General features: G+C 63.9%; 102 protein-coding genes, 2 tRNA genes, 1 other RNA gene and 1 pseudogene (2 of these 106 running past the window's edge). 56 read left to right on the plus strand and 50 right to left on the minus strand.

Going from position 1 to position 114,682, the window contains the following annotated elements; translation table 11 throughout:
* Positions 1-469, minus strand: the 5' portion of a protein-coding gene (locus HV765_RS26005) for a DUF4863 family protein (protein ID WP_054422486.1). The gene continues 8 nt to the left of window position 1, outside the view; only the first 469 of its 477 coding nucleotides appear in the window; the start codon lies at positions 467-469; its stop codon lies beyond the left edge, outside the window.
* A 179-nt stretch (positions 470-648) separates the two neighbouring features.
* Between HV765_RS26005 and HV765_RS26010 the strand changes: the two genes are divergently transcribed.
* From HV765_RS26010 to HV765_RS26030, 5 genes are all read left to right on the plus strand, one after another.
* The gene (locus tag HV765_RS26010) at positions 649-1,557 is read left to right on the plus strand and encodes a helix-turn-helix transcriptional regulator (RefSeq protein ID WP_013395643.1); all 909 of its coding nucleotides are present in this window, start codon (positions 649-651) and stop codon (positions 1,555-1,557) included.
* A gap of 117 nt (positions 1,558-1,674) precedes the next feature.
* On the plus strand, positions 1,675-3,399 hold the full coding sequence (gene boxC, locus HV765_RS26015) for a 2,3-epoxybenzoyl-CoA dihydrolase (protein ID WP_175171453.1): 1,725 nt from the start codon (positions 1,675-1,677) through the stop codon (positions 3,397-3,399).
* A gap of 20 nt (positions 3,400-3,419) precedes the next feature.
* A complete protein-coding gene (gene boxB, locus HV765_RS26020; protein WP_175171454.1) occupies positions 3,420-4,847 on the plus strand; it encodes a benzoyl-CoA 2,3-epoxidase subunit BoxB in 1,428 nt (475 codons plus the stop codon).
* A 57-nt stretch (positions 4,848-4,904) separates the two neighbouring features.
* A complete protein-coding gene (boxA, locus tag HV765_RS26025; protein WP_175171455.1) occupies positions 4,905-6,209 on the plus strand; it encodes a benzoyl-CoA 2,3-epoxidase subunit BoxA in 1,305 nt (434 codons plus the stop codon).
* A 75-nt stretch (positions 6,210-6,284) separates the two neighbouring features.
* A complete protein-coding gene (locus HV765_RS26030) occupies positions 6,285-6,728 on the plus strand; it encodes a MaoC family dehydratase (protein ID WP_054423280.1) in 444 nt (147 codons plus the stop codon).
* 232 nt (positions 6,729-6,960) lie between these two features.
* Here HV765_RS26030 and HV765_RS26035 read toward each other — a convergent pair whose 3' ends face one another.
* Both HV765_RS26035 and HV765_RS26040 read right to left on the minus strand, forming a co-directional pair.
* Positions 6,961-8,154 (minus strand): acyl-CoA dehydrogenase, encoded by a 1,194-nt coding sequence (locus HV765_RS26035; RefSeq protein WP_054422482.1) that lies wholly within the window; start codon positions 8,152-8,154, stop codon positions 6,961-6,963.
* Positions 8,155-8,287: 133 nt separating this feature from the next.
* Positions 8,288-9,970 (minus strand): thiamine pyrophosphate-binding protein, encoded by a 1,683-nt coding sequence (locus HV765_RS26040; RefSeq protein ID WP_175171456.1) that lies wholly within the window; start codon positions 9,968-9,970, stop codon positions 8,288-8,290.
* Positions 9,971-10,152: 182 nt separating this feature from the next.
* Between HV765_RS26040 and HV765_RS26045 the strand changes: the two genes are divergently transcribed.
* The 4 genes from HV765_RS26045 to HV765_RS26060 all read left to right on the plus strand — a co-directional run bounded on the left by HV765_RS26045 (position 10,153) and on the right by HV765_RS26060 (position 13,349).
* Complete coding sequence (locus HV765_RS26045) at positions 10,153-11,067, plus strand: LysR substrate-binding domain-containing protein (RefSeq protein ID WP_175171457.1); 915 nt, start codon at positions 10,153-10,155, stop codon at positions 11,065-11,067.
* An 8-nt stretch (positions 11,068-11,075) separates the two neighbouring features.
* Positions 11,076-12,059 carry a site-specific tyrosine recombinase XerD gene (gene xerD, locus HV765_RS26050; protein ID WP_054422479.1) on the plus strand — a complete coding sequence of 328 codons (984 nt, stop codon included), beginning with the start codon at positions 11,076-11,078 and terminating at the stop codon, positions 12,057-12,059.
* Between the two features lie 60 nt (positions 12,060-12,119).
* On the plus strand, positions 12,120-12,608 hold the full coding sequence (gene ybaK, locus HV765_RS26055; protein WP_054422478.1) for a Cys-tRNA(Pro) deacylase: 489 nt from the start codon (positions 12,120-12,122) through the stop codon (positions 12,606-12,608).
* A 162-nt stretch (positions 12,609-12,770) separates the two neighbouring features.
* Entirely contained in the window at positions 12,771-13,349 is a 579-nt protein-coding gene (locus tag HV765_RS26060) for a DJ-1/PfpI family protein (RefSeq protein ID WP_175171458.1), read from the plus strand.
* Between the two features lie 142 nt (positions 13,350-13,491).
* Here HV765_RS26060 and adhP read toward each other — a convergent pair whose 3' ends face one another.
* Positions 13,492-14,517, minus strand: coding sequence for an alcohol dehydrogenase AdhP (adhP, locus tag HV765_RS26065; RefSeq protein WP_054422476.1), 1,026 nt, complete (start codon positions 14,515-14,517; stop codon positions 13,492-13,494).
* Between the two features lie 322 nt (positions 14,518-14,839).
* Here adhP and HV765_RS26070 point away from each other — a divergent pair, with 322 nt between their 5' ends.
* The gene (locus HV765_RS26070) at positions 14,840-15,229 is read left to right on the plus strand and encodes a ribbon-helix-helix domain-containing protein (RefSeq protein WP_054422475.1); all 390 of its coding nucleotides are present in this window, start codon (positions 14,840-14,842) and stop codon (positions 15,227-15,229) included.
* Positions 15,230-15,344: 115 nt separating this feature from the next.
* Here HV765_RS26070 and pbpG read toward each other — a convergent pair whose 3' ends face one another.
* Entirely contained in the window at positions 15,345-16,547 is a 1,203-nt protein-coding gene (pbpG, locus tag HV765_RS26075; RefSeq protein ID WP_054422474.1) for a D-alanyl-D-alanine endopeptidase, read from the minus strand.
* Between the two features lie 310 nt (positions 16,548-16,857).
* Positions 16,858-16,932, minus strand: a tRNA-Arg gene (locus HV765_RS26080).
* A 282-nt stretch (positions 16,933-17,214) separates the two neighbouring features.
* Here HV765_RS26080 and HV765_RS26085 point away from each other — a divergent pair.
* Positions 17,215-18,804 (plus strand): hybrid sensor histidine kinase/response regulator, encoded by a 1,590-nt coding sequence (locus tag HV765_RS26085; RefSeq protein WP_175171459.1) that lies wholly within the window; start codon positions 17,215-17,217, stop codon positions 18,802-18,804.
* Here the strand turns inward: HV765_RS26085 and HV765_RS26090 are convergent.
* The 4 genes from HV765_RS26090 to HV765_RS26105 are packed head-to-tail and all read right to left on the minus strand — an operon-like array spanning position 18,786 to position 23,426.
* Positions 18,786-19,460, minus strand: a complete 675-nt coding sequence (locus tag HV765_RS26090; RefSeq protein ID WP_175171460.1) for a response regulator transcription factor — start codon at positions 19,458-19,460, stop codon at positions 18,786-18,788. The genes HV765_RS26085 and HV765_RS26090 overlap by 19 nt on opposite strands.
* 7 nt (positions 19,461-19,467) lie before the next feature.
* Positions 19,468-21,423, minus strand: coding sequence for an acetate--CoA ligase (gene acs / locus HV765_RS26095; RefSeq protein WP_175171461.1), 1,956 nt, complete (start codon positions 21,421-21,423; stop codon positions 19,468-19,470).
* Positions 21,424-21,441: 18 nt separating this feature from the next.
* On the minus strand, positions 21,442-23,118 hold the full coding sequence (gene actP / locus HV765_RS26100) for a cation/acetate symporter ActP (protein WP_175171462.1): 1,677 nt from the start codon (positions 23,116-23,118) through the stop codon (positions 21,442-21,444).
* Positions 23,115-23,426 (minus strand): DUF485 domain-containing protein, encoded by a 312-nt coding sequence (locus HV765_RS26105; RefSeq protein WP_175171463.1) that lies wholly within the window; start codon positions 23,424-23,426, stop codon positions 23,115-23,117. Before HV765_RS26105 ends, actP begins: the two co-directional genes overlap by 4 nt.
* 280 nt (positions 23,427-23,706) lie before the next feature.
* Between HV765_RS26105 and HV765_RS26110 the strand changes: the two genes are divergently transcribed.
* The 12 genes from HV765_RS26110 (at position 23,707) to HV765_RS26165 (ending at position 39,484) form a co-directional block, all read left to right on the plus strand.
* Positions 23,707-24,918, plus strand: a complete 1,212-nt coding sequence (locus HV765_RS26110) for an MFS transporter (RefSeq protein WP_054422469.1) — start codon at positions 23,707-23,709, stop codon at positions 24,916-24,918.
* A 106-nt stretch (positions 24,919-25,024) separates the two neighbouring features.
* Positions 25,025-25,180 (plus strand): hypothetical protein, encoded by a 156-nt coding sequence (locus HV765_RS26115; RefSeq protein WP_175171464.1) that lies wholly within the window; start codon positions 25,025-25,027, stop codon positions 25,178-25,180.
* Between the two features lie 141 nt (positions 25,181-25,321).
* A complete protein-coding gene (locus tag HV765_RS26120) occupies positions 25,322-27,985 on the plus strand; it encodes a PD-(D/E)XK nuclease family protein (RefSeq protein ID WP_175171465.1) in 2,664 nt (887 codons plus the stop codon).
* Positions 27,986-27,988: 3 nt separating this feature from the next.
* Positions 27,989-31,441, plus strand: coding sequence for a UvrD-helicase domain-containing protein (locus tag HV765_RS26125; protein ID WP_175171466.1), 3,453 nt, complete (start codon positions 27,989-27,991; stop codon positions 31,439-31,441).
* Between the two features lie 370 nt (positions 31,442-31,811).
* An RNA gene (ffs, locus tag HV765_RS26130) (signal recognition particle sRNA small type) lies at positions 31,812-31,909 on the plus strand.
* A 151-nt stretch (positions 31,910-32,060) separates the two neighbouring features.
* Complete coding sequence (dnaX, locus tag HV765_RS26135; protein ID WP_175171467.1) at positions 32,061-34,499, plus strand: DNA polymerase III subunit gamma/tau; 2,439 nt, start codon at positions 32,061-32,063, stop codon at positions 34,497-34,499.
* Between the two features lie 43 nt (positions 34,500-34,542).
* Positions 34,543-34,869 (plus strand): YbaB/EbfC family nucleoid-associated protein, encoded by a 327-nt coding sequence (locus HV765_RS26140; RefSeq protein ID WP_006221090.1) that lies wholly within the window; start codon positions 34,543-34,545, stop codon positions 34,867-34,869.
* A gap of 21 nt (positions 34,870-34,890) precedes the next feature.
* Positions 34,891-35,499 (plus strand): recombination mediator RecR, encoded by a 609-nt coding sequence (gene recR / locus HV765_RS26145; RefSeq protein WP_054427963.1) that lies wholly within the window; start codon positions 34,891-34,893, stop codon positions 35,497-35,499.
* A 73-nt stretch (positions 35,500-35,572) separates the two neighbouring features.
* Positions 35,573-36,832 (plus strand): CaiB/BaiF CoA transferase family protein, encoded by a 1,260-nt coding sequence (locus HV765_RS26150; RefSeq protein WP_175171468.1) that lies wholly within the window; start codon positions 35,573-35,575, stop codon positions 36,830-36,832.
* A gap of 11 nt (positions 36,833-36,843) precedes the next feature.
* Positions 36,844-37,884: an ABC transporter substrate-binding protein gene (locus HV765_RS26155; RefSeq protein ID WP_054427961.1), complete on the plus strand. Its 1,041-nt coding sequence runs from the start codon at positions 36,844-36,846 to the stop codon at positions 37,882-37,884.
* Positions 37,877-38,686, plus strand: a complete 810-nt coding sequence (locus HV765_RS26160) for an ABC transporter ATP-binding protein (RefSeq protein ID WP_175171469.1) — start codon at positions 37,877-37,879, stop codon at positions 38,684-38,686. The genes HV765_RS26155 and HV765_RS26160 overlap by 8 nt, the downstream gene beginning before the upstream one ends.
* A 3-nt stretch (positions 38,687-38,689) precedes the next feature.
* Positions 38,690-39,484 (plus strand): ABC transporter permease, encoded by a 795-nt coding sequence (locus HV765_RS26165; protein WP_006222859.1) that lies wholly within the window; start codon positions 38,690-38,692, stop codon positions 39,482-39,484.
* A gap of 48 nt (positions 39,485-39,532) precedes the next feature.
* Here HV765_RS26165 and HV765_RS26170 read toward each other — a convergent pair whose 3' ends face one another.
* Genes HV765_RS26170 through HV765_RS26185 form a run of 4 tightly spaced genes read right to left on the minus strand, consistent with a single transcriptional unit; the run spans position 39,533 to position 43,359 of the window.
* Positions 39,533-40,108, minus strand: a complete 576-nt coding sequence (locus tag HV765_RS26170; protein ID WP_175171470.1) for a biliverdin-producing heme oxygenase — start codon at positions 40,106-40,108, stop codon at positions 39,533-39,535.
* 9 nt (positions 40,109-40,117) lie between these two features.
* On the minus strand, positions 40,118-40,789 hold the full coding sequence (locus tag HV765_RS26175; protein ID WP_175171471.1) for a hypothetical protein: 672 nt from the start codon (positions 40,787-40,789) through the stop codon (positions 40,118-40,120).
* Positions 40,786-41,151 carry a response regulator gene (locus tag HV765_RS26180; protein WP_054427957.1) on the minus strand — a complete coding sequence of 122 codons (366 nt, stop codon included), beginning with the start codon at positions 41,149-41,151 and terminating at the stop codon, positions 40,786-40,788. Before HV765_RS26180 ends, HV765_RS26175 begins: the two co-directional genes overlap by 4 nt.
* 18 nt (positions 41,152-41,169) lie before the next feature.
* Positions 41,170-43,359, minus strand: coding sequence for an ATP-binding protein (locus HV765_RS26185; RefSeq protein WP_175171472.1), 2,190 nt, complete (start codon positions 43,357-43,359; stop codon positions 41,170-41,172).
* Between the two features lie 99 nt (positions 43,360-43,458).
* Here HV765_RS26185 and HV765_RS26190 point away from each other — a divergent pair, with 99 nt between their 5' ends.
* Positions 43,459-43,986 carry a carboxymuconolactone decarboxylase family protein gene (locus HV765_RS26190; protein WP_175171473.1) on the plus strand — a complete coding sequence of 176 codons (528 nt, stop codon included), beginning with the start codon at positions 43,459-43,461 and terminating at the stop codon, positions 43,984-43,986.
* Positions 43,987-44,061: 75 nt separating this feature from the next.
* Here HV765_RS26190 and tal read toward each other — a convergent pair whose 3' ends face one another.
* Positions 44,062-45,015 (minus strand): transaldolase, encoded by a 954-nt coding sequence (gene tal / locus HV765_RS26195; RefSeq protein ID WP_175171474.1) that lies wholly within the window; start codon positions 45,013-45,015, stop codon positions 44,062-44,064.
* Positions 45,016-45,231: 216 nt separating this feature from the next.
* Here tal and carA point away from each other — a divergent pair, with 216 nt between their 5' ends.
* The 3 genes from carA (at position 45,232) to HV765_RS26210 (ending at position 50,513) form a co-directional block, all read left to right on the plus strand.
* Entirely contained in the window at positions 45,232-46,386 is a 1,155-nt protein-coding gene (carA, locus tag HV765_RS26200; protein WP_054427953.1) for a glutamine-hydrolyzing carbamoyl-phosphate synthase small subunit, read from the plus strand.
* A gap of 10 nt (positions 46,387-46,396) precedes the next feature.
* Positions 46,397-49,642: a carbamoyl-phosphate synthase large subunit gene (gene carB, locus HV765_RS26205; protein WP_054427952.1), complete on the plus strand. Its 3,246-nt coding sequence runs from the start codon at positions 46,397-46,399 to the stop codon at positions 49,640-49,642.
* A gap of 106 nt (positions 49,643-49,748) precedes the next feature.
* On the plus strand, positions 49,749-50,513 hold the full coding sequence (locus HV765_RS26210) for an SDR family oxidoreductase (protein WP_054427951.1): 765 nt from the start codon (positions 49,749-49,751) through the stop codon (positions 50,511-50,513).
* A gap of 110 nt (positions 50,514-50,623) precedes the next feature.
* On the opposite strand, the gene HV765_RS26215 is transcribed toward HV765_RS26210, so the two are convergent.
* From HV765_RS26215 to HV765_RS26240, 6 genes are all read right to left on the minus strand, one after another.
* Positions 50,624-51,268, minus strand: a complete 645-nt coding sequence (locus tag HV765_RS26215) for a histidine phosphatase family protein (protein WP_175171475.1) — start codon at positions 51,266-51,268, stop codon at positions 50,624-50,626.
* Between the two features lie 22 nt (positions 51,269-51,290).
* The gene (locus HV765_RS26220; protein WP_054427949.1) at positions 51,291-52,199 is read right to left on the minus strand and encodes a LysR family transcriptional regulator; all 909 of its coding nucleotides are present in this window, start codon (positions 52,197-52,199) and stop codon (positions 51,291-51,293) included.
* A gap of 10 nt (positions 52,200-52,209) precedes the next feature.
* On the minus strand, positions 52,210-53,295 hold the full coding sequence (locus HV765_RS26225) for an ABC transporter ATP-binding protein (RefSeq protein ID WP_054427948.1): 1,086 nt from the start codon (positions 53,293-53,295) through the stop codon (positions 52,210-52,212).
* Complete coding sequence (locus HV765_RS26230; protein WP_175171476.1) at positions 53,292-55,004, minus strand: ABC transporter permease; 1,713 nt, start codon at positions 55,002-55,004, stop codon at positions 53,292-53,294. The genes HV765_RS26225 and HV765_RS26230 overlap by 4 nt, the downstream gene beginning before the upstream one ends.
* Before the next feature lie 88 nt (positions 55,005-55,092).
* Positions 55,093-56,418, minus strand: coding sequence for an ABC transporter substrate-binding protein (locus HV765_RS26235; protein WP_054427946.1), 1,326 nt, complete (start codon positions 56,416-56,418; stop codon positions 55,093-55,095).
* 202 nt (positions 56,419-56,620) lie between these two features.
* Positions 56,621-57,031, minus strand: a complete 411-nt coding sequence (locus HV765_RS26240) for a FlxA-like family protein (RefSeq protein ID WP_175171477.1) — start codon at positions 57,029-57,031, stop codon at positions 56,621-56,623.
* 136 nt (positions 57,032-57,167) lie between these two features.
* Between HV765_RS26240 and HV765_RS26245 the strand changes: the two genes are divergently transcribed.
* Entirely contained in the window at positions 57,168-58,490 is a 1,323-nt protein-coding gene (locus HV765_RS26245; protein ID WP_054427944.1) for a solute carrier family 23 protein, read from the plus strand.
* A gap of 49 nt (positions 58,491-58,539) precedes the next feature.
* Here the strand turns inward: HV765_RS26245 and HV765_RS26250 are convergent, their stop codons facing one another.
* Entirely contained in the window at positions 58,540-60,168 is a 1,629-nt protein-coding gene (locus HV765_RS26250) for a methyl-accepting chemotaxis protein (protein ID WP_175171478.1), read from the minus strand.
* 636 nt (positions 60,169-60,804) lie between these two features.
* Between HV765_RS26250 and greA the strand changes: the two genes are divergently transcribed.
* Positions 60,805-61,281 carry a transcription elongation factor GreA gene (greA, locus tag HV765_RS26255; protein WP_054427942.1) on the plus strand — a complete coding sequence of 159 codons (477 nt, stop codon included), beginning with the start codon at positions 60,805-60,807 and terminating at the stop codon, positions 61,279-61,281.
* Positions 61,282-61,410: 129 nt separating this feature from the next.
* Here the strand turns inward: greA and HV765_RS26260 are convergent, their stop codons facing one another.
* On the minus strand, positions 61,411-62,013 hold the full coding sequence (locus tag HV765_RS26260; protein ID WP_054427941.1) for a YhbY family RNA-binding protein: 603 nt from the start codon (positions 62,011-62,013) through the stop codon (positions 61,411-61,413).
* An 18-nt stretch (positions 62,014-62,031) separates the two neighbouring features.
* Here HV765_RS26260 and HV765_RS26265 point away from each other — a divergent pair, with 18 nt between their 5' ends.
* The 5 genes from HV765_RS26265 (at position 62,032) to HV765_RS26285 (ending at position 67,997) form a co-directional block, all read left to right on the plus strand.
* Positions 62,032-62,664: an RlmE family RNA methyltransferase gene (locus HV765_RS26265; RefSeq protein ID WP_006222881.1), complete on the plus strand. Its 633-nt coding sequence runs from the start codon at positions 62,032-62,034 to the stop codon at positions 62,662-62,664.
* Between the two features lie 217 nt (positions 62,665-62,881).
* Positions 62,882-64,771, plus strand: coding sequence for an ATP-dependent zinc metalloprotease FtsH (ftsH, locus tag HV765_RS26270; RefSeq protein WP_054427940.1), 1,890 nt, complete (start codon positions 62,882-62,884; stop codon positions 64,769-64,771).
* An 18-nt stretch (positions 64,772-64,789) separates the two neighbouring features.
* Positions 64,790-65,635, plus strand: coding sequence for a dihydropteroate synthase (folP, locus tag HV765_RS26275; RefSeq protein ID WP_054427939.1), 846 nt, complete (start codon positions 64,790-64,792; stop codon positions 65,633-65,635).
* A complete protein-coding gene (gene glmM, locus HV765_RS26280) occupies positions 65,632-66,975 on the plus strand; it encodes a phosphoglucosamine mutase (protein WP_054427938.1) in 1,344 nt (447 codons plus the stop codon). Before folP ends, glmM begins: the two co-directional genes overlap by 4 nt.
* A 215-nt stretch (positions 66,976-67,190) precedes the next feature.
* Positions 67,191-67,997, plus strand: coding sequence for a GNAT family N-acetyltransferase (locus HV765_RS26285; RefSeq protein WP_054427937.1), 807 nt, complete (start codon positions 67,191-67,193; stop codon positions 67,995-67,997).
* A gap of 202 nt (positions 67,998-68,199) precedes the next feature.
* Here the strand turns inward: HV765_RS26285 and ppx are convergent, their stop codons facing one another.
* Positions 68,200-69,687: an exopolyphosphatase gene (gene ppx, locus HV765_RS26290; RefSeq protein ID WP_054427936.1), complete on the minus strand. Its 1,488-nt coding sequence runs from the start codon at positions 69,685-69,687 to the stop codon at positions 68,200-68,202.
* Between the two features lie 222 nt (positions 69,688-69,909).
* On the opposite strand from ppx, the gene ppk1 reads away from it, so the two are divergent.
* From ppk1 to HV765_RS26320, 6 genes are all read left to right on the plus strand, one after another.
* A complete protein-coding gene (gene ppk1 / locus HV765_RS26295) occupies positions 69,910-71,985 on the plus strand; it encodes a polyphosphate kinase 1 (RefSeq protein WP_054427935.1) in 2,076 nt (691 codons plus the stop codon).
* Between the two features lie 244 nt (positions 71,986-72,229).
* On the plus strand, positions 72,230-73,270 hold the full coding sequence (gene pstS / locus HV765_RS26300; protein ID WP_175171479.1) for a phosphate ABC transporter substrate-binding protein PstS: 1,041 nt from the start codon (positions 72,230-72,232) through the stop codon (positions 73,268-73,270).
* 157 nt (positions 73,271-73,427) lie between these two features.
* Positions 73,428-74,444: a phosphate ABC transporter permease subunit PstC gene (pstC, locus tag HV765_RS26305; protein ID WP_035212374.1), complete on the plus strand. Its 1,017-nt coding sequence runs from the start codon at positions 73,428-73,430 to the stop codon at positions 74,442-74,444.
* A gap of 26 nt (positions 74,445-74,470) precedes the next feature.
* Positions 74,471-75,325: a phosphate ABC transporter permease PstA gene (gene pstA / locus HV765_RS26310; RefSeq protein WP_082387318.1), complete on the plus strand. Its 855-nt coding sequence runs from the start codon at positions 74,471-74,473 to the stop codon at positions 75,323-75,325.
* A gap of 48 nt (positions 75,326-75,373) precedes the next feature.
* Positions 75,374-76,150, plus strand: a complete 777-nt coding sequence (gene pstB, locus HV765_RS26315; protein ID WP_006221056.1) for a phosphate ABC transporter ATP-binding protein PstB — start codon at positions 75,374-75,376, stop codon at positions 76,148-76,150.
* A gap of 130 nt (positions 76,151-76,280) precedes the next feature.
* Positions 76,281-76,357: transfer RNA gene (locus tag HV765_RS26320), tRNA-Pro, on the plus strand.
* A gap of 98 nt (positions 76,358-76,455) precedes the next feature.
* Here the strand turns inward: HV765_RS26320 and HV765_RS26325 are convergent.
* Positions 76,456-77,055 (minus strand): thiamine pyrophosphate-dependent enzyme, encoded by a 600-nt coding sequence (locus tag HV765_RS26325; protein ID WP_175171480.1) that lies wholly within the window; start codon positions 77,053-77,055, stop codon positions 76,456-76,458.
* Positions 77,055-77,591, minus strand: coding sequence for a thiamine pyrophosphate-binding protein (locus HV765_RS26330; RefSeq protein WP_054427931.1), 537 nt, complete (start codon positions 77,589-77,591; stop codon positions 77,055-77,057). The genes HV765_RS26325 and HV765_RS26330 overlap by 1 nt, the downstream gene beginning before the upstream one ends.
* A gap of 77 nt (positions 77,592-77,668) precedes the next feature.
* On the opposite strand from HV765_RS26330, the gene HV765_RS26335 reads away from it, so the two are divergent.
* A complete protein-coding gene (locus tag HV765_RS26335; protein ID WP_245636510.1) occupies positions 77,669-78,640 on the plus strand; it encodes a LysR family transcriptional regulator in 972 nt (323 codons plus the stop codon).
* A 303-nt stretch (positions 78,641-78,943) separates the two neighbouring features.
* Positions 78,944-79,906 carry a tripartite tricarboxylate transporter substrate binding protein gene (locus HV765_RS26340; RefSeq protein WP_175171481.1) on the plus strand — a complete coding sequence of 321 codons (963 nt, stop codon included), beginning with the start codon at positions 78,944-78,946 and terminating at the stop codon, positions 79,904-79,906.
* Between the two features lie 169 nt (positions 79,907-80,075).
* On the opposite strand, the gene HV765_RS26345 is transcribed toward HV765_RS26340, so the two are convergent.
* The 4 genes from HV765_RS26345 to HV765_RS26360 form a co-directional block, all read right to left on the minus strand.
* On the minus strand, positions 80,076-80,984 hold the full coding sequence (locus HV765_RS26345; protein WP_082387317.1) for a DNA/RNA non-specific endonuclease: 909 nt from the start codon (positions 80,982-80,984) through the stop codon (positions 80,076-80,078).
* A 105-nt stretch (positions 80,985-81,089) separates the two neighbouring features.
* Positions 81,090-81,692 (minus strand): LysE/ArgO family amino acid transporter, encoded by a 603-nt coding sequence (locus HV765_RS26350; protein ID WP_054427929.1) that lies wholly within the window; start codon positions 81,690-81,692, stop codon positions 81,090-81,092.
* A gap of 118 nt (positions 81,693-81,810) precedes the next feature.
* Positions 81,811-82,062, minus strand: coding sequence for a hypothetical protein (locus tag HV765_RS26355; protein WP_054427928.1), 252 nt, complete (start codon positions 82,060-82,062; stop codon positions 81,811-81,813).
* A 228-nt stretch (positions 82,063-82,290) separates the two neighbouring features.
* Positions 82,291-83,199 (minus strand): LysR family transcriptional regulator, encoded by a 909-nt coding sequence (locus tag HV765_RS26360; protein WP_175171482.1) that lies wholly within the window; start codon positions 83,197-83,199, stop codon positions 82,291-82,293.
* 112 nt (positions 83,200-83,311) lie between these two features.
* Between HV765_RS26360 and HV765_RS26365 the strand changes: the two genes are divergently transcribed.
* The 3 genes from HV765_RS26365 (at position 83,312) to HV765_RS26375 (ending at position 86,620) form a co-directional block, all read left to right on the plus strand.
* Positions 83,312-84,268: a hydroxymethylglutaryl-CoA lyase gene (locus tag HV765_RS26365; protein ID WP_175171483.1), complete on the plus strand. Its 957-nt coding sequence runs from the start codon at positions 83,312-83,314 to the stop codon at positions 84,266-84,268.
* A gap of 26 nt (positions 84,269-84,294) precedes the next feature.
* Positions 84,295-85,521: a CaiB/BaiF CoA transferase family protein gene (locus HV765_RS26370; protein WP_175171484.1), complete on the plus strand. Its 1,227-nt coding sequence runs from the start codon at positions 84,295-84,297 to the stop codon at positions 85,519-85,521.
* Between the two features lie 112 nt (positions 85,522-85,633).
* Positions 85,634-86,620 carry a tripartite tricarboxylate transporter substrate binding protein gene (locus HV765_RS26375; protein ID WP_175171485.1) on the plus strand — a complete coding sequence of 329 codons (987 nt, stop codon included), beginning with the start codon at positions 85,634-85,636 and terminating at the stop codon, positions 86,618-86,620.
* A gap of 15 nt (positions 86,621-86,635) precedes the next feature.
* On the opposite strand, the gene HV765_RS26380 is transcribed toward HV765_RS26375, so the two are convergent.
* Positions 86,636-86,860: an HP1242/YdcH family protein gene (locus HV765_RS26380; RefSeq protein WP_054427923.1), complete on the minus strand. Its 225-nt coding sequence runs from the start codon at positions 86,858-86,860 to the stop codon at positions 86,636-86,638.
* Between the two features lie 254 nt (positions 86,861-87,114).
* On the opposite strand from HV765_RS26380, the gene HV765_RS26385 reads away from it, so the two are divergent.
* Entirely contained in the window at positions 87,115-88,263 is a 1,149-nt protein-coding gene (locus HV765_RS26385; RefSeq protein WP_054427922.1) for a sterol desaturase family protein, read from the plus strand.
* 19 nt (positions 88,264-88,282) lie between these two features.
* On the opposite strand, the gene HV765_RS26390 is transcribed toward HV765_RS26385, so the two are convergent.
* The 6 genes from HV765_RS26390 to HV765_RS26415 form a co-directional block, all read right to left on the minus strand.
* A complete protein-coding gene (locus HV765_RS26390) occupies positions 88,283-89,008 on the minus strand; it encodes an anti-sigma factor (protein WP_175171486.1) in 726 nt (241 codons plus the stop codon).
* On the minus strand, positions 89,005-89,574 hold the full coding sequence (locus HV765_RS26395) for a sigma-70 family RNA polymerase sigma factor (RefSeq protein WP_054427920.1): 570 nt from the start codon (positions 89,572-89,574) through the stop codon (positions 89,005-89,007). Before HV765_RS26395 ends, HV765_RS26390 begins: the two co-directional genes overlap by 4 nt.
* Positions 89,575-89,728: 154 nt before the next feature.
* Entirely contained in the window at positions 89,729-90,292 is a 564-nt protein-coding gene (locus HV765_RS26400) for a DUF3455 domain-containing protein (protein ID WP_054427919.1), read from the minus strand.
* 140 nt (positions 90,293-90,432) lie between these two features.
* Positions 90,433-91,056 carry an isochorismate family cysteine hydrolase YcaC gene (ycaC, locus tag HV765_RS26405; protein ID WP_054427918.1) on the minus strand — a complete coding sequence of 208 codons (624 nt, stop codon included), beginning with the start codon at positions 91,054-91,056 and terminating at the stop codon, positions 90,433-90,435.
* 117 nt (positions 91,057-91,173) lie between these two features.
* Entirely contained in the window at positions 91,174-92,145 is a 972-nt protein-coding gene (locus tag HV765_RS26410; protein ID WP_175171487.1) for a LysR substrate-binding domain-containing protein, read from the minus strand.
* Positions 92,146-92,242: 97 nt separating this feature from the next.
* Positions 92,243-93,208: an AraC family transcriptional regulator gene (locus HV765_RS26415; RefSeq protein WP_175171488.1), complete on the minus strand. Its 966-nt coding sequence runs from the start codon at positions 93,206-93,208 to the stop codon at positions 92,243-92,245.
* A gap of 318 nt (positions 93,209-93,526) precedes the next feature.
* Between HV765_RS26415 and HV765_RS26420 the strand changes: the two genes are divergently transcribed.
* From HV765_RS26420 to HV765_RS26430, 3 genes and pseudogenes are all read left to right on the plus strand, one after another.
* Complete coding sequence (locus HV765_RS26420; protein WP_175171489.1) at positions 93,527-94,573, plus strand: aldo/keto reductase; 1,047 nt, start codon at positions 93,527-93,529, stop codon at positions 94,571-94,573.
* A gap of 101 nt (positions 94,574-94,674) precedes the next feature.
* Positions 94,675-95,904, plus strand: coding sequence for an SMI1/KNR4 family protein (locus tag HV765_RS26425; protein ID WP_175171490.1), 1,230 nt, complete (start codon positions 94,675-94,677; stop codon positions 95,902-95,904).
* 78 nt (positions 95,905-95,982) lie between these two features.
* Positions 95,983-96,720 (plus strand): annotated as a pseudogene (locus HV765_RS26430) (YoaK family protein); the annotation flags it as partial.
* A gap of 85 nt (positions 96,721-96,805) precedes the next feature.
* On the opposite strand, the gene HV765_RS26435 reads toward HV765_RS26430, so the two are convergent.
* From HV765_RS26435 to HV765_RS26455, 5 genes are all read right to left on the minus strand, one after another.
* Complete coding sequence (locus HV765_RS26435) at positions 96,806-97,570, minus strand: hypothetical protein (RefSeq protein ID WP_338077811.1); 765 nt, start codon at positions 97,568-97,570, stop codon at positions 96,806-96,808.
* A complete protein-coding gene (locus tag HV765_RS26440; protein ID WP_175171491.1) occupies positions 97,567-98,307 on the minus strand; it encodes a tetratricopeptide repeat protein in 741 nt (246 codons plus the stop codon). Before HV765_RS26440 ends, HV765_RS26435 begins: the two co-directional genes overlap by 4 nt.
* 133 nt (positions 98,308-98,440) lie before the next feature.
* Complete coding sequence (locus HV765_RS26445; RefSeq protein ID WP_175171492.1) at positions 98,441-98,989, minus strand: fasciclin domain-containing protein; 549 nt, start codon at positions 98,987-98,989, stop codon at positions 98,441-98,443.
* Between the two features lie 87 nt (positions 98,990-99,076).
* Positions 99,077-99,760, minus strand: coding sequence for an anti-sigma factor (locus HV765_RS26450; RefSeq protein ID WP_175171493.1), 684 nt, complete (start codon positions 99,758-99,760; stop codon positions 99,077-99,079).
* Positions 99,757-100,302, minus strand: coding sequence for a sigma-70 family RNA polymerase sigma factor (locus HV765_RS26455; RefSeq protein WP_175171494.1), 546 nt, complete (start codon positions 100,300-100,302; stop codon positions 99,757-99,759). Before HV765_RS26455 ends, HV765_RS26450 begins: the two co-directional genes overlap by 4 nt.
* Before the next feature lie 225 nt (positions 100,303-100,527).
* Here HV765_RS26455 and HV765_RS26460 point away from each other — a divergent pair, with 225 nt between their 5' ends.
* The gene (locus HV765_RS26460) at positions 100,528-101,190 is read left to right on the plus strand and encodes a thiopurine S-methyltransferase (RefSeq protein ID WP_175171495.1); all 663 of its coding nucleotides are present in this window, start codon (positions 100,528-100,530) and stop codon (positions 101,188-101,190) included.
* A gap of 80 nt (positions 101,191-101,270) precedes the next feature.
* Here HV765_RS26460 and HV765_RS26465 read toward each other — a convergent pair whose 3' ends face one another.
* The 6 genes from HV765_RS26465 to HV765_RS26490 all read right to left on the minus strand — a co-directional run bounded on the left by HV765_RS26465 (position 101,271) and on the right by HV765_RS26490 (position 107,735).
* Positions 101,271-102,038 carry an SDR family oxidoreductase gene (locus tag HV765_RS26465; protein WP_175171496.1) on the minus strand — a complete coding sequence of 256 codons (768 nt, stop codon included), beginning with the start codon at positions 102,036-102,038 and terminating at the stop codon, positions 101,271-101,273.
* Positions 102,035-103,030, minus strand: coding sequence for an NAD(P)H-quinone oxidoreductase (locus HV765_RS26470; protein WP_175171497.1), 996 nt, complete (start codon positions 103,028-103,030; stop codon positions 102,035-102,037). The genes HV765_RS26465 and HV765_RS26470 overlap by 4 nt, the downstream gene beginning before the upstream one ends.
* A gap of 16 nt (positions 103,031-103,046) precedes the next feature.
* Positions 103,047-103,751, minus strand: a complete 705-nt coding sequence (locus HV765_RS26475; protein ID WP_054427905.1) for an ABC transporter ATP-binding protein — start codon at positions 103,749-103,751, stop codon at positions 103,047-103,049.
* The gene (locus HV765_RS26480) at positions 103,744-105,525 is read right to left on the minus strand and encodes a branched-chain amino acid ABC transporter ATP-binding protein/permease (protein WP_054427904.1); all 1,782 of its coding nucleotides are present in this window, start codon (positions 105,523-105,525) and stop codon (positions 103,744-103,746) included. Before HV765_RS26480 ends, HV765_RS26475 begins: the two co-directional genes overlap by 8 nt.
* 22 nt (positions 105,526-105,547) lie before the next feature.
* Positions 105,548-106,414 (minus strand): branched-chain amino acid ABC transporter permease, encoded by an 867-nt coding sequence (locus HV765_RS26485; protein WP_175171498.1) that lies wholly within the window; start codon positions 106,412-106,414, stop codon positions 105,548-105,550.
* Positions 106,415-106,535: 121 nt separating this feature from the next.
* Positions 106,536-107,735 carry an ABC transporter substrate-binding protein gene (locus HV765_RS26490; RefSeq protein ID WP_175171499.1) on the minus strand — a complete coding sequence of 400 codons (1,200 nt, stop codon included), beginning with the start codon at positions 107,733-107,735 and terminating at the stop codon, positions 106,536-106,538.
* A gap of 331 nt (positions 107,736-108,066) precedes the next feature.
* Between HV765_RS26490 and HV765_RS26495 the strand changes: the two genes are divergently transcribed.
* The 3 genes from HV765_RS26495 to kce are packed head-to-tail and all read left to right on the plus strand — an operon-like array spanning position 108,067 to position 110,733.
* Positions 108,067-108,849, plus strand: coding sequence for an SDR family oxidoreductase (locus tag HV765_RS26495; protein ID WP_054427902.1), 783 nt, complete (start codon positions 108,067-108,069; stop codon positions 108,847-108,849).
* Entirely contained in the window at positions 108,849-109,805 is a 957-nt protein-coding gene (locus HV765_RS26500; RefSeq protein WP_175171500.1) for a 3-hydroxyacyl-CoA dehydrogenase, read from the plus strand. The genes HV765_RS26495 and HV765_RS26500 overlap by 1 nt, the downstream gene beginning before the upstream one ends.
* Entirely contained in the window at positions 109,798-110,733 is a 936-nt protein-coding gene (kce, locus tag HV765_RS26505) for a 3,5-dioxohexanoate:acetyl-CoA acetone transferase (protein ID WP_054427900.1), read from the plus strand. Before HV765_RS26500 ends, kce begins: the two co-directional genes overlap by 8 nt.
* A 48-nt stretch (positions 110,734-110,781) precedes the next feature.
* On the opposite strand, the gene HV765_RS26510 is transcribed toward kce, so the two are convergent.
* Together HV765_RS26510 and HV765_RS26515 are read right to left on the minus strand one after the other, a co-directional pair.
* On the minus strand, positions 110,782-111,852 hold the full coding sequence (locus tag HV765_RS26510; RefSeq protein WP_175171501.1) for a glycerol dehydrogenase: 1,071 nt from the start codon (positions 111,850-111,852) through the stop codon (positions 110,782-110,784).
* A 9-nt stretch (positions 111,853-111,861) separates the two neighbouring features.
* Positions 111,862-112,566 (minus strand): GntR family transcriptional regulator, encoded by a 705-nt coding sequence (locus HV765_RS26515; RefSeq protein WP_054427898.1) that lies wholly within the window; start codon positions 112,564-112,566, stop codon positions 111,862-111,864.
* 125 nt (positions 112,567-112,691) lie between these two features.
* Here HV765_RS26515 and HV765_RS26520 point away from each other — a divergent pair, with 125 nt between their 5' ends.
* The 3 genes in view from HV765_RS26520 to HV765_RS26530 are tightly spaced (at most 26 nt apart) and all read left to right on the plus strand, a layout consistent with a single transcriptional unit that may run on beyond the window.
* The gene (locus tag HV765_RS26520; protein WP_175171502.1) at positions 112,692-113,549 is read left to right on the plus strand and encodes a transketolase; all 858 of its coding nucleotides are present in this window, start codon (positions 112,692-112,694) and stop codon (positions 113,547-113,549) included.
* The gene (locus HV765_RS26525) at positions 113,550-114,536 is read left to right on the plus strand and encodes a transketolase family protein (protein WP_054427896.1); all 987 of its coding nucleotides are present in this window, start codon (positions 113,550-113,552) and stop codon (positions 114,534-114,536) included. It begins immediately after the preceding gene.
* Positions 114,537-114,562: 26 nt separating this feature from the next.
* A protein-coding gene (locus HV765_RS26530; RefSeq protein ID WP_054427895.1) for a shikimate dehydrogenase family protein crosses the window boundary here: on the plus strand, positions 114,563-114,682 show its 5' portion. Its footprint extends 684 nt past the window's final position; the window shows 120 of its 804 coding nt (coding positions 1-120); it begins with the start codon at positions 114,563-114,565; its stop codon lies beyond the right edge, outside the window.

The following is a 114,682-nucleotide window of genomic DNA, read 5'->3' on the forward strand; positions in this document are numbered from 1 at the left end:
TGGGCCGCGTGAATTCGATAGCGCCGCCGGGCAACAGGTACAGCACCAGCGCGCGGCCTTGCGTGACCGTGGGGCTGTGGGCGCTGCCGGGGCCGTAGACGAGCCAGCCGGCGCCGTGGCCGTCAAAGCGGGCGTCGCCGGTCAGCGGCATGATCAGATCGATCTCGCCGTTGGGGTGGGCGTGGTGGGGGCCGGCCAGGTCGTTCATGTCGACGACGTCTACCGAGCAGCCGGCCAGATCGTCGGCGGGTTTGATGACGCGGCCGTAGCGGATGCCGCCGCCTTCGCGATTGCACATCCAGCCATCGGCCACGCCCTGCTTACAGGCGGCGAAGATGTTCTGGTACAGGGGGCTGCCGGGGCCGGCTTCGCGATTCAAGCGGGCTTGAAGGCCGCTATCGAACGGCTGGCCGGACACCAGACGCGTGGCCTCGCGCATCAGGGCATGGAATTGATCTGGCGTGCTCACCGGGACTCCTCCTTTACACTGTCGGCGCTTTGGATGCGGCATGAATTTGAATGCTGCTTTTTTGCACCGTGACGGCTTTGGACTGCTTGGAAGGAAAAATAGTGCTTCCAATGGTTTGGGTCAAGCACTATAGTGCATAAAACAAGGCGTATCAGGGTATTTGCGGAGTCAGCCAAAACATGAATCAAGCGCTAGATGCGGCGCCATCCGAACCCAGGCGGGAAGCTTTCCTGGTGGCATTGGGCGAGCGCGTGCGCCGCCTGCGAGCCATACGCGGCATGACGCGCAAGGGCCTGTCCCAGGTCACGGGCGTGTCGGAACGGCATCTGGCCAATCTGGAACATGGGGTGGGCAACGCGTCCATCCTGGTGCTGTTGCAGATTGCCCGTGCGTTCAACTGCGCGCTGGCTGAGCTGGTGGGCGACGTCACCACCGAATCGCCCGATTGGCTGCTGATCCGCGAGCTGCTCAGTGGCCGCACGGAATCCGACTTGCAACGCGCCCGAGAGGCCCTGACCCAGCTGTTCGGCGTGGGGGCGGGCGCGCAACGCCCCAACCGCACGCAGCGTGTGGCGCTGATCGGGCTGCGCGGCGCGGGCAAATCCACGTTGGGCCAGATGCTGGCCGATGATCTGGGCTACCCGTTCGTGGAGCTCAACCGCGAGATCGAACGCGTGGCCGGGTGCAGCATCCTGGAAATCCACAACCTGTATGGTCCCAACGCCTACCGCCGCTATGAACGCCGCGCGCTGGAAGAGGCCGTGCAGATCTATCCGGAAATGGTGCTGGCGACCCCGGGCGGGCTGGTGTCCGAACCCGCCACGCTGAACCTGTTGCTGGCGCACTGCTACACGGTATGGCTGCGCGCCACGCCCGAAGAGCACATGGGCCGCGTCATGGCGCAGGGCGATTTCCGCCCCATGTCGGGCAACAACGAGGCCATGGCCGACTTGAAACGCATCCTGGCCGGGCGCGAAGCCTTCTACGCCAAGGCGGATCTCACCTGGGTGACCAGCAATTTGGAAGTGCAGGAGAGCTTTGCCGGCCTGCGCACCCAAGTTCGCAAGGCCTGCGGTCTGCCTCTGTAAAGCTGCACTTTTATGCATGTCTCGCTTGACGTGCGTTTTTGCCTGAACTAATCTGCACAATAATTCATGTGATGCAGTATTTTTCCTGTCCAGGCAGGGCGTACGAGGAGACACGAGATGAGCAGCACCAACAATGGGGTCAACACCCATGGGGCCAACGCCAATGGGGCCAACAGCCGGGTTGATTTCCGCACCCAGCCCGACCAGTACCGCCATTGGCGCCTGACGTTCGACGGCCCGGTCGCCACGCTGGCCATGGACGTGGCCGAAGACGGCGGCCTGCGCCCCGGCTACAAGCTCAAGCTGAACTCGTACGACCTGGGCGTAGACATCGAACTGCACGACGCCCTGCAACGCATCCGCTTCGAACACCCGGAAGTGCGCAGCGTAGTCGTCACCAGCATGAAGGACCGCATCTTCTGTTCGGGCGCCAATATCTTCATGCTGGGCTTGTCCTCGCACGCCTGGAAGGTGAACTTCTGCAAGTTCACCAACGAAACCCGCAATGGCATCGAAGACTCCAGCCGTCATAGCGGCTTGAAGTTCATCGCCGCGCTGAACGGCGCGTGCGCAGGCGGCGGCTACGAGCTGGCGCTGGCCTGCGACGAAATCCTGCTGATCGACGACCGTTCGTCGTCCGTGGCCTTGCCCGAAGTGCCGCTCTTGGGCGTCTTGCCCGGCACCGGCGGCCTGACGCGCGTAACCGACAAGCGCCGCGTGCGCCACGACCACGCCGACATCTTCTGCACGCTGGTTGAAGGCGTGCGCGGCCAACGGGCCAAGGACTGGCGGCTGGTGGACGACGTGGTCAAGCCTGCGCGTTTTGAAGCGGCGGTGCGCGAACGCGCGCTGGCGCTGGCCGAAGGCAGCACGCGCCAGGCGAACGAAGCGGGCATTGCGCTGACCCCCATCGAACGCACCGAAGGCGCCAACAGCCTGTCGTACCGCTACGTAGACATCCAGCTCGACCGGGAAAAACGTCAAGCCACCTGGACTGTGCGCGCACCGATTGGCCCGGTCGAATCGGAACTGGCCGACATCATTGCCGCGGGCGCCAACTGGTGGCCCTTGCGCATGGCGCGCGAACTGGACGACGCCATCCTGTCCATGCGCACCAACGAACTCGACATCGGCACCTGGGTGCTGAAGACAGAAGGCGACCCCGCCGCCGTGCTGGCCGCTGACGCTGCGCTGGAACGGCATGCCGGCCATTGGTTCGTGCGCGAAACCGCCGGCATGCTGCGCCGCACGCTGGCGCGTCTGGATGTGACGTCGCGCAGCCTGTTCGCGCTGATCGAACCGGGCTCCTGCTTTGTCGGCACCTTGCTGGAACTGGCGCTGGCGGCCGACCGCAGCTACATGCTGGATAACGAGGCGGACGTTGAGGACAACGTGGAAACCCCCGCCGCGCGCGCGCAGATCGTCGTGGGTGAACGCAACTTCGGCGCGTATCCGCTGGTGAATGGCCAAAGCCGATTGCAGCGCCGCTTCTACGAAGAGACCGCGCCGCTTGAAGCCGTGCGCGCGCGCGCCGGGCAAGCGCTGTCTGCCGCCGATGCGCTGGAGCTGGGCCTGGTGACCTTCGCCCCCGACAGCATCGACTGGGACGACGAAGTTCGCATGATGCTGGAAGAGCGCCGCGCCTTGTCGCCCGACGCCTTGACCGGGCTGGAGGCCAACCTGCGCTTTGGCGGCAAGGAAACGATGGAAACCCGCATCTTCGGCCGCCTGACCGCGTGGCAGAACTGGATCTTCAACCGTCCGAATGCGGCCGGCGACAAGGGCGCCCTGAAGCTGTACGGCAAGGGCGAGCAAGCCGCGTTCGATTGGAACCGGGTCTGAAAAAAACAAGGAGCGAGACAATGTCTGGAATCAATTACACCGATAAGATCCCCAACAACGTCAACTTGTCTGGCGACCGCACGTTGCAACGCGCGCTGGAACATTGGCAGCCCAATTACCTGCAATGGTGGCAGGACATGGGCCCCGACGGTTCGCACGGTTTTGATGTGTACCTGCGCACCGCCGTCAGTGTGGAACCCGATGGCTGGGCGAACTTCAACCACGTGCGCATGCCCGACTACCGCTGGGGCATTTTCCTGGCGCCGCAAGACGGGCAGCGCAAGATCCACTTTGGCGAAAACATGGGGCGTGATGTTTGGCAGGATGTGCCGGGTGAACACCGCGCCAACCTGCGCCGCATCATCGTCACGCAGGGCGACACCGAACCCGCGTCGATTGAACAGCAACGCCATCTGGGCCTGACCGCGCCGTCGCAGTACGACCTGCGCAACCTGTTTCAGATCAACGTCGAAGAAGGCCGCCACTTGTGGGCCATGGTGTATCTGCTGCATCGCTACTTTGGCCGCGATGGCCGCGAAGAGGCCGATGCGCTGCTGCAACGCAGCTCGGGTGATTCCGACAACCCGCGCATTCTGGGCGCCTTCAACGAGAAGACGCCCGACTGGCTGGCCTTCTACATGTTCACGTACTTCACTGACCGCGACGGCAAGTTCCAGCTGTGCGCGTTGGCCGAGTCCAGCTTCGACCCGCTGGCCCGCACCACGAAGTTCATGCTGACCGAAGAAGCGCACCACATGTTCGTGGGCGAATCGGGCATTTCGCGCGTGATCCAGCGCACCTGCGAAGTGATGAACCAGTTGAAGACCGACGACCCGGAAAGCGTGCGCGCCGCCGGCGTCATCGACCTGCCCACCATCCAGCGCTACTTGAACTTCCACTACAGCGTCACCATCGACCTGTTCGGCGCGGACCAATCTTCCAACGCCGCCATCTTCTACGGCTCGGGCCTGAAGGGGCGCTACGAAGAATCCAAGCGCACCGACGACCATCAATTGAAGAACGACACCTATCGCGTGCTGACCGTGAACAACGGCAAGCTGAACGAGATTGAAGTGCCGATGCTGAACGCGTTGAACGAAGTGCTGCGCGACGACTTCATCCGTGATTCGGTGGCGGGCATCGGGCGCTGGAACAAGGTCATTGAAAAGAGCGGCATCCCGTTCCGGCTGCACGTGCCGCACAAGGCGTTCAACCGCCAGATCGGCACGCTGGCCGGCATACGCATGTCGCCTGAAGGCGAGATCCTGTCGGAATCGCAATGGCAGGCCAACAGCCACAAATGGCTGCCCACGCCTGAGGACCGCGCGTTTGTCGCGTCACTGATGGGCCGGGTGACAGAACCCGGCAAGTTCGCCAACTGGATTGCGCCGCCCGTCATGGGCATCAACCGCCAGCCGGTGAATTTTGACTACGTCCGTTTCAACTAAGGCGAGAAGGGGCGGCGCGTTTGTGCGCCGCCCCGCCAGCGCATTGGGAAGATTGCGATGAACGCCCCCTTACCCGTAGAAGTGCTGAAGCAGCATCTGATCGATCCCGAGATCTGCATCCGCTGCAACACGTGCGAAGAAACCTGTCCGGTCGACGCGATCACCCACGATTCCAATAACTACGTGGTGGACCCCGACATCTGTAATGGCTGCATGGCCTGTGTGCCGCCATGCCCAACGGGGTCGATCGACAACTGGCGGCTGATGCTGCGCAACGAGGCGTACTCGGTGCAGGATCAGTTCGGCTGGGAAGAATTGCCGAAGGAAAAGGCGTTGCCGGAAACGGCGGCCGTGGATGCGGGGGGCGATGCTGCGGCGGCCGATGCCGCGGCGGTCGATACCGCGGCGGTCGGCACCGCGGCGGCCGATGCACCTGGCGTGATGACTGGCGCGGCGTCTGCCGCCGCCCCCGCATTCAGCCTGCCCGGCGCCTCCGTCCCACCCTGGTCCGCCGCCCACCCCTACGTCAATCTGTACACGCACAAGGCGCCAATGACGGCCACCGTCGTCGGCAATTACCGCGTGACGGGCGCCGATACCGAAAGCGATATCCATCACATCGTGCTGGACTTTGGCGAGCTGCCGTTTCCCGTGCTGGAAGGGCAGTCCATCGGCATTCTGCCCCCCGGTGTCGATGCCCAAGGCCGGCCGCATCACGCGCGCCAGTATTCGCTGGCCAGCCCGCGTGATGGCGAACGCGCGGGCTACAACAACCTGTCTTTGACGGTGAAGCGCGTCACCGAAGACCATGGCGGCGCGGCGGCGCATGGCGTGTGTTCGAACTACCTGTGCGATCTGGCCAAGAACGACACCGTGCAGGTCATCGGCCCGTTCGGTCATACCTTCCTGATGCCGAACCATCCGCGCGCGAACCTCATCATGATCTGCACGGGGACAGGTTCCGCGCCGATGCGCGCGATGACCGAGCGCTACCGCCGCCGCATCGACACAGGCGACAACGGCCGCCTGATGCTGTTCTTTGGCGCCCGCACCGAACGCGAGCTGCCGTACTTCGGGCCGCTGATGAAGCTGCCGCGCGACTTCATCGACATCAATCTTGCGCTGTCGCGCGAACCCGGCCAGCCCAAGCGCTATGTGCAGGACCTGATCCGCGAACGCGCGGGGCAGGTACGCGAGTTGCTGTTGGATCGCAACACCTGCATCTATGTCTGCGGGCTGAAGGGAATGGAAGTCGGCGTGCTGGACGCACTGCGCGAGGTGACGATGCAATCGGGGCAGGATTGGTCTATCCTGCACGATGTGCTGCGTCGCGAAGGGCGGCTGCATTTCGAGACGTATTAAGTCCTAAAACCAACGCGTGACACACGTGAAAAACGGCGCGCCATGGCGCGCCGTTTGCGTTTGCAGGGGGAAAATATGAAGTTCGCCGAATTCAAAGACGGCATGATGATCAAGGCAGGCCCGGTCACCATCACCGAGGCCGAGATCGTGGAATTTGCACGCAAGTTCGACCCGCAGTGGTTTCACACCGACCCGCAACGCGCCGCAGAAGGGCGCTGGGGCGGACTGATCGCCAGCGGCTGGCACACGTGCGCGCTGGCCATGCGCATGGCGGTGGATGCGGCGCTGCATGACTCCGAATCTTTCGGTTCCCCGGGGCTGGGTGAAGTGCGCTGGCGCACGCCGGTGCGTCCGGGCGACACGCTGCGTCTGGAAGCGCGTGTGCAAGGCGCGCGCACCTCGTCGTCGCGCCCCGACCTGGGCATCATCACGTGGGCGTGGACGGTCATCAACCAGCACGACGAAGGCGTGCTGGAACTGGACGCGACGAGCTTGTTTGATCTGTCGGGCGAGAACTAGGCGCTTCGCATCAAAGTGCTTGTTTCAAGCATTGGGTATCCAGCGCGGGGTATCAAGCGCGAAGTATCAAGTGCGAAGTATCAAGTGCGAAGTATCAAGTGCGAAGTATCAAGTGCGAAGTATCAAGCGCGGGGCATCAAGCATTTTCTATCAAGTGCGGAGCGCCAAAGAAAAACCGCCTTCAAAATTGAAGGCGGTTTTTTCATTCAGGCCATTCAAGCCAAGCAAGCGATCAATAGAACGCCTGGATGCCCGTTTGTGCGCGGCCCAAAATCAGGGCGTGCACGTCGTGGGTGCCTTCGTACGTGTTGACCACTTCCAGGTTCACCAGGTGGCGGGCCACGCCGAATTCATCCGAGATGCCGTTGCCGCCGAGCATGTCGCGCGCCAGGCGGGCGATGTCCAGCGCCTTGCCGCAAGAATTGCGCTTCATGATGGAGGTGATTTCGACGGCGGCGGTGCCTTCGTCCTTCATGCGGCCCAAACGCAGGCAGCCTTGCAGGGCCAGCGTGATTTCGGTTTGCATGTCGGCCAGCTTCTTCTGGATCAGCTGGTTGGCGGCCAGCGGGCGGCCAAATTGCTTGCGGTCCAGCGTGTACTGGCGGGCAGTGTGCCAGCACGCTTCAGCGGCGCCGACAGCACCCCAGGCGATGCCGTAGCGGGCGGAGTTCAAGCACGTGAACGGACCCTTCAGGCCGGACACGCCGGGCATCATCTGGTCTGCCGACACTTCGACTTCGTCCATGACGATTTCGCCGGTGATCGAGGCGCGCAGGCCGACCTTGCCGTGAATGGCTGGAGCCGACAGGCCCTTCATGCCCTTGTCCAGGATGAAGCCGCGAATCTTGCCGTCGAAGTCGCCGCCGACGCACTTGGCCCACACCACGAACACATCAGCGATGGGCGAGTTGGTGATCCACATCTTGTTGCCGGAAATCTTGTAGCCGTCGGACGTCTTGACGGCGCGGGTTTCCATGCCGCCGGGGTCGGAACCGTGGTTGGGTTCGGTCAGGCCGAAGCAGCCGATCCATTCGCCGCGAGCCAGCTTGGGCAGGTACTTCTGCTTTTGCGCTTCGCTGCCGAATTCGTTGATGGGCACCATCACCAACGACGACTGCACGCTCATCATCGAGCGGTAGCCGGAGTCGATGCGTTCGACTTCGCGGGCGATCAGGCCGTAGCTGACGTAGTTCAGGCCAGCGCCGCCGTATTCTTCAGGAATGGTGGCGCCGAGCAGGCCGAGTTCGCCCATTTCCGAGAAGATTTCCGGATCGGTCTTCTCGTTGCGGAAGGCGTTCAGCACGCGGGGGGCAAGCTTGTCCTGCGAATAGGCATAGGCGGCATCGCGCACCATGCGTTCTTCTTCGGTCAGTTGCTGGTCCAGCAACAGGGGATCTTGCCATTGAAAAGAAGGATTCGAGGACATGCTGGGTCTCCGCTATGGATTTCCGTATTCGGAATTTTAAAAGTTTAAACCTAAAATAATTCGGGCGGCAAGTTGGGGTTTGCGCGGGCAGCGCGCCTGAGCGCGCCGCCGGAAATTACCGCCTGATCGGGATTCAGTGCTGGGCTTTCAATGCCGCGTCGCGGATCTTTTCCAAGGTCGTCGACGGGGTGATGGTTTCAGGGTCGATGAAGCAATGCAGGATGGCCGGCTTGCCGCTGGCCAGCGCGCGTTCGAAGGCCGGGCCGAACTGGTCGGTGGTCTCGACGCGTTCGCCGTGGCCGCCAAAAGCGCGCGCGTAGTCGGCGAAGTCCGGGTTCTTGAGTTCGGTTGCCGACACGCGGCCGGGGTAGTGCTTTTCCTGGTGCATGCGGATGGTGCCGTACATGCCGTTGTCGACCAGCACCACGATGATGGGCAGGTCGTACTGGACGGCGGTGGCGAACTCCTGGCCGTGCATCAGGAAGCAGCCGTCGCCTGCAAAGCAGACAACGGTTTTGTCAGGCCAGACGCGCTTGGCGCCTACGGCGGCCGGCAGGCCATAGCCCATGGAACCCGAGGTGGGCGCCAGCTGCGTGCCAAAGCGCGTGAAGCGGTGGAAGCGGTGCAGCCAGGTGGCGTAGTTGCCCGCGCCGTTGGTCATGATGGCGTCCGCCGGCAACGACTTTTCCAGGTAGGCCATCACCTGGCCCATTTGCAGCGCGCCCGGCGTGGTGATGGTTTCCGGGTCGCTCCATTTCAGGTACGACTCGCGCATGGCCTGGGTGCCTTCGGCCCACACGGGCTTGGCGGGGGCCTTCAGGCCAGCCAGCGATTCCGCAAATGCGGCCGGCGACGTGTTGATGGCCAGCGTTGCGCGGTAGACGCGGCCGAGTTCGGCGGTGTCGGGGTGCACATGCACCAGCTTTTGCTTCGGAACCGGAATGTCCAGCAGCGTGTAGGCCTGGCTGGGGTTCTCGGACATGCGGCCGCCCACCAGCAGAATCAGGTCGGCGTCGGCCACGCGCTTGAGCAGCGCCGGGTTGATGCCCAGGCCCACGTCACCGACGAAGCAAGGGTGGTCGGCGGGGAACAGCATCTGGCGGCGGAACGACACGGCCGTAGGCAGCGCGTGGCGCTGCGCGAAGTCGGCAAACTGTTGCACGGCGCGGGCATCCCAGCGCGTGCCGCCCAGGATGGCGACGGGGTTCTTGGCGTCGGCCAGCAGCTTTTCCAGGTCGGCCAGCTGGCCGGCCGTGGGGGCGGAGTCGATCAGTTCGTAGCGCGGGGCGTCGGCCACCTTGGCGGCTTCAACCAGCATGTCTTCCGGCAAGGCGATCACGACGGGGCCGGGACGGCCGGACGTGGCAATGTGGAAAGCGCGCGAAATCAGTTCGGGAATGCGTTCGACCTGGTCGATCTCGGTGACCCACTTGGCCTGCGTGCCGAACACGGCGCGGTAGTCCATTTCCTGGAAGGCTTCACGCTCGCGCATGCCGCGTTCGATCTGGCCCACGAACAGGATCAGCGGGGTGGAGTCCTGCTTGGCGATGTGCACGCCGGCCAGCGCGTTGGACGCGCCCGGGCCACGAGTCACCATGCAGATGCCGGGTTCGCCGGTCAGTTTGCCGTGGGCGTCAGCCATCATCGCCGCGCCGCCTTCCTGGCGGCAGACGGTAACCTTGATATCCGCATCGTGCAGGCCGTCCAGCACCGCCAGATAGCTCTCGCCGGGAACGCAGAAAACGTGTTTGACGCCCTGGGCGACCAGTTGGTCGACCAGAATGTGACCGCCAAGGCGGGAATCTTGCTGAGACATGGTGGGGTGTCGTGGGTAGCCGAGGATAAGACTCTTGAGGATATGTGCCTTGAGTGCACAACGCAATTGATAAAATTGCACAATCTAGTGATCCCCCGGCACGTAGTGTCTCGTTGCGCCGCGACCGGTTTCGACGGGTCTCAGGCCGATTTCAGGCCGATTTCAGGCAAATACTCCGCTCCATGAGAAACGGCATTCCCAATCTGAGCGCGCTCCAGGCGTTCGAAGCATCGGCCCGGCTGGGCAGTTTTTCCCGCGCGGCCGAGGAACTGTCCCTGACGCACAGCGCCGTTTACCGGCAGGTGGCCAGCCTGGAGTCGCGGCTGGGCGTGCAGTTGTTCACCCGCGTGCGCCGCCGCATCGTGCTGACGGACCACGGGGCGGAATACGCCGGGCGGATTCGTCACCATTTGGACCAGATCGAAAAAGACACCTTTGGCCTGGTCAGCCGGACGGGCATGGGCCGCAGCATCCACATTGCCGTCGTGCCCACGTTGGCCACCACCTGGCTGATCCCGCGTCTGGCGGATTTTCAAGCGGAACACGCCGATATCACCGTCAGCTTGTCAGTGCGCACTTTGCCGTTCCAGTTCAAGGATCAGCCCTTTGATGGCGCGCTTTACCATGGCGACGGCCTGTGGCCCGGCACGCAGGGCGTGCTGCTGTTCCCCGAACGCGAATTGGTGCCGGTATGCGCGCCGCAACTGGCGGCGCGCGTGGCGCAGCAGACGGACGCGGGCGTGAGCGCCTTGGCCGGCATGACGCACCTGCACCTGGCGTCGCGGCCCGACGCGTGGCGGCAGTGGTATGCCGCCAATAACCATCTGTACGGCCCGCAGGCGGCGGGCGGCCCGCGCTATGAACTCTTCACCATGGTGATGGCGGCCGTGCAGGCAGGGCTGGGCGTGGGCCTGATGCCGCGCTTCCTGGCGCAGCCGGCGCTAGACCTTGGCACATTGACGATGCCGGTGCCGCAATCGCTGACCGTTAGCCAGGGCTATTACTTCGGCTACCCGCAGCGCAGCGAACGGTCTGATGCGCTCAAGCTGTTTGAAACCTGGCTGAAGTCGGCAGCCGCCGGCGTGGGCGATAGGTAACCCGCAATATGTCCATCCTTAAAGCGCCCCTGGCTTCCCAAGGCGATATCGACGCCTTCATCGACGCCGTCTGGCTGGAAGACGGCCTGTCAGCCAACACCCTGGCCGCCTACCGCCGCGACCTGACCGGCTTTGCCCGCTGGCTGGAAGACCCCGAAGCCTATGCCCGCGAAATGGCCGACCGCTACGGCGACGCCGCCTCGGCGCATGCGTTGCCCGTCGGCCCCGCCAAGACGCTCTGCGACGCCGGCAAAGCCGACATCGAAGCCTGGTTCGCCTTCCGCCACGACGAAACGCGCGCCACCACCGCCAACCGCCGGCTGGCCGCGCTGCGCCGCTTCTATGCCTGGGCCTTGCGCGAACACCGCGCCGAACGCGACCCTTGCCTGACCTTGATCGCCGCCAAGCAGCCGCCGCGCTTGCCCAAGACGCTGTCGGAATCACAAGTGGACGCCTTGCTGCGCGCGCCCGACCTCAGCCAGGCACGTGGCCTGCGCGACCGCGCCATGCTGGAAACGCTGTACGCCACCGGCTTGCGCGTGTCTGAACTGGTGGGCGTGCGCGCGCTGGACGTCAGCCTGAATGAAGGTGTCGTGCGCGTGGTGCTGGGCAAGGGCGGCAAGGACCGCCTGGTGCCGCTGGGCGCAGAGGCCGCGCACTGGATCGATCAGTACCTGAAGACCGCCCGGCCCGAGCTGGCGGCGGGCCGTCAAAGCGATGCGCTCTTCATCACCGGCCGCGCCGAAGCGATGTCGCGCCAAGCCTTCTGGCAGTTGGTGAAGAAGTACGCGCTGCTGGCCGACATCCATGCGCCGCTGTCGCCGCACGTGTTGCGCCATGCGTTCGCGACCCACTTGTTGAACCACGGCGCCGACTTGCGGGTTGTGCAGATGCTGCTGGGTCACGCGGATATTTCCACGACCCAGATCTACACCCACGTCGCCCGCGAACGCTTGAAGGCGCTGCATGCGGCCCACCATCCGCGCGGCTGACGCGCGAACCGTCATTGTTCACCCTGTCTTACACTTTTCCTTTTTTCACCCGGCCTACCCATGAGCAAAGCCCGCCACGTCTCCGAAACGCCCGCCACCCAAATGCTGAAGCAGAACAAGGTGGCCTACACGGAACACACCTATGACTATGTGGATCACGGCGGCGCAGGCGAGGCCGCGCGCCAGCTGGGCCTGGACCCGCATGCGGTGGTGAAGACGCTGGTCATGGAAGACGAATCCGCCAAGCCGCTGATCGTGGTCATGCATGGCGACCGCGAGGTCTCCACGAAGAATCTGGCGCGTCAGGCAGGGCTGAAGAAAGTCGAACCCTGCAAGCCTGAAGTCGCGCAGCGGCATTCCGGGTATCAGGTCGGCGGCACCTCGCCGTTTGGCACGCGCAAGAAAATGCCGGTCTGGGTCGAAGCCGAGGTGCTGGAATACCCCGTCGTGTATATCAACGGCGGGCGGCGCGGGTATCTGGTGGGGATTGATCCCCAGGCGCTTGTCACGGTGCTGGGCGCAAAACCCGTGTCGGTGGCGCTGGAGTAGAGCGGGTCAGCCTTGGGGCGGCGCTCGTGACCCGGCGTGGTATCCCACTACCACCAGCGGCGAATCGGCAGCAGGCACAATGGACGCAGAACATCAAGAACCGGAGCCCGGCCTGACGGGTGTGCAACCGGCGCCGCCATCCCCCATCCCAAGGAGACATTCATGAGCAAGAGACTATTGATGCTGGTCGGCGATTACGCCGAAGACTACGAAACCATGGTGCCGTTCCAGACGCTGCTGGCCGTGGGGCATACGGTGCATGCGGTCTGCCCGGACAAGAAAGCCGGCGACACCATCGCCACCGCCATTCACGATTTTGAAGGCGACCAGACCTACAGCGAAAAGCGCGGGCACAACTTTGCGCTGAATTTCGACTTCGACCGCGTCGAACCGGCCTCGTATGACGGCCTGGTGATTCCGGGCGGCCGTGCACCGGAATACCTGCGCTTGAACGAAAAGGTGCTGGATATCGTGCGTTATTTCGATCAGGCCGGTAAGCCGATCGCGGCCGTTTGCCACGGCGCGCAACTGCTGGCCGCCGCCGGCATCCTCAAAGGCCGCACGTGCTCGGCGTACCCGGCTTGCGCACCCGAAGTGCGTTTGGCCGGCGGCACCTATGCCGAAATCGGCATCGACCAAGCCTATACCGATGGCAACCTGGTGACCGCCCCGGCCTGGCCCGCGCACCCGGCATGGCTGTCGCAGTTCCTGGTGGTGTTGGGCACGAAAATCACGCACTGACGCGACGATTTGGTGATTGCGTGACGGCGCGATGCGCTGATCCGCTATCCGCAGCGCCGCTCCCGTTTGCGGAAGCGAATAAGGCTCCCGGGGCATCCACGCCCCGGGAGCCTTTGCATGTCAGGGGTCGCGCTAAGGCGGTTCAGGCAAAGTCCAGCACGATTCGGCCTTCGATCTGCCCTTGCTTCATGCGGTCAAACACACTGTTGATGTTCTCCAGGCGTTCCGTGGCGACGGTGGCGTGCACCTTGCCTTCCTCGGCAAATTGCAGCGACTCCTGCAAGTCCAGCCGCGACCCCACGATGGAGCCGCGCACGGTAACGCCGTTCAACACCATGTCGAAGATCGACAGCGGGAAGTCGCCGGGAGGCAGGCCATTGAGCGCCACGGTTCCGCCGCGCCGCACCATGCCCATCGCCTGTTCGAACGCCTTGGGCGATACGGCCGTAATCAGCGCCCCATGCGCACCGCCAATTTCGCGCTTCAGGTACGCGGCGGGGTCGGTGGTCTTCGCGTTCACGGTGACTTCCGCGCCCAGGCGCCGCGCCAGGTCCAGCTTCGTGTCGTCGATGTCGACGGCGGCTACGTTCAGGCCCATGGCCTTGGCGTATTGCACCGCCATATGGCCCAGCCCGCCTATCCCCGAAATCACCACCCAGTTGCCCGGGCGGGTGTCCGTCATCTTCAGGCCCTTGTAGACGGTGACGCCCGCGCACAGCACGGGGGCGATGTCGACGAAGCCCACGTTTTTCGGCAGCAGCCCCACATAATCGGCGGCGGCCAGCGCGTATTCGGCAAAGCCGCCGTTGACGGAGTAGCCGGCGTTCTGCTGCTGTTCACACAGGGTTTCCCAGCCGCCCAGGCAGTGCTCGCAATGGCCGCAGGCGGAATACAGCCACGGGATGCCCACGCGGTCGCCTTCCTTGACGTGCGTCACGCCCGCGCCCACCGCCACAACGTGGCCCACGCCTTCGTGGCCGGGAATGAAGGGGGGATTGGGTTTGACGGGCCAGTCGCCTTGGACGGCGTGCAAGTCGGTATGACACACGCCGCAGGCTTCGATCTTCACCAGCAGTTCACCCGGACCGGGGCGGGGCACTGCGACTTCTTCGATTACCAGGGGTTTGCCAAATGCTCGTGCAACTGCGGCCTTCATGGTCTTTTCCATCTCTGCCTCCGAAGTCTGATCAGTTTCACTATGCTCGAACGCTCGCACTGTCGAGTCCATGATTTATATCAACCGAGCCGGAATGGATGACTGTCAGGAAACGTGTCGTTGCAGAATGGCGGGGCTCGGCCCGAACGGCCTAGGGCGCGCCGCGTCTTGCAGGCTGCGCGGCAAACGTCGTACAGTGACCCACCGGCGACGCGCGGCTCAGCGCTACGTCCAAGAGTGACCATCCAAGAGTGACCATCCAAGCGTGACCATCCAAGCGCGTTGTCCAGCGGCGCCACCCCAGCGCGTCGCCGGCCCCGCTTCAGGAGCTCTCATGTGTGAAATCTTCATCCGCGCGAGCGAACAGTCCTACGCGCCCGAAACCCGTTCGCTGCGCCTGCATGGCGTGGCAACCAGCTTGCGGCTGGAGCAGTTGTTCTGGCAGGTGCTGGAAGAAATCGCCGGGCGTGACGGCATGCGCGTCACGCAGCTGATCGAACGCCTATACGACGAACTCACCGAGTACCGTGGCGAGGCCGCCAACTTCACCTCTTTCCTGCGGGTATGTTGTCTGCGCTATCAGCTGTTGCAGGCCGATGGGCGCATTCCGCCGGATGCGGCGGTGCCGATCCGGTCGCTAAACGCGCAGGCCGTGCTGGAAGGGCTGCCTGCCTCGATGTATGACGCCAAACCCTTGCGCAGCAAGCGGCCCGTGGCGGCGTAGTTCGAGTCCGCCCTCGAGTCCGCCCGCGTGCGCATGAAAAAGGCCCGATGAAGATCGGGCCTTTTTTTGTGGCGAGAAGCGCCGGGGGCGTAACAGCCGGGTTAAGCAGCGGGGTTCAACCGCCCGGCTGAATCGACGCCAGCGCGACTTCGTTTTGCACAATGCGGCGGATGCGTACGGCATCCCCGATGCGCGACAGCTTGCCTTGCGAGTCCAGCAGCACGATCGCCAGATCGCGGCCATTGATGCGGGCCAGCATCACCAAGCATTCGCCGGCTTCGTTGATGTAGCCCGTCTTGGAGACCTTGATGTCCCAGTCGGGCTTGCGCACCAGCAGGTTAGTGTTGCGGAAGGTCTGCGTGCGGTTGTTGATCTCGACGTCGTACTCGGTGTCGGTCGAGTAGCGATGGATCAGCGGACGCTGCGAGGCGGCGCGCAGCAGGCGGGCCAGATCATGCGGCGACGACACGTTGTTGCTCGACAGGCCGGTCGGCTCAATGAAGCGCGTGCTGGTCATGCCCAGCGATTGCGCCTTGGCGTTCATCGCCGCGACAAAAGCGGGCAAGCCGCCCGGATAGTGGCGGCCCAGCGCGTTGGCGGCGCGGTTCTCGGATGACATCAGCGCCAGATGCAGCATGTCGCCGCGTGACAGCTTCGTGCCCACGCGCAGCCGCGAGGTGGTGTGCTTCAGACCATCGACATCGTCGTCGGTGATTTCAAGCATTTCATCCATCGGCAGGTTGGCGTCGACCACAACCACCGCGGTCATCAGCTTCGAGATCGAAGCGATGGGGCGCACGACGTTTTCATTTTTGGCGAACAGGACGGTCGACGTTTCCAGGTCTTGCACATAGGCGGTGCTGGAACGCAGCGCGGCGGCTTCGGCGCGCACCGATGCCGCGGGCGGCGGCATCGCGGCGGACGCGGCTGCGCCCGAGCGGCCACGGCCGGCGGCGGGTTTATTCGGTTTGCCGTTCTTGCCCGAGGCGGCGGCCGTCTTCTTGGGGGGCGTGGCCTTGCCGGCCGCTTGCTTGCCGCCCTTGGGCGGGGCCGCCTTCTTGGCGGTGGACGAAGACTTGGGCGGGGCGGCCTTTTTGGCGGCAGGGGCGGCTTGTTTGCCGGCCGAGCTCTTGCCAGAGGCGGCTTTCGGAGCGGGAGCTTTCTTGGCTTGTTGCGCCTTGCAGGCCGCCGATTTGGCGTTCGTCTTGCAAGGGTCGGAATTCTTTGCGGCTTGCGCGGCAGGGGGCAGGAGCGCGCACAGCGCCAGCGCCGCCGGCGCTACCGCGTTCGCAATTGCACGTTTCCAGGAAAATGCCATGGTTTGAGCAGGCTTGTCAGTCTGTGAAGAAGTATTTCTTAAGCCGGCGGGACGTCGGTTCAGGAAAAGTCCAGATGAATTAGGGGCTTACGCGTCGAATTTAAACAGCACATTAAGTTGTACGCAAGGCGATTCGCAATGATGACTGAAAAAAATATCGGTGACGTATTGACGTCGCTTCAATTCGTCACAAGGCGCGACATGAGAAGCTAACGGCGCAAGGCGCGTGAGCGTAGCCCGGATTAACCCTCATCTGGCTGAACGTGCGGAAAATTTTGGGGGGGCAGGCGTCGGGATCGAGGCCGGGGGATGGCCTCGCCGGGTGGAATCGAACCACCAATTGACCCTTAGGAGGGGCCGGTTATATCCATTTAACTACGGCGAGACAGTCAAAACGACACTAACGTTTTGATATTGCAGAGAATCTTCCGGGCCAGAGTTTATCACTGCGGGCGCGGCAGTCTGAGCAGGACGCAAGTCTATCAGCAGCCGCAGCGAGCCCCAAATCAGGGCACGATTCCTGCGCCAAATTTAGGACCAGTCTGAAAATTGGGCGAAGGCCGTCCGCGTGGCCGTGCCGACGGCATAATGCCCGCAGCGCCGCCGGCCCACGATCAGAAAAACGAACCGCCCGCGGCACCCTCCCTGAACGCAGGAGACACGCGCCATGATGCTGGGCTGGCTTGCGCTTGCCTTGTTGACCTTCGCCGCGCTGGGGCTGGCCGCTGTCCGGCTGGCGCCCAGCCTGCGCGCAGGCGGCCGGGCGCCCGATGTGCTGGCCGCGCTGGAACATCTGGAGCAAGGCGTCAGCGTGGTCGATGCAAAGATGCGGCTGGTGGCATGGAACCGGCAATACCAGCGCTTCTTCGATTACCCCGAGGGTCTGCTGCGGGTGGGGCGTCCCGTGGCCGATGTCATCCGCTTCAACGCGCGGCGCGGCAAATTCGGCGCGGGGCCGGGGCTGGATATTGAAAGACTGGTTCGCAGGCGGATCGCTTTCATGCAGGCCGGGTCTGCCTACCGCCACCAGCGCACGCTGCGGTCGGGCCGGGTGGTGGAGTGGCATGGGCGGCCCTTGCCCCGTGGCGGGTATGTCACCAGCTACAGCGACATCACGGATTTCAAACGCACCGAGCGCGAGGCCGAGCTTGCGCAACGCTCGCGCACCCAGTTCCTGATGGCGGTGAGCCATGACGTGCTGCAACCCATCAACGCCGCGCGCCTGTTCGCCTCGGCCCTGCATGACGAGGACAAGCCCGAAGAGCAACGTCATCTGGCCGAGCGGATCAATACGTCACTGCGCGCGGCCGAAGAACTGTTGGACGGCCTGCTGGATATTTCCCGCTTGAATGCCGGGGCACTCAAGCCGGCGCTCAGCGACTTCGATGTGCAACCGATGTTGCGCCAGCTGGCGGACCAGTACGGCGAACTGGCGTTGCGCGCCGGCCTGCAACTGCGCCTGCATGCACGCGGCCCACTTTATATACGCAGCGATCCGCGTCTGCTGTGGCGCATGTTGCAGAACCTGCTGGCCAATGCGCTGCGCTACACCCACAGCGGCCGCATCCTGCTGTGCGCCAGACCTAGGGGTGGTGAGGTTGCGTTGCAGGTGTGGGACACGGGGCCGGGCATTCCGGCGCATCAGCTGCGCTGGATCTACGACGAGTTCCACCGCTATGAGCAGCCCTTGAGCCGCGGCGGCCGGGGCTTTGGGCTGGGCCTGTCCATCTGCCGGCGCTTTGCGATGCTGCTGGAGCACGCGCTGGATGTCCGGTCTGAAATGCATCGCGGCAGTGTGTTCTCGATTCGCGTGCCGCGCGTGCCTGCGCCCTGGTCAGGCCGGGCAGCGATGCCGCTTACGCCTTTGCCGCCGGCGTCCTTGCAAGGCTTGCGTGTGTTGTGCCTGGACAATGATCCCCATCATTTAAGCGGCTTGCAGGCCTTGCTGGAACGCTGGCAGGCCAGCGTGCTGTGTGCAACCCACCTGAACGACGCGCTGGCGCTGATGCGCCATCAACCCGATGTGCTGCTGGTTGACTATCACCTCTGTGATCGGCTGGATGGGCTGAACAGCCTGGACGTCTTGCGGGCGGCTACGCCCGGCGTGCGCGGCGCATTGTTGTCAACCGACGGCGGCGACGCCTTGAAGCACGCGGCGCGATTGCGCGGCTACCGGGTATTGGCCAAGCCGATCAAACCGGCGTCGCTGCGCGCGTTTTTATCTGCGCAGTTGCGCGATCAGAACTTGGCGCCGTAGCGCCACGTGTTCAAGCCCAGCCGGCCCGCAATCAACACCGCCTGCGTGCGGTTGGTGACGCCGAGCTTACGCATGATGGAAGTCATGTGCGCTTTGATGGTGGCTTCAGACACGCGCAGCTCATGGGCGATCTGCTTGTTCAACAGGCCTGCACCCACCATTTGCAGCACACGGAACTGCTGCGGCGTCAGTTCCCGCACGCTGGCCGCCAATGACTTTTCCGGCGAAGGCGCGGCGGTTGTGCAGGCTGGCCCGGTGGCGCCGTAGCCGGTCTCGGGCTGCCAGGTGCCGCCGTCCAGCACATGCAACAGCGCCGTGCCCAAGGTATCGGCATCGGAAGATTTCGGGATGAAGCCCATCACGCCATGCGCCAGCGCCCGGCGTATCAAGAGCGGATCTTCATGCGCCGACACGATGACGATCGGCAGTTGCGGCTGCTGGCCGCGCAGATGAATCAGCGGGCCCAGGCCGGACGACCCGGGCATGTCCAGATCCAGCAGCAGCAGGTCGGCATCGGGGCAGGAGTCGACCAGATCGTAAAGCGCGCTGATCTGGTCGGCTTCATGGATGACGGCGCCGGGCATCACCCGATCAATCACCCCTCGCAGGGCGTCGCGGAACAGCGGGTGATCGTCGGCAATGAGCAGAACAGGCATCGGCCGATCATGCCACACGCCGTTCGCGCACCAGCGCTTGCACGACGGACGGGTCAGCCAGCGTGGTGATGTCGCCCAAGTCGTCGATGGTGTTCTCGGCGATCTTGCGCAGAATGCGCCGCATGATCTTGCCCGAGCGCGTCTTGGGCAGGCTGGGCGCCCATTGCAGATGGTCGGGCGTGGCGATGGGCCCGATCTCGCGGCGCACGTGCGCCACCAGTTCCTGGCGCAAGCTGTCAGACTGCGACGTGCCGGTTTTCAACGTGACATACACGTAGATGCCCTGGCCCTTGATGTCGTGTGCGAACCCCACGACCGCCGCTTCCGCCACCTTCGGATGCGACACCAGCGCGCTTTCCAATTCGGCCGTGCCGATGCGGTGGCCGCTGACGTTCAACACGTCGTCCACGCGGCCGGTGATCCAGTAGTCGCCGTCTTCATCGCGGCGGCAGCTGTCGCCGGTGAAGTACATGCCGGGATAGTCCTTGAAGCAGCCCTGGATGTAGCGCTGCTCGTCGCCATACACCGACCGCGCCTGCCCGGGCCACGAACCGCGGATGAACAGGTTGCCTTCGCCCGGCCCTTGAATCACCGTGCCGGTTTTCACATCGACCAACTCGGGCTGGATGCCGAAGAACGGCATGCTGGCCGCGCCCGGCTTGCACGCCGTGGCGCCTGGTAACGGTGAAATCAGGATGCCGCCGGTTTCCGTCTGCCACCAGGTATCGACGATGGGGCAGCGGCCTTCGCCCACCACATCGTGATACCAGCGCCACGCTTCGGGGTTGATGGGTTCGCCCACGCTGCCCAGCAAGCGCAACGACTCGCGCGACGTGCGCCGCACGGGCTCGGCGCCTTCGCGCATCAGCGCGCGGATGGCGGTGGGGGCGGTGTAGAAGATGGTGACTTGATGTTTGTCGATCACTTGCCAGAAGCGCGAGGCGTCCGGATAGCTGGGCACGCCTTCGAACATCAACGACGTTGCGCCGTTGGCCAGCGGCCCATACACCAGATAGCTGTGGCCGGTGATCCAGCCCACGTCGGCCGTGCACCAGAACACGTCGCTGTCGCGGATGTCGAAAATGGCGGCGTGCGTGTAGGACGCATACACCAGGTAGCCGCCCGTCGTGTGCAGCATGCCCTTGGGCTTGCCGGTGCTGCCGGACGTGTAGAGGATGAAGAGCGGGTCTTCGGCGTTCATGCGTTCGGGAATGCACTCGTCCGGCTCGCGGTCCATCAGGCGGTCGAGCCAGTAATCGCGTTCGGCCTTCATCGGGATGGATGCGCCCGTGTGCTTCACGACCAGCACCGTGCGCACGCCTTCCATGCCTGGCATGTCGAGCGCGGCGTCCACGTTGGCCTTCAAGGGAATGGGGCGGCCCGCGCGGCGGCCTTCGTCGGCGGTGATGATGGCTTTGGCGCCGCAGTTGCGCACGCGGTCGGCAATGGAAGCGGGCGCGAATCCGCCGAACACCACGTTGTGCACGGCGCCGATGCGCGCGCAGGCCAGCATCGCGGCAACGGTCTCGACAATCATGGGCAGGTAGATCGTGACGCGGTCGCCCCGGCCGATGCCCAGCCGGCGCAGCGCGTTGCCCATTTTGCAGACCTTGGCGTGCAGCGCGCGGTACGTGATGCGTTGGGCGGGCTCGTCAGGGTCGTCAGACTCCCAGATCAGCGCGGCCTTGTCGCCGCGTTTTTCCAGATGCCGATCCAGACAATTCACGCTGACATTCAATTCGCCATCGGCATACCAGCGGATGCGGAAGTCGTCAGCATCAAGGTTGACGTCGCGGATTTGCGTGGGGTTGCGATACCACTGCACGCGCTGTGCGGCATTCGCCCAGAAGGCATCGGGATCGGCGAGCGACGCGGCATAGCACGCGCGGTATTGATCCTGCGTCACCGTGTCCGGCCCGGCAAAGCCCTGAGGCACGGGATAGAGATCGCGGATGGGTTCCATGGTGGCTCCTGTGTGGGGTTAATGGGCGACGGCGGTGGTGGCGCCGATGCCCGTCTGGCTGCGGACGGTCAGGGCGTCAAATGCCGCGGCTTCCTGCTGAGCGCGTGGGCTGTGGTCCAGCTTGGAGAACAGCCAGATCGAGAAGAAGGCAAGCGGGATGGACAGGATTCCCGGGTTGGGAAACGGCGTGATGGGGGTGGCGAAGCCGAACACGTCCACCCACACGGTCGTGCTCAACACGACCCAGATCGTGGCCGAGGCCAAGCCAAGAAAGCCGCCGATGGTGGCGCCGCGCGTGGTGCAGCCGCGCCATGAAATCGACAGCACCAGCACGGGGAAGTTGGCGCTGGCGGCAATGGCGAAGGCCAGTCCCACCATGAACGCCACGTTCTGGTTTTCGAACACGATGCCCAGCAGAATGGCCAGGATGCCCAGCGCGATGGTGGACAAGCGCGATATGCGCATTTGCTGGTGCTCGGTGGCGCGGCCACGGGCGATGACGTTAGCGTACAGGTCATGCGAGATGGCCGCCGCGCCCGCCAGCGCCAGCCCCGCCACCACCGCGACGATGGTGGCGAAGGTGACGGCCGCCAGGAAGCCCAGCAACAGGTTGCCGCCCACGGCGTTGGCCAGATGCACGGCCACCATGTTGGTGCCGCCGATCAGGCTTTTCATCATGTCGAAGCTGCCGTCCGCGCCCGTCACGTAATACTCAGGATGCCGCACCAGCAATGCCACGGCGCCAAAGCCGATGATGAAGGTGAGCAGGTAGAAGTAGCCGATGAAGGAACTGGCGTAGATGACCGACTTGCGCGCTTCCTTGGCGTTGGACACGGTGAAAAAGCGCATCAGGATGTGCGGCAGCCCGGCGGTGCCGAATGCCAGCGCGATGCCCAGCGACAAGGCATTGAGCGGATTGCTGCTGACTTCCGCGCCCGGCGCCAACAGTTCCATGCCCGACGGATGCACACGCGCGGCTTCGGCCAACAGCGCGTCGGGGCTGTATTCAAAGGCGGCCATCACCAGCACCGTCATCAGCGTGGCGCCAAACAGCATCAGCACGGCCTTGATGATCTGCACCCAGGTCGTGGCCGTCATGCCGCCAAAGGCGACGTAGATCATCATCAGCGAGCCCACGATCAGCACGGCGATGTTGTAGTCCAGCCCGAACAGCAGCACGATGAGCTTGCCCGCGCCCACCATCTGCGCGATCAGGTAGAGCGCGATGATCAGCAACGACGCGCTGGCGGCCAGCACGCGCATTGGCGTCTGCGCCAGCCGGAACGACGTCACGTCCGCAAAGTTGTAGCGGCCCAGATTACGCAGGCGTTCGGCAATCAGGAACATCACGACCGGCCAGCCGAACAGAAAGCCGATGGCGTAGATCATGCCGTCAAAGCCGCTGACATAGACCATGCCCGCAATGCCCAGGAACGAGGCTGCGGAAAGATAGTCGCCCGCAATGGCCAGGCCGTTTTGAAAGCCCGACAAGCCGCCGCCCGCTGTGTAGAAGTCAGAGGTGGTGTGCGTGCGCTTGGCCGCCCAGTAGGTGATGCCCATGGTGCCCGCAATGAACACCAGGAACATGACGATGGCGGAGGTGCTGGTTTGCGCGTTCGTGGCGGCGCGCGCGGCGCCTGCCAGCGCACAGCCCAGCACGAAGATCAATGCGCCGCCCAGTTTTTTGTTTTTCATGACACGTCCTTGATGATGGCGGCCAGCAGGGGGTCGAAGACGGTGTTGGAGATATGGACGTAGGCCGAGATCAGCACCACGGCGCTGCACACGACGAGCGTGCCGGTCAGCACGCCGATGCTCATCGTCATGCCCGGCATGGGGCGCGCGAAGAAGACCGGGTCGAATGCAAGGGTCAGGATGAAGCCCGCGTAGATGACGCTGGCGATGGCGAAGAACAGCAGGCTGGTCTGGCTGCGGCGGCGCAGTAATTCCTGATATTTGGGATGCCGGAGGACGGCGGCGACTGTGGTGTCGGGGGAGGGCATGTGGGGTCTCCTTGTTGTTATTGCCGGACGGCATGCAAGTCCGGGGCGGCCCGCTCGGTGATGCCCGGCGGGCCTCTGCCCAATATAGAGACGCATCGCTTCGCCGGACACACGACCTTAGTCGTAGGGGTACGCCCTAGGGATCAGGGGCGCACGCCGTCGGAAATGTGGGATGCGCCAGCATGGCTATTGCCGGTTCGCCCAAGGCGATTTGTATAAGATGTCGAAAGCTGTCCCGAGGAGGGGACACAGACCCACACAACAACGAGACACGGGTTTCATGTCTAGCCAAACCGATTCGATTTCCACGCGCACCCTCATCCTGGGCACTCTGGTGGTGCTGCTTGCCATGGGCGTGCGCGCCACTTTTGGTCTTTTCATGCAGCCGATGGGCCTGGCGCATGGCTGGGGCCGCGACGTCTTTTCCATGGCGTTCGCCTTGCAGAACCTGGTCTGGGGCGTGGCCTGTATCTTCATGGGCATTCTGGCCGACCGCTACGGCTCGGGCCGCACGATCGCGCTGGGTGCGGTGCTGTACATGCTGGGCATGATCGGCACGCGCTTCGCCACCGACGAAACCACGCTGTACCTGACTGCGGGCGTGCTGGTCGGGCTGGGGCAGGCGGGCACCACGTTCCCGGTGATCTTGCCGGTGGTGGCGCGCGCGGTGCCGCCGGCCTACCGCAGCACCGCGATGGGCATCGCCAGCGCGGGCGGATCGTTGGGCCAGTTCGCCGTGGTGCCAACCGGCCAGGCGCTGATCACCGGCATGGATTGGCCGGGCGCGTTGTGGGTGCTGTCACTGTTCGTGGCCTGCGCCGCGCCGCTGGCCTATTTCCTGCGGGGCCGTCCGCATGCGCAGTCGGGGCCGCAACAGTCGCTGGCCTCGGCCGTGCGGCAAGCGGTGCGTCACCCGTCGTTCCACTTTCTGTTCTGGAGCTACTTCGTCTGCGGCTTCCACACCGCCTTCATCACCTTGCACTTGCCGGCCTACGTCACCGATGGCGGCCTGACGCCGGGGCAGGGCGCAACCGCCGTGGCGCTGATCGGGCTGTTCAACGTGGTGGGGTCGTTCTACGCGGGCAAGCTGGGCGGCAAGCACAGCAAGAAGCGGCTGTTGGCGCTGGTCTACTTCATGCGCGCCTTCGGCATTCTGCTATTGCTGGCGATGCCATTGTCGGCCTGGGTGCTGTACGCGTTTGCGGCGTGGATGGGGCTGTTCTGGCTGGGCACGGTGCCGCTGACGCAAGGGCTGATCGGGCAGATCTACGGCCTGCGCTACGCGGCCACGCTGTCGGGCATCGTGTTCCTGGGCCATCAACTGGGCAGCTTCACCGGCGTCTGGCTGGGCGGCTATGCCTACGCCAAGACGGGCAATTACGACATGGTCTGGTGGCTGGGCGTGGCGCTTGCCGTCATCGCTGCGCTGCTGTGCCTGCCGGTGCGCGAACAGCCGGTGACGCCGGTTGAACCCCGGCCGGCGTCGGCTTGACGTTGCTTTGACGTGCCCCGCCGTTGTCCTGACTTTGCCCCGACCTTGTCTTGATGTGAACCCGACTACGAATGCGCCAAAAATGTCACACGGAGAGCGATCAATAATGTCAGCGCCCCCTTCCACCGTTCGACGCCACCGCGGCTGGCGCGCCGTGGGCATGCTGGCGCTGGCCGCCGTGCTGGGCTTGGCGTTCTGGGGTTACACCACGCCCCAGATGCAGATCCATTGGGAAAACCTGGCGGCGCTCTGCGGCTTCTAGCCGGTTTTTCAGCGTTTTATCCCGCCTCGGCTCGCGGTATCCTACGACGGAGTTTTCTCCGTCGTTTTTCGTTTTCCCCGCCGCCACCCCGCGCGCGATTTTTTTCCCCGCCCGCCACCCGCGCGCGATTTTTGGATGCCCATGCAGGACGCATCGTTTTCCTATCCCTCTTTGTCGTTGCCCGCCATCGGCGCCATGCCCGCCGCAGACACGCTGGTGCTGACGGTAAACAACCGCCTGTCGCGCCGGCTCACGCTGGAACTGGCGGGGCTGCTGCGCCAGGAACGCCAGGTCAGCGAACTGCCGCGCATTCTGCCGCTGTCGGCGTGGCTGGCGGAGTCCGCCAACGAACTGGCGTTTGAAACCGACGACGACGTTCCCGCCTACCGGCTGGACAGTTTCGCCACGCAATTGGTGTGGACGCAAGCCATCCGCGCCGAAGAAGCCGAACGCGTGCTGCTGGACGCCAGCCAGGCGGCGCGGCTGTCCATGGACGCCGACCTGTTGATGGACGAATGGAATTTGCACGTGCCGTCTGGCGCGGACACGGACGAATACCGCGGCTTTGCCCGCTGGCGCGAGCGCTATCGCGAAACGCTGGCCAGCATTGATGCCGAAGATGCGAACCAGGGCTATGCGCGCGTGTTGCGCGCGCTGGAAGATGGCCGGCTGGCCACGCCCGCGCAACTCGTGCTGGCTGGTTTCACGGATGTGTCGCCGCGTTTTCAGCGCCTGCTGCACGCCTTTGAAGCGCAAGGCACTGCGGTTGCGCAATGGCGCGATGCCCAGCGGGTGGAAACCGTGGCGCGGCGGTTCGAGGCCGCAGACCAGGGCGCGGAATGGCGCGCCGCGGCGGCGTGGGCGGCCAGCCAATTGAAGGCGTATCCGCATGGCCGCTACGCCATCGTGTCGCCGCAACTGGAAGCTGAATCACCCTTCGCGCGGCGCGTGTTGAGTCAGGCGTTGGCAGGCCGCGATGGCGCGCCGGCGTATGCCTTTAACGTGGCCGTGGGCCGCCCGCTGAATGAATGGCCGATGGCGCGCGCCGCGCTGGCGTGGCTGCGGGCGTTGGCTGAATGCGCTGATGGCAAAGGCTGCGGCGTGGACGTGTTGGGTGCGGCGCTACTGGCTGGCCATTGCGCTAGCGACGTGCGCGACCGCGCGCGGTTGGCGGCTATCGACGCGCGCTGGCGCCGTCAAGCCGTGCAGCATGTTGGCCCACAAGCATGGAAGAAGTTGCTGGCCGACACGCCAGCGTTGGCGCAGGCCTGGAACCAGGCCATGGAAATCTGGACGCAAGGCGGCCGCCAAGCCACCTGCGACGTCTGGATGTTGCGCATGAAGGCCGCGCTGATGGCGCTGGGTTTCCCCGGCGAGGGCGTGCTGGACAGCGTGGGCTACCAGGTCATGGGCGCATTGGGCGATGCGCTGGGCAGCTTTTCGGCATTGGCGCCTGCGGCCGGCCGGCTGGGCGGCGTGGCCGCAGTGAACCTGCTGCAAAGCGTGGCGCGGTCGGCCTCGTTCCAGCCGCAACGCGACCCCTTGGCGCGGCTGGACGTGCTGGGTCTGCTGGAAGCCGAAGGCGGTTCTTGGGATGGCGTGTGGATGCTGGGCCTGACGGACGACGTTTTGCCCGCGTCCCCCAAGCCGAACCCGCTGTTGCCGCTGGCGGTGCTGCGTCTGGCCAAGGCCCCGCGCGCAACGCCCGAACGCGAACGCGAATGGGCCGAAGGCATGTATGCCGCGCTGTGCCGTTGCGCGCCCGACATCATCGTCAGCCATGCCCATATGGATGGCGAGCGCGAACTGCGCCCGTCTCCATTGATAGCGGCTGCTGCGCTAACAGACTTCACGCCGGCCGCAGCCGAGCTTGCTGCCGCCTTGCCGCAGGAATCTTTGGAAGACAACCAAGGCCCGCCGCTTGCGCCGGGCAATCGTGGGGGCGGCGGCCTGGACGTGCTGGACACGCAGGCGCGCAATCCCTTGTGGGCATTCGTGCGGCACCGCTTGGGCGGACGCGAGCTTGCGCCGTATGCGGACAGCGCCACGGTGAACGTGCGCGGCCAGTTCCTGCATAAAGCGTTGGAGCTGGTGTGGGGCATGATGCCCGATCAGGAAACGCTGCACGAGGTCATGGCCACGGGCCGCTTGCCCGCTTTGCTGGAGCAGGCCGTGGCGCAAGCCGCGGACGAAGAACTCAAAGACTACGCGCCCGCGTTGAAGGCGCTGGAATGCCAGCGGGCGCGTGCCGTGCTGGCGTCCTGGCTCGACATGGAGGCGCAGCGCCTGCCCTTCGCCGTTGCCCAGGTCGAAAAGAATCATCAGTGGCAGCGCGGCGCGCTGAACCTGAAGCTGCGGCTTGACCGTATCGATAGCTTGGCCGACGGGCGCAACGTCATCGTTGACTACAAAACCGGCGTGGCAGCCGCCAAGCCCGAACCTGATTGGTCGCGCAGCCGTCCGGTGAACGTGCAGTTGCCGTTCTATGCGTCGGTGCTGGCGGACGCCGCGGGCGGCGAGGTGGCCGGCCTGGTGCTGGCGCAGATTCACGCGCGGCAAGTCGCTGCGCAAGGTCTGGCCGACGAAGACTTGGGCGTGCCGGGCGTCACCCTCGCCAGTGACAGCAAGTATTTCGATGGCCTGTCCTGGCCAGAAATCCGGCAACGCTGGCGCGTGGCCATCGAGGCCCTGGCCGATGAGTACGTGGCGGGGGTGGCGGCCAATGTGGCCTACCGCCGCGACGATTTGAAATACTGCGATGCATTGCCGTTCTTGCGTTTGCATCTTGACGACGAGGACGCCTAAGCCATGGCCGACATTGAACGCCTGCCACAGGACCATGCCGCACGCACCGACGCGCTGGACCCGACCCGCTCGTTTCTCGTGCAAGCGCCGGCCGGCTCCGGCAAGACCGAGCTGCTGACCGACCGCATTCTGGCGCTGCTGGCTACCGTGAACCGGCCCGAAGAAATCGTCGCCATCACGTTCACCCGTAAGGCCGCGTCCGAAATGCATGCGCGCGTGCTGAGCAAACTGCGCCGCGGGCTGGACGCGCCGCCCGAAGCCATGCACGAACGCCGCAGCTGGGAGCTTGCGCGCGCTGCATTGGCGCGCAACGAGGCGCAGGGCTGGCACCTGCTGGACCACCCGGCGCGTTTGGCGATTCGCACCATCGATTCGTTCTGCGCGGGGCTGGTGCGCAGCATGCCTTGGCTGTCTGAACTGGGCGGCATGCCCGAGATTACCGACGATGCGCGCGCGCACTATGAAGCCGCCGCGCGCGCCACGCTGGACCTGGCCGACGATTACGAAGCCGTGCGCATCCTGCTCCAGCATCTGGATGTAGACGTGCAGGCAGCCAAGGACGCCATCGCCGACATGCTCGGCCAGCGCGACCAATGGCTGCCGCTGTTGCGCCACGGTTCTGATCGCGCGGGCATGGAAGCCATGCTGGCTGAAGCCATCGGCGAAGACCTGGACGCGCTTTGCGACGCCATGCCGTATGGCTGGGCCGAAGCGCTGTGCGGCCCCGCTCGTCTTGCCGCAGCGCAATTGCAGGACGGCGAAGACGACAACAAGCTGCTGGCGCTGCTGGACTGGACGGACGAACTGCCGCCTGACGCCGACGTGCTGGACCAGTGGCGCGCCGTGGCGCATCTGCTGCTGACCGGCACGGGCACCTTGCGCAAGACGGTCAACAAGAACCTGGGCTTTCCGGCCAAGTGCGCGCACAAGGAACCCTTTGTGGCGTGGCTGGAAGCCGCCGACGCGCAAGCGCCTTGGGTGCGCCGCCTGAACGCCGTGCGCGATATCCCCGACCCGCATTTCACCGATGCGCAATGGGAAGTGCTGGGCGCGCAGCTGATGACCTTGGCGCTGGCCGTGGCCCAGTTGCGTCTGCGCTTCGCTGATACCGGCGAGGTCGACTTCATTGAAATCGCGCAGCGCGCGGCCGCCGCATTGGGCAGCGCCGATGACCCGGGCGAACTGCTGCTGAAGCTGGACGCATCCATCCGCCATCTGCTGATCGACGAATTCCAGGACACCAGCCAGACGCAGCTGGACTTGCTGCGTACGCTGACGTCGGGCTGGCAGGCGGGCGACGGTCGCAGCCTGTTCCTGGTGGGCGACCCGATGCAATCCATCTACCGCTTCCGCAAGGCCGAGGTGGGGCTGTTCCTGGAAGTGGCCGACATCGGCGTGGGCGAGTTGACGCCTGACTTCCTGAACCTGACCGACAACTTCCGCTCGCAGGCGGGCATCGTGGACTGGGTGAACCAATCGTTCGCGGGCCTGCTGCCCAAGCGCAGCGACGCTGCTGCGGGAGCGATCACGTACAGCCCGTCCACCGCCTTTCACGATGCGCTGCCGGACCCGGCTGTGCGCTTTCACCCCGCGTGGTCACGCGCGGGCGCGGCCCCAGCTGAAGAGCAGGCCGAAGATATCGCCGTGGGGCTGGTGCGCCAGGCGCTGATCGATCACAAGGGCGCAAAGCATCCGGTTGCGGTGCTGGTGCGCGCGCGCAGCCACCTGGGCAACCTGACGCGCCGGCTGGCGCAAGAAGGCATCCGCTGCCGTGCCGTGGACTTGGTGCCCTTGGCGCTGCGTCCGGTGGTGGCGGACCTGGTGCAACTGGTGCGGGCACTGTCGCATCCGGCCGACCGTATGGCTTGGCTGTCGGTGTTGCGCGCGCCGTATTGCGGGCTGACGCTGACGTCCTTGCAGCGCCTGTTCGGCGATGATCACATCACGCCCGTGCCGGTGCTGCTCGAACGCGCGTTGCGCATCGTGCCGTCAACGGCGCCGGTCGCCGCCAGCACCGCGCCGCAAGGTTCCTTGTTTGATGATGCCGCGCCGGCCGCCGCCGAGTCGCCTTCTGCGCAAGCCCTCTTGAGCGCCGACGAGTTCGAACGCCTGCGCCATGTCGCGGCCATTTTGCTGGACAAGCGCAACGCCTCGGGCGCGATGCCTTTCGCAGCGTGGGTGGAGTCGCTATGGCGGCGCTTGGGCGGCCCCGCGTTGTATGCCGGCCTGTCGGTGGCGAACGATGCCGAAAGCCTGTTCCAACTGGTTGAGCGTCTGGCGCCGCACGGCGGCATCGACCCCGCCGCGCTAGACGCGGGCATCTCGCGCCTGTTCGCGTCTCCGGATGCCGCGGACGAAGACGAAGGCGCAGTCGAAATCATGACCATGCACAAGTCCAAGGGCTTGCAATTTGAAACGGTCATCTTGTATGGCCTGCATCGCGCGCCCCGGGGTGACCAGGCGCCGCTGGTGCGTTTCGAGCAAAGCGGCGGCCGTGTGCTGTTCGGCCCGGTCAAGCCGCGTGCGGAAACCGAAGCGGATCCGGTGTCGCGCTATCTGGGCGCCCGCGAAGCGCGCCGGGCGTCGTACGAAATTGACCGTCTGCTATACGTGGCGGCCACCCGCGCGCGCAAACGCCTGCATCTGGTGGGCCACGTGTCGGTTGACGAGGCCAGCGGTCAGGTCAAGACGCCGCCATCGGCCAGCCTGCTGGGACGCTTGTGGCCGTGCCTGATCACGCCCGTGCCGCCCGCGCTGGAAGGCGAGGCCGAACCCGACGCCATTGACGGCCCCGAATGGCAAGGCGAACCCTTGCGGCGCGTGGCCAGCGACGGCCTCGCACAACTGGCGCGCCTGTCGACCATCACCGTCAGCCCCGGTTTCGGCGCCGCCGAACGCGGCGCGTGGGGCGACGGCGGCGAGCATCCCGCCTGGCAACTCGAAGCCGGCTACGACGCCGCCATCGGCACGCTGGCGCACGCCTGGCTGGCCCGCATCGGCCAAGACGGCGTCCACACCTGGCCCGCCGACGCCCTGGCCGAACGCCTGCCCGCCATGCGCCGCCAACTGACCCGCGCCGGCATCCCCGCCAGCCAAGCCGACGCCGCCGCCGAAGCCGTACTCGAAACCCTGCAAGCCACCTTGGCAGATGATCGCGGCTTGTGGCTGCTATCCCAATCCGGCGCCCGCCGCGAATGGCCGCTCATCGACGCCGCCGGCAAGGTATCGGTCATCGACTTGGCGCTGAGTACCGAAGACGGCTGGCTGATCGTCGACTACAAAACCGGCCGCCCGCACCCAGGCGAAACCCCGGCTGCGTTCGCGGCAAGAATGCGCCAGCGTCATGGAGACCAGTTGCTGCGGTACTGCACGCAAGTGACATCGCTAGACGGCCGCAAAGCCAAAGCCGCCCTCTATTTCCCCCGAGCCAAGGCATGGATTGACCTTCAGCCATAGCGCAAAGGCGGGCCGTGTCGATCGAAGGGTAAGGCGTCGATATCAAGCACTGACGCAAGACGGATTAAGCGCGATGAACGCCCGCATGGGCGTGAAGATTTCACCGCCCCTCCCACCCCACGAAGCACAAAGCGGCGAGAGAGCAAGCCAAAGCGAAGCACAAAGCGGCGAGAAAGCAAGGCAAAGCGAAGGACACTGTGGCTAGAAAGCAAGGCAAAGCGAAGCGAGCCAAAAATGGCAAGCGAAGCAAAGCCATCACCCCCTCCCCCTCGGGGGGAGGGCCGGGGAGGGGGCAACATACCGCCCCTTGGGGCCCGCCTGCCGGAAGGCTGGCAAGCAAGCATCGCGCAGCTCTGCTAGAATTCCGGCTGGCGGGCCCCTTCGCATGGTTCGACGGTGAACCTGGTCAGGTCGGGAACGAAGCAGCCATAGTCGTTTAGGGTCAGTGCCGGAGTAAGGCTCGCCAACCGGATTCTTCAAAGCAAAGGGTCATGAATTCAGTTCATGGCCCTTCGCTTTCAAGGGGGACGGGGTTATTTTCCAGGGATTCGTTCCGCGGGAATAAGCCCGTCCCCTTTGCATTTCAGCCAGCACGCGAAACAGGCTCTACAATCCAGCCATGACTTATCTGGTACTGGCCCGCAAGTGGCGGCCGAGATCGTTCGATACCCTTGTGGGACAGGATCACGTGGTGCGCGCGCTGACTCACGCGCTCGACACCCAACGCCTGCACCATGCCTGGTTGTTCACCGGCACCCGGGGCGTGGGCAAGACCACGCTTTCCCGCATCCTGGCCAAGTCGCTCAACTGTGAAATCGGCATCACGTCCAAGCCTTGCGGCGTCTGCCGCGCTTGTACGGAAATCGACGCCGGGCGCTTTGTCGACTACCTGGAACTGGATGCGGCCTCGAACCGCGGCGTCGAAGAAATGACGCAGCTGCTCGAACAGGCGGTGTACGCGCCGGGCGCGGGGCGCTTCAAGGTCTACATGATCGACGAAGTGCACATGCTGACCGGCCACGCTTTCAACGCCATGTTGAAGACGCTGGAAGAGCCGCCCCCTCACGTCAAATTCATCCTGGCCACCACCGATCCGCAAAAGATTCCGGTGACGGTGTTGTCGCGTTGCCTGCAATTCAATTTGAAGCAGATGCCGGCCGACTCCATCGTTGGCCACCTGCAAGCGGTGCTGGGCCAGGAAGCCGTCCCTTTTGAAGTGCCGGCCCTGCGCTTGATTGGCCAGGCGGCTCAAGGGTCCATGCGCGATGCGCTCTCCCTGACCGATCAGGCCATCGCCTATAGCGCTGGCAACATGACCGAGGACGCCGTGCGCGGCATGCTCGGCACGATTGATCAGCGCCATCTGGTGCGCCTGCTGGATGCCTTGTCCGCGGGCGACGCGAAAAGCGTGCTGGCCGTGGCCGACGAATTGTCCACGCGCGGGTTGTCCTACGCGGGGGCGCTGGCCGATCTGGCCGTGCTGTTGTCGCGCGTGGCGATCGAACAGCGTGTCACGGGCGTCACGCCGGCTGAAGACCCGCTGGCGGCCGACATTGCGCGCCTGGCGCTGAGCCTGCATCCCGACGCCGTGCAACTGTTCTATTCCGTGGCGGTGCATAGCCGCAGCGAATTGACGTTGGCGCCTGACGAGTACGCCGGCTTCATCATGGCCTGCCTGCGCATGTTGTCGCTCAATGGCGACGCCGGCCCGCAGACCGCGCTGGAAGCGCCCGCCACGCCTGCCCGCCAGACGGCGGAACCGGCGGTGGCGGTGGCGGCTCCGGCCGTCGTGGCGACTGCTGCCGCAGCGCCGGTCGCAGCCCCTGCCGTTGCTCCTGCTGTTGCTGCCAACCTACCCGCCGCAGGCGTTCCTGCGGCAGGCGGTCCTGCGGCAGGCGTACCTGCGGCAAGCGGTCCTGCGGCAGGCGTTCCTGTGGCAGGCGTACCCGCCGCAAGCGCACCTGCGGCAGGCGCTCAAGACACCGCCGTCGCCTCGGCAGCGGCTCCGGCTGCCGAGCTCGCGTCCGAGTCGGCCGTCGGGTCGGCTGTTACCTCGGTCATTGCCCCCGTAGCAGCGCCCGCCGCGTCATCCGCTGAACCCGCTATCACCGCGACCACGGTGGCTGCCGTTCCCGCTGCGCCGGCCTCCGCCGACGTTCAGCCCGAGCCCGCCGCGACCGCAGCCCAGCCCGCCGCAACCGCAGCCCAGCCCGCCGCAACCGCAGCCCAGCCCGCCGCAACCGCCGACAGCGTGCCGCCTTGGGAAGACTTGCCCGCGGATACGCCGGCCGCCGCTGCATCAGCATCCCCCGCAGCAACGCCTGGCTCCGTTCAAGGCGCGCCCGCATCCCCCGCAACGCCCGACGTCACCACCGCCAAAGCCGCAGGCTCCGCCGCGCTGGCGGTCACGCCTGCTGTCGCGGCGGTGTTGGCGACAGCGCCGGCGGACGCCGACGGCGACGGCCCGCCTTCCTGGGTCGACGAAGAAATCCCCTTCGAAGCCGAAGGCGGTTTCGTTCCGGAAAGCGGCTTCACGTCCGACCCGGACGACGATGATTTTGAAACGCTGGCCAGCGCGCCTTCTGTCGCGCCGCCTGTGGCCGCCGTCCGCCGCGAAGGCGCAGCCCCGACGCGCAAGCGCGGCTCGCGCGCCCGTGTCACGGACATGACGCAAGCCGGCTGGCCCGAGTTGGCCGCGACCCTGCCCGTCACCGGCCTGGCCGCTGAACTCGCGCGGCAAAGCGAATGGGCTGGCGTGCAAGGTGACGCGATCATCCTGCGCGTGGCTGTGAAAACCCTGGCCGAAAGCGAAAGCCGGGTTCGCCTGCAAACCGTCTTGTGCGAACATTTCGGTCAGGGCATCCGGCTGGACGTGCGAGTTGGCGTCACCGGCGACGACACGGCGCATGCCGTGGCGAAAGCCGAACGCGCTGCGCGCCAGCAGGCCGCCGAAGATGCGGTGGCCGTTGATCCTTTTGTGCAAGCGTTGCTGGCCGATTTCGGGGGCCATGTCGTCCCCGACTCCATCCGCCACGTTGATCCCCCGGCCGCTGCCTGAGGCGGCGGCCCCTCTTATTCCCCTCGTTCAAGGAACATCCATCATGATGAAAGGACAACTGGCCGGCCTGATGCGCCAGGCGCAGCAGATGCAGGAAAACATGAAGAAGGCGCAAGACGCGCTGGCCGAAATCCTGGTCGAAGGCGCCTCGGGCGGCGGCCTGGTCAAGGTCACCATGACCTGCCGCCACGACGTCAAGCGCGTCGTGATCGACCCGTCGCTGCTGGGCGATGACAAAGACATGCTGGAAGACCTGGTCGCCGCTGCGTTCAACGACGCGCTTCGCAAGGCCGAAACCACGTCGCAAGAAAAGATGGCGGGCGTCACCGCCGGCATGCCGCTGCCCCCGGGCATGAAGCTGCCGTTCTGATCGACGCCGCCCTAGGCCGCAATGGACCCCTTACTGCCTGAACCCGAACCGCTGGTGTCGCTGATCGAGGCGCTGCGACGCCTGCCCGGCGTGGGCGTTCGATCCGCCAGGCGCATGGCGTATCACCTGCTGCAGCATGACCCGCAAGGCGCGGACATGCTGGGGCAGGCGTTGGCCGGCGCTGTGCGCGATCTGAAGCACTGCGCCCGCTGCAACAGCTTTTCGGAAGACGAAGTCTGCGGAACTTGCGCCAATACCAAGCGCGACCCCTCGCTCTTGTGCATCGTTGAAACGCCCGCCGATCAGAACATGATCGAGTCCAGCCACGGCTACCGTGGCCTGTACTACGTGCTGATGGGCCGGGTCGCGCCGCTTGAAGGCATCGGCCCGCGCGAGCTGGATTTCGATCGCGTCATCAAGCGCGCTACCGACGGCGTGGTTCAGGAAGTCATCCTGGCCACCAACTTCACGGCGGAAGGCGAAACCACGGCTCACTTCCTGGGTGAAGCGCTGGGCGAACGCGGCTTGCGCGTGACGCGTCTGGCGCGTGGCGTGCCGGCCGGCAGCGAGCTGGAATATGTGGACGCCGGCACGATCGCCTGGGCGCTGATGGAGCGTAAGACGACGTAATCAGGCAGGGCTCGCAACATCAAAAAGCCCACCGGCAACGTACCGGGGCGGCAAACTGTGAGGTAGACAAACCATGTCAGCGCTGACCGGACTCAAGGTCCTGGAACTCGGCACGCTCATCGCCGGCCCGTTCGCCGCGCGCATCTTCGGCGAATTCGGCGCCGATGTCATCAAAGTGGAAACCCCGCACGGCCCTGATGGCACGGGCGGCGGCGATCCCATCCGCAGCTGGCGCCACCTGCACGAGGGCAATTCGCTCTGGTGGACGGTACAGGCGCGCAACAAGCAATCCATCGCCCTCAACCTGAAAGACCCGCGCGCGCAGGAAATCGCCCGCAAGCTGGCGCTGGACGCCGACGTCGTGGTTGAAAACTACCGGCCCGGTGTGCTGGAAAAGTGGGGCTTGGGCTATGAGCAACTGCGCGCCATCAACCCCGCGCTGATCATGGTGCGGCTGTCGGGCTACGGCCAGACCGGCCCCATGAAAGACCAGCCGGGCTTCGGCGCCATCGGTGAATCGATGGGTGGCCTGCGTTATGTGTCGGGCCACCCAGACCGGCCGCCGCTGCGGGTCGGCATCTCCATTGGTGATTCCATTGCCGCGCTGCACGGCGTGATCGGCGCGATGATGGCGCTGCGCCACCGCGACGCCACGGGCGGCCGCTGGAATGGCAAGTCGGGCGCCGAATGCACGGCGGGCCAAGGCCAGATGGTTGACGTGGCGCTGTACGAAGCCGTCTTCAACATGATGGAAAGCCTGGTGCCCGAATACGACGTGGCCGGCGTGGTGCGCGAGCGCACCGGCGGCGCGCTGCCGGGCATCGTGCCCTCCAACACGTACACCACCCGCGATGGCCAGAACATCGTCATCGCCGGCAATGGCGACGCCATCTTCCACCGCCTGATGCGCGCCATCGGCCGCGACGACCTGGCCGAAGACCCAGAGCTGGTGCGCAACGATGGCCGCGCCCGCCGGGTCGAAGAGATCGACGGCGCCATCCAGCAATGGTGCGACGGCCGTGGCATCGAGGACGCGTTGGGCGTGCTGAAGGCGGCGGATGTGCCGGTCGGCAAGATCTACAGCGTGGCCGACATGTTCAACGATCCGCAGTTCCTGGCGCGCCGCATGATCGAACAACATCACTTCGCCGATGGCCGTCCGGTCAAGCTTCCGGGCGTGGTTCCGAAGCTGTCCGAGACCCCTGGCCAGACGCGCTGGGTGGGGCCGGCTTTAGGGGAACATACCGAGGAAGTCCTGAAATCGCTGGGGTATGATTCAGCGGCTATTGATGAGCTGGCGAAGACCGGCGCTATCGGTAAACCCGACAATTAGGAGACAACCATATGTCAGTTACTCGCCGTGACTTGCTCAAGATGGCTGGCGCTGCCGGCGTCATGGGCATGGCGCCCGCCATCGTGCGCGCACAGAAACTTGAAAAGACCAAGGTCCAGATCGCCGTGGGCGGCAAGCCCCTGATCTATTACCTTCCGCTGTCCATCGCAGAAGCGCGCGGCTACTTCAAGGACGAAGGCCTGGAGGTCAGCATTGCTGACTTCGCCGGGGGTTCGAAGGCCTTGCAGGCGGTGGTGGGCGGCAGCGCCGACGTGGTCTCGGGCGCGTTCGAACACACGCTGTCGATGCAGTCCAAGGGCCAGGCCTACCGCGCCTTTGTGTTGCAAGGCCGCGCGCCGATGATCGGCGTGGGCGTGTCCAAGAAGAACCTGCCCAACTACAAGGGCCCGGCCGACCTCAAAGGCAAGAAGATCGGCGTGACCGCGCCGGGCTCGTCCACCAACATGGTGGTGAGCTTCTTCCTGGCCAAGCACGGCCTGAAGGCGTCGGACGTGTCCATCATCGGCGTGGGCGCAGGCGCAGGCGCCGTCACGGCATTGCGCAGCGGCCAGATCGACGCCATCTCCAACACTGACCCCGTGGTGTCGATGTTGGAAATGCCGGGCGACATCCAGATCATTGTCGACACGCGCACGCTGAAAGACACGCAGGACATCTTTGGCGGCAACATGCCCGCCGGCTGCCTGTACGCGCCGCAAGCCTTCATCGACGCCAACCCGAACACCACCCAGGCGCTGACCAACGCGCTGGTGCGCGCCGACAAGTGGATTCAGAAGGCCGGCCCCGACGAGATCGCCAAGATCGTGCCGGAAACCTATCTGCTGGGCGACCCGGCCGTGTACAAGGCCGCCATCGCCAAGAGCCTGGAAGGCCTGTCGCCCGACGGCATGATCCCCGAAGACGGCGCCGCCACCGCGCTGAAGGCGCTGGCCGCCTACCAGGCGGACTTCGACGGCGCGAAGATCGATCCGTCCAAGGTCTGGACCAACGATTTCGCGCGCCGCGCCAACGAGAAGTATGCCAATGGCTGAAGCCGCACTGTCGCTGGAAAATATCAGTTGCACCTTTGTTTCGCGTGACGACCGGTCGCAGCGCTACACCGCTGTCAGCGACACGACCCTGGCCATTGCGCCAGGGGAGTTCGTGTCGGTGGTGGGCCCGACCGGTTGCGGCAAGTCCACGCTGCTCAACGTGGGCGCCGGTTTGCTGGCGCCGTCCTCGGGCCAGGTGAAGGTGTTCGGGCAACCGTTGTCCGGCATCAATTCCCGCGCGGGTTACATGTTCCAGGGCGAGGCGCTCTTGCCCTGGCGCAGCGCGCTGGACAACGTGGTGGCCGGCCTGGAATTCGCAGGCGTGGCGCGGCCGGAAGCGCTGGAGCGTGGCCGCGAGTGGATGCGTCGGGTCGGCCTGGGCGGGTTCGAGCAACGTTACCCGCACCAGATGTCGGGCGGCATGCGCAAGCGCGCCATGCTGGCGCAGACGCTGATCCGCGATCCGGACATCATCCTGATGGACGAGCCGTTCTCGGCGCTCGACATCCAGACGCGCCAGCTGATGGAAAACGAGGTCCTGGAATTGTGGATGGCCAAGCGCAAGGCCGTGCTCTTCATCACGCACGACCTGGACGAAGCCATCGCCATGAGCGACCGCGTGATCGTGCTGTCGGCCGGGCCTGGCACGCATCCGATCGGCGAATTCACGATCGACCTGCCGCGTCCGCGCGACGTGGCCGAAGTGCGCGCCCATCCGCGTTTCATCGAGCTGCACTCCGCCATCTGGGCCGTGCTGCGCGAAGAAGTGCTCAAGGGCTATGCCCAACAGAAGCGAGCCTGAGGTATGTCGAAGTCATTCAAATCCGGTTCCGCCAGCCTGCGCTTCTGGCAACTGCTGCTCTTGGTTGTCATCCTGGGCGTCTGGCATTTCGCATCGCGTGATTCCAAAGTGGCGTTCTTCTTCGGTGAGCCGCTGAAGGTCTGGGGCCGCATCTGGGCCTGGTTCGTCACCAACGCCGACATCTACACGCACTTGTGGGTGACGCTGACCGAAACCGTGCTGGCGTTCTTCATCGGCACCATCGCCGGCCTGGGCTTCGGCTTGTGGCTGGGCTTGTCGCCGCGTGCCAGCGCGATTCTCGACCCCTACATCAAAGCCGCCAACTCGATGCCGCGCGTGATTCTCGCGCCTATTTTCGGCATGTGGTTCGGGTTGGGTATCTGGTCAAAGGTGGCGCTGGCGGTCACGCTGGTGTTCTTCATCGTGTTCTTCAACGTCTACCAGGGCGTGCGCGAAGTCAGCCCGACCTTGCTGGATAACGCCCGCATGCTGGGCGCACGCAAGCGCCAATTGCTGCGCCACGTGTACCTGCCGTCGGCCACCAGCTGGGTGTTTTCCAGCTTGCACACGTCCGTGGGCCTGGCCTTCGTGGGGGCGGTGGTGGGCGAATACCTGGGTTCGGCAAGCGGGGTGGGCTACCTGATTCTGCAAGCGGAAGGCACGTTCGACGTGAACACGGTGTTCGCGGGCATCGTCGTGCTGACGGCGTTTGCGCTGGTGTTGGACTACATCGTCGGCATCGGTGAAAAGCGCCTGATGAAGTGGCAGCCCAAGTCAGGCGAAACCGAAAAGCTGTAGCGCGTCACGCCAGATCACGACACGACAACGCCACCGCGTTACGGGCTTTCAGGCCCGTAGCGCGCGCTGGCTGCGCAGCCAGATCGTCAGGCTGTCGAACGCGTCGCGCGCGCCATGCAGCGCGTGCGCTTCGCGTCCTTGGGCGCCGGCTTCGCTGTCCAGAAATTGTAGAAATACTTTCCACATCGGCCCGACCTGTTCGCCGTAACCGCGCAAATAGCGCAGCGGCAAAGCGGGGGTGACGTCCGCCAGATGCTTGGCCAGAAAGCGGCCGCCCAATTGCGAACCTTCGACCACATACGCCACGCCCAATGCGTACGCGTCGGCCGTATGCAGCTGCGGCGCGTCGGTGCATTGCGGCACGGGGCTCAAGTCACCGGCATCGGCCAGGTCGGCGCGCAGCCAATCGCTTTTGCCTGCGCGCACCGGCGCTTGCAGGCTGCCCGGCCAGTCCAGCCGCCAGAGCTGTTGCTCCAGCGGTTCCAGCCAGCCGAGCAGGGCGCGCAGGTAGTTCAGATAGTCACCGCGATCAATGTCGCCGCCGGTCAGGGCCAGGCCCTGGTCCAGCGTTTCGTGCCGTTCGCGCGTGCCTTCTCTAAGGACCTGATGGACGGGTGAAATCATGGGGTCCGCTCACTTGTCTGGGGTGGGGGCGGGCAGGTGCAGCGACCAGCACTGCGCTTGCCGCTCCAGACGCCAGCCCGACGCGGCCGCAAGCAACTCTACATCCTGCGGAGTGATCGCCGTTGCCGGCGCGGCAACGTCGTCGTCGCCAAACTCGGAGGAAAAATGGGCGTGCCAGGCGTGAGTTTGCGAGAGGTCCAACGTCAAGACGACGTCAGCGGGCATCGCTTGCAGCAGGCTGAGCAGCCAGGCCAGCAGCAGATACCGTGAGGTGAATTGCGGCAGTTCCTCATCGGCGACATCTTCGGGCCAGACCACGCTTTGCCGCGACAAGAGCAGTTGCGAGAACATCAGCTTGCGGCATTCGCGAAGCAGTGTCTCGGTGCTCGTGCGCGCGCCGTTGTCGGCCAGCCATTGGTCCAGTTCCCGCACAACGGCTACGCCGTCGTCCAGCATGCCGGTGAGGTCGCCCGCCAGACGCTGGCAGCGCTGCTGCAAGGCGTTGGCGTCAGCGCCTTCGGGCGACTGGCGTAGCATTGCCGCCGCAAGCGATGCATTGGACAGCGGGCCCACGACATCGTGGCGCAGAACCGGAAATATCTGCGCCAGCACCTTCAGGCGCACGCCATGCGCCGCCAGGGCAAGCAGCGACGGGCTGATCGGCACGGCAGGCGGCGTCATTCGGCTTGGCGCAGCACGGCAAGCAGCGCGTCCGGGTCGGCGGGTTTTTCGATCCAGCCATTGAACATGTCTTCGGCGTCGCCGCGGCGTTCATGGCGTGCAAGGCCGCTTAGCGCGTAAATGCGCGCCGGCGTCTTGCGGGCGCGCAGGCGCGTGGCCAGTTCGTAGCCGTCCATATCGGGCAGCAGGATGTCGACGAGAACGGCTTCGGGGCCGAAGCTGTCAACCAGTTCCAGCGCTGCTTCACCGGTGGCTGCGCAACGCGCCTCCAGCCCCGAAAGCGTCAGGAATTCGGCCAGCAGCTCCGAGCCCATTTCATTGTCGTCAACCAGCAGGACGCGAACCGCGCGTACTTCATCCAAAAGAAGTCTCCAAATTTATCAAGGGGTGCTTGCGCCGCACTCTCCGCGCGGCAACATCACCGTGAATATGACCAGGCCGTCGCGGCACGCTACCGAGATCTCGCCTTCATGGTCGCGCACGACCTGGTCAGCAATGTACAGGCCCAGCCCCAAGCCATTGCGATTGCGCGAATGGCCCAGCGATTCGGGCTTGAAAGGCGAAAACAAGTGCGTCAGCACGTCTTCTGCAATGGGCGCGCCATGGTTGATGACGCGCAATTCAATATCGTCATCCACCTGATGCGCCTGAACCACGATGGGCTGGCGCGGGGCGCCGTGTTGGCGCGCGTTGCTCATCAGGTTGGTGATGACTTGGGCGATGCGGTCGGTGTCGGCCATCAGCTCCAGGCCAGGATCAACGTCCGGCTCGATCAGCAGGCCGGGATAGGCCTGACGCTTTTCGGCGATCAGCCCATTCATCAGTTCAGTCAGATTGCACAGCCGCTTCTGGATGCCCAGCCCCATGCCGCCTTGCAGCCGCGACAGGTCCAGCACCTGCGAGATCAGGCGTTGCATGCGGCCGCTGGAATAGCGGATGCGCTCGCCCATGCGGGCGCCGGAATCCGTCTTCGACAACAGCGTGGCCGCCATGGAAATGGATTGCAGCGGGTCGCGCAAGTCATGGCCCAGCATCGCCAGCAGCGCGGTGCGGGCGCGGTCGACATCAGCGGCGCGGCTGGTCGCAATATGGGATAGCTCGTCGCGCAGGTTGTCAGCCGCTTCCAGTTCCGCCGCCAGCCACGGCGTGCTCGTGCCACGCACCACTTCGCGCCACGCTTCGAATGAACCACGCGGCGTCAGGCGCGGGCCCTGGCTGCCCACGGCATATTGCTTTTCGGGTTTGCCGCCCCACACCAGCGTTTCGATCTGCTCTTTGCGCAGCCAGATCAGCCAGCCGTTGTTCATCGGGTCGAACTTGCAGGCAAGCAGGCCCGCGTACGGCACAAGGTCCGTTTGCAGGCCAGGGTAGTCGCGCGCGATGTTGTCGGTGTGCACCAGGCGCTGGCCGCTTTGATCCAGCGCGCACAGAATGCCGACGAGTTCGCCGCGTGGGGCGATGCCGCCAAACACCGTGACGCTATTGCCCCACAAACACAGTGCCGCGTCGTTCGGAACCAGCGAGGCCGGCGTTTCCGCGCCGCCTGACAAGGCCAGATGCAGGTTTTCCGAGGCGGATGCGCGTTCGGTCAGTTCGCTGACCAGCTCGGCATTGCGCCGCGATTGCTCTGCGCGCGCGGCGCCTTCGATGTTGGCCAGCGCGGCGGACAGCACTTGCGCCAGCGCTTCGCAAGCCAGTCGCGCGGGGTAGGGGAGGGGGTGCGGTGAATGGTGGTGGCAGGCGATCATGCCCCAGAGCCGGCCGCCGATCACGATCGACAGGCTCATCGACGCCTCTACGCCCATGTTGGCCATGTACTCCAGGTGAATCGGCGACACGCTGCGTAGTGATGAAAAGCTCATGTCCAGCGGCTTCGGGTCTGCGCACGGCGCACCCAGCACGCGCACGGGCGTGTAGCGCGCATCCGCAATCTGACGCAGCGTGTTGACGGTGTACAAGCGGCGCGCCTGGGCCGGAATGTCGCCGGCAGGGTAGCGCCTGCCCACCCAGTCATCCAACGATTCGTGGTGCCGCTCCGTGACGATTTCGCCGCTGTCGTCGGGGTGAAATCGGTAGGCCATGACGCGGTCAAAACCGGTCGCGCGATGCACTTCGCGCACCGCGCTGTCGAGCAGCCCGGCTACATCAGGCTGCCGGCGCACCCGTTCTATGCTGCGATAAATATGAGCGGGGTCGGCCACGCCCACATCCTCGGGGCGGCGTTCCAGTTCAATGACGGTCAGGCCATCCACGTTTCGATGGCCAATCACGTCGAACGTGGCATCGTTGAGCACGATGGTCAGCGGGTCGAAAATCGGGTCTGCATTGCCCAGCCAGACCGACAGATAATGCGTCAGGCTGGGCGGCAGCGCGCCGGGTGTGCAGGCTTGCCCCAGCGTGAGCGGCGCGCCCAGCAAGTCAGGCGCATTTTCGCTGGCGAATTGCAGCATTCCCTCCGCATCAAACGCCAGCAGCGCGCCCAACGGCTGGATGGCGCCCGGTACATGTATCGGTTCGCTATCGCAGTTGGCGAGCGTGACTGGCGGATGGGATTGGGGAGGCGCATTCATTCTGGGCGGGGGGTCCTGGGCGCGCAATATGCTGTCATTATGTCAAAGAAATTGTACGAATGTGTGCATCTGCAGCGCAGTCATCTATATGGAGATTTCATGGCTCGTCTACCCTACGCCGATCTGACTCATCCCGAAGCACGGCCCCTTGTGGACCGCATCGTCGCCGAGCGCGGCAGTGTGCTGCACCTGTACCAAATGCTGCTGCACAGCCCCGCCGTGGCGGGTGGCTGGCTGAACTATCTGACCTCAATCCGGCAGCTCAGCACCTTGCCGGGTGACCTGCGGGAACTCGTCATCATGCGGGTGGCGGCCATTAACGGCGCGCCCTACGAAGCCGACCAGCACGCGCCGATTGCCCTGAAAGAAGGCGTCACGCAGGCGCAACTGGATGCACTGGATACCTGGGAAAGCTCAAGCCTGTTCAGCGAACGCGAAAAGGCGGTGCTGGCCTACACCGACGCGATGACGCGCCACGTTCAAGTGCCGGAACCGGTCTTTCAAGCTGCGCGCGCCGCAATGGGTTCGGAAAAATTAATCGTTGAACTCACCGCGACGGTGGCCGCCTACAACATGGTGTCGCGCTTCCTGGAAGCGTTGCAGGTGCATTCGCACGATCACCGGTAAACCTGCCGCCACCTCATCAGCAAGCGCCGTGCCCAAACGTCGGGGCGCGCTGATGGGGTGGCAGATGCGGCGCGATTACCCGCGTTGCGCCTCGATCAGCGCATCCAGCTTGACGGCGTCCGCCACGAACAGGCGGATGCCTTCCGACAGCTTTTCGGAGGCCATCGCGTCGTCATTGAGCAAGGTGCGGAACGTGATTTCATCCGCGCCGATGTGGGCGATGGCTTCACCGGTGTCGTCAGCGCGCAATCGCGCCGGCGCGTCGCCTTCGGTGGTGGACAACTGCTTCAGAAGATCAGGGCTGATCGTCAGCAGGTCGCAGCCCGACAGCGCCAGAATCTGGCCGGCGTTGCGGAAGCTGGCGCCCATGATTTCGGTAGGAATTCCGTGCTGTTTGTAATAACGGTAAATGCGCGTCACGGACAGCACGCCCGGGTCGCGTGCGCCTGCGTTGTCGGCTTCGACCCAGGCGGCGCCGGCGGACTTCTTGTACCAGTCGTAGATGCGGCCGACAAAGGGCGAAATCAGCTGCACCTTGGCATCGGCGCAAGCCACGGCCTGCGGCAGCGAAAACAGCAGCGTCAGGTTGCAGCGCACGCCTTCGGCTTGCAGCACGCGGGCGGCCTGGATGCCTTCCCACGTAGACGCAATCTTGATCAGCACGCGCTCGCGCGGCACGCCGGCGGCTTCATACAGGGCGATCAGGCCGCGGGCGCGTTCGATGGTGGCGCGGGTGTCGAACGACAGGCGGGCGTCGACTTCCGTCGACACGCGTCCCGGCACAATATTCAAAATGGCCCGGCCAAACGACACCAGCAGGCGGTCAACGAGTTCGGGCGTGGAGGCGCCGCCGTGATCGCGTGCGGTTTTTTCCAGCAGCGGGCGGTACGCATCCTGCTGCACGGCTTTCAGAATCAGGGACGGATTAGTGGTGGCGTCGGTGGGACGCAGCGCCTTCATCGCTTCAAAATCCCCGGTGTCGGCGACAACGGTGGTGTGATTGCGCAGGGCGTCAAGTTGGCTGGACATGGACAGTTACGGCTCACAACGGCAAGGGTTGAAGGTGCTGTAAGCGTATCACTGCCGCTGCTTGCCCGCCGCCGCCCACAAGCAGGAGGCCGCGTGCCTGCGCTGAAACGGGGGAATCGCCCGTCCGGGCCTTATTTGGCGCGGTTCGCCGGGAAAGCCGGCCGGTCGAGGTATAATCCGAAGGTTTGATTATCGATTCTAAAACCGGGGTTTACTGTGCTGCCGCAACTTTTTCCCGAGGGGATCAACCGCTTCCCTCCTGCAATTCTGGCTCTGGCGGACGGTACCATTTTTCGAGGCGTGTCGATCGGTGCGCCTGGCCATACCGTTGCCGAAGTGGTGTTCAACACCGCGATGACCGGGTACCAGGAAATTCTCACCGATCCCAGCTATAGCGGACAGATCGTCACGCTGACGTATCCGCATATTGGCAACACCGGCGTCAACGCCGAAGACGTGGAAGCCAATCGCGTCTATGCCGCCGGACTTGTGGTCCGCGACTGTCCCGCCCGCGTGTCGAACTTCCGTTCCACGCAATCCCTGCCCGACTATCTGGCCGCGCAGGGCATCGTCGCCATTTCTGGCATCGACACCCGCAAGCTCACGCGCATCCTGCGTGAAAAAGGCGCCCAAGGCGGCTGCATCTTCGTCGGCACCGACGCAGAACGCGCGGTTGAACTGGCTCAAGGCTTTGCCGGCATGGCCGGCCAGGATCTGGCCAAGGTTGTCTCGGTCAAGAGCAGCTCTGAATGGACCGAAGGCACCTGGCAACTGGGCGAAGGCTTTTCCAAGCCTGACCAGTCCAAGTTCCACGTCGTCGCTTACGACTTCGGCATCAAGACCAACATCTTGCGCCTCTTGGCTGACCGCGGTTGCCGCCTGACCTTGGTGCCGGCGCAAACCAGCGCTGAAGACGTCCTGAAGCTCAATCCCGACGGCGTGTTCCTGTCCAACGGCCCCGGCGACCCCGAGCCTTGCGACTACGCCATCGACGCCACGCGCGTGTTCCTGGACAAGAAGCTGCCGGTATTCGGCATCTGCCTGGGCCACCAGATCATGGGCCTGGCCGTGGGCGGCAAGACGCTCAAGATGAAGACCGGCCACCATGGCGCGAACCACCCTGTGCAGGACCTCCAGTCCAAGCGCGTGTTCATCACGAGCCAGAACCATGGCTTCGCGGTTGACGCGGCCAGCCTGCCGGCCAATGCGCGCGTGACGCACGTGTCGCTGTTCGACGGCACCTTGCAGGGCTTCGAGCTCACCGACCGCCCGGCCTTCTGCTTCCAGGGTCACCCCGAAGCCAGCCCGGGTCCGCACGACATCCTTGAACTGTTCGACAAGTTCATCGCCCTGATGTCCGGCCAAAAGTAAAGATTGCATCATGCCCAAGCGTACAGACCTAAAAAGTATTCTCATCATCGGCGCCGGCCCCATCATCATCGGGCAGGCCTGCGAATTCGACTATTCCGGCGCACAGGCGTGCAAGGCGCTCAAGGCTGAGGGTTACCGCACCATCCTGGTGAACAGCAACCCGGCCACGATCATGACGGACCCGGAAACGGCCGACGTCACCTACATCGAGCCCATCACCTGGCAAGCCGTTGAAAAGATCATCGAGCGCGAAAAGCCCGATGCGCTGCTGCCGACCATGGGCGGCCAGACCGCGCTGAACTGCGCACTGGACCTGGCCCACCACGGCGTGCTGAAAAAGCACAACGTGGAACTGATCGGCGCCAACGAGCACGCCATCGAAAAGGCCGAAGACCGCCAGAAGTTCAAGCAGGCCATGACCGACATCGGCCTGGAATCGGCCAAGTCGGGCGTGGCCCACAGCATGGACGAAGCCTGGGAAGTGCAGCGCCGCATCGCTTCCGAAGTTGGCACCTCGGGTTTCCCGGCCGTCATTCGCCCCAGCTTCACCATGGGTGGCTCGGGCGGTGGTATCGCCTACAACGCCGAAGAGTTCGAAACCATCTGCCGCCGCGGTCTGGAAGCCTCGCCGACCAGCGAACTGCTGATCGAAGAGTCGCTGCTGGGCTGGAAGGAATTCGAGATGGAAGTGGTCCGCGACAAGGCGGACAACTGCATCATCGTCTGCTCGATCGAAAACCTGGACCCCATGGGCGTGCACACCGGTGACTCCATCACCGTGGCGCCGGCTCAGACGCTGACCGACAAGGAATACCAGATCATGCGTAACGCATCGATCGCGGTGTTGCGCGAGATCGGTGTGGATACGGGTGGTTCGAACGTGCAGTTCGCGGTCAACCCGCGTGACGGCCGCATGATCGTCATCGAGATGAACCCGCGCGTGTCGCGTTCGTCGGCGCTGGCATCCAAGGCCACCGGCTTCCCCATCGCCAAGGTCGCCGCGCGCCTGGCCGTGGGCTACACGCTGGACGAGCTCAAGAACGAAATCACCGGCGGCGCCACGCCCGCCTCGTTCGAACCGTCGATCGACTACGTCGTCACCAAGGTGCCGCGTTTCGCATTCGAAAAATTCCCCACCGCCGACGCGCGCCTGACCACCCAGATGAAGTCCGTGGGTGAAGTCATGGCCATCGGCCGCACCTTTCAGGAATCGTTCCAGAAGGCGCTGCGTGGTCTGGAAGTGGGCGTCGACGGCCTGAACCAGAAAACCACCGACCGCGAAAAGCTGCAAGTCGAACTGGGCGAGCCCGGTCCGGAACGCATCTGGTACGTGGGCGATGCCTTTGCGCAAGGCTTCACGCTGGACGAAGTGCACAACATCACGCACATCGACCCGTGGTTCCTGTCGCAGATCAAGGAAATCGTCGACATCGAACTGGCGCTGGAACAAAAGACGCTGGCCGATCTGGACTACGCCACCCTGTGGGAACTGAAGCGCCGCGGTTTCTCTGACCGCCGCCTGGCGTTCCTGCTGGACTCAGCTGAATCCGAAGTCCGCAAGCTGCGTCACCAGCTGAACGTGCGCCCGGTCTACAAGCGCGTGGACACCTGCGCCGCCGAATTCGCCACCCGCACCGCCTACATGTACTCCACGTACGAGGAAGAGTGCGAAGCCGCCCCCACCGATCGCAAGAAGATCGTGGTGCTGGGCGGTGGCCCGAACCGTATCGGCCAGGGCATCGAGTTCGACTACTGCTGCGTGCATGCCGCGCTGGCGCTGCGCGAAGACGGGTACGAGACCATCATGGTCAACTGCAACCCGGAAACCGTGTCCACCGACTACGACACGTCGGATCGCCTGTACTTCGAACCGCTGACCTTGGAAGACGTGCTGGAAATCGTCCACAAGGAAAACCCGGTCGGCATGATCGTCCAGTACGGCGGCCAGACCCCGTTGAAGCTGGCGCGTGCCCTGGAAGCCAACGGCGTGCCGATCATCGGCACCAGCCCGGAATCCATCGACGTTGCTGAAGACCGCGAACGCTTCCAGAAGCTGCTGAACAAGCTGGGTCTGCGTCAGCCGCCCAACCGCACCGCGCGCACCGAAGGCGAGGCCCTGGCCCATGCCACCGAAATCGGCTACCCGCTGGTCGTTCGCCCCAGCTACGTGCTGGGCGGCCGCGCCATGGAAATCGTGCACGAGCAGCAAGACCTCGAGCGCTACATGCGCGAGGCCGTGAAGGTCAGCAATGACTCGCCCGTGCTGCTGGACCGCTTCCTGAACAACGCCACCGAAGTCGACGTGGACTGCCTGGCCGATGGCGAAACCGTCTTCATCGGCGGCGTCATGGAACACATCGAACAGGCTGGCGTGCACTCGGGCGACTCGGCTTGCAGCCTGCCCCCGTACTCGCTGTCGGCGGAAGTCATCGCCGAGATCAAGCGCCAGACCACGATGATGGCCAAGGCCTTGAACGTCAGCGGCCTGATGAACGTGCAGTTCGCCATCCAGGGCGGCGACGTCTACGTGCTGGAAGTGAACCCGCGCGCGTCGCGTACGGTGCCTTACGTGTCCAAGGCCACCGGCCTGCAACTGGCCAAGATCGCCGCGCGCGCCATGGCCGGCCAGACGCTGGCGGCGCAAGGCATCACGAAGGAAGTCGTGCCGCCTTACTTCTCGGTCAAGGAAGCCGTGTTCCCGTTCGTGAAGTTCCCGGGCGTGGACACCATTCTGGGTCCGGAAATGAAGTCGACCGGTGAAGTGATGGGCGTGGGCATGAGCTTCGGCGAAGCCTTCGTGAAGTCGCAGCTGGCCGCTGGCGTGCGCCTGCCGGATTCCGGCACGGTGTTCATCAGCGTGAAGAACCAGGACAAGCCCCGCGCCGTGGAAGTGGCGCGCGGCCTGCATGCCCTGGGCTTCAAGCTGGTCGCCACGCGTGGCACCGCCGCCGAGATCGAAGCTGCCGGCATCCCCGTGCAAGTGGTGAACAAGGTCACGGAAGGCCGTCCGCACATCGTCGACATGGTGAAGAACGGCGAAATCGCGCTGGTCATCAACACCGTCGAAGAACGTCGCAACGCCATCGTTGACTCGCGCACCATCCGCACGCAGTCGCTGGCCGCTCGCGTCACGTTCTTCACCACCATCGCCGGCGCCCGCGCCGCGGTCGAAGGCATGCAGTATCTGCGCCAGGGCCTGGGCCTTCAGGTCTACCCGTTGCAGGATCTGCACGCATCGCTCAGCGGACAAGGCTAAAGCCATCGCGCCAAGCCCGCGGGCTTGAGGTAGGATGCCGGGGCGGCCCTTGAAAAAGGGTCGCCCTTTTTCCATTCTTGCGTCTCCTCTTCGCCTACGACGATCCATGAACAGAGTCTTCATTACCGGCGCCAGCAGTGGCCTGGGCCGCGCCCTGGCGCAGCAGTACGCCGCATCGGGCGCCACGCTGGGACTCTTGGGCCGGCGCGAAGACGCGCTGCGTGAACTGGCCGACAGCTTGCCCGGTGAGCATCGCTGCTATGCGGTAGACGTGCGCGACCGCGCCGCGCTGCATGCGGCGGCGGCCGATTTCATTGCGTTTTGCCAGGGCAGGGTGGATGTGGTCATCGCCAGCGCCGGCATCAGTGCGGGCACGTTGACCGAGCACGGTGAGGACTACGACGTCTTCAAAGCCATTGTCGATACCAACTTGCTGGCCACCGTGGCTACCTTCGAGCCCTTTGTCGGCGCCATGCGCGCCGCCGGATCAGGCCGTTTGGTAGGCATCGCCAGCGTGGCGGGCGTGCGCGGGCTGCCGGGGGCAGGCGCGTACAGCGCGTCCAAATCGGCGGTGGTGACCTATTGCGAAAGCCTGCGGCTGGAGCTGGCGGCTGACGGTATCCGGGTGGTGACGATTGCGCCCGGCTACATCAAGACCGCGATGACGGCGAAGAACCCGTACTCGATGCCGTTTTTGATGGAAGCGGACGCCTTTGCGCAGCGCGCGCATGCGGCGATTACACGCGGCACGTCGTACAAGGTGATTCCGTGGCAGATGGGTGTGGTGGCCAAGCTGATGCGCCTGCTGCCCAACGCGGTGTACGACAAGCTGGCGCGCGATGCGCCGCGCAAACCGCGTAAAGCCGGGTGAGGGCAGCACGCCCCGCGTGATGAAAGAACACATCGCGCCAGCGGCGTTAGATCCGGCGATGTGCAATCTTGCAGCGGGCATGCCCCGCCGCATGTGACCACGCCAGCGTCTTACGGCACCACGTCGTCGCCAACCTCATCTGCGATGTGGCCCACATCACCCCAGTCCAGCACTTCCCATTTGCGGCCCTGGATGCCGACTCGGTTGATGCTGACGTTCAGCAGTGCCGCGTCGCGCGGTGCATTCAGCGGCACGCCCGAAGCATGGCGCCAGATGATGTCCAGCACGCCGCCGTGCGTAAACAGCAGGATGCGTTCGCCGTCGTGACGGCTGGCGATGTCGTCCACGGTGGAAACCACGCGCGACTGGAATTGGCCCAGCGTCTCGCCGGCGTCCAGCGCGCGCAGCGGGTCGCGGCTTTTCCAGGCGGCGGCAGCTTCCGGCGCCAGCACGTCGATACGTTCGTGATCCAGCCCTTCAAGCACACCAAAACCGCGTTCGCGGATGCCCGGTTCCACACGCACGCGCAGGCCCAGTTGTTCGGATACAGGCACGGCAGTGGCGTGAGCGCGTTGCAGATCGCTGCTGTAGATGGCGTGGATGGGCGTGTGGCGGGCCTCTTCGCGCAGGCGCGCGGCCAGCAGGCTGGCTTGGTTGACGCCAAATTCGTTCAGGGGAATGTCTTTCCAGCCTTGCAGGCGGCGCTGGCGGTTCCAGTCGGTTTCGCCATGGCGGATGAACCAGATTTCAGTCATTGAGTGATGATGCGGAATAGGCTTAAAGCTGGGCCGGCGTGATGGCCGCGCGCGGCTTCCAGATGGTTTGAATGATCGAGCTTAACGCGACCAGCGCGGGCTCGCTAGCGCGCTCATAGGGCAGGATGAAGCCTAGCATGGCGTCAACGCGTGCCTGGCCCCACACGATGAAATCGTTCGACGCGGCACCCGCCAGCGCGGTCTCTTCGCGCAGCAGGGCGCAACCGGCCCCCGCGCGCACCAGCGCATCCAGATTCGCCTGGTCGTCGTGCTGCATCACGATGCGCGGCGACAAACCGTGGCGTTCGAACATGTCGCGCAGCAGCAGGTGCGTGTGGCTGCCAGACGGGCCGTCAAGCCAAGGCAGTTGCGCCACTTCACGCCAGCCGCCGCGCTTGAGCACGGCGGCGTGTTCGCGAGGCATGGCGATGCGGTAACGCACGCTGCGCAAGGGCAGCCACAGCACGCCACGCGGCGGATTGGCTGCGATGGTCAATGCCGCGGGCAGACGGCCGGTGCTGACCTGTTCGGCTAGCGTGGCGGTGGGCAAGGTCTGCGTTTTCAATTCCACGAGCGGCAGGCGTTGCGTCACGGCCGAAGCCAATTCGCCCAGGCGCAGGAAATCCGGCTTCTCGCTCGGCACGCCGAGTTCCACCACGCCATGCAGGCTGCCCTGCAACTGCTGCGCTTCGGACTTCAACTGCGCCCCCAGCACCAGCAACGATTCGGCCGTGGGCAACAGCACTTCACCCGCCTTGGCCAGCGCCAGGCGTCCGCCACTGCGGTCGAACAACGCGACGCCCAGGCTCTGTTCCAGCGCCTTGATCTGCGCGGTGACGGCGGGCTGAGTCAGCGACAGCGCTTCGGCCGCCTTCGTCAGATTGCCCAGACGGGCAACCGTGACGAAGGCGCGGATCTGATAGATTTCCATGGCCGCAAGTTTAGGCCGCGAGCAGCCGCACTTGGGTCGGTTCCAGTCCGATTGATACGGGTGCGCCAGGCGGGAAGGGCGACAGGCCCGCCAGGTGCGATTGATCCGCCGTCAGCCGCTGCTCGCCAATCAACACCTGATAGCGCGTGAACTCGCCCAGGAACTCGCTGCTTTCCACAATGCCCGGCAGCCACACATAACGCGCATCGCCCAAGCCATCGGCCATTTCGATCTGCACTGTGTGCGGCCGGAAGCTGGCCGCCAGCCGCGTGGCGGCGGGAGCCTCGGCCGTCAGCGGCAAATGCAAGTCGCCCACGCCTTCCACCGCCAGCACGACACTGCCGCTGGTGCGTTCGCGCACATTGCCTTCCAGCACGTTCATCGTGCCCACGAAGTTGGCCACGAAGCGGTTGACCGGATAGTCGAACAAGGTGCTGGGCGCGCCAATCTGCTGCACCACGCCGTGGTCCAGCACGGCCATCCGGTCGGCCGTGGTCATGGCTTCCTCTTGATCATGCGTGACGAAGATGGTGGTGATGCCCAGCCGCCGTTGCAGGCTGAGCAAGTCCTGGCGCATCTGCACGCGCAGCTTCTTGTCCAGGTTCGACAAGGGTTCATCCAGCAACAGCACCTGCGGTTCGATGACGATGGTGCGGGCCAGCGCCACGCGTTGCTGCTGGCCGCCCGACAACTGATTCGGACGGCGCTTGCCGTATTGCGACAGCCCCACCAGTTCCAGCGCGGCTTCCACCTTGGCGCGGATTTCCGCCTTGGGCAGCTTGCGTTCGACCAGACCAAACGCCACGTTGTCCCACACCGTCATGTGCGGCCACAGCGCGTAGTTCTGGAACACCATGCCGATGTTGCGATCCCAGGGCGGGGTGCCGGTGATGTCTTTGCCGTCCACCAGCAACTGCCCCGCGCTATGGCGGTTGAAGCCGGCAATCAGCCGCAGCAGCGTGGACTTGCCGGAGCCCGACGGCCCAAGCAGCGCAAAGAACTCGCCCGGCTCGATATGGATGTTGACGTCCTTCAGCACTTCCGTCTTGCCGTAAGACAAGCGGATGTTGCGGCACTCGACGCTGACTTTCTTCATGCGGATTCCCCTTCAGTGCGTGCCGGACGCTGGCGCGACTGCGCGCGCTCCACCAGCAAGTGCGATACATACGTGCCGATAGCCACCGCGGCCACCGCCAGCACACCCAGCGCGGCGCCGGGCCCCCGGCCCGCCGCGCTTTGCATATACAGATAGATGCCGTAGCTCATGGGCGCCTGGCTGTCTTTCGTGACCAGCATGATGGTGGCCGACAGCTCTACCGCCGCCGTCACGAAGCTGGTCACAAAACCGGCCAGCATGCCGCCCGCCATCAAGGGCACGACGATGCGGCGAATCGTGCTCATGCGCGTGGCGCCAAGCGATTGCGCGGCTTCCTCAAGCGAGACGTTGATCTGCTGCAACGACGCCACGCACGACCGCAGCGCGTAAGGCAGGCGCCTGACGGAATACGCAATCATGATGATGATCCACGACGACGTCAGTAGCGTGCCCGTGCCAGGAAGCTCGATCCCCCGGAACGTGCGCAGAAAGCCGATCGCCAGCACGATGCCCGGAATCGCCAGCGCGGCAGACGCCATGAGGTCCAGCCATTGGCGCGCCGGCAGGCGGGTGCGCAGCATCAGGTAGGCAATTGCAGTGCCGAGGATGACGTCCACGCCTGCGGCCAGGCCGCAATAGAGCAGCGTGTTCGCAATCATGCCCTGCGACTCGGAGAACACCGCCGAGTAATGCGCCAGCGTGTAGCCGTCAGGCAGCGGCGCAAAGCTCCAGACGCTAGCCAGGGACAGCAGCAGCACGCCCATGTGCGGCGACAGCACCAGCAGCAGCACCATGATGATCCAGCCATAGGCCAGCACGCTTTCCATCGGCCCCAGCTTGCGCTTCTGGATGGAATTGCCACCCTTTTGCAGCGTGGAGTAGTCGCGGCCCTTGAGCACGCGCGCCGACAGCCACAACGCCAGAATCGAGAACGCAATCATGATCACGCTGATCACATAGCCCAGCGGATCTTCCAGCCCCACCTGCGTGATGCGCAAGTACGCTTGCGGCGCCAGCATGTTGGTGGTGCCCAGCACAAGCGGGGTGCCCAGGTCGTCAAACACTTTGACGAACACCAGCGATGCGCCCGCCACATAGCCCGGCAGCGCCAGCGGAAAGATCACGCGGCGAAACAGCCGGAACCCGCGCGAACCCAGGTTGAATGCGGCTTCTTCCATGGCGCCGTCGATATTGCGCAGCGCCACGACCAGGTTCATCAGGATGAACGGGAAGTAGTGCAGCGCTTCCACAAAGATGACGCCGTTCAGGCCTTCCATGAAGGGAATCGTGAAGCCGAACCAGTCGTTCAGCAGCAGGTTGACGCTGCCCGACCGTCCGAAGATCAGTTGCATCGCCACCGCGCCCACAAACGGCGGCATGATCAGCGGCAGCACGCCCAGCGTCTGGATGATCAGTGCGCCGCGAAAGTCGAAGCGTACGGTGAAATACGCCAGCGGCACGGCGATCAACGACGCCAGCAGCGCCGACCACCCCGCCACATACAGGCTGTTGAAAAACGCTTCCTGCATCAGCGGCTGGTTGAAGAACGCGCCGAAGTGGCCCATCGTGAAACTGCCGTCGGCGTTCACGAAGGCGCTGTAGAAGACCGTGCCTACGGGCACGGCCAGGAAAAGCAGCAGAAAGCCGAACACCAGCAGCGCCACCATGACGGGGCCGGCGGGCAGGCGTGAGTGGCCCGAAGAATTCATCGAGATTCCCGAAATCGTTGCCAGGGGAGGGTGGCGGCGGGCGGGCTGAAGTGTCCGTCCGCCGTCGCGCCGGTCGCGGAGTAGCGGCTTAGAGTGCCGCGGCCTGCTTGGCCAGCTTCACGGCTTCTTCGTAGTTCGCCTTGGACTTGCCGTTCCATTCGCCTTCCAGCTGCGTGATCTGCTGGTTGACGGCGGCGTCCTTCTTGTTGCCGGCGAAGATCGCCAGGAACGCCGGGTCGGCGGCCTGCTTGCCATCGACCAGCGGCGCCCACGCGAGCTTGCGCGCCTGGGCCAGCAGCTCGGCGGCTTTGCCGCTCTTGGCCTTGTCGCCCAGCTTGGCTTCGGCGTCGTAGATGGCCTTGGTGGCGGCCTGCAATTCCTTCAAGCGGAAGGTGACGGTTTGGTCATACAGCGATTGCACGACGTAGTAGCGCGTCTGCGACAGGTCGGCATTGAACTGGACCTTGCTGCGGCGGGCGATCTCGGCCGGGTCCGGGTAGCCCGGCGGAATCTTGCCGGCAAGCGCCGTGTACGGCAGCACCGGCAGACGCGAGATCTTCGGTTCCAGCAGCAATTCCTGGCCCGCCTGGCTCAACGTGAAGGCGATGAACTTCTTGCCTTCTTCCGTGTTCTTGGCGCCCTCAATCAACGCGATGTTGGCCGGCACGATGGCGGTTTCGGACGGGTAGACGAATTCCACCGGGAACTTGGAGTACTTGCTGGACAGGCCGAAGAAGTCGATGACCGGGCCCGCGCCGAATTGGCCGTTGTTGACACCATCCGGTACGCCGAACGAACGCTCGGTTACGGCGCTGCTGTTGCCCGACATGCGGAGCAACGTGTTCCAGCCGTCATCCCAGCCTTCGCCTTGCAGAATGGTTTCCACCGTCAGGTGCATCGTGCCCGAGCGCGACGGAGACGTAATGCCCACGTGGCCAAACCATTTCGGCGACAACAGGTCTTTCCATTCCACGGGCGCGGGAATCTTGTGCGCTGCGATATAGCGCGTGTTGTAGACAATGCCGTAGCCGGCCAGCGCCTGGCCCAGGTACATGCCCGAGGGGTCATTGATGGGGTAGTTGCCGATCTTGTCCGGCACATCTTTATTCGCCACGTCGGACGACTTGGCCAGCAGCTTGTCGCGGCCCAGCACTTCGAAGGCGTCAGGGGCGCTGGCCCAGAACACTTCGGGACGTTGGCCGGCGGGCGTTTCGCGCACGTAGGCGATGCCCGACACGGTGTTCTTGTTCAGAATTTCCAGCGTGATGCCGGGATTGGCCTTCTCGAAGGCGCTCTTGTAGGCCTGGGTCAGGTCCTTGGGGAACGACGTGATGACCGTGACGGTGCCGGCCAGGGCAGGGGCCGAGCAGACGGCCAGCAGCGCTCCTGCAAGTGCTGTGCGCATTGCATGCATGGTTTGTCTCCGTAGTTTTAATTTGTCCGGAGACAGTAATGTCTGGTCTGCTACGCGTCCAATCAGAAATTTTGATGCGCATCATCATCGGGGGCGCCCGATGCTCAGGCGCCGGTGCCGATGCCCGGATGCGCGCGCACGCGCCGATGCTGGCGCCCGCTATCGGGGCGCCCGCGTCATCGCGCTGGCCTCAGGCCGTCGCCTAGGCGCTGTTGCGTTGTGCGTCGCGCGCCTGCTGCGCCAACACCTGGGAAATCTGGTTCTGGATCTGCACGGCTTGGGTATTAAGCGCCAGCATCTGCTGCGCCTTCATTTCGTCCGACATGCCGCTGGCCTTGACCCTGGCGATCTGGTCCATGATCTGCTTGAGCTGTTTTTGCAAGGCCTTGATCTGACGGGTGTATGCGTCGTCGTTGTCGGTTTCCTCGGTGGCCTTCGCGGTATTCACCTTCGAGGCGCCCGGCGTGTTGACGCGGATCGAGCCTTCGGCGCTGACCGAGACCGCTTCGCCGCCGGCGGCCGACTTGGCTTCTTTGTTGGCCTGAATTCGTTCGGCCCACAGGTCGGCCATCGAGTTGATTCGGGAAACGCCGCTGATGGGATTGGTCGCCATGATGGCTCCGTTCGGTTATTGATCTTGGGGCTTTCCCTAGCTACGGCATTTTCGTTGCGAACTTAAGCATTGCCCCGTTTTCGTGGCCCCCTTTACACTGGCGCCCGCTCACCCCAACACCTTCTTTGGGATTCCCATGTCCAATTCCTATTTCCCGCGTTGGCGCCTGGCGGACGACGCCGAACCTGGCGTCATCATCGCGCCCGATGAACGGCTGTCCTGGCCCAAGAACGTCGCCATGGGCGCGCAGCACGTGGTTGCGATGTTCGGCTCGACCGTGCTGGCGCCCCTGCTGATGGGCTTTGACCCCAACGTCGCCATCCTGATGTCGGGGATCGGCACGCTGATCTTTTTCCTGTTCGTGGGCGGCCGCGTGCCCAGCTATCTGGGCTCCAGCTTTGCCTTCATCGGCGGCGTCATTGCGGTGACCGGGTACGCCGGGGGCGGGGCCAACGCGAACATCGGGGTGGCGCTGGGCGCCATCATCGCCTGCGGGCTGGTCTATACGCTGATCGGCGTCATCGTCTGGATCGTGAATGCGCGCGCGGGCGGCGGGGCCAACTGGATCGATACGCTGATGCCGCCCGTGGTGACGGGCGCGGTCGTCGCCGTGATCGGGCTGAACCTGGCGCCGATTGCGGCCAAGGGCGCCATGGGGGCATCGGGCTTCGATACCTTCATGGCGCTAGTCACCATCGTCTGCGTGGGCGGCATCGCCGTCTATACGAAGGGCATGGTCCAGCGGCTGTTGATCCTGGTCGGCCTGATCCTGGCCTGCGTGATCTACGCCGTGCTGGCTAACGGCATGGGGCTGGGCAAGCCGATCGACTTCTCCGGCGTGGCGGCCGCCGCCTGGATCGGGCTGCCGCATTTCGCGGCGCCTGTCTTCAAGGCGGAAGCCATGGGCCTGATCGTGCCGGTTGCGATCATCCTGGTCGCGGAAAACCTGGGCCACGTGAAGGCGGTCAGCGCCATGACCGGGCAGGACCTGGACCGCTATCTCGGCCGCGCCTTCGTCGGCGACGGCGTGGCAACGATGGTGTCGGGTGCGGTGGGCGGCACGGGCGTCACGACCTACGCCGAGAACATCGGCGTGATGGCGGTTACCCGCATTTATTCCACGCTGGTCTTCGTGGTGGCCGCGCTGATCGCCATCGTGCTGGGCTTCTCGCCCAAGTTCGGCGCGCTGATCCAGACGATTCCGGGCCCGGTCCTGGGCGGTATGTCAGTCGTGGTGTTCGGCCTGATCGCGATCGCCGGCGCCCGCATCTGGGTGGTCAACCAGGTGGACTTCAGCGACAACCGCAACCTGATCGTGGCCGCCGTGACCCTGGTGCTGGGCGCGGGCGACTTCACGATCAAGCTGGGCGATTTCATGCTGGGCGGCATCGGTACCGCCACCTTCGGCGCCATCATCCTGTACGCCTTGCTGCGCCGCCGGGCGCCGGCAGTCGTCTGATCTGACAAGCCTGCGCAGGGCCTTGCGGCCCGCGCAGGCTGGCGCCCGATCAAGACCGCGACAAGCGCGCCGAGGGTTTGGTGTGGGCTAGCGGGGATGCCACTACCGGCGTGGCGTCAATCACTTGCCCCGACTGTGTCTTGAATACGGCGGTCGCCTCGGACAAGCGGCGCGCCTGCTCCTCCATCGCGGAGGCGGCGGCTGACGCCTCTTCCACCAACGCCGCGTTCTGCTGCGTTACCTCATCCATTTGCGAGACCGCCAGGCTGACCTGATCGATGCCGCTGGCCTGTTGGGCCGAGGCGGCCGAGATCTCGCCCATGATGTCCGTCACCCGCTGCACGGACGCCACGATTTCCTGCATGGTCTGGCCCGCGGCCGCTACCTGGGCCGAGCCGGCCTGCACCGTATCTACCGAGGCTTCAATCAGGGTCTTGATCTCTTTGGCGGCCTGCGCGGCGCGCTGCGCCAGGTTGCGCACTTCACCCGCTACCACGGCGAAGCCCTTGCCCTGTTCCCCCGCGCGCGCGGCTTCCACGGCGGCGTTCAACGCCAGGATGTTGGTCTGGAAGGCGATGCCATCAATCACCGAGACGATGTCGGCGATTTTGCGTGAGCTGTCCGAAATGCCCTGCATGGTCGACACCACCTGGCCCACGTTGTGCCCGCCGCGCTGCGCGACGTCCATGCTGATGGCGGCCATCTGATTCGCTTGCGCGGCGTTTTCGGCGTTCTGCTTGACGGTGGCGGCCAGCTCTTCCATCGTGGCGGCGGTTTCTTCCAGGGCGGCGGCCTGCTGCTCGGTGCGGGTGGACAGGTTGGCGTTGCCTGCGGCGATTTCCGCCGCGCCCACGTTGATCTCTTCTACCCCCTGGCGCACGGTGGTCACCGTGCGGGTTAGGCCTTCCTGCATCCGCTTGAGTGACGCAAACAGCGCGCCGATCTCATTGTTGGAGCGGCTGTCGACCCGTTGGGTCAGGTCGCCTGCGGCGATACGGTCAAAGTGCCGGCCCGCCTCTTGCAAGGGCAGCAGCACGCCGCGCCGGATGAAGGTCCAGCACAGGGCGGTCAACAACAGGGCGGCGGTCAGCAGGGCGATGGATGAAATTCGTGCATTCGAATAAGTGGCTTGTGAACTGGCCAGCACGCCGTCGCTGCGCTCCTGCACGCGGGCCAGGAACGTCTTCATGTCACGCACGAAGTTCACATCGGCCTGGCGCGTCCGGCCCACATCCTGCTGGTACTTGGCCGCGGAACGTTCCTTGATGGCGGCGCTTAGCGTGTCCAGCAGCGCGGCGTATTCCGTGAAGCGGCCTTGCAGCGTCAGCGCCAGCGCCTGGCCGCGTTCGCTCTTGGGCACCTCCATGTAGCGGGTGAATCGTTCACGCGCCTGCGCCAGCTCGGCGGCGGCTTCCTGCTCGGCCGTGCGGGTCTGCTCGGCGTTGCTGGCCAGCATGCCCGCCAGCGCGTCGTCCAGCGCCAGCCGAGTGCGCAGCAAGGCGCCATTGGCCTCATACAGCGGGTCAACCTGGTGGACGGCCACCGTGTTCAGATCTTCGATTTCGCGGACGCTGTGCCCCGCATTCAGCCAGCTCAATCCGCAAGCCAGTCCCAGCGCAACGACGAAGCAGGCCAGCACCAGCAGCATGCCTGTACGGACTTTCATTTTTTCCAGCATGAGAGCTCCTCAGTCTAGAACGCGGCTCTGCACGCGGTGACAGGGCAGCCCGTCACGCGGCGCGCAGCGACGAACGTCGGACCGGATGGCAGCGATGCGTTCGTCTGAACATGCACATCACGCACAATCGATATCGCGGCGGCTTCTGCCGCGATGCCCGCACTTGAAATAAGGAGATACGCCGGGGACTACAGGCTGGTATCTAATTGTTATTAATCCTGCTTGTTTTCGGTTATACCGTTTTTGTTGATTTTCCTGCGCCCAAAATTTTTAAATTTCGCCATCAAGGGCTAAAAACTATCCTTAAGTATCTTTTGCGCAACGTGCACAGGGGCGGTTGGGTCGCCATCGTCTGCAAATTTAAGGATTGTTGAGGAAATGCCCGGTTTTAGCGGGTTACAGCGGTGAATTGCGCCGAAAACCGCGTTTTTTCCAGCGGCTTGCAATTCCGGTGGACTTTGCCCACAATATGACTTTGATTGCCCCGGTTCCGACCCGAGCCGGGGTTTTGTTTTGGTCGTCCGCGCCGCTCGTCTCGCTTTAAAAAAGCCCCAGACGTCATGCGCGCGCCAGGGTAACGACCTTCACCGAGAACGCTCCGTCGGGGCGTTTTTCTACTTTTGTTTGGGAAACGACATGTCTGCCATTCCTTTGACCGTGCGCGGGGCCGAGCGCTTGCAAGAAGAGCTCCAACGGCTGAAAACCGTGGAACGTCCTGCCGTGATTAACGCCATTGCTGAGGCGCGTGCGCAGGGTGATCTGTCGGAAAACGCCGAATATGACGCCGCTCGCGAGCGCCAAGGCTTTATCGAAGGCCGGATTGCCGAACTTGAAGGCACGCTTTCCAATGCTCACCTGATCGACCCGACGTCGCTCGACGCCGAAGGCCGCGCCGTGTTTGGCGCCACCGTCGACATCGAAGACCTGGATTCCGGCGACCGCGTGACTTACCAGATCGTTGGCGACGTCGAAGCCGACATCAAGTCCAACTTGATCTCTGTGTCCAGCCCTGTGGCGCGCGCACTGATCGGCAAGAGCGAAGGCGATGTTGTCGAGGTCAAGGCCCCGGCAGGCGTTCGCGAGTATGAAGTTCTGGGCGTGCGTTACATCTGACGCATCCGCCCAAGCGGTAAATTGTCAAAACGCCATAGCCCGAACCCTGCGTTCGTCTGATTTCCGCGGTACATTCGCGGATCGCTATGGTGAACCGGGCGCGTAGAGCGCCCGTTTTTGTGCCTGGCCTTACTTTTTCGTGGTCTTGCGGCTGGTGCCGCTGCGAGCACCGGCTCGCAAGCTCAGTGCACTGCCCGCGCGGCGGGGAATGCCGTGGCCGCTGACGGTAGCGCGCTTGTTGCTGGGACGCATGGGCTTGCCGTTCTTGTTCAGCTGGTCCTGGGGCACGAAGCGCGTTTTGGCGGCTTTGGGCTCTTCGGTCTCGCTGCGGCGGGGGCGCTTGGCAAGCGTCTTGCCTTCGGCGGCGATCTTCTTGGGCGTGTACGGCTCGGAGGCTCGGCGCTTGGCAGGAGCTTCGGGCTCCATGGCGGCCAGCGCGGCGGGCTTGACGTTGCCGGCCAGCGGGCGGAAAAGAATCAGGGTCTTGCCCAGGTGATGCACCGCGGCGCAGGACAAAGTGTCGCAAATCGTCGACAACATGGTCTCGCGGGCCTCGCGGTCATCGCCGCCGGCGCGTACCTTGATCAAGCCGTGCGAAGTCAGTGCCAGGTCAATTTCCTTAAGCACGGCTTCGGTCAGGCCATTGTCGCCAATCAGGACGACGGGGCGCAGAGGGTGAGCGGCGGAGCGAAGGTCGCTGCGCTCACGAGAGGTAAGTTCTAATATAGGCATGCGTGGAATTGTACGGTAATGGCCAAGAATAAATTCTCTAAAGACTGGATTCACCAGCACATCAACGATCCCTATGTGAAGCTGGCGCAACAGAAGGGCTATCGGGCCCGGGGCGCTTTCAAGCTGATCGAGCTTTTGGACAACGAAAAGTTGCTCCGCCGGGGAGACCTGGTCGTCGATCTGGGTTCGTCGCCCGGCAGTTGGTCCCAAGTGGTGCGAGAGCGCCTGACGGGGCCGGGCGGCATCGTGGACGGACGTATTATTGCGTTGGACATGCTTCCCATGGAACCCATTGCGGGCGTGGAATTCATCCAGGGCGATTTCCGCGAAGACGAAGTTCTGAAACAATTGGAAGACATGGTCGGATCGCATGCCGTGGACCTTGTTATTTCAGACATGGCCCCCAACTTGTCAGGCGTGGGTATTGCCGACGCCGCGCGCATCCAGCATGTGTGTGACCTGGCGATGGAATTTTCCCGCGCTCACCTCAAGCCCGACGGCGTGCTGATCGTCAAGGCTTTCCACGGCAGCGGTTTTTCGCAGATCGTGCAAAGCTTCAAGCAGCACTTCAAGCGGGTGGTCGAGCGCAAGCCGAAGGCATCAAGGGCAAAGTCCTCTGAAACCTTTCTGGTTGCCCGCGATCTCAAGTAACCCCGGGCCGGGGCATGTGGCTCCGGAATCCCGAAGAACTTACCTGCTTGCCGAGACAACGACCACCATAACGAAGAATCAGACGTAACTACACGGACCCCAGGGGCCCCAGGACGCAATCGGGTCCAACAGGGTAGAATGGGCTATTGACATACTTGTGACTGTGCCATATGCGGGTGCGCGGTCGCCGGTCGGAATCGAAAGCAGGAGATCGACCTTGAATAATTCATTTTCGAAAGTCGCTGTCTGGATGGTGATAGCCCTTGTGCTGTTCACCGTCTTCAAACAGTTCGACGGACGCGCTCAGACCCAGGACGGCGTGACCTACACGCAGTTTATGGACGACGCCAAGGCGGGACGTATCCGCAAGGTCGACGTTCAGGGCGATGTGCTGTACGTCACCCCGGACGCGGGCCGCGCCTACACGCTGACTTCGCCTGGCGACCTCTGGATGGTCTCCGATCTGCTGAAGTACGGCGTGCAGGTGTCGGGCAAGCCGCGCGAAGAGCAATCGCTGCTGATGAGCATCTTCGTGTCGTGGTTCCCCATGCTGCTGCTGATTGGCGTCTGGGTATTCTTCATGCGACAGATGCAGGGCGGTGGCAGAGGCGGGGCGTTCAGCTTCGGCAAATCTCGCGCCCGCATGCTCGACGAAAACACCAACCAGATCACGTTCGCTGACGTTGCCGGCTGCGATGAAGCCAAGGAAGACGTCCAGGAACTGGTCGACTTCCTGCGCGACCCCAGCAAGTTCCAGAAGCTTGGCGGCCGCATTCCCCGTGGCGTGCTGATGGTGGGCTCGCCCGGTACCGGTAAAACGCTGCTGGCCAAGGCCATCGCCGGCGAAGCCAAGGTTCCGTTCTTCAGCATTTCCGGTTCGGACTTCGTTGAAATGTTCGTCGGCGTGGGCGCTGCGCGCGTCCGCGACATGTTCGAAAACGCCAAGAAGCACGCTCCCTGCATCATCTTCATCGACGAAATCGATGCGGTGGGCCGTCAGCGTGGCGCCGGCCTGGGTGGCGGCAACGACGAACGCGAACAAACGCTGAACCAGATGCTGGTTGAGATGGACGGTTTCGAATCCGGCCAGGGCGTTATCGTCATCGCCGCAACCAACCGTCCCGACGTGCTGGACCCGGCGCTGCTGCGTCCCGGCCGTTTCGACCGTCAAGTGGTTGTGCCGCTGCCCGATATCCGTGGCCGCGAGCAGATCCTGAAGGTCCATATGCGCAAGGTTCCGCTGTCGCCTAACGTCGACGCGACCATCCTCGCGCGCGGTTGCCCGGGCTTCTCGGGTGCCGACCTGGCCAACCTGGTCAACGAGGCCGCCTTGTTCGCCGCTCGCCGTAATGGCCGCACGGTGGATATGTCTGACTTCGAAAAGGCCAAGGACAAGATCATCATGGGTGCCGAGCGCCGCTCGATCGTCATGCCTGAAGAGGAACGCAAGAACACCGCGTACCACGAATCTGGCCACGCGATCGTTGCCCGCCTGTTGCCCAAGACCGATCCGGTTCACAAGGTCACCATCATCCCGCGCGGCCGTGCGCTGGGCGTGACGATGCAGTTGCCTGAAACCGACCGCTACAGCATGGACAAGGGCCGCTTGCTGTCCACCATCGCCGTGCTGTTCGGTGGCCGTATCGCCGAAGAACTGTTCATGGACCAGATGACGACGGGCGCCTCGAATGACTTCGAACGCGCCACCGCCATCGCCCGCGACATCGTCACGCGCTACGGCATGACCGACGAACTGGGCCCGATGGTCTACGCCGAGAACGAAGGCGAAGTGTTCCTGGGCCGCAGCGTCACCAAGACGACTCACATGTCGGAAGCCACCATGCAAAAGGTGGACACCGAGATCCGCCGCATCATCGACGAGCAGTACAGCGTCGCGCGCAAGATCCTGGAAGACAACCGTGACAAGGTCGAAGTGATGACCTCGGCGCTGCTGGAATGGGAAACCATTGACGCAGACCAGATCAACGACATCATCGAGGGCCGTCCTCCGCGTCCCCCGAAAACGCCGCAAGGTCCGTCGGATTCGACGGACACGCCGCCCAGCACGGGTTTGGCGGCTGGCGGCAGCACGGCTGCAGCAGTCTGAGGTTCTTTGTCCTGAGTTATGGCAAATAACTTTCTTTGCGGGCGCTTCGAGTTTGATCTCGAGCGCCCGCTTGTCATGGGTATCGTCAATGTCACGCCGGATTCTTTTTCCGACGGCGGCCAGCACGACGATACGGATTCCGCGGTGGCGCATGCGCGCCAGTTGATCGCAGAAGGCGCGCAGATTCTGGATCTGGGCGGCGAGTCCACGCGCCCTGGCGCTGATCCGGTGTCGGTGGCCGATGAACTCGACCGGCTGTTGCCCGTGATCGAAGCCCTGCGCGATTGCGGTGTGCCGCTGTCTATCGACACTTTCAAACCCGAAGTGATGCGCGCCACGCTGGATGCGGGCGCGGACATGATCAACGACATTTATGGCTTCCGTCAGCCCGGCGCTATCGAAGCGGTGGCGCAGTCGCGCTGCGGGCTGTGCGTGATGCACATGAAGGGCGAGCCCCGCACCATGCAGGCCGCCCCCCCCGAATACACCGACCTGCTCGGTGAAATCGGACTCTTCCTAGGTTCGCGCGCGCAGAAGTTGCGTGCCGCCTGGGTCGACCCCCGCCGTATCGTGCTGGACCCGGGCTTCGGCTTTGGCAAGACGGCGGACCAGAACTTTCAATTACTGCGCCGGCTGTCCAGCCTGCGCAGCACAGGTTATCCATTGCTGATCGGCCTGTCGCGCAAGAACATGATTGGCCAGGCCACCGGCCGGCCGGTTGGCGACAGGCTGCCCGGCAGCATTGCCGCGGCGCTTGCCTGTGTGTCTCGTGGGGCTTCCATCGTGCGTGTGCACGATGTTGCCGCCACCGTGGATGCGCTTAAGGTATGGCATGCGGCTGAACAAGGAGCAATCAGTTCATGATTCGACGCAAGTATTTTGGTACCGATGGCGTACGTGGCGAAGTGGGCGGTCCGGTGATCAACGCCGAATTCGCCTTGCGCCTGGGCTATGCGGCGGGCCGCGTCCTGGCGCGTGAGCACGCCGCGCGCGGTGGCAGCCGCCCGCAAGTCGTCATCGGTAAAGACACCCGCATTTCGGGCTACATGTTGGAATCCGCCTTGGAAGCCGGCTTGTCGGCGGCGGGCATCGATGTGTTGCTGGCCGGCCCCATCCCGACGCCAGCCGTCGCCTACCTGACGCGCGCACTGCGTCTGGTGGCGGGCATCGTCATCAGCGCCTCGCACAATCCTTATCAGGACAACGGCATCAAGTTCTTCTCGGCGCAGGGCATGAAGCTGCCCGATGAGATCGAAGCCGACATCGAGGCCGCCCTGGACGAACCGCTGGGCTGCGTCAGCTCCGAAGGCCTGGGACGCGCGCGCCGCATGTCGGACTCGCAAGGCCGCTACATCGAATTCTGCAAGAGCACATTCCCCAACGATCTGGACCTGAACGGGATGACGATCGTGGTGGATGCGGCGCACGGCGCGGCCTACAACATCGCCCCGCACGTGTTCCGCGAGCTGGGCGCCGAAGTGCATGCCATCGGCGTGCACCCGGACGGCTTCAACATCAACAAGGGTGTAGGCGCGTTGCACCCTGAGATGCTGGCCAAGGAAGTGAAGGCGCGCGGCGCGCAACTGGGCATCGCATTGGACGGCGACGCCGACCGCCTGCAAGTGGTAGATGGCGACGGCCGTATCTACAACGGCGACGAACTGCTGTACGCCATCGTCCGCGAGCGCATGCAGCGCGGCAAGGTGGACGGGGTTGTCGGCACGCTGATGACCAACTTTGGTTTCGAACGTGAAATGACCCGTTTGGGCGTCGGCTTTGAGCGCGCCAACGTGGGCGACCGCTACGTGCTGGAGCAAATGCAATCGCGCGGCTGGCAGTATGGCGGCGAAAGCTCCGGCCACCTGCTGTGCCTGGATTGCCACTCCACGGGCGATGGCATCATCGCCGCCCTGCAGGTGCTGACGGCCCTGCGCCGCAACGGCACGACGATGGCAGAGTGGGTCAGCGACCTGCGCATGTACCCGCAGAAGATGATCAACGTGCCGCTGGCCCCGGGCCAGGACTGGAAAACCCACGCCGGTTTGACCGCCGCGCGCCAGGCCGTCGAAGCCGAGCTTAACGGCCGTGGCCGCATTCTGATCCGCGCCTCGGGCACGGAACCGAAGCTGCGCCTGATGGTCGAAGCGGAAGATGAAGCCCTTGCCGTTTCCAGCGCCGAGAAGCTTGCCGCCAGCTTGGCGTAAGCACCCCAGGCCTTTTGAATTGAAAGCCACTCACCGCGTTGCGGTGGGTGGCTTTTCTGCATTGTGACGCAGTATTTAATTGTAAAGTTTTGTCGAGATTTGCCTAAAGTTGATCTATCTCCCCCGAACTAAACTTCATAGTCACGTAACATATCTGTCAAGTCTTTGACATACAGGGCGTCCACACTGACTGGACTCTCTAGGAGCTTCGCGCAATGCTGGAACTAGCACGCATTAACCCCAGTCGTAATCCCGCTGAACCGTGGCCGGGCGTCGCCCCGAAGGTGCTGGCGGTCGGCCTGGCGCGCACGGCGGAAGAAATCGAGCAGATTCAACGTCTGCGCTACGACGTCTTCACTGAAGATATGGGCGTGGTCTTTCCCAACGCCCAAGATGGAATCGAACACGATCGCTTCGATCCCTTCTGCGAACATCTGATGGTTCGCGAAATGGACACCGGCCGCGTGGTCGGCACCTACCGCATCCTGACCCCTGAAAAGGCGCGGGAAGCCGGCGGCTATTACTCGCAGTCTGAATTCGATCTTTCCGGTCTGGGTTCAATCCGCGACGAACTCGTCGAAGTCGGCCGCTCTTGTACGCACAGCGACTACCGCAACGGCGCCGTCATCATGTTGTTGTGGTCCGGCCTGGCGGAATACCTGCGTCGCGGCGGCTACGAATACGTGCTGGGCTGCGCCAGCGTGAGCCTGCGTGACGATGGCGTCACTGCCGCTGAAGTCTGGCGCACGATCTCCAAGCAGCTGCCGCAAGACGGTGAGCCCCAGGTCAAACCGCTGCACCGCTATCCGGTAGAAAAGCTGAACAGCACGCTGCCAGCGCGCGTGCCGCCGCTGATCAAGGGTTATCTGAAGCTGGGCGCCAAGGTGTGTGGCGAACCCGCCTGGGACCCGGATTTCAACGCCGCTGACTTCCCGGTGCTGCTGAAGATGGAGCGTATGGACGAGCGCTACCGCCGTCACTTCGGCCTGGACCAACCGGCCGCTCTGAACGGCCAGCGCTGATCATCATGCGCCGCCTGATCCGCCGTATGAAGATCAGATTGATACGGCGGGCCACGCGGCCCTTGCGCATGGAGCTCAAGCAGCTCCATCGCGAGACAGATTTGTCGCCGTTCTGAGTCGATTCTGCTGGCACCGTAAAACGGGCGATGGCATTGCTGCCATCGCCCGTTTTTTCGTCCGCGCGCGCTCATCCGCGCGGGCGTCAGTACTCAAGCAGTTCGAACGAGAAACCTACCTTGTTCCATTCTGCTTCTTCCGCGCGCAGCGTGAAGTCGCTAAGCGGATGTTGCGCCAGCCATTCGCGGTTGACGCGCACGACGATGGAGTTATCGCGCACGGATGCCGTCAACGGCAGCGGTTCGATTTCACCGCGGCGGCGGAACAGCAGCACCGCCAGACGCAGGCTCAGGATGGCCTTCCATTGCGGACGCGTGCGGATCAGGGGTTCCAGCTTGGTCAGCTTGCCCTGGTGGCCCAGCGCCAGCAGGGCCAGCAGTTGCTGGTCGGCCCGCGAGAAGCCCGGCATGTCGGCGTTTTCCAGGACGTAGGCCGTGTGCTTGTGATACGCGTTGTGGGCAATCGACAAACCCACTTCGTGCAGGTCGGCCGCCCAGCCCAGCGCGGGGCGGAGTTCGGCGCGTTCGGGGCCTTCGGGGAACATGGCGTCAAACAACGTCAGCGCGGCGTGGCGCACGCGGCGAGCCTGGTTCAGGTCGACGTGATAGCGCTTCATGAACTGGCGTACTGATTCGTCGCGCTTGTCGTGTTCGTCGTCGCGGCCCAGCAGGTCGTACAGCACGCCCAGGCGCAACGCGCCGTCGCCCGTGTGCATGACTTCAATGCCCAACTCATCGAACAACGCGCTCATGATGGCCAGCCCGCCGGGCAGCACGTCGGAGCGTTCGATCTTGATGCCGGGCAGCTCGGACGGAATGACGCGGCCCGAACGCACGATGCGGTCTTTCAGCTTGGCCAGGCCGGCGCGCGTGATGCCGCGGTCCGAGAACCGGCTTTCGGTCAGAATCGCAAACAACGCCTTGGCGGTGCCGGACGAGCCGTAGGCTTCCTTCCAGCCCATCTTGCGGTACTGCTTGGCGATGACTTCGATTTCGCGGCGCGCGGCCAGTTCGGCCTGCTTCATCTGGTGCGCATCCACAACGCCGTCCGAGAAGAACTGGCGGCTGTAGCTGACGCAACCCATGTACAGCGACGACATCAGCCCGGGCTCGTGGCCCTTGCCGATGATGACTTCGGTGGACCCGCCGCCGATGTCGATGACCAGCCGCTTGTTCGGCGACGGGGGCAGGGTATGAACCACGCCCGAGAAGATCAGGCGGGCCTCTTCGCGGCCGGCGATGACTTCAATGGGAAAGCCCAACGCGGCTTCGGCGCGGGGCAGGAAGTCTTTCGTGTTGCGGGCGACCCGGAACGTGTTGGTGGCGACCGCGCGAACCCGGTTGGGGTGGAAGCTGCGCAGGCGGTCGCCAAAGCGCTCCAGGACGGCGATGGCGCGCTCGATGGCGTCGTCGCCAAGGCGTTTCTCGGCGTCCAGGCCGGCGGCAAGCCGAACGGTTTCCTTGAGACGATCAATCTGATAGATCTGGGGCGTACCGTCCTGTTGAACGATGCGTCCGATGGAGAGGCGGAAGCTGTTGGACCCGAGGTCCACCGCGGCCAGAAGTTGATCCATGCGGCTCGTGATATTGGCTTAGAGGTGGCCTGATTATAGAGACCCCATATGACAGTGCCCCCAGCTACGGGTTTTCGCTTATGGAACAGGGGCTTGGCGGCATATCGCGGGTGCGCCATATGTCCCGATTTAGGCGTACGCTATGGTTTTGGCGCGGTGTCATAGAACCGTCACTCTTTTGCAGTAAAACTCCACGCTCCCTCCCTACGTATGGAATCCGGTATGCCCACACGCCCGCCTGGCGAGCCCTTGCTCATGAATCGCGAGTTGTCGCTGCTTAAGTTCAACGATCGTGTGCTGGCGATGGCGGAAAATCCGAAGACGCCCCTGCTGGAGCGGCTGCGTTACGTGTGCATTGTGAGCTCGAACCTGGATGAGTTTTTTGAAATCCGGATCTCCAGCCTGAAAGAGCAGCAGCGCCAGTCGCCGAACCTGGTCGGCCCCGACGGGATGACGCCGGACCAGGCGTTTGAAAACGTTCAGCAGGCGGTGCATGCGCTGGTCGCCCGCCAGTACAACCTGCTGAATGACGAAATTCTGCCGGCCATGCAGACCGAGGGCATCACCCTGCATCACGCATCGGAATGGAACGCCGAGCAGCAAGAGTGGGCGCGTGATGTCTTCAACCGCGATGTGATGCCGCTGCTGACGCCCATCGGGCTGGACCCGGCGCACCCGTTTCCCCGCGTCTACAACAAGAGCCTGAATTTCATTGTGTCGCTGGCCGGGGCCGACGCCTTTGGCCGGCAGGCGTCGATCGCCGTGGTGCAGGCGCCGCGCGCCTTGCCCCGCCTGATCAAGATGCCGCCGGAACTGTCCGGCCACCCTGAAGGCTTCATCCTGCTGACCTCGCTCTTGCGCGCCTTTGTGGGCGAGCTGTTCCCGGGGCTGGAGATGCTGGGGTGCTACCAGTGGCGCGTCACGCGCAACAGCGATCTGTTCGTGGACGAGGAAGAAGTCACCAATCTGCGTCACGCGCTGCAAGGCGAGTTGTCGCAACGCAACTTCGGTGCGGCGGTGCGCTTGGAAATCGACAAGCTCACGCCCGTCGAACTGGAAACCTTCTTGCAGCGCGAGTTCTCGCTGAAGGCCGAAGACACCTACCGCGTGCCAGGGCCGGTAAACCTGTCGCGCCTGATGCAGCTGTGCAATTCCGATTTGCGGCCCGACCTGCTGTTCCCGGACTATCGCGCGCCCGTGCCGGCGCCATTTGACCGCATCGGCGACAAGCCGCATGAGTTGTTCGAAGCCGTCGCCCAGCAAGACCGTCTGCTGCACCATCCGTACCAGTCGTTTCAGCCCGTCATCGATTTCCTGACCGCGGCCGCGCTCGACCCCGATGTGATGGCCATCAAGCAGACCATCTACCGCACCGGCGAAGATTCCGAGCTGATGAAAATCTTGCTGGCCGCAGCCCGCGCCGGCAAGGAAGTCACGGTGGTGGTGGAGCTGATGGCGCGCTTTGACGAGCAGACCAACATCAACTGGGCATCCAAGCTGGAAGAGGTGGGCGCGCATGTGGTGTACGGCGTCGTGGCGCACAAGACGCACGCCAAGATGGCGGTGGTGCTGCGCCGTGAAAAAGGCCGTCTGCGCCGCTATGCCCACTTGGGCACGGGCAATTACCACCCGCGTACCGCACGGCTTTACACCGACTTTGGTTTGCTGACCGCTGACCCGAAGTTGTGCGAAGACATGGACAAGGTGTTTGCGCAGCTGACCGGGCTGGGTGCGCGCCGTTCGCTGAAAGCGTTGATGCAGTCGCCCTTCACCATGCATGACGGCATGGTGGCGCTGATCCGTGCCGAAGCGCGCGCGGCCAAGGCGGGCAAGCGCTCGCGCATCATGGCCAAGATGAATTCGTTGCTGGAAGAGCAGGTCATCGAAGAGCTCTACAAAGCCAGCCAGGCGGGCGTGAAGATTGACCTGATCGTGCGCGGCGTATGTGCGTTGCGCGCGGGCGTGCCGGGCCTGTCCGAGAACATCCGGGTGCGCTCCATCGTGGGCCGCTTCCTGGAGCATTCGCGCGTCTTCTATTTCTTTGCCGAGGGCGAGGAAACCGTGTACTTGTCGTCGGCTGACTGGATGGACCGCAACTTCTTCCGCCGCGTGGAAATTGCCTTCCCCATCTACGACAAGACGTTGAAAAAGCGTGTCATCGACGAGGCGTTCACCTACGCCCTGCGTGATAACCAACTGGCATGGCAGCAGCAACCCGATGGCGATTACGCCCGCGTCAAAAGCCGTCGCGAGCCATTCAACGTGCATCTGTACCTGATGGAGAAGCTGGGCGTGTAACGGCGGCGGTGGTCACACGCGGTCTGTCACACAACGACGCGTCCCCGAATTTCGCGGCCGCCCTGGTTTTCCAGGGCGGCCGCGGTGTTTTCAGGGGAAGAGCAGGGCGGAAACGGTGTCGTATGAAGCGTATGTGACTGTCACTATCTTGTCACGTTGGGCTTCTAAGATGCGAGGGTCGCTGAAAGACAGGCACTAGAAAAAGCCTGACTAGACTCCTCCAACGAGCACAGAAGGAACCCTGATGTTCAAACGTGTCTTCAAACAAGTTTCCCTGGGCGTCGCGCTGAGCGCCGCCGTGTTTGCCGTCCAGGCCGCCGATGTGACCGGCGCCGGCGCATCGTTCCCGTACCCGGTCTACGCCAAGTGGGCGTCGGACTACAAGGCAGCCACCAACAACGCGGTCAACTACCAGTCGATCGGTTCGGGCGGCGGCCAGCAACAAATCATCGCCAAGACCGTCGATTTCGGCGCCTCGGACGATCCCATGAAGGCCGCTGACCTGGAAAAGAATGGTCTGCTGCAATTCCCGGCTGTTATCGGTGGCACCGTGGCCGTCGTTAACGTTGACGGCGTCGAGCCGGGCAAGCTGAAGCTGTCGGGCCCCGTGCTGGCCGACATCTTCCTGGGCAAGATCAAGAAGTGGGACGACAACGCCATCAAGGCGCTGAACCCCGACGTCAAGCTGCCGTCTGCCGACATCATCGTCGTGCACCGTTCGGACGGCTCGGGCACCACCTTCGGCTGGACCAACTACCTGTCCAAGGTGTCGGCTGACTGGAAGTCGCAAGTGGGTGAAGGCAAGGCCGTCAAGTGGCCCGTGGGTCAAGGCGGCAAGGGCAACGAAGGCGTCGCCGCCTACGTTGGCCAGCTGAAGAACTCCATCGGCTACGTGGAATACGCCTACGCCAAGCAAAACAAGCTGGCCTGGACGCAGCTGAAGAACAAGGAAGGCAAGTTTGTTCAGCCGGAACAAAAGGCCTTCGCTGCTGCCGCTGCCAACGCCGACTGGAAGAGCGCGCCGGGTATGGGCGTGGTCCTGACCGACGAGCCGGGCGCCGATTCGTGGCCCGTCACCGCCGCCACCTTCATCCTGATCCACAAGTCGCAAGACAAGCCGGCTCAGGGCAAGGCTGTGCTGGAGTTCTTTGACTGGGCGTTCAAGAACGGCGCCAAGTCGGCTGAAACGATGGACTACGTGCCGTTGCCGGAAGCCGTCACCAAGGAAATTCGCGCTGCTTGGGGCGAAGTGAAGGCTGCCGACGGCAAGGCCGTCTGGAAGTAAAGGGGGGTGGCGCGCTGGGGCCTGGCAGGTATGCAGAACCCCCGCGCGCCCAACCCATCAAGCCATCGCCCCTTGAATTCCGCGAACGGAAGGACAGGGGCGGTGCGCTGCAAGACCCTCGATGTTTTCCCCCAGGTTCTCTAAGGAAAGTCCATCCATGAGCGCGGTAATGGATAATAGTGTGCCGCTTTCGCCCAGCGTGGCGGACTCCGTGACTACCGGCACGCCTTCGCCTATGAAGCAAAATAAAAACGCGCTGATGGATGCGCTATTCAAGAATCTGACCCGCCTGTTCGCCTTCCTGGTGTTCATTTTGCTGGCGGCGATTCTGGTATCCCTGATCTACGGCAGCCGCGAGTCGCTGGCCAAATACGGCTTGTCGTTCCTGTGGCTGAACGACTGGGACCCGGTCAATCAGAACTACGGCGCGGTGGTGCCCATCATCGGCACCCTGCTGACGTCGGCCATCGCCCTCATCATCGCCGTGCCCGTCTCGTTCGGCATTGCCATCTTCCTGACCGAGCTGTCGCCGACCTGGCTGCGCCGCCCGTTGGGCACGGCCGTTGAAATGCTGGCCGCCATTCCGTCCATCATCTACGGCATGTGGGGCCTGTTCGTCTTCGTGCCGGTGTTCCAGCAGTATGTGCAACCGTTCCTGATCGCCACCTTGGGCAGCGTGCCTGTCATTGGCGGCATCTTCGCGGGTCCGCCGTTCGGCATCGGCATCTTCACGGCCGGCCTGATCCTGTCGATCATGATCATCCCGTTCATCGCCGCAGTGATGCGCGACGTGTTCGAACTGGTGCCGGCGATGCTGAAGGAATCGGCCTACGGCCTGGGCAGCACGACCTGGGAAGTGATGTGGCGCGTGGTGCTGCCCTTCACGAAGTCGGGCGTCATCGGCGGCATCATGCTGGGCCTGGGGCGCGCCCTGGGCGAGACGATGGCTGTCACCTTCGTGATCGGCAACGCCTTCAAGTGGTCCGGTTCGCTGTTCTCGCCGGGCAACTCGATCGCCTCGGCGCTGGCCAACGAATTCAATGAAGCGGGCGGCATTCAGAAGTCGGCGTTGCTGGAGCTGGGGTTGATCCTGTTCCTGATCACGACGATCGTGCTGGCGCTGGCCAAAGTGCTGCTGGTTCGCCTGTCTGCTGGCGAAGGCAAGAAGACCTGACGCGCCGCGAGCACAAGGAAAAGATCATGGCTGTCTCCGTACTCAATATGCAGAATGGCGTTTACCGACGCCGCCGCATCCTCAACCGCATCATGCTGACGGTGTCGCTGGGCACGCTGGCGTTCGGCTTGTTCTGGCTGTTCTGGATCATCCTGACCCTGCTGACCAAGGGCGCGCCCGCGCTGTCCTACACGCTGTTCACCGAGATCACGCCGCCCCCGGGTCAAACCGGCGGCCTGATCAACGCGATTTTCGGCAGCGTGGTGATGGCGGGCGTGGGCACGCTGATCGGCACGCCGGTCGGTATTCTGGCTGGCACCTACCTGGCTGAATATGGCCAGCGCGGCTGGCTGGCGCCGGCCACGCGCTTCCTGAACGATGTGTTGCTGTCCGCACCGTCCATCATCATCGGCCTGTTCATCTACGCCGTGTACGTGGCGCAGGTGGGCCATTACTCGGGCTGGGCGGGCGCGCTGGCGCTGTCCATCCTGGTGATACCGGTGGTGGTGCGCACGACCGACAACATGCTGCTGCTGGTGCCCAACAGCTTGCGTGAAGCGGCTGCGGCGCTGGGTTGCCCCAAGTGGCGCATGATCACGCTGGTGTGCTATCGCGCCGCCAAGACCGGCATCATCACCGGCGTGCTGCTGGCCATTGCCCGGATCTCGGGCGAGACCGCGCCGCTGCTGTTCACCGCGCTGTCCAACCAGTTCATGTCGTTCAACATGAACGCGCCGATGGCCAACCTGCCAGTCGTCATCTACCAATACGCCGCCAGCCCCTTCAAGGACTGGAACGACCTGGCCTGGGCCGGGGCTACGCTGATTACGTTGCTGGTGCTGGGCATCAACATCATTGCCCGCAACATGTTCCGCAAGTAAAGATCGCTTTGCCGGCGCGCGTGGCGCGCCGGAGCCAAGGGAAAAGAAATGGAAAACACCGCTACCGCCGTCAAGAACAAGATCGAGGTCAAGAACCTGAACTTCTACTACGGCAAGTTCCATGCGATCCGCAATGTGAACATGTCGATCCAGGAGAAGAAGGTCACGGCCTTCATCGGCCCGTCGGGCTGCGGCAAATCGACCTTGTTGCGCACGTTCAACCGCATGTTTGAGCTGTATCCGGGCCAACGCGCCGAAGGCGAAATCATCCTGGACGGTGAGAACCTGCTGACGGCCAAGACCGATATTTCGCTGATCCGCGCGAAAGTCGGCATGGTGTTCCAGAAGCCGACGCCGTTCCCGATGAGCATCTACGACAACATCGCGTTTGGCGTGCGCCTGTTCGAACGCCTGTCCAAGGGCGAAATGGACGAGCGCGTGGAATGGGCGCTGAGCAAGGCGGCCCTGTGGAACGAAGTGAAGGACAAGCTGCATCAAAGCGGCAACAGCCTGTCGGGCGGCCAGCAACAGCGTCTGTGCATTGCACGCGGCGTGGCCATCAAGCCGGAAGTGTTGCTGCTGGACGAGCCCTGCTCGGCGCTGGACCCCATTTCCACTGCCAAGATCGAAGAGCTGATCGCCGAACTGAAGAACGACTACACGGTCGTGATCGTGACGCACAACATGCAGCAGGCCGCGCGCTGCTCGGACTACACCGCCTATATGTACCTGGGCGAACTCATGGAATTCGGCCAGACCGACCAGATCTTCGTGAAGCCGTCGCGCAAGGAAACGGAAGACTACATCACGGGCCGTTTCGGCTGATTGCCAGCATCAATGCAAAAAGCGCGCCACATCGGCGCGTTTTTTTTGGTGGTCAGGAGCGCTGCACGGTGGGCGTGGCTCCCGGTGCGGCTCCCGCAGCGGGTGGGATTCTGGTATAGTCTGCACCCTTCGGGGCGTAGCGCAGCCTGGTAGCGCATCTGCTTTGGGAGCAGAGGGTCGTGAGTTCGAATCCCACCGCCCCGACCAAAAAAATTCAAGGGCTTACGCTTTTAAAGCGTAAGCCCTTGTTCATTTCTGCGGCGCCATGGGTACCCCTATAGGTACCATCGACGCGCCGTCGTTTCTCAGAATGTCGGCAAATCCAGCGCGGCCCGGAACCGGTTCTTGACGTGGACGCCATCGCGCGGTGGCAGCGCACGCGCCGGTTCGTCGGGCAGGATGAACACCTGCGCGAATGCCACGCCGCGCCGGGCCTTCACCCGTTCTGCGACCTCGCTCGCCTGATCCGTTTCGCGGACGCTGAAGGCATCCTTGATGCCGAACCCCCGCGCCACCGCGACCAGGTCAGTGCCCAGGCTGGTGTGGCTGCGCTGCATGCCGGTTTCGCCAAAGTGGCCGTTGTCCAGCACCACGATCGTCAGGTTCTTTGGTTGTTTGGCGCCTATGGTGCCCAGGGTGCCGACACCCATCAATTGTTCACCATCCCCGGTGATTACGACGACCGAGCGCGCAGGCTGCGCCAGCGCCAGTCCAAGTCCCATCGCCGCGGCGCCGCCCATGGCGCCCCAGAGATAGAAGTTGTGGTCCCGGTCGCCGGCGGCAAAGACGTCATAGGAAGGCGACCCCAGGCCGGAAATGACCAACGCATCAGGAGCTGCGGCGATCAGTTGCGACACGAAGGCGCGGCGCTCGACGGCGCCGGATGCGTTCACGTGGGTCGACATTAGTTGCGCTCCCATTTCTTGCGTCCGATCAACGTCTGCGAAAGCAGTACGGCCACCTGTTCGCCCGCCAGGAAGGCGGAATCGAGCGCGGCGCTGACAATCTCGCCGACCTCTTCAGGATTCGAAGCCCTAAGCACCGTGATCCCCATCAATTCCAGCGCCTGCTGCGTCGTCTTGCCCATCGGACCTTGCCACGGATTGAACTCGGCATACTCACCGCGCATGGTCACCAGCGCCAGGAAGGGAAAGTTGCAGCTGCGCAGCAACGAAAACATGTTCACGCAATTGCCCACGCCGCTGCTTTGCATCAGCAGCGCGGCGCGCTGGCCGCCAAGCCACGCGCCGCTGACCAGCGCCACGCCCTCTTCTTCCGTCGTCAGAACAACGTCGTTGATGTCAGGGTCCAGCTGAGCCTGCCGAATGGCGTAGGCATGGCCGGCGTCCGGCACATAAGCGATCTGGCGGATGCCGCCGGATTTCAAGGCGTCAAACACGGCTTGCTGCCAAGCCGGCGCCTCGGTAGTGGTCGAAGTCATGGTTTCTATTCCCAGTGGCTGAGTACTTCGATCCATCTTATATCGCTATAGAATTGCCAACTAAATAGAATTATTTGATGGATCTCATCACCCATCTGCATACCCCGGAGGCATTGATGGACCTGAAGCAATTGAAGGCGTTCGTGACGGTGGCGGAGACCGGCAGCGTGACCAGCGCCGCGCGTCTGCTGAACATCGTGCAGCCGGCGGTCTCGCGCCAGTTGAAGCTGCTGGAAGATGACATCGGCGCGCCGCTCTTTACTCGCGGCCGCCTTGGGATGGAGCTGACGGACGCCGGCAAGACGCTCGAGGACTACGCCCGCCGCGCCTTGAACGAGCTGGATCGGGCGCGAGCCGAGATCCGGCCGTCCAGCGGGACCGTGGGAGGCATCGTTACCGTCGGCCTGTTGCCCAGCACTGCGGACATGCTGTCCAGCGCGTTGCTAAGCGCGGTGACGGCCCACTACCCGGGCATTCGCCTGCGGCTGACGGCCGGCTATGCCGGGCACCTGCAATCCTGGCTGGAAACCGGCGACGTGGACTTTGCGCTGCTCTACGACTCCAAGCCAAACCCTGCCTTGAAGTTCCGGCCATTGCTGGAAGAAAGCCTGTGGTTCGTGGGCCCGCCGGCAAGCGGGCTGGACAAGCACAACCCCGTGCGCATGGCCGACATCATCGGGCGTCCGCTGGTGCTGCCGAGCGCGCCGCATGGCCTGCGCTCGCTTGTGGAGCAGGCCGCGCGCGCGCAGGAAACGGATCTGCATATCGTGGCGGAGACCAACGCGATGAGCGTGCAGAAACGTCTGGTGCTGGACGGCCATGGCTACACCATCCTGCCCTCGATTGCGGTGGCGGACGATGTGGACCGGGGAATCCTGGCGGCGGCTCCGGTCGTCGACCCGCTTCTGGTACGTCGCATCGTGCTGGCGCAGCCCGCCACGCGGGCAGTGGCGAATTCTGTGCACTGCGTCATGAACGAACTGATCCAGTGCGCGCGCGACGCGGTCCGGCAGGATCGCTGGCCTTCCGCGCAATGGCTCGCCAAATAGCCCGTCGCCGCGCCATCTCCCGCTGTGATCATATCCATCACGAAATTCTATTTATTAGGCATTTTCATAACGGATTAATCTGGGTCAACCCGATTCATCGCGGTTCATCCACACACCTCCCCGACACGCCAACGAGCAAGAGGGAGGGGCTACCAAGGAGACAAACATGCGCTTTCCCATCAGGCTTTGGGCGTTCGGCGCCCTGGCACCCGCGCTCTGGGTCCACAAGCCGGACCGGTATCGCCCGCTCATTTGGGGCGGCGAAGGACTCCACGGCGCACAGCAGCCGGTGGGGGAGACAGCATGAAAGCACTTACCTTGACGCGGTTTTTCGCGGCCGGAGCGCTGGCGTTGGTTGCCAACACAGCCTGCGCCGCCTGGCCGGATGATCGCCCGATCGAGCTGGTGGTAGGGTTTGCGCCCGGCGGGGGCACGGACGTCATGGCCCGGCTGGTGGCGCAGCACTTGGAGAAGCGCCTGGGCACGAATGCGCGGATCATCGTCATCAACAAGCCCGGCGCAGGCGGGGAGATCGCGGTGCGCTACGTCGCGGCGGCAAAGCCGGACGGGTACACGCTGGGCATGATCAACGCTCCGGGCTTCGTGTACCTGCCCCTGCGCAAGGGCGCGAAGTACAAGCCCGAAGATATCCGCCTTATTGCCCGCCTGGTCGACGATCCGCTGCTGTTCATCAAGCGCCGTGGCTCCACCGCGCCGGACGATCTGCCCAGCTTGGTGCAAAAGCTGAAGCAATCGTCTGAATCGCTGTCCTTCGGGCACAGCGGCGACGGCACGACGGGGCACCTGGCGCTAATGGACCTGGAGCGCAGTCAGGGCGTGCGAGGCAACAGCGTTCCGTTCAAGGGCGGCGGTGACATCCGCTTGGGCGTGCTGGGCAATCACATCGACTACGGCCTGATCACGGTCAGCGAGGTGCCGGAGCTCAACGATCCGAACGGTCCCTTCGCGGCCATCGCCATCGCCAGCGACAAGCGCCACAACGGAACCATTCCCACCGCCGCAGAGGCCGGCATTGCGTTGCGATACTCGTCAGAACGCGGCATGGGCGGGCCGGCGAATCTGCCCGCCCCGATCCGGGACAAGCTGGAGCGGGCACTTCAAGACACGTTGAATGACCCGGCCTTCCTGGCCGCGTCCGGTCGCGACGCGGCGGTGCTTGCATTTCAGCCGGGCGAGCAATGGAAGGAAAGCCTGGACCGTCAGACGCTGATGTTCAAGGCCGACGAGGCTCCCTTGGCAAAGTAGCGGGGGAACTGATCTTGCCGGCATTTTTTTTTGGAATTGTCGGTGGGATCAGTTGGGGATTGCAGGCGGCTTTTCCCGACTTTCCAGGTTCGTCGCTGTGCATCGCAGCACCTATGTGCGTTCCTGACACCCTCCCCATGCACCCCCTGCCGTCAGTCATTGCTTCCTGTCATCCCCCCGCCGGCAACAACTGCATCCCCGTTCTTCTCACGAACTCGTCATAGCTGATCGGCGCGCTTTCTTTCGTGCTGGCGCTGTTGGCCTGCCAGTGCACCCAGGAGCGCCCGGTTGTGGCGTCGTAGACCACTTTGAAAATGTGGCTGGGCACGGCGACGCCGAAGCCGATCGACCTGGGTTTGTCGTCGTAATAAGGCCCGGTGTACACGTACACATCGCCTGCGGCGCGCATCACGTATTTGCGGGTGTCTTGTTCGATGCGGCTCCAGGGGCCTGCGTTATGCGTCTGGTCCTGCGGCACCATGTTGGCCAGCGAGAAGCTCTGCGCCATGGTCTCTTTGGAATACATGTCGCCGGCAGGCGCCATGTGGCCGCGCGAGTATCCCGAGCCTTTGTAGTCGTCCAAGGCGGCGCGTTCGCCGCTGGGCAGGCGGGCTTCAGGGTAGAACTTGTCGGTGCGCTGCAAGCCTTGGGCCTGCGTCAGCAGCTTTCTGTTCAGCCGTTCCGCCACGAATACGGGCGTCTTCGTCTGGCCGTTGTGCAAGATGGCAAAGCCCGAGAAACATAGCTCGCGCAGCGCCTGCTTTGTCGGCACGACGGGCATGTTGCCCTTGGGGAAGAACTGCGGGCATTCCGCGAACCGGGTGTGGGTCTGCGATCCGTTGGGAACGGCGGCGGGCGCGTACGTTTCTTGGGCCGGCCATCCCAACCGCGCCAGGATGGCGTCGGGCGAAAGTTGCACGGGCCATTTGGGCTGTAGGACGTAAGTGGCGGCGCCAAAGCTGGCGAGCGACGACAGCAGTAGCGCTCTAAGAAAGCGAAAGCCGCGGCTTGCGGTTTTTGTGTTGGCCCGGCTGGCGGGGCGTCTCTTGGTGGGTGCTGATTTCTTCGCGCGCGTCATGCTGCCTGTGTGTTGCGGGCCGGCGCCTGGTGGTCGAGCGGGTGGCCGATGCCATCGGATTGTAGATGACTGCGGGCACCCGCAAGAGGCGGGCTGCAACCCGCGTTACAGCACCAGCTTCAATCCGATGGCGAACATTGCAACGCCCACACACGCGTCAAGCACGCGCCACGCTTTGGGGCTGGCGAACCATGGGCGCAGTAGTCGCGCGCCAAATCCCAGTGTGAAGAAAAACACGAACGACGCCGACATCGCGCCCAGCGCAAAGGCCACTTTTTGCCCTTCGTACTGGCTGGAGATCGACCCCAGCAACACCACGGTGTCCAGATACACGTGCGGGTTGAGCCAGGTGAATGCCAGGCAGGCCGCTAGCGTCGCGGCGAGCCCGGCGGTTTGTTTGGCTGACGGCGACAGGCTGTCGTGTTGGGTGCGCAGGGCGGAACGCAGGCTGCGTGCGGCGTAGACGAACAGGAACAGCGCGCCGCCATATCGCATGGCGGGTTCCAGCCAGGGGAGGGTGTCAGCGGCGAATCCGAATCCGGCTACGCCTGCGGCAATCAGGATGGCGTCGGACAGCGCACACGTCAGGCAGACGGCGAATACATATTCCTGGCGCAGGCCCTGGCGCAAGACAAATGCATTTTGTGCGCCGATCGCCAGGATCAGGCCAAGGCTGAGCAGAAAGCCGGGAATGAAGGCGGTTGTCATGGCGAACCCTGAATTTAAAGGGCGACAGACTAGCCGTTGTTGCGGCGTTAGAAAAACTAAATAGCCTAAAGCTTGTTTAGTTTTCCTAAATAGATGGAATTCGTCAGACGTGCAGCGTTCAATGCCGCTGCTTGCCGGGCGGCGTTGCGGTCAGGTTTTGCAGTTGCTGTTGTAGCGATTGCAGCAGCATCTGAATCTGCTCGGACGTCAGCGCGTAGACGCGGCCGCGCTTGGCTTCGTCGGGCGTTTGCGTGGCCTCGGTAATGAAATCCAGCCGAACCAGCAAGGAATCGTATTCCGCGATGGGCATCATGGCCCACCCCGTGACCGGCAACACCGGTTCGCCTTCCTTGAAATCTCTGTCCAACATGTTGACGCCTCTGGTGTTCACCCGGACAAGATTCCGGGCGGTGGCGATTCTAGTTGTTCAGCAAAATGTAAGCAATCGGCGGAGTGTCTGGCTGAGTTTCAGCGCCGGATTTCAGCCCGGCATTTCCGCCCAGCATTTCCGCCCCGGATTTCAGCCCAGCATTTCCGCCCCGGATTTCAGCCCAGCATTTCCGCTCCGGATTTCAGCCCAGCATTTCAGTCAGACATTTCAGTCCCTCTGACGCCCGGCCTCCACCAGATGGTCCAGCAACAAACTGGCTGCGGCGGACAAGGCGTTTTCGTCGCGCATGCAGATGGCGAAGCGGCGGTGGCTCCAGGCGTCGTTCAGCGGCAGCACCCGCAGGCCATGGGCCATGGCGTAGGGCGTGGCCACTTCAATGGGCGCCACGCTGATCGCCAGGCCGGCCAACACCACACGAAAGGCCGAGTCGAAGTTGCTGACGGTCACCCGGTGCCGAAGCACCTTGCCGCTTTGGCTGGCGGCCGTTTGCAGCATGCGCAATACGGCGCCGGCTGCCGGCATGTTGACGTGTTCGTACGCCAGCGCCTCTTCAAACCAGACGGTGTCGCGTTGGGCCAGCGGGTGGCCGGGCGCGGTGACTACGGCCAGCCGGTCGCCCTGGTAAGGGCGGGTGGCCAAGCCGTGGAAATCGGCGGCGTCCCAGCAGATGCCCAGGCTGGCGATGCCGCCTTTGACGTCGCGCACGACGTCCTGGCTGACGCGCTCTTCCATGTCGACGCGAATGTTGCGATGGGGGGCGGCCTGAAGAAAGGCGGCAATGTCTTCGGCCAGCGACTCGGCCAGCACCGATGCGGTGGCCAGAATGCGGACCTGGCCTTTGACGCCGCTGGCATAGGCCGACATATCGCGTTCGATGCGCTCCGAGCTCGCCAGAATGGCGCGCGCGTGTTCCAGCAGCGTCTCGCCGGCTTCGGTGGGCTCAACGCCCCGCCGCTTGCGCGTCAACAGCTTGGCGCCGACGGTGTCTTCCAATTGCGCCAGCCGTTTGCTGATGGCCGAGCCCACGATGTTGGCGTGCTGGCCGGCGCGCGCGATGTTGCCCGTCTCGCAGACCGAGATGAAGAGCCTCAAGGTGGTGATGTCCAGGTCACGCATCGCGCGCTGCCTTATGAAGTTCCGATACGGAATATTAGACGTTCCTAAATAGCGCTGGTGAGCGAAACCAGAATATCTAAACTGGCAGTTCCTTGATCTGGTTCCGGCTGCAATGACAACCCTTTCCACGTCCTCCTGTCTTCCGACTTCCGCAACCGTGCGCGAAGTGGGCCTGCGTGATGGGCTGCAAAGTCTGCCGATTGTGCTGCCCACGCAGACCAAATTCGAATGGATCGACGCCGCCTATGTCGCCGGTCAGCGCGAAATCGAGGTGGGCTCGTTTGTGCCGGCCAAGTTGCTGCCGCAACTGGCGGATACCGATGCGCTGGTGTCCTACGCCAAGCAGCGGCCGGACCTGTTGGTGTCGGTACTGGTGCCCAACTTGAAAGGCGCGGAACGCGCGATCGCCAGCGGCGCGGACTTGATGCTGGTGCCGCTGTCGGCCAGCCATGCGCACAGCCTGGCCAACTTGCGCAAGACGCCCGAAGACGTGGTGGCCATGGTCGGTGAAATCCGCGCGGCGCGCGATGCGGCCGGGTCGGCGATGCTGATTGAGGGCGGCGTCGGCACGGCGTTTGGTTGCACGTTGCAGGGCGAAGTCCGGGCGGACGAGGTCTTGCGGCTGATGCAGGCGCTGCTGGATGCCGGCGCTGATCGCGTCAGCCTGGCCGATACCGTCGGCTATGCGGACCCGGCGTCAGTGCGGCGTCTGTTTGAACAGGCGCGCCGTATCGTGGGCGACCGCCTGTGTTGCGCGCATTTTCATGACACGCGCGGGCTGGGGCTGGCCAATGTGCTGGCCGCGCTTGAGACCGGGGTGTCGCGTTTTGATGCCTGTCTGGCGGGCATCGGCGGGTGCCCGCATGCGCCGGGCGCCAGCGGCAACGTCAGTACCGAAGACCTGGTGTTCATGCTGGAAAGCATGGGCATCGCAACGGGCGTGGACATCAGCCGCTTGCTCGCACTGCGCGAGGCTGCGGGCCGCTGGTTACCGGATCAGCCCCTGCATGGCGCGCTGTGGCGCGCTGGCCTGCCCAAGACCTTTCCTTCCTACGCGGGCGCAGTTTGAACGCGCCCGCCACACTGAGTTTGCCCATGTCACACGCCATTGAAGACCCCCCCGTTTCCACACCCGCTCGCACCTTGCCGCTGGCCGGCCTGCGCGTCGTGGAATTCACGCACATGGTGATGGGCCCCACATGCGGCATGGTGCTGGCCGACCTGGGCGCCGAGGTCATCAAGGTTGAACCGGTGCAAGGCGACCGCACGCGTCATCTGTTGGGCGTGGGGGCGGGCTTTTTCCCCATGTTCAACCGCAACAAGAAGAGCATCGCGCTGGATATCCAGAGCCCGGCGGGTGCGGCGGCTGCGCGCAAGCTCGCGGCCAGCGCCGACGTGGTGGCCGAGAACTTCCGGCCAGGAACGATGGCGAAGTACGGGCTCGACTACGCGTCGCTGGCGAAGGACAACCCCCGCCTGATCTATGTCAGCCACAAGGGTTTTCTGCCCGGGCCTTACGCCATGCGCACCGCGCTGGACGAGGTGGTGCAGATGATGGGCGGGCTGGCCTACATGACCGGCCGCCCGGGTGACCCGGTGCGCGCGGGCACCAGCGTGAACGACATCATGGGCGGCATGTTCGGCGCCATCGGCGCGATGGCGGCGCTGATCCAGCGCGGCATTACCGGGCGCGGGCAAGAGGTGCAGTCGGCGTTGTTCGAGAACAATGTGTTCCTGGTGGGCCAGCACATGTTGCAGTACGCGATCACCGGCCAGCCGTCCGCGCCGATGCCCGACCGCGTCTCCGCCTGGGCGCTGTACGACGTGTTTACCGTGAAAGACGGCGAGCAGATTTTCCTGGCGGCGGTGAGCGATGCGCAGTGGATCACCTTTTGCGACGCCTTCGGCTTTGATGACCTGAAGTGCGATCCCGCCTTGGCCACCAACAACGATCGCGTGCGCATGCGCCACACCTTGCTGGCGGATCTGCGCCAGCGCTTGGGCGGTTATCGGGCGGCGGAATTGGCGCAGGTGTTCGAACGCATCGGCCTGCCGTTCGCACCCATCGTGAAGCCCGAAGAACTGTATGACGACCCTCACCTGCGCGCGACGGGCGGCCTGGCCGACATCCGTTTACCCGACGGCGAGCGCGCCGGCCAGATGGCGGGCGCGGCGCTGTTTCCGCTGATGATGGACGGGCAACGCCTGGGCGTCAGGCAACACCCGCCTGTGTTGGGAGCGGATACGGATGCGTTGTTGTCGGACTTGGGCTATGACGCGGGTCAGATTGCGGCGATGCGGGAGCAGGGCGCCGCGGCATAAGGCAGGCAGCCCGACGCGCGGGGTTGCAGTAGGGCGCGCGATGCAAGATTGAAGTTGCTGTATGGAAACGGCCGCGCCAGTCGGCCGATACGAAAACCGATAGGAGACAAACATGAACCATCAACGCGCTGGCTGGAGCCGCCGTCAGATGCTGGGAGCGCTGGGCGCCGCGATGCTGGCCGCGCCTGCCATGACGTGGGCGCAGGACGCGCGCCCGGTGAAATTCATTCTGCCCGTGGGCGTAGGGTCGGGCGTGGACACGATTACCCGCGCGGCGGGGCCGGCATTGACTACCGCGCTGGGGCATACGGTCGTGGTTGAAAACCAGCCGGGGGCGGGTGGCATCGTTGGCACGTCGGCGCTGGTTCGGTCAACGCCAGACGGCTACACGCTAAGCATGCTGTCGAACAATCATGTGATCTTTCCCAGCGTGTACAAGTCGTTGCCGTTTGATCCGCTGAATGACATTACGCCGATCAGCATGATTGGCATGACGCCGTTCCTGCTGGTGGCGAATCCGAAGAACATTCCTGCCCGCAATATCAAAGAGCTGACCGCGTTGCTGGCCGCGCAGCCGGGGCGGTACAACTACGCGTCATCGGGCAATGGCACGATTTTGCATCTGGCCGCTGAAATGTATGTGCAGCAGGCGGGGGTCAAGGCGCGGCATATTCCTTACAAGGGCGTGGGTCCGATGATGGCGGACCTGATCGGCGGGCAGGTGGATTTTGGGGTGCTGTCGCTGCCGTCGGTGTTGCCGCAATTGAAAAGCGGCGCGCTCAAGGCGCTAGGCGCCTGTGGCGGTGAGCGCATGGCGGCGCTGCCGGATCTGCCCACGGTGCGCGAGCAGGGTTTGGCGGACTACGAGATTGGGGGATGGTTTGCCGCGGCGGGCCCGGCGAAGTTGCCGCCCGCCGAAGTGCGCCGCATCTACGATGCACTGGGGCGGGCTTTCAACACGCCAGAGGTCAAGCAGGCGATGGCGACACAGAACAACAAGATCCTGTTGATGCCACCGGATCAGACGGTGGCGTACTTCCGCTCCGAAATGGCGAAGTACGCGGCGGTCGTCAAAGGCGCGGGCTTGGAGCTGATGTAAACCGCGCGGGGCGGGTCAGCCTCCGTTCTGGTCCGCCGCTTTCAGCAAGCCATACAGCTTGTCTTTCAAGTGCAGCTTTTCCTTCTTCAGCACTTCAATGTTCACGCCCGAAGTCGGCACGATGCCGTCTTCCATATTTTGAATTTCCTGGTCCAGATCGTTATGCCGTTGGAACAGCGCGGAAAAATGCGCGTTCTCGGATTTCAGTTGAGTAATGAGTTGGCGATATTCAGGGAACATTGGGGCCTCTCTTAAGTGAACTGATTGACGGGACCGACGGCGCGTCGGGTAGCGCACGCGTCAGCGTCATTTCCATGACACGCCAACGCCTGCGCGTTGTCAACCAAGCGCCGGGCGCGTCAAGTGACAGAAATTGACGCCGCGCAAGGGCCCGCGCGGCGCCCGCAACTCTGTCTCTTATGCTCACGTTTCATTACAAGGCCAATTTTTCCTGGCGATACACTCGCTTCCCCGTGGTTAGCCATAGAAGTGATATGAAACAGCGCGCGCCTATTCATCGGCAAGTCTTTGAACTTTTCAGGCAAGACGGGCGTATTCACGCTGGCACCGGCATGATGAGCGGCGTGATAGCGCTGTTTCTGGCCATACTTTCCGTGCTGGGCGTATTGGCATTTCACTTCCCGGCCTACCTGACCACGCCGGAATTGCGCAGCTTCTATTCCGTCGAAGCCATGCGCACGCTGCTGTTCACCGCGCTGCTGGTGTCCGGTTCCATCGCGCTGGCCAACACCATTCTGGGCCGCCAGCGCTGGCTGAACATTTCCGCCTTCGTGCTGGTCTGCTGCGCGGTTGCGGCAGGCGGCAGCCAGGTTGTGGTGACCACGACGAACACGGGCAACCATCCTTATCTGGGCCTGGACTGGTTCATTCTGGACTTGCTGGCTTCCAGCACGGTCTTCATCATCTTCGAAAAGCTGACGCCGCTGTATCCGGGGCAACCGGTGTTCCGGGGCGAGTGGCAGGTGGACATGAAGCACTTCCTGTTCAACCACCTGTCGGTGGGGGCGGTGCTGCTGTGCATCAACTTCTTCATTCACCGGCTGTTCTCGTGGGCGGCGTACGAGCCGCTTCAAGCCGCCATTCAGTCGATGCCGTACTTGCTGGAACTGTTCGTCGCCGTGCTGGTGGCGGACCTGGCGCAGTACGCGGCGCACCGGATTTATCACGAGGTGCCGTTCATGTGGCGCTTTCATGCCGTGCACCACAGCACGCGCACCCTGGATTGGCTGGCGGGTTCGCGTCTGCATATCGTCGAGCTTCTGATCACGCGCGTGGCCGTGCTGGGCGTGCTGTTCGTGCTGGGCTTTTCGAAAGCGGTGCTGGACGCCTACATCATCATCGTCGGCTTCCAGGCGGTGCTGATTCACTCCAACGTGAAACTGCCGTGGGGCTGGCTGCGCTACATCATCGTGACGCCGGACTTCCATCACTGGCATCACTCGTCGGACACCGAAGCCATCGACAAGAATTACGCCGCGCATTTCTCGTTCATCGACTACCTGTTCGGCACCGCCGTGCTCGGCGTGGGCAAGCGCTTGCCCGAGAACTACGGCATTCTGGACAACGACATGCCGGGCACGTTCCTGGCGCAACAGGCGTATCCGTTCGCGCGCAAGAAGTAGGGCGCCCCCCCCTCATTCCCTACAGCATCTTCACCGCGCGTCCGATGAACTGGATCGGACCCGTCGGCTTGCCGATAGGCGAACCGGTCTTGGGCTCAAGCGTCAGCTCGAAAAGCTGGTTGGGTTCCAGCGGCGGCAGCTTATCCAGCGGGATGATGACCGGTTCACCCGGCTTGATCAGGCCGAGCGACACGGGGCCGGCCCAGCCGTCTGCCTTGGTCCAGAATTCCAGCGCACGATCAGGCGGCACTTCGGTTGCCGCGATCGGCACCAGTTGCACCGCGCTCTGGCCAGCCTGCGCTTGCACCACCCAGCCGGGCGCCTGCGATTGCGGCGCAACCAGCACCACCACATACTGCGGCGCACCGGGAATGGCGGCGGGGCGCAAGGCCAAGGTGCTGCCCAGAACCAAGACGGCGGCAAGTCCTCCGGCCGCCAGACTGCGCCAGAAGTTCAAGCTGTTCCATAGTCCGGCCGCGCGCGGCGCGGCGGGGCGCGCGGCGGCTTGGGACGCGTCCAGGGTACGAAGGATGCGCGGCCACAAGCGGCTGGAAGGCTCAACGGGTTCGGACAAGTTGGTCAAGGGCAGCAGCCTGTCTTCCCAGCGGGCGACGGCCTCGCGCAACGCGGCGTCGTGCATCAGACGGGCTTGCACGTCGCGGCGCTGCGCCGCGGACAAGGTGCCCAGCACATACTCACCGGCAAGTTCGTCGCGGTCATCTTGAAAATCTTGCGGGGCGCTCATGCCAGGCACTCCTTGAGCGCTTGCAGGCTGCGCTTGATCCAGGCCTTGACGGTGCCCAGCGGCGCGCCCAGGCGCTGCGCGATTTCGCTATGCGACAGCCCTTCCACATAGGCGTGCAACACGCAATTGCGGCGCACGGGTTCCAGTTGTTCCAGGCAAGGGCCGATCTGGCCGGCGCTGGCGCGCCAGTCGAAGGCGTCGCGGGTGTCTTGCCAAGCGTCGATGGCGTCGCGGGCGTCAAGCGCCGCAGCGGTGTCGTCGTCGACATCGGTTTCGCGTGCGGTGTCGCGCAGCGCGTTCAGCGCCAGGTTGCGGGTGATGCTGTAGAGCCAGCCGCGCCCCGAGCCGCGCGATGCGTCGAAGCTGCCTGCCTGGTTCCAGATCTTGACGAAGGCGTCATGCACGATGTCCTCTGCCCAAGCGCGATCGCGCAGGAGTCGTTGGGCCACCCCCAGCAGGCGTGGGCCTTCTTGCCGGTACAAGGTTTCCAGTGCGGGCCGATGGCCGGCCGCGCACGCCTTGATAGCCGCGTCGTAATCAAAATCCTGGGTCTGGCGATTCGGCATGCGATAGCAAGGGAAAGGTCAGTAGGAGGCGGCCGCGCGCATGACGCTCGCGCGGCAAGGAATCGCGCCATCTTACCGGACTCTTTCCCGCCGCCGGCCCGCCGATACGATCGGCTGACCGGCGGCCAGAGACATCTGGGTGCGCAGCCCCGCCTTAGTTCGCCTTCCAGAAAATGTAGTCGGCCTGGTACGGCACCTGGCTTTTCTGGCCGACGGTCGCCGGCGTGCAGGGCGTTTTCGGCGCCACGCCGCCCTTGAGCGCCACGCGCTGGATATAGGTCACGCCCGTCAGCGCGCCCGCGCCCATGGCGGGGTTGGCCTTCACCAATTGATAGGGCAGGTTGCCATCGCCGGCCGGGGCCACGGCCACTTGCGTGCCGGTCAGCTTGGAGCCGTCCATGGCCTCCCACGTGGCGGGCGGGCCGTAGTACGTGCCCACTTGTTTGCCCTGGCGGTCATTCAGCACGGCCTTGGGGCCGGCAAAGACCCATTCCGTCTGGCTCTTCATGTCGGCTTTGGCGCGGCATTCGTAGGTGATCTCGCCCACGCCCACGGTTTCCCAGGCGACCTTGTTGCCGGCTGGCACTTGAACGCTGGCGGGCAGGCTGGCCTGCGAATAAGCCATGGACTTCGAGCTCATCGTGCCGCAAGCGGCAAGGAGCGACACGGCGAACAGGCCGGCAACGGTGGGAAGGCGATTCGAACGTTGGGTCTTCATGAGCGGTCTCCAGCGACGTGAAAGGTCTGTAGACGACGCGCACGATGCGCGCCGGTACAGGTACTACACGCGGGAGGCCGAAACGGATGCAGGCCGGATGCAAATATTTTTGCATCCGGCCTGTAGGGGGGGAGATCCGCTTACTTCGCGGCCTTGGTCGAGTACGACGCCATCAGGTTGCGGTAGTCGGGAATGTGGTTGGCGAACAGCGTACCCAGGCCTTCCACGTCATTGCGCCAGTCGCGATGCAGTTCGCACGCCACGCCGAACCACGACATCAGCTGGGCGCCGGCCTGCTCCATGCGGCTCCAGGCGGCGTTGCGGGTGACTTCGTTGAACGTGCCCGAGGCATCCGTCACGACGAACACGTCAAAGCCTTCTTCCAGGGCCGACAGGGCGGGGAAGGCGACGCACACTTCGGTGACCACGCCAGCGATGATCAGCTGCTTCTTGCCGGTGGCCTTGACGGCCTTCACGAAGTCTTCGTTGTCCCAGGCGTTGATGTTGCCGGGGCGGGCGATGTAGGGGGCGGCAGGGAATTTGTCTTTCAGTTCTTGAACCAGCGGGCCGTTGGGGCCGTCTTCGAAGCTGGTGGTCAGGATGGTGGGCAGCTTGAAGTATTCGGCCAGATCGGCCAGCGCCAGCACGTTGTTCTTGAATTGGTCCGGTTGGAAATCACGCACCAGGGAAAGCAGGCCGGCTTGGTGGTCAACCAGCAGGACGGCGGCTTCGTTCTTGTCCAGTTTCACGTAGGGCTTGGTCATGGTTTGCTCCGTTATGTCTTCAGGTTTTGGTGCGCGGTGTTGCGCGGTGAGTGCATGAACAGAATTCTAAATACAAGCCAATGACCCCGGTAGAGGGTGAAATTGTGTCTCAGCGTTCTATAAATCGGACGATTGGGACACTCCCTTCAGGGATGAAATGCCGTGGCGCAGTTGCGTTTGCGTTTCGCGCCGGGCGTTTTCACGATACTCCGCGCTCATGAAATCCAGTAGTTCGCGCACCGCAGGTAACAAACCCCGCCGCGACGGGAAAACGGCATGGACGGCCCCGGGCTCGGGGTGCCAGGGCGCGCCCACCGGCACGAGCGTGCCGGCGTCCAGTTCTTCATGGATCATCATCAGGGGCAAGGCCGCCGCACCCACACCGCGCAGCGTGGCCTGCTTTAACGCCAGCATGTCGTCGGTGACAAGCCGGGGCGTGAACGGCACGTTCTGCCGCTGGCCATCAGGGCCATCCAGCCGCCACAGGCATTCGCGCTGCTCGGTGCCCAGCGCCAGGGTCGGCAATTGGCTGATCTGCGCGGGGTCGGCGTTGGGGGGCAAGTTGCGCGCAAGAGCCGGGCTGGCGACCAGGCTCTGGCAGCTCATGCCCAGATGCTTCATCACCAGGTCGCTGCTTTCAATGGGGCCGAAACGCACGCGCACAGCCAGGTCAAAGCCTTCGCGCAGCACGTCGACCGAGCGCGAAAAACTCTTCAGATACACGTGCACCTTGGGGCACTTTTCCATGAAGCGCGCCACCACGTCACCCAGAAAGTAATAGATCAGCGCGGGCGGGGCGCTCATGCGGATGGTGCCTTGCGGTTCGGCGTGCGTGCGGTCGATGACATCCTGCGCGGCTTCGGCGCCCGCCAGCATCGACAGGCACTGGTCGAAATATTCCTGCCCCAGCTCGGTCACGGCGAAGGTGCGGGTGGACCGCTGGATCAGGCGCACGCCCAGGCGTTCTTCCAACAGGGCGATGCGGCGGCTAAGGCGGGATTTCGGGATATCCAGCGCGCGGCCGGCGGGGGCAAAGCCCCCATGTTTCACGACCTGGACAAAGTAGTAGAGATCATTCAAGTCGTGCATGAGCTTCCCGCAGTTTCCGAATTAAGACGTAGCGGGGAGCATATAACGCCCCCGCGTCTTCGGGCGGAAAGCGGCGGGGCGAGGGGTCCGAACGGGCCTAGGCGGCTGCGCCGGCTGACTCTTCCTTCCAGCGCTGCTTGTCGCGCAGCGGCGGGGTGCCGAACAAGCGGCTGTATTCGCGGCTGAATTGCGATGAGCTCTCGTAGCCCACTGCGTGCGCGGCCAGCGCCACGCCGGCGTCATCGCTCAGCATCAGCCGGCGCGCTTCCTGAAGCCGCAGATGCTTCTGGTATTGCAGCGGGCTCATGGCGGTGGCCTGCTTGAAATGGTGATGCAGAGACGACACGCTCATGTGCACGTCGCGCGCAATCTCTTCCACCCGCAGCGGCTGCGCATAGTTGTCGCGCAGGATGCGAATGGCCTTGGCCACGCGGTTCAACTGGCTGTCTTGCAACACCGACTGGCGCAGCACCACGCCCTGGCCGTTCATCAGCAGGCGGTACAACAGCTCGCGCTTGATCATGGGCGCCAGGATGGGGATGTCGCGCGGCGTGTCCAGCAAGCGCAGCAGGCGCAGCACCACGTCCAGCAGGCAGCCGCCCAGCGGGTTCACGCACAGCGCCCGCGCCGCTTCGGCGGGCACCAGCGGCGGCAGGTTTTCGTCGCTGATCAGTTCGGCGATCTCTTCGGGGTTCAGATCCAGCCGCAATCCCAGGTAGGGCAGGGTCGGGCTGGCGACAGACACCTTGGCTACCACGGGCAGGTCCACCGACGAGATCAGATAGTGGAAGGGGTCGTACTCAAAGCTCTCGTCGCCGATCAGCAGGCGCTTGGACCCCTGGGCAATGACTGCCAACGCGGCTTTCTGCAAGCCGGGCTTGGCGCCCGTCGGCTGCGACAGGCGGTGCAGATACAAGCCCTCGATGGGCGTATCCAATGAACCTTCCAAGTGGCCCGTCATCCGGTCCAACGTGCACAACAGTTCCCGGCGGGCCGGTTCGACGGCGATGTCCAGGGCGGCGGCGCTGACGGAGTCTCCCGGTCGTTCGGTAGTAATAGGCATGTGGGCTCCGAAGGGCGCGTCGCCCGCGCGGGTGGGCCGGCGGCGCAACAGGGGGTGGATGCGCTCCAGTGTATGCGCGGCCGGAACGCGCTGCACAGCGCCTTTTTCCGGGTGTGGAGAAATGGGCAAAAAGTTTGGAGGATCGGGCGCATGCCTGATCCTGCAAAGCGGCTGCCAGAGAATCAGGCAAAAAAAGGGCAGGATCAAGCAGCGCAATCGGATGGGCGGCGACGCATACTGTCAGCACCCCGGCAAGCAGGCGCCCGGCGTCCCATCCCGGGGCGCGCGGCCCGGCGACGCCCCTGAAGGAGTCCCATCATGCGATACAAGAAATTTGGCAGTACCGGTCTGTTCGTCTCGGAACTGTGCCTGGGCACCATGACCTTTGGCGGCGAAGGCGAGCTGTGGAGCAAGATCGGCAACCTGCAACAAGAGGACGCCAACCGCCTGGTCGGACGCGCCCTGGATGCGGGCGTCAACTTCATCGACACGGCGGATGTGTATTCCGAAGGCCGCTCGGAAATCATCACGGGCCAGGCGCTGCGCGACTTGAAGGTGGCGCGCGACGATGTGGTCATCGCCACCAAGGTGTTCGGCCAGACCGGCGCCGGGGTGAACGCGCGCGGCAACTCGCGCTTTCATATTCTGGATAGCGTGAAGAAGAGCTTGTCACGCTTGCAGCTGGACCATATCGACCTGTATCAGATCCATGGCTTCGACCCCGCGACGCCTGTCGAGGAAACCGTGCGCGCGCTGGACAATCTGGTGCAGCATGGCCATGTGCGTTATGTGGGCGTGTCGAATTGGGCGGCGTGGCAAATCATGAAGGCGCTGGGTATTGCCGAACGCCTGGGGCTGGCGCGATTTGAATCGCTACAGGCCTACTACACGATCGCGGGCCGCGACCTGGAGCGCGAACTCGTGCCCATGCTGCAAAGCGAAGGCGTCGGCCTGATGGTGTGGAGCCCGCTTGCGGGCGGTTTGCTCAGCGGCAAGTATGGCCGTGATGGTTCGGCCGAAGCCGGCAGCCGCCGCGCCGCTTTCGACTTCCCGCCCGTGGACCGCGACCGCGCCTACGACAGCATCGACGCGCTGAAATCCGTGGCCGATGAGCGTGGCGTGTCGGTTGCGCAAGTGGCGCTGGCATGGCTGCTGCATCAGCAAGTGGTCACCAGCGTCATCATCGGCGCCAAGCGCGTGGACCAGCTGGACGACAACCTGGCCGCTACGGGCATCAAGCTGACGCAAGACGAGCTGGCCGCACTGGACAAGGTCAGCGCGCTGCCGCCCGAGTATCCCGGCTGGATGCACGTGCGCCAGGGCGAGTTCCGCCGCAAGCAGCTGCTGGAATCGGGCGCCGCGTAAAAAGCAAAAAGGGCGGCGTCATCTGGACGCTTCAGCCGGCCATCTTAATGGGATGGCCGGCTAGTAGAATCCAGGGCAGCTTTCACTACCGACGATGCCCGATGACCGACCCGTTTTCCCCCGACGATGTGCGCGTTTTGCGCGAACACGGCATTGCACTGTTCGCCGGCCGCGTGCTGATTGCGGTGCAGCCGCCCTTGTCAGACGCGCGCATTGCGGAAATTGAATCCGCCTGCGCCGGCCCCTTGCCACAAGCTTTGCGCGACCTATGGCGCCTGACTGCCGGCGGCGAACTTGCCTACGACTTGCGCGCGCAAATGGACGGCAATGAAGAGGCGTTGAGCTGGTCTGAACTGTTCTATGACGGCAGCGACCACTATCGCGATCTGCAAGGCTGGATCGAACACGAACAAGAGTGCGCGGAAGAGGCCGCCGCCGAAGACGGCGAGACCTGGAATGGCACGCTGCGCTATGTGCCGATTGGCGGCTTTGAATACTGCGACCGCATCTACGTCGCGACCGAACCCGGCCCCCGCGCAGGCAGCATCGTCGCCTGGAAGCAAGGCCTGCCCGGCTGGACGCACGCGCTGCAACAGGATGGCATTGCAACCATTGCGCCGGATCTGCTCGCCGCCTTCGCCGCGCTGAGCCTGGAGACAGACCCCGAAGACGACGTGGATAGCCCCGGCGTGCGCGTGCTGGAATATGTGGATGAACGCGTGTCGGACCATGGCATGCCGCAAGCGTTGGCCGATGCGCTCGTCGCCTATTACCGGCGCGCGCTGGTGGACTGGCGTGGTCCGCTTGCGGCCGGCACGTTGATGGAATCGCCGCGCTTGGCCGGCCTGGCCTTGCAGCACGCCTTAAGCAACGATGACGCGGCGCTGGTGCGACAGCTGGCGGACCAGGGCATGCGTTTCGACCAGCCCTTGCGCGGCAGCGCCAAGCCGGTGGATGTGGCGCTGATGCAGAACGCGTACGCCGCCGCCGATGCCTTGCTGCAGGCAGGCGCAGCGGTCAGCCCCACGGCGATCCATCGCTTTGACCGCAAGCCTTCGGCGGCACTCGTCGAGCGGCTGCTGGCGCAGGGCGCCCAAGCCGATGCGTTGGGCGTGGCCCGATGCGTGGCCTGCGGATCGCCCGAGGCCGCGCGTCTTGTCGCGGCGGCCTGCGCAGACGATATCGCCACCGCGTTTGCGGACGTGCGCGATTCCATGGCCAACAGCTACCAGGAAGACCTGCGCCGCGTACGCGCAGGCAACCTGAGCCATTACCTTGGCGCGGATGGGCTTGCCGAACGCGTGGCCAACCTGCGAGATTTTTCGCTATGACGATGCCTGGCGCTGGCCGGCCGCCACGCGCCATCCCCGACTAGAATGTCTGTCGCGTCGCAATGACAAGGGAACCGCGTGGCCATTCCGTATCTGCGCCGACTGACGGCGGTTAGCCGTAGCCCGCAAGCCAACAGGCATCTTGCCTACCTCCTGACCTTTACCGCCGGCGCGGTCAACGCGGGCGGCTTTTTGGCCGTCCAGCAATACACCTCGCACATGTCGGGCATCGTTTCGATGATGGCCGACCACATGGCGTTGGGCGGCGTGGTGGTGGTGTTGCAGGGCGTGGCGGCGTTGCTGTCGTTCCTGGCGGGTGCGGCCAGCTCCGCGTTCCTGATCAATTTCGGACGGCGCTCGCACCTGGCCAGCGAATACGCGCTGCCGCTGCTGCTGGAAGCCGTGCTGTTGCTGCTATTCGGCCTGCTGGGCGCTAACCTGGAAACGCTGCGCTGGTTCTACGTGCCAGGCACCGTGATGCTGCTGTGCTACATCATGGGCCTGCAAAACGCGATGATCACCAAGGTGTCGCGCTCCGAGATCCGCACGACGCACGTCACCGGCATGGTGACCGACATCGGCATTGAACTGGGCAAGCTGTTTTACTGGAACGTTGCCAAGAGCGATGCGCAGACCACGCCGCACGTGCTCGCCGACCGGGGCAAACTCATCGTGCTGAGCCTGATGGTGTCGCTGTTCTTCGTGGGCGGCGTGACGGGCGCGTATTCGTTCTACCACTTTGGTTTCGGTTCGACCTGGCCGCTGGCGCTGTTGCTGCTGGTGCTGGCGGCGGTGCCGATCACGGACGACATCCGCAGCTTTCTGCGCCGCGCCTAGCGCGGCAGCTGTGGCGGCAACGGCAGCGGCAACGTCAGCGCCAACGTCAGCGGCAACGGCAATGTCAGCGTATCGCTTTGCGCGGGGTGGCATGGCCCAGAAAAACCTGTAGCGCGGCGTAGGTTTCGTAATGCAGTTTTTTCAGCCGGGCGTCCTTGGCCGGCTCGGTGAGGGCGTAGCCTTTGGCGTCCAGCGGGTAGGGCTCGCCCAGCAGGCGGGCCATGTCGACCTGGTAGTAGCTCGCGTCGCCATAGGGCCGCTTGCCGTCGATCAGGGGCGCGGGCCAGTACCGATCACCTTCGCGCAGCACGGCTTCCAGCTGCTGCGGGTTCGCTTCGCGCCAGGCGGCCGCGCGCAACACCGTCAGGTGTTCGGCGCGCAGTGTAAAACCGCCTTGCGCGTCGACACCGCTTTCGGGAAAGTCGAACGCTTCTTTCATCTCGGCCGGCAGCGTGTAATGGCCCGGCTCCAGTTTGCCCATTGATGCAACGAAGCCGGGCACCAAGCGGCACACCTCGGCCATGCACCGGATGGCAATCGCATCATCCGACGTCTTCAACGCCTGGCGCGCGATGGCCAGCGTGTCGGGGCCGCCTAGCAGCGGTTGTTCGAAATCGATGCCCGGTGCGCCGGATTCGATGGGCATCCACAGCACGCGCAGCAACCGTATCAGGGCCGCGTGTTGGGAAGACATCGGGATGGCGTCGGCCGGCGTGGCAAACACCTGCCGGATGATCGGCTTGCGGTCGGTGGCGGCTAGTGCGCGCAACGGCGCGGTCAATAGCCAGCCCAAACTCAGACCCGCAAGCAGTGGACGGCGCTTCATCATTGTTTCTCCGGTGAATTCGGCAAATCAGCCAGTGCGGATTTGGCTAGCGTATAGCCCGGCTGAATTCGCAATGCATCTTCATAGGACAGGCGCGCATCGGTCAACCGCCCCACGCGGCGCAGCAAATTACCCTGATTCGTCAGGATCAGCGCACTGGCGGGTTCGGCGCGCACGGCTTTTTGATAAGCGTCCAGCGCTTCGCTTTCGCGGTTCATGGCATCCAGCAACGATGCCTGCAAGTTGTAGCCAATGCTCCAGCCGGGAAAGCGTGTCGTCAGTTCACGGGAGGTCGCCAGCGCGTTGGGCAGGTCAGAACGTTCGGCCTGCGTGCCGGCCTTGTTCACGTAGGCCCATTTATTGTCGGGGTTCAGCTTGATGGCCTGGTCGAACAGGTCTTGCGCGGCGGGCAGGTCGCCCTGCTGGGCGTGAAGCTTGCCCAGGAACAGCCGCACATCCGCATTGCGGGGATCTTGTCGCGCCATCTCTTCGGCGACACGCTGCGCTTCCGGGCGATTGCCGGCGCGCAACGCGGCCGCGATTTGCGTGTTCAATTCCTGCATGGCGGGGGGCAACTGCTGGATGCGCGCACGCAGGGCGTCGTTCTCCGCCTGGAGTTCCGATTGATAAGCATGGTCCAGCTGCGCTGCACTTTGTGCGTGGGCGGCGGGCAACGCCAGGATCAGCAGCGGTGAGCACAGCAGAAAGGGCAGCAGACGGCGGCGCAGGATCGCAAGCATGGGGTCGGCGGTTCCGGATGAGGAAGGGGAGGCAAATTTGGCTCCTACGATACCGTAAGCCCGGCCAGTAGCGAAAAGGCCCGGCACATAGGCCGGGCGCTTCATCACGTGGCGCGGCGCAAGGCCGCAACGATCACTGCGGCATCAGCACCGTATCAATGACGTGGATAACGCCATTGGACTGGTAGACGTCATACGTGCTGATGGTGGACACGCCGCCCTTTTCGTCGTTCAAGGTCAGGTTGTGTTTGCCGTTCATCATCACCCACAGCTTGCCGCCGCTGGCGGTGGTCAGGTCGGTCTTGCCGCCACCCTTCTTGATCTTGGCGGCCAGCGCGTCGAAGTCCAGCTTTCCAGGCACAACGTGATAGGTCAGGATCTTGGTCAGCGTTGCCTTGTTTTCAGGCTTGACCAGCGTGTCCACCGTGCCGGCAGGCAGCTTGCCGAAGGCGGCGTTGGTCGGTGCGAACACCGTGAACGGACCTTTGCCTTGCAGCGTATCGACCAGGCCCGCCGCTTTCACGGCTGCAACCAATGTGGTGTGGTCCGCGGAATTCACGGCGTTCGCCACGATGTTCTTGGCGGGCATCATCGGCTGTCCACCCACCATGACGTCGGCTGCGTACACGGGCGACAGGGTCAGGGCGGAGCAAGCGATGGCAATCGAGGCTAGCAATTTCATGACGATCTCCTTTTGTGTGGCCGTCATGAGGAGATACGCGGCTGGCCTGCGAATGGATGCGCTTATTTCACTAAGGACAAACCCTGATCAGATCACTTTGCCGCTTAACACGACGGGGCCGGTCGGGATGCCATTCGGGGCGCCGCCTTCCGGTTCCAGCGTGATGGCAACCGTATCGCCTTGCAGCGGTGGCAAGCGCGGCGACAGCACGGTGGTCTGGCCGGGCAGCACCACGCCCAATGAACGCGGGGCTTGCCCGGGCGAGATCGCCCACAGTTCCAGCGCGCGGCCATCGGCCAAGGCAACAAGATCCTGCATGGGCTGCACGGACAAGCGCTTGTCCGGCAAGGTGTTCACGACCAGCGCGCCCGGCGTCTTTTCGCCCGACAGCACGGCAACGGTGCGCACATCTTGCGGCGTGGCGGGCGGTTTGAGCGTCAGGAAGGCCAGCACCACGACGGCCGTGGCCAAGCCGGCAGACAGCGTGCGCCACCATGAAAGACCGCGACCCGACGCGGCGCGGGCCGGGGCCGGGCTGGCCGCGGGCGCAATGCGGGCGGCGATGGCCTTCCACACATGGGCCGGCGGCGTTTCAGGAGGCAGGGCAAGCGCCAGCGGCAGCAGCCGGTCTTCCCATTCGGTGACTGCGCGGCGCAGGCCGGCATCGTCGCGCAGCAATTGCTGGAAGCGCCGCCGCGCACCAGAGCGCAGGCCGCCAAGCACGTACTCGGCGGCCAGGCGGTCTTGCAGTTCGGGGTGGCGGTAATTCATTCCAGGCACCTTTTCAGCCGTTGCAACCCACGGCGTATCCAGCTCTTGATCGTTCCTAACGGCGTTTCCAGGCGCGCTGCAATGTCGGGGTGAGCCAGGTCGTCAAAGAACGCCATGGCGATGGCGACGCGCTGCGGTCCCTCCAGCTGGCCCATGCAATCAGCCAGCCGGCGGCCTTCCTGACTGTCTTCCAGTCGGGCTAGCGGGCCGGGGCTGTTGTCGGCCATGGCTAGGGTCAGCGTATCGTCCGGGTCGGGCACCAGGAGGTCGGGGCGCCTCAAGCGGTCAATGCAGCGGTTGCGAACGATACGGGTCATCCATGTCATGGGCTGGCTCTGCTCGGCCTGGTACTGCCCGGCCTGGCGCCAGATCGACACGAAACACTCTTGAAGCACGTCTTCCGCAGCGGCCTGGTCTCTCAACATACGTCTGGCCAGCGCAAACAGATGCGGGGACGCAAGGCGATAAATCTCCGCCAGTGCGGATTCGCGTTTTTCCGCGCACTGAAGGAGCAGGGCCTGGAGGTGCTGGGCGTCGGGCATCGGTTCCTAGGGGGGGCAAGGGCGTGCTGTTTCAGAGCATACCCGGGGGCGGTGGTTGCCGTCATCCATCGTGCGGGCACTACAATGCGCCAGTCCGATTTTGCGCGGCATCAAGCGCTCGGGCGGCGATACCCGCTACGCTGGTTACGCCAAGGCATCCGGGCCCCGGCCGGCCCGGCAGAAGCGATGAGCTTGCAACCGAAACACAGGAGGAGCAGACAAAGCATGGACGCAGAATTCTGGTTGGAACGCTGGCGCGAAGGGCGCACGCATTTTCATCAAACCCGAATCACGCCGCTCTTGCAGAAGTATTGGCCCACGTTGGCCGTACCGAAGGGTGGACGGGTGTTGGTGCCGTTATGCGGAAAATCGCTGGACATGGTCTGGCTGGCGGCGCAGGGGCATTCGGTGCTGGGGGTTGAACTCTCGCAGCTCGCGGTGGACCAGTTCTTCACTGAAAACGAGCTGCGGCCGGTGACGCATGAATCCGTGTACGGCAAGCACTATGTGGCGGGCAACATCGAGATCATCTGCGGCGACATCTTCAAGCTGGATGCGCAACTGCTGTCGCATTGCGTGGGCGCGTACGACCGCGCCGCGCTCGTCGCCTTGCCTGCAGACATGCGCGCCGACTATGTGCGGCACGTCTACGGGCAGTTGTCGCCGGCCAGCCGGGGGCTGCTGATCACGCTGGACTACCCGCAGGAAGAAATGGCGGGGCCGCCGTTTGCGGTGCTGGACAGCGAAGTGCAGGCAATCTTCACCGGCGTGTCGCCCGCGGCCATCATTGACCGCCGCGACATTCTTGAAAAAGAACCCAAGTTCCAGAGCGCGGGCGTCAGCCGGTTGGACACGGTGGTGTACCGGCTGGGTGTGCAAGACGCCTGACCGTTGTTGCGTCATCGACGTTGCAGCACCATTGAAAAAGCCCGTTTTCGCAAACGGGCTTTTTTTCTGGGGCAAGGCGCTTACGTCATCAACCAGCCGCCCGCCACATCCAGTACCTGGCCGGTGACGAATCTTGCCTGATCGGACGCGAAGAACAGGCAGGCATCGGCCACTTCTTCGGGCGTGCCCAGCCGGCGCAACGCGGTCACGCGCGTGACCGCGTCGTTGATTTCCTGCGGCACGCTTTTCAGCAGTGGCGTGCTGATGCGCCCGGGCGCCAGCCCGTTCACCGTGACGTCGAACTCGCCCAGCTCGGCGGCCCAGTGGCGCGTCAGGCCGATCAGCCCGGCCTTGGTCGCTGCGTAATGCGCGGCGACGATGTCGCAATACGCCTTGCCGGCCACGGACGACATATTGATCACGCGCCCCTGGCGTTGCTTGACCATGTGCGGCGTGGCCAGATGTGTCATGTAGAACACGCTGTTCAGGTTCACCGCGACCACGTTGTTCCATTCGCCGGGCGGCATCTCCCAGACCTTCAGCGCGCGCCCCTCGGTCTTGGGCGAGATGCCGACGTTGTTGACCAGAATCGTGGCCGCACCTAGCTCTGACGTAATGCGGTCGTACGCGGCCTGGCATTGGTCGAAGTGCGCCACATCTGCCGGCACGAAAACGGCGTCGTGGCCGTGTTCGCGCAGCGTCTTTTCGTAGGCTTGTCCGCCTTGCGCGTTGAAATCAATCAGGCCCACCCGGCCGCCTTCTGCCAGAAAGCCCTCGACAATCGCCGACCCGATGCCGCCCACAGCGCCGGTCACGATAGCGACCTGATCCTGAAAGCGTCCGCTCATGCCTGCACCTTCAGCATGATCTTGCCGATGTGCTTGCTGCTTTCCATCAAGGCATGTGCGCGCGCGGCCTCGGCCAGCGGGAACACTTCGTGAATCAGCGGCAGGCACTGGCCTTGCTCCATCAGCGGCACGACTTTTTCCGCCAGTGATTGCGCGATGGCGCCTTTGTCGTCATCTGACCTGGGGCGCAGCGTGGAACCCGTGAACTGCAGCCGCTTCGTCATGATGGGCAGCGCATCGATTTCGGCTTTGCTGCCTTCAAGGAACGCAATCTGCACCAGCCGGCCGTTGATGCCGAGCGACCGGATGTTCTTGTTGATGTAGGCGCCGCCCACCATGTCCAGAATGACGTCAACGCCCGCGCCATCGGTGGCGAGCCGGATTTCCGCTTCGAAGTCCGCATCGCGGTAAAGCAGGGCGTGGTGCGCGCCCGCTTTCAAGCAGGCGTCGGCCTTGGCCTGGTTGCCAACCGTCGTCCAGATTTCTGCGCCGAAGGCGCGCGCCAGTTGAATGGCCGTCAGCCCGATACCGCTGGAGCCGCCGTGCACCAGGAATTTTTCGCCGGCCGACAAGCGGGCGCGGTCGAACACATTGGTCCAGACGGTGAAGTAGTTTTCGGGGATGGCGGCAGCGGACAGCATGTCCATGCCGCGCGGCACCGGCAGGCAATGGCGCTCGTCGGCCAGGCAGTACTGCGCGTAACCGCCGCCTGGCGTTAACGCGCAGACGGCGTCGCCCACTTTCCAGGCGGTCACGTCAGGACCCACGGCGATGACGGTGCCGGAGACTTCCAGCCCCAGATAGGGCGATGCGCCCGGGGGCGGCGGGTACGAACCCGAGCGTTGCAGCACGTCGGGGCGGTTGACCCCGGCATAAGCCACTTCGATCAGCACCTGGCGGCCGGTGGGCGCGTCCATGTCGCGTTCGGCGATGTGCATGCAGTCGGGCGCGCCGCCCTTGCCATGGTCGATGAATGTGCAGCGTAAGGACATAAGGGAATCCTGATCTTCAATGGCCCAGATAGGCCTTCTTTACGTGGGGGTCGCTAAGCAGCTCGGCGCCAGTGCCGGTGCGCACGATGGCGCCGTTCTCCAGCACATAGCCGCGGTCGGCCAGCCGCAAGGTGCGGAACACGTTCTGTTCCACCAGCAGCACCGTCACGCCATGGGACGTGACGTTGCGGATGATGTCGAACATCTGCTGCACCAAGAGCGGCGACAGGCCTAGCGAAGGTTCATCGAACACCAATAGCTTGGGGTCCGCCATCATGCCGCGCGCAATGGCCACCATCTGCTGCTCACCGCCCGACAACGAGCCGGCGTATTGCGACAGGCGTTCCTTCACGCGCGGAAAAATGCGCAGCACTTCGTCCAGCTTGCGTTGCACGATCGGCCGCGCGGCGCGCTTGTACGACCCCATCAACAGGTTATCTTTCACCGTGAAGTGCGGGAACAACTGGCGGCCTTCGGGAATCATGGTGATCCCGGCGTCCACGATGTCGTAGGGGTTGCGGTTGGTCAGGTCATGGCCTTCGAACTCGACCTTGCCCTGCATGGCGGGAATCACGCCGCACAGCGTCTTCAGCGTCGTGGTCTTGCCCGCGCCGTTGGCGCCGATCAGGGTCACGATTTCGCCCGCGTTGACCTCGAAGTTCAGGCCGTTGAGCACCTGGCTCTTGCCATAGCCCGACGACAGATTCGACACCTTAAGCATCCTGGTACTCCTTGCCCAAATAGGCCTCGATGACGGCGGGGTTCTCGACCACGTCCTTCGGCGCGCCGCTGACCAGCACGGCGCCTTCGTTCAGGACGATGATGCGGTCGGACAGCGCCATCGTGGCCTGCATCATGTGTTCGATCAGCAGCACCGACACGCCCGAATCTCGGATGCGGCGAATCATCTGGATCGACTTTTCAATGTCGGTGGGATTCAGCCCCGCCATCACTTCGTCCAGCAACAGAATGCGCGGCTTGATGGCCAGCGCGCGGGCAATCTCCAGACGCTTCATGCCACCCACCGTCAGGCTGCGCGCCTCGGTGTTCAAGTACTTGACCAAGTCCGTCTGCTCGGCCACCTTCAGCGCAATCTGCTCGGCCTCGTCGCGGCTGGACGTGCGGATGAAAGCGCCCAGCATGATGTTCTCAAGCACCGTCAGGCCCGTGAACGGCTTGGCGATCTGGAACGTGCGGCCCAGCCCCTTGTGCGCGAACTCGTCCGGCGTCTTGCACGTGACCCAATTGCCGTCCGCATCCAGCATCGAAATGCCGCCCTTGTCGGGCGACAAAAAGCCCGACAGCAGATTGAACACCGTGGTCTTGCCCGCGCCGTTCGGCCCGATCATGCCCAGGATTTCGTTCTGGTTCAGCGTCAGCGACACGTCGTTGGTGGCGCGCAGGCCGCCAAAACTCTTGAACAGCTTGTCGGCCTTCAGCACCGGTTGCTCGACGCGCGTGGCGTTATGCATGCGCAGTTCGTCAGCCAATTTCAGCTTCTTGCGCGGCGTGCCCAGGTAAGGCAGACGCGCCAGCATGCGTTCAATGGCAGGGCCGAACGCGCCGGCCAGACCACGCGGAATGGTCAGCACTACGGCCACCAGAATCAGGCCGTAGATCAGCCCGTGCATGCCGTTGCCCACGCTCGACAGCCAGCCGCGTGCAAGCTCAGCAATTGGCAGCACCAGGAAGGTGCCCGCGATGGGGCCAGCAACGGTGCCCAGGCCGCCAATCAACGCGAACATAGCCACCTGAATCGACAGCTCCAGCGAGAACGCCGAGCTCGGGTCCACGAACGTCAGGTAGGTGATGTGGAACGTGCCGATGATGCTGGTCAGCATGGCCGACACGACCGCGGCGATGATCTTCACGCGCACCGTGGGAATGCCCACGGCCAGCGCTGCGTCTTCGCGTTCACGAATGGCGATCAGGTAGTGGCCGATGCGTGACTTGCGGACGTACCAGGACACCCACGTCACGAACAGGAACAGCCCGAACGCGATGATCACGTAGTTGAGCTTTTCGCGGAACACAATCCACGCCCAGCCGATGTTCAGCGGCAGGCTGATACCGCTAGAACCGCCCGTCCAGCTTTCTTCGTGGATGACCAGCAGCCGCACCACTTCAAGAATGGCGATGGTGGCCAGCGCGAAGAACGGGCCGCGCAGCCGCAGCGTGGGGTAGCTGATCAGGATGGCGACGGCCGCCGAAATCGCCGCGCCCGCCAACATGCCGAACCACGGCGAGATGCCGAAGTTCTGCGTGAGCAGCGTCGCGGTATAGCCGCCGATGCCGTAGAACACGGCATGGCCCAGCGACAGCTGCCCTGCGTAGCCGCCCACGATGTTCCAGGCCACCGACAGCGATGAAAAGACGAACAGCAGAACGAAAAGATTGGTCCAGAAAGGCGTGCCCATCACGGCGGGCACGATGAACATGACGATCAGCAGAATCAGGCTGACGTAGGCTTTGGGGCTTCTAAAGTCGGGAAACACGTCTCGCTCCTTGTGGCGTTGATCACTCGGTGCCGACGCCGAACAAACCGTTCGGACGCAGGACAAGGATCAAGAGGAAGATCCCGAAATACACGACCTCTTTCAGGTCGGGGGCGATGTAATAACCGGCCAGCGTATCGACGATGCCGATGATCATTGAACCGGCGACGGCGCCGTACAAACTGCCCAGGCCGCCCAGCACCACGATCACAAATGCCGTCAGCACGAAATACGTGCCGACGGTCGGAAACACCGGATACTGCGGCGCCAGCAGGCCCGCGGCGATGCCGACGAATGCGGTGCCCAGGCCGAAGGCGATGGCGTAGACGTTGTTCACGTTCACGCCCATCAGCGTGGCGGCATAGCGATGTTGGGCCACGGCGCGCAGCGCGCGTCCCAGGTAGGTGCGATGCATGAACAGATGCAGCAGCACGGCCAGGCTGATGCCGACCACAAACGTGATCAATTGGCCCGTCACCATCGAGTAGTTACCGACGTCGATGGCGTTGGTGCCCAGCGCAACCGGCGCGCGATACACGTTGGCGCCGAAGATCACCAGCGCCAGATTGAGCAGGATGGTGGACACGCCCACCGTGGCGAAAATCTGAATGTGCTGGTCGGCGTTAAGCAGCGGCTGGATGATGCCCTTCTGCGTCAGCGCACCCAGCGCGAACAGAATGACGGCCACCGGAACCAGGCCCACATAAGGGTGTACGCCGAATTGCGCGGCGATCAGATAGACCAGGTACATACCGATCATCAGGAACTCGCCGTGCGCAAAGTTCACGACGCGCACGACGCCGAAGATCAGTGTCAGCCCCAGACTGATGATGGTGTACGCGCCACCCAGCAACAGGCCATTGATGACCAGTTGAATGAAGATATCCATGGTGCAACCTCTTAGAGCGGGATGCCGCCCCGGCGCGGCCGCATGGAGTGCAGCCGCGCCGGGGCGCGCAAAACCCGGGAATCGTCAGGCGCCCCCGAGCGCCTGATCACTGGCGTAGCGCTTATTTCTTGAAGACAGGCTTGCCAAGTGCGAGGTTGCTGGGCGCGATGGTGACGAGCTTGCCGTCTTGCCATTGCATGACGTAGAACGTGGAAGCGTTGTTCTGCCCGTCTTCGCCAAAGTCGAAGGCCCAGCCGTTGGCCGTCTGGCCGGCGGGCTTCTTGTAGGCCATGACCGCGGCGCGGATCTTGTCCTTGTCGGTGGATTTGGCGTTGCCGATGGCTTCGAAGAAGGCCTTGGCGCCGACGTAGTTGGTCAGGCTATGGCCGGATTGCGGATCGCTCTTGTAGGTGGATTTGTAGGCTTCCAGGAACTTGTCCAGGCCCGGCGCGCCGGCAGGGTTGATGGACGATTGCGGGAAGTCCAGATCGAACACGCCGTTCATGTCGGCGCCCACCGCCTTGGCGGTATCGGCCAGCGAATAGCCGCCGCCCGCGCCAATCACGACCTTGGGCTTGAAGCCTGCGGCACGCGCCTGGCTGAAGAACAGGATGGCGTCGTTCTGGTAAGCCGTTTGCAACACCACATCAACCTTGGCGCCCTTCAAGCGCAGGATGAGCGACGACAGGTCCACCGTCTTGGCCGAATACGGCAGCACTTCGGCGACCGTGTAGCCCAGCTCTTGCGCGCGCTTCTTTTCGGTCGCCGCCACGTCGGTGCCATAAGGGCCGTCTTCGTGGATGATGCCGATCTTGATGTCCTTGGGGTTCAGCCCCATGCCCGGGGCAATGGTGTCGTGCAGCGCGTTGACGACCGACACGCCGTACAGCGCCGTGTTGGGGTTGCTGCGGAACAGGTACTTGTAGCCGCGCGTCGTGATCTTGTGGGCGGTGGCGCCCAGTTCGAAGTACGGCACGCCGGCCAGTTCCGTCACGGGCGAGGCCGCGTACGAGATGCCCGATGCGTAGCTGCCAAACACGCCGACCACATTGGCTGAAATCAGGCGCTTGGTTTCCGACACGGCTTGCGTCGGGTCAACCGCGTCCGCCTTGACGATTTCAATCTTCTCTCCGTTGACGCCACCCGCAGCGTTGATCTCGTTGACGGCCAGCTCCAGGCCGCGATAGCTCTCTTGCCCCAGGAGCGCAAGCGCGCCGCTGAACGGGAAGAGGGCGCCCACTTTCATGTCGGCCGCTGCGGTGCCGCTTGCCAGTACGCCGCACACGCCCAGCGCCACAATAATCTTGTTGAACTTGAACACTGTCTTCGCTCCTTTGTCGGTTTGGGATGCGGACTGTTTTTTGTGTTGTCCGTCTTTTTTAAATATATGATATATGCGCCGGTCAGGTACAAAAACCCCGAAGTGGATTCTAGTGTCGGCGGCTTCAAGCCGAATCGGGGAATTCCCTAAAGCCGCGTGAATAAAGCCTTAGCGGCCAATTTCATAGGAAATGAACCGCAATATTCCGCCAGGCGGACGACACCTTTCGGAGGAGTCGCATGGTGGAATTCTTACAAGAAAAAATTGGGTTTTATCATATATCGTATATGATCAAACGCGCGATTTTCCATAAAACCCAGGAGACAACAGCATGTTCGAGGAAGTCGATTTCGCCGGAAAACGGGTCCTGATCACCGCCGGTGCGGATGGTCTGGGCCTGGAGATGGCCAAGGTGTTTCATCACGCAGGCGCCACGGTTTTCGTGTGCGACGTGAATCAGGCCCGGCTGGCTGAGCTGCCTTCTGAGCTTCCCGGCGTGCATACCGCGGTGGCGGATGTGTCCGACGAAGACAGCGTGGGCGCGCTGTTTGCTGCGGTCAAGCAGAAACTGGGCGGGCTGGACATCCTGATCAACAACGCGGGCGTGGCCGGGCCGACGGGGTATGTTGAGTCCTTGTCCAAGGCCGACTGGGACCGCACGCTGGCCGTCAACATCACGGGCCAGTTCCTATGCGCGCGCCAGGCCATTCCCATGCTGAAGGAATCGAAGGCGGGCGTGATGATCAACCTGTCTTCCGCCGCCGGTCATCTGGGCTTTGCCGGACGCTCGGTGTATTCGGCGTCCAAGTGGGCGGTGATTGGTTTCACGAAGTCGCTTGCCATTGAGCTTGGCGCCCACGGCATTCGCGTCAACGCCATCCTGCCGGGCGCAGTTGAAGGCCCGCGCATCCGCGCCGTCATCGCGGCCAAGGCCGGCACGCTGGGCCGTCCCGTGGACGAGATTGCTGCGCAGTACGAGAACCAGGCCGTGCTGGGCCGCATGGTGACCGCACGCGATATCGCCAACATGGTGCTGTTCAACGCCAGCGAGGCCGCCCGCAGCGTCACGGGCCAGGCCATCGTGGTGGACGGCTTCACGCAGAAGCTCTACTGATGGCCGCCGGCAATGCGGTGCGCTGCGCCGCCATCATCGGCACGGGCCTGATCGGCCAGGGATGGGCCATCGTCTTCGCGCGCATGGGCTGGACGGTGCGCCTGTTCGATGTCAACGCCGCCATGCTGGCCGAGGCGCGTGCGCTGATTCTGCAACAGCTGCGCGAGCTGGAGTCGCAAGGGCTCGTGAAGGGCGCTGACACCATCATCGAACGGGTCCACGTGGCCGCCAGCCTGGCCGACGCGGTCAAGGGCGCCCGCTACATTCAAGAGAACTCGCCTGAAAAGGTGGACGTGAAGCGCGCCTTGTTCTTGGAATTGGACGCCGTGGCCGAGCCGGACGCGATCATCGGCAGCTCAACATCGAGCATTCCCGCCAGCCAGTTCACCGAGCACCTGGCCGGGCGGCATCGCTGCCTGGTCGCGCATCCGGTGAACCCGCCGTATCTGATTCCGGTAGTGGAGCTTTGCCCCGCGCCGTGGACGGATGCCGCGGCGCTTGAGGGCGCACGCGACGTCATGACGGACATCGGCCAAAAACCGGTTCGCGTGCGCCGTGAAATCGAAGGCTTCATTTTGAACCGCCTGCAAGGCGCGTTGCTGCACGAAGCTTTCCGGCTGGCCAAGGAAGGGATTGCCAGCGCCGAAGACATCGACACAACGGTGAAAGACGGCCTGGGCCTGCGCTGGTCGTTCATGGGGCCGTTTGAAACCATCGACCTGAATGCGCCGGGCGGCATTGCCGACTATTGCGCGCGTTACGGCGGCCTGTATCAGTCGATTGGCGCCGACCAAAGCGAATGCGTCGCGTGGGATGGCGCGCTGGTGGATGCCTTGGAACAGGAACGCCGCAGCCTGCTGCCGCAGGAAGACCTGGGCAAGCGCCGCTTCTGGCGCGATGAAAAACTGATGCGCTTGATGCGCCACAAACAAGAGGACGGAGACAATCATGGCTAAGCCGAAACAGAAAGTCGTCATCACCTGCGCCGTGACGGGCGCCATCCACACGCCCAGCATGTCGCCGCATCTGCCGGTCACGGCGGATGAGATTGCGGAAGCCGCCATTGGTGCGGCCAAGGCGGGCGCGGCGGTGCTGCACCTGCATGCGCGCGATCCGGAAACGGGCAAGCCGTCGCAAGACCCGGCGCTGTTCAAGCCCTTCTTGGAACGCATCAAGAACGAGACCGACGCCATCATCAACATCACCACCGGCGGCAGCCCGCACATGACGGTGGAAGAACGCATGCGCCCGGCCACGACGTTCAAGCCCGAGCTGGCGTCGCTGAACATGGGCTCGATGAACTTCGGCCTGTTCCCGATGCTGGACCGCTTCCAGGATTTCAAGCACGACTGGGAACGAGAGCATCTGGAGAACAGCCGTTCGCTGATCTTCCGTAATACCTATCAGGACATCGAATCCATTCTGACCCTGGGCAACGCCAACGGCACGCGCTTTGAGTTCGAGTGCTATGACATCAGCCACCTGTACAACCTGGCGCACTTCGTGGACCGGGGGCTGGTGAAGTCGCCGCCGTTCATCCAGTCGGTGTTTGGCATTCTGGGCGGCATCGGCCCGCATCCCGAAGACCTGATGCACATGAAGCGCACGGCCGACCGCCTGTTCGGCAACGACTATGAATGGTCGATTCTGGGCGCCGGACGCAACCAGATGCCGCTGGCCACGATTGGTGCGGCCATGGGGTCGAACGTGCGCGTGGGTCTGGAAGATTCGCTGTGGATCGGGCCGGGCCAGTTGGCGGAATCCAACCGCTCGCAGGTGGAACGCATCCGCACCATTGTGGAAGCGTTGAACCTGGAAGTGGCGACGCCTGACGAAGCGCGCGCCAAGCTCGGCCTGAAGGGCCGGGACAACGTGGCGTTCTGATCGGAAGAACATGCGGGCCGGCGCGTGGGCGCCGGCTGCCGGCTGATCTCAAGCGTGGCGGCGCAGCGCCTCGGTCAGCTGGGCGACGTCCAGCACGCGATCGAAGTTGGCGGCATGGCGGGCTTTCAACGTGAGTTCGGCCGCCAGCGTCAGGTCAGCGTCGCTGGGCATGTCGGCCGCGCCCAGTTCACGCAGCGTGGTGGGCAGACCGACTTGGGCGTACCACTGCGTCAGGTCGGCCAGCATGCCGTCGTTGCGTTGCTCCAGGTCAAGCTGCACCAGCAAGCCAACCGCGACTTGCAAGCCGTGCAGCGCCGTTCCCACGCCGCCGATCTTGGGCAACCCGCGCGTCAGGGCATGCGCAATGGACAGGCCACCGCTTTCAAAACCGAGACCGCTCATGAGGATCATCGCTTCCACCACGCGTTCGAATGCGGGCGTGGGTTCGCCGGTGCCGGCCGCCGCCACGGCGTCCACGCCATCGGCCAGCAGCGTGCGCAGGCAGCCGTCGGCAATCAGCTGCGCCGACAGCAGGGGCGCGCCGTCATACATGTTCTTGCCGCCGTTGCGCTGGCATTGCTCGGCTTCGAATTTCTTCGACACCGCATCGCCCAGGCCGGCTCGGAAGAAGTGCACGGGCGCGGTCGCGATGATGGCCGTGTCCACCAGCACGATCGTGGGGTTGAACAGCATGTGTTCTACCGCCAGGAGGTTGTGATGGGCGTCGTACAGCACGTAGTTCTTGCTGGTGGGCGCGTCGTTGGAGGCCACCGTCGGCACCGTGATCAGGTGGCAATGCGACGACTTCGCCACCGCCTTGCCTGCGTCCAGCGACTTGCCGCCGCCCACTGCAATCACCATGTCGATGCTGGCGGGCGCGGCCTGCGCGCGCAGCTCGGCAATCAGTTCAGGCGTCAGGTCGCCATCAACGATCAAGGGCGTCAGCGCCACATTGTGTTCGGCGCACAGGCTTTCGATTCTGGACCCCAACACGCCATGCACGTAGCGGTCGATGACCAGGGCGGCGCGTTGTCCGAACAGGGCGGCGTACTGACCCAGGGTGTCCAGGGCGCCCGCTCCCTGTATGTAGCGGCAGGGAGCGCCAAAAATCTTCAGCATGAAGTCTTCCTATTTGCGTGGCACGGGAGGGCGGTAGTCGAGCTCTTTTTCGCGTTCGACCAACCAGTCGATCATGATCTTGCCGCCCCAGACCAGATCGGCCTGGATGGCGCTGCGCGCGGCTTCGGAGTCGCGTGCTTCCAATGCTTCAAGCACGGCTTCGTGGCGGTGTTCGTTTTCGGAATAGTCCAGCCCGGCGGTCTTGATGTGGAACACCTTGAGGATGGGGCCGGTGATGACCCAGAACGATTCCACGGTGCTGCGCAAGATGGGCTTGTTGCTGGCTTCCAGAATGCCGAAGTGGAACTTGCGGTTCAGGTAGCTGGCGCGCTTGGGGTCAGTCGACGTGCAGGAAATGAAATCCTTTTGCAGCGCGATCAGGTTGTCCAGCTGCTTGCGCGTGATGTTCTGCGCGGCTTCAGCCGCGCCCATGCCTTCGAGATGGAACCGGATCTGCTGGATCTCGCGCAATTTTTCCGAATTCACGTACGGCACATAGACGGCCGTGGCCGCCTGCATTTCCAGGCCTTGTTCGCTGATGAGACGGAAGATGGCTTCGCGTACGGGCGTGATCGACACGCCCATTTCCTGAGCCAGTTCGCCAATGATCAGGCGTTCTCCGGGTTCGTACTGCCCGTTGATCAGGGCATTGCGGATTTCGTTGTAGACCCTGACGGAGAGGTTCTCTTTCTTGACCGGTTTGAGGCTGGGCATGACGTTTCGGAGCTTGCTGTATGAGGGGAACGGGTGAATCCGGGATGAATTCTAGCCCGCCATAGCCAATCCGAGCACAATGGGTATATTATATATCATATATCCTAACGAAGAAAGGACGCGCCATGCGCCACAACCAGGAGGCCCCCACCGAGGGGGAAGTCAGGATGCTGCGGGAAAAGGCCCGCTACATCCGGCTGGAGACAATCAGACTGATCGAAATCGCCAAGGTCGGGCATTACAGCTCGGTGTTCTCGTGCGCTGAGATTTTTGCGTCGCTGTACTACGACGTGATGCGCTTGCGTCCGGGCGAGCCGCAGTGGCCGGATCGCGACCGCTTCCTGATGGGCAAAGGGCACGCCGCTGTCGGCCTGTTCCCGGTGCTGGCCGATCACGGCTTCATCGACCGCGAACTGCTTGACGGCTACACGCGCCTGGGCAGCCCGCTGGGCGACCACCCCGACATGAGCAAGGTGCCGGGCGTGGACTTCAGCTCGGGCTCCATCGGGCATGCGCTGTCCAACGGCGTCGGCATGGCGGTGGGCGGGCGCATGAGCCAGCGCGACTTCAATGTCTTCGTCATGCTTGGCGACGGCGAGATGCAGGAAGGGCAGGTTTGGGAAGCGGCGCTCTTTGCCGCGCACAACCGGCTGTCGCGCCTGATCGCCATCATCGACCGCAATGGCTACCAGCTGGACGGCAAGGTGGATGACGTGATGGGCGTCGAATCGCTAAAGGAAAAGTGGCAGGCCTTCGGCTGGGACGTGCATGAAGTGGACGGCCATGACTTGCACGCGCTGACCGCCTTGCTGCGCCGCCTGCGCGCGGACGACACACGCGACAAGCCCGCCTGCGTCATCGCCAAGACCATCAAGGGCAAGGGCGTTTCCTATATGGAAACCGAGCCGGGCTGGCACTTGGGCTATCTGGCGCCGCAAGACGCGCAAAGCGCCGTCGACGAAATTCTTTCCCGCGAGATCTGAATGGCACAGGCACAAGTTCTCTCTCCTGACTCCTGGCAGTACCGCGCCCTGAATGCGGTGAACCCCGGGCTGTCCTATCTTTCCGATGCGCTGATCGAATTGGCGCAGGCCGGGCACCCGGTTGTGGCGGGCTCGGCCGACCTGCAATATTCCAACGGCCTGAACCGTTTCGCGCAGGCCTATCCCGACCGCTACATCCAGTTCGGCATTTCGGAACAGAACATGGTGTCGGCCGCGGCCGGCCTGGCCACCACCGGCATGATGCCGTTCGTCGCCACCTTTGCGTCCTTCCTGGGTCTGTTGTGCTGCGAACAGATCCGCATGGACGTGGCCTACACCAAGCTGCCCGTCCGGCTCATTGGCCATCACACCGGCATCAGCCTGGGCTTTTATGGCACGTCGCACCACGCCACCGAAGACATCTCGACGATGCGCGCGTTGGCGGGCCTGACGGTGGTGTCGCCCGCCGACGGCCCGCAACTGGCCTCGGCCATCAAGGCATCCGTCAATTGGCCTGAACCGATCTACTTCCGCATTGGCCGCGGCCGCGATCCGCAGGTGTATGAAGACGGCGCGCCATTCGAATTCGGCCGCGCCATCGTGCATTCAACCGGCAGCGACCTGAACATCATTGCTTGCGGCATCACCTTGCACGCCGCGTTGGCAGCCGCCGAGCAATTGCGAGAAGAGGGCTTGTCGGTTGGCGTCATCGACATGCCCACCATCAAGCCGCTGGACCGCGACGCCGTGCTGGCCGCCGCTGGCCAGTCCCGTCTGATGATGACGGTGGAAGAACACAACGTGTTGGGCGGGCTGGGCTCGGCCGTGGCTGAAGTGTTGACGGATGCCGGCACCGGCACGCGTCTGCGCCGTCACGGCATCTATGATGAATACAGCCTGATCGCGCCGCCCACTACCTTGTACGCCCACTACCAGCTTGACGCCGCCGGAATTGGCGACGTGGCGCGAGCTCTGATCAAGTCCTGATACGACCCCAACATCCCGGAGACCCCATGAAGGAAATCAGCGGAAACACCCGCCTGTTCGGCATCCTGGCCGACCCCATCCATCACGTGAAGACGCCGCAGCGCTTGAATGAGCTGTTCGACAAGCTGGGCTTTGACGGCGTGTGC

Source organism: Achromobacter kerstersii (assembly GCF_902859595.1).
Lineage (GTDB): Bacteria > Pseudomonadota > Gammaproteobacteria > Burkholderiales > Burkholderiaceae_B > Achromobacter > Achromobacter kerstersii.

Coding starts and splice junctions, on each gene's coding strand:
- HV765_RS26010 (WP_013395643.1), top strand. CDS start 649: ATGAATCAAGCGCTAGATGCGGCGCCATCCGAACCCAGGCGGGAAGCT.
- boxC (WP_175171453.1), top strand. CDS start 1,675: ATGAGCAGCACCAACAATGGGGTCAACACCCATGGGGCCAACGCCAAT.
- boxB (WP_175171454.1), top strand. CDS start 3,420: ATGTCTGGAATCAATTACACCGATAAGATCCCCAACAACGTCAACTTG.
- boxA (WP_175171455.1), top strand. CDS start 4,905: ATGAACGCCCCCTTACCCGTAGAAGTGCTGAAGCAGCATCTGATCGAT.
- HV765_RS26030 (WP_054423280.1), top strand. CDS start 6,285: ATGAAGTTCGCCGAATTCAAAGACGGCATGATGATCAAGGCAGGCCCG.
- HV765_RS26035 (WP_054422482.1), bottom strand. CDS start 8,154: ATGTCCTCGAATCCTTCTTTTCAATGGCAAGATCCCCTGTTGCTGGAC.
- HV765_RS26040 (WP_175171456.1), bottom strand. CDS start 9,970: ATGTCTCAGCAAGATTCCCGCCTTGGCGGTCACATTCTGGTCGACCAA.
- HV765_RS26045 (WP_175171457.1), top strand. CDS start 10,153: ATGAGAAACGGCATTCCCAATCTGAGCGCGCTCCAGGCGTTCGAAGCA.
- xerD (WP_054422479.1), top strand. CDS start 11,076: ATGTCCATCCTTAAAGCGCCCCTGGCTTCCCAAGGCGATATCGACGCC.
- ybaK (WP_054422478.1), top strand. CDS start 12,120: ATGAGCAAAGCCCGCCACGTCTCCGAAACGCCCGCCACCCAAATGCTG.
- HV765_RS26060 (WP_175171458.1), top strand. CDS start 12,771: ATGAGCAAGAGACTATTGATGCTGGTCGGCGATTACGCCGAAGACTAC.
- adhP (WP_054422476.1), bottom strand. CDS start 14,517: ATGGAAAAGACCATGAAGGCCGCAGTTGCACGAGCATTTGGCAAACCC.
- HV765_RS26070 (WP_054422475.1), top strand. CDS start 14,840: ATGTGTGAAATCTTCATCCGCGCGAGCGAACAGTCCTACGCGCCCGAA.
- pbpG (WP_054422474.1), bottom strand. CDS start 16,547: ATGGCATTTTCCTGGAAACGTGCAATTGCGAACGCGGTAGCGCCGGCG.
- HV765_RS26085 (WP_175171459.1), top strand. CDS start 17,215: ATGATGCTGGGCTGGCTTGCGCTTGCCTTGTTGACCTTCGCCGCGCTG.
- HV765_RS26090 (WP_175171460.1), bottom strand. CDS start 19,460: ATGCCTGTTCTGCTCATTGCCGACGATCACCCGCTGTTCCGCGACGCC.
- acs (WP_175171461.1), bottom strand. CDS start 21,423: ATGGAACCCATCCGCGATCTCTATCCCGTGCCTCAGGGCTTTGCCGGG.
- actP (WP_175171462.1), bottom strand. CDS start 23,118: ATGAAAAACAAAAAACTGGGCGGCGCATTGATCTTCGTGCTGGGCTGT.
- HV765_RS26105 (WP_175171463.1), bottom strand. CDS start 23,426: ATGCCCTCCCCCGACACCACAGTCGCCGCCGTCCTCCGGCATCCCAAA.
- HV765_RS26110 (WP_054422469.1), top strand. CDS start 23,707: ATGTCTAGCCAAACCGATTCGATTTCCACGCGCACCCTCATCCTGGGC.
- HV765_RS26115 (WP_175171464.1), top strand. CDS start 25,025: ATGTCAGCGCCCCCTTCCACCGTTCGACGCCACCGCGGCTGGCGCGCC.
- HV765_RS26120 (WP_175171465.1), top strand. CDS start 25,322: ATGCAGGACGCATCGTTTTCCTATCCCTCTTTGTCGTTGCCCGCCATC.
- HV765_RS26125 (WP_175171466.1), top strand. CDS start 27,989: ATGGCCGACATTGAACGCCTGCCACAGGACCATGCCGCACGCACCGAC.
- dnaX (WP_175171467.1), top strand. CDS start 32,061: ATGACTTATCTGGTACTGGCCCGCAAGTGGCGGCCGAGATCGTTCGAT.
- HV765_RS26140 (WP_006221090.1), top strand. CDS start 34,543: ATGATGAAAGGACAACTGGCCGGCCTGATGCGCCAGGCGCAGCAGATG.
- recR (WP_054427963.1), top strand. CDS start 34,891: ATGGACCCCTTACTGCCTGAACCCGAACCGCTGGTGTCGCTGATCGAG.
- HV765_RS26150 (WP_175171468.1), top strand. CDS start 35,573: ATGTCAGCGCTGACCGGACTCAAGGTCCTGGAACTCGGCACGCTCATC.
- HV765_RS26155 (WP_054427961.1), top strand. CDS start 36,844: ATGTCAGTTACTCGCCGTGACTTGCTCAAGATGGCTGGCGCTGCCGGC.
- HV765_RS26160 (WP_175171469.1), top strand. CDS start 37,877: ATGGCTGAAGCCGCACTGTCGCTGGAAAATATCAGTTGCACCTTTGTT.
- HV765_RS26165 (WP_006222859.1), top strand. CDS start 38,690: ATGTCGAAGTCATTCAAATCCGGTTCCGCCAGCCTGCGCTTCTGGCAA.
- HV765_RS26170 (WP_175171470.1), bottom strand. CDS start 40,108: ATGATTTCACCCGTCCATCAGGTCCTTAGAGAAGGCACGCGCGAACGG.
- HV765_RS26175 (WP_175171471.1), bottom strand. CDS start 40,789: ATGACGCCGCCTGCCGTGCCGATCAGCCCGTCGCTGCTTGCCCTGGCG.
- HV765_RS26185 (WP_175171472.1), bottom strand. CDS start 43,359: ATGAATGCGCCTCCCCAATCCCATCCGCCAGTCACGCTCGCCAACTGC.
- HV765_RS26190 (WP_175171473.1), top strand. CDS start 43,459: ATGGCTCGTCTACCCTACGCCGATCTGACTCATCCCGAAGCACGGCCC.
- tal (WP_175171474.1), bottom strand. CDS start 45,015: ATGTCCAGCCAACTTGACGCCCTGCGCAATCACACCACCGTTGTCGCC.
- carB (WP_054427952.1), top strand. CDS start 46,397: ATGCCCAAGCGTACAGACCTAAAAAGTATTCTCATCATCGGCGCCGGC.
- HV765_RS26210 (WP_054427951.1), top strand. CDS start 49,749: ATGAACAGAGTCTTCATTACCGGCGCCAGCAGTGGCCTGGGCCGCGCC.
- HV765_RS26215 (WP_175171475.1), bottom strand. CDS start 51,268: ATGACTGAAATCTGGTTCATCCGCCATGGCGAAACCGACTGGAACCGC.
- HV765_RS26220 (WP_054427949.1), bottom strand. CDS start 52,199: ATGGAAATCTATCAGATCCGCGCCTTCGTCACGGTTGCCCGTCTGGGC.
- HV765_RS26225 (WP_054427948.1), bottom strand. CDS start 53,295: ATGAAGAAAGTCAGCGTCGAGTGCCGCAACATCCGCTTGTCTTACGGC.
- HV765_RS26230 (WP_175171476.1), bottom strand. CDS start 55,004: ATGAATTCTTCGGGCCACTCACGCCTGCCCGCCGGCCCCGTCATGGTG.
- HV765_RS26235 (WP_054427946.1), bottom strand. CDS start 56,418: ATGCATGCAATGCGCACAGCACTTGCAGGAGCGCTGCTGGCCGTCTGC.
- HV765_RS26240 (WP_175171477.1), bottom strand. CDS start 57,031: ATGGCGACCAATCCCATCAGCGGCGTTTCCCGAATCAACTCGATGGCC.
- HV765_RS26245 (WP_054427944.1), top strand. CDS start 57,168: ATGTCCAATTCCTATTTCCCGCGTTGGCGCCTGGCGGACGACGCCGAA.
- HV765_RS26250 (WP_175171478.1), bottom strand. CDS start 60,168: ATGCTGGAAAAAATGAAAGTCCGTACAGGCATGCTGCTGGTGCTGGCC.
- greA (WP_054427942.1), top strand. CDS start 60,805: ATGTCTGCCATTCCTTTGACCGTGCGCGGGGCCGAGCGCTTGCAAGAA.
- HV765_RS26260 (WP_054427941.1), bottom strand. CDS start 62,013: ATGCCTATATTAGAACTTACCTCTCGTGAGCGCAGCGACCTTCGCTCC.
- HV765_RS26265 (WP_006222881.1), top strand. CDS start 62,032: ATGGCCAAGAATAAATTCTCTAAAGACTGGATTCACCAGCACATCAAC.
- folP (WP_054427939.1), top strand. CDS start 64,790: ATGGCAAATAACTTTCTTTGCGGGCGCTTCGAGTTTGATCTCGAGCGC.
- glmM (WP_054427938.1), top strand. CDS start 65,632: ATGATTCGACGCAAGTATTTTGGTACCGATGGCGTACGTGGCGAAGTG.
- HV765_RS26285 (WP_054427937.1), top strand. CDS start 67,191: ATGCTGGAACTAGCACGCATTAACCCCAGTCGTAATCCCGCTGAACCG.
- ppx (WP_054427936.1), bottom strand. CDS start 69,687: ATGGATCAACTTCTGGCCGCGGTGGACCTCGGGTCCAACAGCTTCCGC.
- ppk1 (WP_054427935.1), top strand. CDS start 69,910: ATGCCCACACGCCCGCCTGGCGAGCCCTTGCTCATGAATCGCGAGTTG.
- pstS (WP_175171479.1), top strand. CDS start 72,230: ATGTTCAAACGTGTCTTCAAACAAGTTTCCCTGGGCGTCGCGCTGAGC.
- pstC (WP_035212374.1), top strand. CDS start 73,428: ATGAGCGCGGTAATGGATAATAGTGTGCCGCTTTCGCCCAGCGTGGCG.
- pstA (WP_082387318.1), top strand. CDS start 74,471: ATGGCTGTCTCCGTACTCAATATGCAGAATGGCGTTTACCGACGCCGC.
- pstB (WP_006221056.1), top strand. CDS start 75,374: ATGGAAAACACCGCTACCGCCGTCAAGAACAAGATCGAGGTCAAGAAC.
- HV765_RS26325 (WP_175171480.1), bottom strand. CDS start 77,055: ATGTCGACCCACGTGAACGCATCCGGCGCCGTCGAGCGCCGCGCCTTC.
- HV765_RS26330 (WP_054427931.1), bottom strand. CDS start 77,591: ATGACTTCGACCACTACCGAGGCGCCGGCTTGGCAGCAAGCCGTGTTT.
- HV765_RS26335 (WP_245636510.1), top strand. CDS start 77,669: ATGGATCTCATCACCCATCTGCATACCCCGGAGGCATTGATGGACCTG.
- HV765_RS26340 (WP_175171481.1), top strand. CDS start 78,944: ATGAAAGCACTTACCTTGACGCGGTTTTTCGCGGCCGGAGCGCTGGCG.
- HV765_RS26345 (WP_082387317.1), bottom strand. CDS start 80,984: ATGACGCGCGCGAAGAAATCAGCACCCACCAAGAGACGCCCCGCCAGC.
- HV765_RS26350 (WP_054427929.1), bottom strand. CDS start 81,692: ATGACAACCGCCTTCATTCCCGGCTTTCTGCTCAGCCTTGGCCTGATC.
- HV765_RS26355 (WP_054427928.1), bottom strand. CDS start 82,062: ATGTTGGACAGAGATTTCAAGGAAGGCGAACCGGTGTTGCCGGTCACG.
- HV765_RS26360 (WP_175171482.1), bottom strand. CDS start 83,199: ATGCGTGACCTGGACATCACCACCTTGAGGCTCTTCATCTCGGTCTGC.
- HV765_RS26365 (WP_175171483.1), top strand. CDS start 83,312: ATGACAACCCTTTCCACGTCCTCCTGTCTTCCGACTTCCGCAACCGTG.
- HV765_RS26370 (WP_175171484.1), top strand. CDS start 84,295: ATGTCACACGCCATTGAAGACCCCCCCGTTTCCACACCCGCTCGCACC.
- HV765_RS26375 (WP_175171485.1), top strand. CDS start 85,634: ATGAACCATCAACGCGCTGGCTGGAGCCGCCGTCAGATGCTGGGAGCG.
- HV765_RS26380 (WP_054427923.1), bottom strand. CDS start 86,860: ATGTTCCCTGAATATCGCCAACTCATTACTCAACTGAAATCCGAGAAC.
- HV765_RS26385 (WP_054427922.1), top strand. CDS start 87,115: ATGAAACAGCGCGCGCCTATTCATCGGCAAGTCTTTGAACTTTTCAGG.
- HV765_RS26390 (WP_175171486.1), bottom strand. CDS start 89,008: ATGAGCGCCCCGCAAGATTTTCAAGATGACCGCGACGAACTTGCCGGT.
- HV765_RS26395 (WP_054427920.1), bottom strand. CDS start 89,574: ATGCCGAATCGCCAGACCCAGGATTTTGATTACGACGCGGCTATCAAG.
- HV765_RS26400 (WP_054427919.1), bottom strand. CDS start 90,292: ATGAAGACCCAACGTTCGAATCGCCTTCCCACCGTTGCCGGCCTGTTC.
- ycaC (WP_054427918.1), bottom strand. CDS start 91,056: ATGACCAAGCCCTACGTGAAACTGGACAAGAACGAAGCCGCCGTCCTG.
- HV765_RS26410 (WP_175171487.1), bottom strand. CDS start 92,145: ATGCACGACTTGAATGATCTCTACTACTTTGTCCAGGTCGTGAAACAT.
- HV765_RS26415 (WP_175171488.1), bottom strand. CDS start 93,208: ATGCCTATTACTACCGAACGACCGGGAGACTCCGTCAGCGCCGCCGCC.
- HV765_RS26420 (WP_175171489.1), top strand. CDS start 93,527: ATGCGATACAAGAAATTTGGCAGTACCGGTCTGTTCGTCTCGGAACTG.
- HV765_RS26425 (WP_175171490.1), top strand. CDS start 94,675: ATGACCGACCCGTTTTCCCCCGACGATGTGCGCGTTTTGCGCGAACAC.
- HV765_RS26435 (WP_338077811.1), bottom strand. CDS start 97,570: ATGATGAAGCGCCGTCCACTGCTTGCGGGTCTGAGTTTGGGCTGGCTA.
- HV765_RS26440 (WP_175171491.1), bottom strand. CDS start 98,307: ATGCTTGCGATCCTGCGCCGCCGTCTGCTGCCCTTTCTGCTGTGCTCA.
- HV765_RS26445 (WP_175171492.1), bottom strand. CDS start 98,989: ATGAAATTGCTAGCCTCGATTGCCATCGCTTGCTCCGCCCTGACCCTG.
- HV765_RS26450 (WP_175171493.1), bottom strand. CDS start 99,760: ATGAATTACCGCCACCCCGAACTGCAAGACCGCCTGGCCGCCGAGTAC.
- HV765_RS26455 (WP_175171494.1), bottom strand. CDS start 100,302: ATGCCCGACGCCCAGCACCTCCAGGCCCTGCTCCTTCAGTGCGCGGAA.
- HV765_RS26460 (WP_175171495.1), top strand. CDS start 100,528: ATGGACGCAGAATTCTGGTTGGAACGCTGGCGCGAAGGGCGCACGCAT.
- HV765_RS26465 (WP_175171496.1), bottom strand. CDS start 102,038: ATGAGCGGACGCTTTCAGGATCAGGTCGCTATCGTGACCGGCGCTGTG.
- HV765_RS26470 (WP_175171497.1), bottom strand. CDS start 103,030: ATGTCCTTACGCTGCACATTCATCGACCATGGCAAGGGCGGCGCGCCC.
- HV765_RS26475 (WP_054427905.1), bottom strand. CDS start 103,751: ATGCTTAAGGTGTCGAATCTGTCGTCGGGCTATGGCAAGAGCCAGGTG.
- HV765_RS26485 (WP_175171498.1), bottom strand. CDS start 106,414: ATGGATATCTTCATTCAACTGGTCATCAATGGCCTGTTGCTGGGTGGC.
- HV765_RS26495 (WP_054427902.1), top strand. CDS start 108,067: ATGTTCGAGGAAGTCGATTTCGCCGGAAAACGGGTCCTGATCACCGCC.
- HV765_RS26500 (WP_175171500.1), top strand. CDS start 108,849: ATGGCCGCCGGCAATGCGGTGCGCTGCGCCGCCATCATCGGCACGGGC.
- kce (WP_054427900.1), top strand. CDS start 109,798: ATGGCTAAGCCGAAACAGAAAGTCGTCATCACCTGCGCCGTGACGGGC.
- HV765_RS26510 (WP_175171501.1), bottom strand. CDS start 111,852: ATGCTGAAGATTTTTGGCGCTCCCTGCCGCTACATACAGGGAGCGGGC.
- HV765_RS26515 (WP_054427898.1), bottom strand. CDS start 112,566: ATGCCCAGCCTCAAACCGGTCAAGAAAGAGAACCTCTCCGTCAGGGTC.
- HV765_RS26520 (WP_175171502.1), top strand. CDS start 112,692: ATGCGCCACAACCAGGAGGCCCCCACCGAGGGGGAAGTCAGGATGCTG.
- HV765_RS26525 (WP_054427896.1), top strand. CDS start 113,550: ATGGCACAGGCACAAGTTCTCTCTCCTGACTCCTGGCAGTACCGCGCC.